100 protein-coding genes, 2 tRNA genes and 1 pseudogene (1 of these 103 running past the window's edge) are annotated in these 115,343 nt (G+C 63.2%); 49 read left to right on the top strand and 54 right to left on the bottom strand.

Features of this window, described 5'->3' with window-relative positions; genetic code table 11:
- On the bottom strand, positions 1 to 55 hold the beginning of the coding sequence (gene metK / locus F3J19_RS13835; RefSeq protein ID WP_167042178.1) for a methionine adenosyltransferase. Its footprint begins 1,136 nt before the window's first position; 55 of the gene's 1,191 nt are visible here — the first part of the coding sequence; its start codon is at positions 53 to 55; its stop codon lies off the left edge, out of view.
- Positions 56 to 352: 297 nt separating this feature from the next.
- On the opposite strand from metK, the gene F3J19_RS13830 reads away from it, so the two are divergent.
- The 11 genes from F3J19_RS13830 (at position 353) to hslU (ending at position 11,648) form a co-directional block, all read left to right on the top strand.
- Complete coding sequence (locus F3J19_RS13830) at positions 353 to 1,237, top strand: lipid A biosynthesis lauroyl acyltransferase (protein ID WP_167042176.1); 885 nt, start codon at positions 353 to 355, stop codon at positions 1,235 to 1,237.
- A gap of 443 nt (positions 1,238 to 1,680) precedes the next feature.
- A complete protein-coding gene (locus tag F3J19_RS13825; protein WP_205192848.1) occupies positions 1,681 to 2,124 on the top strand; it encodes a DUF2778 domain-containing protein in 444 nt (147 codons plus the stop codon).
- Positions 2,121 to 2,384, top strand: a complete 264-nt coding sequence (locus F3J19_RS13820; protein ID WP_240158935.1) for a non-ribosomal peptide synthetase — start codon at positions 2,121 to 2,123, stop codon at positions 2,382 to 2,384. Before F3J19_RS13825 ends, F3J19_RS13820 begins: the two co-directional genes overlap by 4 nt.
- Before the next feature lie 489 nt (positions 2,385 to 2,873).
- A complete protein-coding gene (gene dapF / locus F3J19_RS13815) occupies positions 2,874 to 3,860 on the top strand; it encodes a diaminopimelate epimerase (RefSeq protein WP_167042174.1) in 987 nt (328 codons plus the stop codon).
- 57 nt (positions 3,861 to 3,917) lie between these two features.
- Positions 3,918 to 4,664: a DUF484 family protein gene (locus F3J19_RS13810; RefSeq protein ID WP_167042172.1), complete on the top strand. Its 747-nt coding sequence runs from the start codon at positions 3,918 to 3,920 to the stop codon at positions 4,662 to 4,664.
- Between the two features lie 39 nt (positions 4,665 to 4,703).
- Positions 4,704 to 5,627: a tyrosine recombinase XerC gene (gene xerC / locus F3J19_RS13805; RefSeq protein WP_167042170.1), complete on the top strand. Its 924-nt coding sequence runs from the start codon at positions 4,704 to 4,706 to the stop codon at positions 5,625 to 5,627.
- A gap of 124 nt (positions 5,628 to 5,751) precedes the next feature.
- Positions 5,752 to 6,954 carry a class I SAM-dependent rRNA methyltransferase gene (locus tag F3J19_RS13800; protein ID WP_167042168.1) on the top strand — a complete coding sequence of 401 codons (1,203 nt, stop codon included), beginning with the start codon at positions 5,752 to 5,754 and terminating at the stop codon, positions 6,952 to 6,954.
- Between the two features lie 222 nt (positions 6,955 to 7,176).
- Positions 7,177 to 8,277 carry a GTP-binding protein gene (locus F3J19_RS13795; RefSeq protein WP_167042166.1) on the top strand — a complete coding sequence of 367 codons (1,101 nt, stop codon included), beginning with the start codon at positions 7,177 to 7,179 and terminating at the stop codon, positions 8,275 to 8,277.
- A 690-nt stretch (positions 8,278 to 8,967) separates the two neighbouring features.
- A complete protein-coding gene (gene dksA / locus F3J19_RS13790; protein WP_008923580.1) occupies positions 8,968 to 9,387 on the top strand; it encodes an RNA polymerase-binding protein DksA in 420 nt (139 codons plus the stop codon).
- A gap of 368 nt (positions 9,388 to 9,755) precedes the next feature.
- Positions 9,756 to 10,292, top strand: a complete 537-nt coding sequence (gene hslV / locus F3J19_RS13785) for an ATP-dependent protease subunit HslV (RefSeq protein WP_013088078.1) — start codon at positions 9,756 to 9,758, stop codon at positions 10,290 to 10,292.
- A 9-nt stretch (positions 10,293 to 10,301) separates the two neighbouring features.
- Positions 10,302 to 11,648: an ATP-dependent protease ATPase subunit HslU gene (gene hslU, locus F3J19_RS13780; protein ID WP_167042164.1), complete on the top strand. Its 1,347-nt coding sequence runs from the start codon at positions 10,302 to 10,304 to the stop codon at positions 11,646 to 11,648.
- A 156-nt stretch (positions 11,649 to 11,804) separates the two neighbouring features.
- On the opposite strand, the gene F3J19_RS13775 is transcribed toward hslU, so the two are convergent.
- From F3J19_RS13775 to F3J19_RS13765, 3 genes are read right to left on the bottom strand one after another with little or no spacing between them, the layout of a single operon-like run.
- Positions 11,805 to 12,347, bottom strand: coding sequence for a response regulator transcription factor (locus F3J19_RS13775; protein WP_167042162.1), 543 nt, complete (start codon positions 12,345 to 12,347; stop codon positions 11,805 to 11,807).
- Positions 12,344 to 13,654, bottom strand: a complete 1,311-nt coding sequence (locus F3J19_RS13770) for an ATP-binding protein (RefSeq protein WP_167042499.1) — start codon at positions 13,652 to 13,654, stop codon at positions 12,344 to 12,346. Before F3J19_RS13770 ends, F3J19_RS13775 begins: the two co-directional genes overlap by 4 nt.
- The gene (locus F3J19_RS13765) at positions 13,654 to 13,884 is read right to left on the bottom strand and encodes a cysteine-rich CWC family protein (RefSeq protein ID WP_167042501.1); all 231 of its coding nucleotides are present in this window, start codon (positions 13,882 to 13,884) and stop codon (positions 13,654 to 13,656) included. The genes F3J19_RS13770 and F3J19_RS13765 overlap by 1 nt, the downstream gene beginning before the upstream one ends.
- A 279-nt stretch (positions 13,885 to 14,163) precedes the next feature.
- Between F3J19_RS13765 and argB the strand changes: the two genes are divergently transcribed.
- The 7 genes from argB (at position 14,164) to F3J19_RS13730 (ending at position 21,664) form a co-directional block, all read left to right on the top strand.
- Positions 14,164 to 15,063: an acetylglutamate kinase gene (gene argB, locus F3J19_RS13760; RefSeq protein WP_167042160.1), complete on the top strand. Its 900-nt coding sequence runs from the start codon at positions 14,164 to 14,166 to the stop codon at positions 15,061 to 15,063.
- Between the two features lie 298 nt (positions 15,064 to 15,361).
- Positions 15,362 to 16,129, top strand: a complete 768-nt coding sequence (locus F3J19_RS13755) for a pyrimidine 5'-nucleotidase (RefSeq protein ID WP_167042158.1) — start codon at positions 15,362 to 15,364, stop codon at positions 16,127 to 16,129.
- Positions 16,130 to 16,165: 36 nt separating this feature from the next.
- Positions 16,166 to 16,885, top strand: a complete 720-nt coding sequence (gene slmA / locus F3J19_RS13750; protein WP_167042156.1) for a nucleoid occlusion factor SlmA — start codon at positions 16,166 to 16,168, stop codon at positions 16,883 to 16,885.
- Positions 16,886 to 17,197: 312 nt separating this feature from the next.
- Positions 17,198 to 18,343 carry a homoserine O-acetyltransferase gene (locus F3J19_RS13745; RefSeq protein WP_167042154.1) on the top strand — a complete coding sequence of 382 codons (1,146 nt, stop codon included), beginning with the start codon at positions 17,198 to 17,200 and terminating at the stop codon, positions 18,341 to 18,343.
- Positions 18,340 to 18,948 (top strand): methionine biosynthesis protein MetW, encoded by a 609-nt coding sequence (metW, locus tag F3J19_RS13740; protein WP_167042152.1) that lies wholly within the window; start codon positions 18,340 to 18,342, stop codon positions 18,946 to 18,948. The genes F3J19_RS13745 and metW overlap by 4 nt, the downstream gene beginning before the upstream one ends.
- A gap of 14 nt (positions 18,949 to 18,962) precedes the next feature.
- Positions 18,963 to 20,357 (top strand): AmpG family muropeptide MFS transporter, encoded by a 1,395-nt coding sequence (locus tag F3J19_RS13735; protein ID WP_167042150.1) that lies wholly within the window; start codon positions 18,963 to 18,965, stop codon positions 20,355 to 20,357.
- Between the two features lie 20 nt (positions 20,358 to 20,377).
- The gene (locus tag F3J19_RS13730; protein WP_167042497.1) at positions 20,378 to 21,664 is read left to right on the top strand and encodes a M48 family metallopeptidase; all 1,287 of its coding nucleotides are present in this window, start codon (positions 20,378 to 20,380) and stop codon (positions 21,662 to 21,664) included.
- Between the two features lie 99 nt (positions 21,665 to 21,763).
- Here F3J19_RS13730 and F3J19_RS13725 read toward each other — a convergent pair whose 3' ends face one another.
- The 5 genes from F3J19_RS13725 to gatC form a co-directional block, all read right to left on the bottom strand.
- Positions 21,764 to 22,543, bottom strand: coding sequence for an exodeoxyribonuclease III (locus F3J19_RS13725; RefSeq protein ID WP_167042148.1), 780 nt, complete (start codon positions 22,541 to 22,543; stop codon positions 21,764 to 21,766).
- A 52-nt stretch (positions 22,544 to 22,595) separates the two neighbouring features.
- Positions 22,596 to 23,435 carry a PPK2 family polyphosphate kinase gene (locus F3J19_RS13720; protein ID WP_167042146.1) on the bottom strand — a complete coding sequence of 280 codons (840 nt, stop codon included), beginning with the start codon at positions 23,433 to 23,435 and terminating at the stop codon, positions 22,596 to 22,598.
- A 137-nt stretch (positions 23,436 to 23,572) separates the two neighbouring features.
- Positions 23,573 to 25,048 carry an Asp-tRNA(Asn)/Glu-tRNA(Gln) amidotransferase subunit GatB gene (gatB, locus tag F3J19_RS13715; protein ID WP_167042144.1) on the bottom strand — a complete coding sequence of 492 codons (1,476 nt, stop codon included), beginning with the start codon at positions 25,046 to 25,048 and terminating at the stop codon, positions 23,573 to 23,575.
- 5 nt (positions 25,049 to 25,053) lie between these two features.
- Positions 25,054 to 26,541, bottom strand: a complete 1,488-nt coding sequence (gene gatA / locus F3J19_RS13710) for an Asp-tRNA(Asn)/Glu-tRNA(Gln) amidotransferase subunit GatA (protein ID WP_167042142.1) — start codon at positions 26,539 to 26,541, stop codon at positions 25,054 to 25,056.
- Positions 26,542 to 26,734: 193 nt separating this feature from the next.
- Entirely contained in the window at positions 26,735 to 27,034 is a 300-nt protein-coding gene (gene gatC, locus F3J19_RS13705; RefSeq protein WP_167042139.1) for an Asp-tRNA(Asn)/Glu-tRNA(Gln) amidotransferase subunit GatC, read from the bottom strand.
- A gap of 376 nt (positions 27,035 to 27,410) precedes the next feature.
- Here gatC and F3J19_RS13700 point away from each other — a divergent pair, with 376 nt between their 5' ends.
- The 5 genes from F3J19_RS13700 to rodA all read left to right on the top strand — a co-directional run bounded on the left by F3J19_RS13700 (position 27,411) and on the right by rodA (position 33,924).
- A complete protein-coding gene (locus F3J19_RS13700; RefSeq protein ID WP_004189550.1) occupies positions 27,411 to 28,454 on the top strand; it encodes a rod shape-determining protein in 1,044 nt (347 codons plus the stop codon).
- A 154-nt stretch (positions 28,455 to 28,608) separates the two neighbouring features.
- A complete protein-coding gene (gene mreC / locus F3J19_RS13695) occupies positions 28,609 to 29,730 on the top strand; it encodes a rod shape-determining protein MreC (protein ID WP_167042137.1) in 1,122 nt (373 codons plus the stop codon).
- Positions 29,727 to 30,239 carry a rod shape-determining protein MreD gene (gene mreD, locus F3J19_RS13690; RefSeq protein WP_167042135.1) on the top strand — a complete coding sequence of 171 codons (513 nt, stop codon included), beginning with the start codon at positions 29,727 to 29,729 and terminating at the stop codon, positions 30,237 to 30,239. Before mreC ends, mreD begins: the two co-directional genes overlap by 4 nt.
- Before the next feature lie 156 nt (positions 30,240 to 30,395).
- A complete protein-coding gene (gene mrdA, locus F3J19_RS13685; RefSeq protein WP_167042133.1) occupies positions 30,396 to 32,765 on the top strand; it encodes a penicillin-binding protein 2 in 2,370 nt (789 codons plus the stop codon).
- Positions 32,766 to 32,775: 10 nt separating this feature from the next.
- Positions 32,776 to 33,924: a rod shape-determining protein RodA gene (gene rodA, locus F3J19_RS13680; protein ID WP_167042132.1), complete on the top strand. Its 1,149-nt coding sequence runs from the start codon at positions 32,776 to 32,778 to the stop codon at positions 33,922 to 33,924.
- Between the two features lie 82 nt (positions 33,925 to 34,006).
- Here rodA and F3J19_RS13675 read toward each other — a convergent pair whose 3' ends face one another.
- The 14 genes from F3J19_RS13675 to def form a co-directional block, all read right to left on the bottom strand.
- Positions 34,007 to 34,696, bottom strand: coding sequence for a tetratricopeptide repeat protein (locus tag F3J19_RS13675; protein ID WP_240158947.1), 690 nt, complete (start codon positions 34,694 to 34,696; stop codon positions 34,007 to 34,009).
- A 53-nt stretch (positions 34,697 to 34,749) separates the two neighbouring features.
- Positions 34,750 to 35,532, bottom strand: a complete 783-nt coding sequence (locus F3J19_RS13670; RefSeq protein ID WP_167042127.1) for an aldolase/citrate lyase family protein — start codon at positions 35,530 to 35,532, stop codon at positions 34,750 to 34,752.
- Between the two features lie 212 nt (positions 35,533 to 35,744).
- A complete protein-coding gene (gene queD / locus F3J19_RS13665) occupies positions 35,745 to 36,203 on the bottom strand; it encodes a 6-carboxytetrahydropterin synthase QueD (protein WP_167042125.1) in 459 nt (152 codons plus the stop codon).
- 6 nt (positions 36,204 to 36,209) lie between these two features.
- Complete coding sequence (gene queE / locus F3J19_RS13660; protein ID WP_167042124.1) at positions 36,210 to 36,842, bottom strand: 7-carboxy-7-deazaguanine synthase; 633 nt, start codon at positions 36,840 to 36,842, stop codon at positions 36,210 to 36,212.
- Between the two features lie 85 nt (positions 36,843 to 36,927).
- Entirely contained in the window at positions 36,928 to 37,659 is a 732-nt protein-coding gene (gene queC / locus F3J19_RS13655) for a 7-cyano-7-deazaguanine synthase QueC (protein WP_167042122.1), read from the bottom strand.
- A 427-nt stretch (positions 37,660 to 38,086) separates the two neighbouring features.
- A tRNA-Phe gene (locus tag F3J19_RS13650) sits at positions 38,087 to 38,162 on the bottom strand.
- Positions 38,163 to 38,256: 94 nt separating this feature from the next.
- A complete protein-coding gene (gene esaR, locus F3J19_RS13645) occupies positions 38,257 to 38,943 on the bottom strand; it encodes a response regulator transcription factor EsaR (RefSeq protein ID WP_167042120.1) in 687 nt (228 codons plus the stop codon).
- The gene (locus F3J19_RS13640; RefSeq protein WP_167042118.1) at positions 38,944 to 41,370 is read right to left on the bottom strand and encodes a PAS domain-containing sensor histidine kinase; all 2,427 of its coding nucleotides are present in this window, start codon (positions 41,368 to 41,370) and stop codon (positions 38,944 to 38,946) included.
- Entirely contained in the window at positions 41,360 to 41,959 is a 600-nt protein-coding gene (locus F3J19_RS13635) for a DUF4390 domain-containing protein (protein WP_167042116.1), read from the bottom strand. The genes F3J19_RS13640 and F3J19_RS13635 overlap by 11 nt, the downstream gene beginning before the upstream one ends.
- Positions 41,956 to 43,395 carry a 16S rRNA (cytosine(967)-C(5))-methyltransferase RsmB gene (gene rsmB, locus F3J19_RS13630; RefSeq protein WP_167042114.1) on the bottom strand — a complete coding sequence of 480 codons (1,440 nt, stop codon included), beginning with the start codon at positions 43,393 to 43,395 and terminating at the stop codon, positions 41,956 to 41,958. Before rsmB ends, F3J19_RS13635 begins: the two co-directional genes overlap by 4 nt.
- Before the next feature lie 207 nt (positions 43,396 to 43,602).
- Positions 43,603 to 44,460 (bottom strand): zinc metalloprotease HtpX, encoded by an 858-nt coding sequence (gene htpX, locus F3J19_RS13625; RefSeq protein ID WP_167042112.1) that lies wholly within the window; start codon positions 44,458 to 44,460, stop codon positions 43,603 to 43,605.
- 105 nt (positions 44,461 to 44,565) lie between these two features.
- Positions 44,566 to 45,207, bottom strand: coding sequence for a LysE family translocator (locus F3J19_RS13620; RefSeq protein WP_167042110.1), 642 nt, complete (start codon positions 45,205 to 45,207; stop codon positions 44,566 to 44,568).
- A gap of 112 nt (positions 45,208 to 45,319) precedes the next feature.
- Positions 45,320 to 46,321: a methionyl-tRNA formyltransferase gene (fmt, locus tag F3J19_RS13615; protein ID WP_167042108.1), complete on the bottom strand. Its 1,002-nt coding sequence runs from the start codon at positions 46,319 to 46,321 to the stop codon at positions 45,320 to 45,322.
- A gap of 28 nt (positions 46,322 to 46,349) precedes the next feature.
- Positions 46,350 to 46,853, bottom strand: a complete 504-nt coding sequence (def, locus tag F3J19_RS13610; protein WP_167042106.1) for a peptide deformylase — start codon at positions 46,851 to 46,853, stop codon at positions 46,350 to 46,352.
- Between the two features lie 253 nt (positions 46,854 to 47,106).
- On the opposite strand from def, the gene dprA reads away from it, so the two are divergent.
- The 3 genes from dprA to F3J19_RS13595 all read left to right on the top strand — a co-directional run bounded on the left by dprA (position 47,107) and on the right by F3J19_RS13595 (position 51,913).
- Positions 47,107 to 48,468 carry a DNA-processing protein DprA gene (gene dprA / locus F3J19_RS13605; RefSeq protein WP_167042104.1) on the top strand — a complete coding sequence of 454 codons (1,362 nt, stop codon included), beginning with the start codon at positions 47,107 to 47,109 and terminating at the stop codon, positions 48,466 to 48,468.
- A 101-nt stretch (positions 48,469 to 48,569) separates the two neighbouring features.
- On the top strand, positions 48,570 to 48,947 hold the full coding sequence (locus tag F3J19_RS13600; RefSeq protein WP_167042102.1) for a thioredoxin family protein: 378 nt from the start codon (positions 48,570 to 48,572) through the stop codon (positions 48,945 to 48,947).
- A gap of 296 nt (positions 48,948 to 49,243) precedes the next feature.
- Positions 49,244 to 51,913 (top strand): DNA topoisomerase III, encoded by a 2,670-nt coding sequence (locus tag F3J19_RS13595; protein WP_167042100.1) that lies wholly within the window; start codon positions 49,244 to 49,246, stop codon positions 51,911 to 51,913.
- A 156-nt stretch (positions 51,914 to 52,069) separates the two neighbouring features.
- On the opposite strand, the gene F3J19_RS13590 is transcribed toward F3J19_RS13595, so the two are convergent.
- Together F3J19_RS13590 and F3J19_RS13585 are read right to left on the bottom strand one after the other, a co-directional pair.
- Positions 52,070 to 53,170 (bottom strand): LysR family transcriptional regulator, encoded by a 1,101-nt coding sequence (locus tag F3J19_RS13590; protein WP_167042098.1) that lies wholly within the window; start codon positions 53,168 to 53,170, stop codon positions 52,070 to 52,072.
- Positions 53,171 to 53,511: 341 nt separating this feature from the next.
- Positions 53,512 to 55,368, bottom strand: coding sequence for a phosphoenolpyruvate carboxykinase (GTP) (locus tag F3J19_RS13585; protein ID WP_167042096.1), 1,857 nt, complete (start codon positions 55,366 to 55,368; stop codon positions 53,512 to 53,514).
- 384 nt (positions 55,369 to 55,752) lie between these two features.
- Here F3J19_RS13585 and F3J19_RS13580 point away from each other — a divergent pair, with 384 nt between their 5' ends.
- Positions 55,753 to 56,766 (top strand): D-2-hydroxyacid dehydrogenase family protein, encoded by a 1,014-nt coding sequence (locus F3J19_RS13580; RefSeq protein ID WP_167042094.1) that lies wholly within the window; start codon positions 55,753 to 55,755, stop codon positions 56,764 to 56,766.
- A 110-nt stretch (positions 56,767 to 56,876) separates the two neighbouring features.
- Here the strand turns inward: F3J19_RS13580 and F3J19_RS13575 are convergent, their stop codons facing one another.
- The gene (locus tag F3J19_RS13575) at positions 56,877 to 57,755 is read right to left on the bottom strand and encodes a patatin-like phospholipase family protein (protein WP_167042092.1); all 879 of its coding nucleotides are present in this window, start codon (positions 57,753 to 57,755) and stop codon (positions 56,877 to 56,879) included.
- Positions 57,756 to 57,833: 78 nt separating this feature from the next.
- Positions 57,834 to 58,238, bottom strand: a complete 405-nt coding sequence (locus F3J19_RS13570) for a PaaI family thioesterase (RefSeq protein WP_167042090.1) — start codon at positions 58,236 to 58,238, stop codon at positions 57,834 to 57,836.
- A gap of 203 nt (positions 58,239 to 58,441) precedes the next feature.
- Between F3J19_RS13570 and F3J19_RS13565 the strand changes: the two genes are divergently transcribed.
- The 4 genes from F3J19_RS13565 (at position 58,442) to F3J19_RS13550 (ending at position 61,495) form a co-directional block, all read left to right on the top strand.
- Positions 58,442 to 58,517, top strand: a tRNA-Lys gene (locus F3J19_RS13565).
- 470 nt (positions 58,518 to 58,987) lie between these two features.
- On the top strand, positions 58,988 to 59,506 hold the full coding sequence (locus F3J19_RS13560) for a PAAR domain-containing protein (RefSeq protein ID WP_167042495.1): 519 nt from the start codon (positions 58,988 to 58,990) through the stop codon (positions 59,504 to 59,506).
- Entirely contained in the window at positions 59,503 to 60,258 is a 756-nt protein-coding gene (locus F3J19_RS13555) for a VRR-NUC domain-containing protein (RefSeq protein WP_167042088.1), read from the top strand. Before F3J19_RS13560 ends, F3J19_RS13555 begins: the two co-directional genes overlap by 4 nt.
- 22 nt (positions 60,259 to 60,280) lie before the next feature.
- Positions 60,281 to 61,495 (top strand): DUF3396 domain-containing protein, encoded by a 1,215-nt coding sequence (locus F3J19_RS13550; protein ID WP_167042086.1) that lies wholly within the window; start codon positions 60,281 to 60,283, stop codon positions 61,493 to 61,495.
- A gap of 618 nt (positions 61,496 to 62,113) precedes the next feature.
- On the opposite strand, the gene F3J19_RS13545 is transcribed toward F3J19_RS13550, so the two are convergent.
- From F3J19_RS13545 to F3J19_RS13515, 7 genes are all read right to left on the bottom strand, one after another.
- On the bottom strand, positions 62,114 to 63,532 hold the full coding sequence (locus F3J19_RS13545; protein ID WP_167042084.1) for a HAMP domain-containing sensor histidine kinase: 1,419 nt from the start codon (positions 63,530 to 63,532) through the stop codon (positions 62,114 to 62,116).
- Positions 63,525 to 64,244, bottom strand: a complete 720-nt coding sequence (locus F3J19_RS13540) for a response regulator transcription factor (protein ID WP_167042082.1) — start codon at positions 64,242 to 64,244, stop codon at positions 63,525 to 63,527. The genes F3J19_RS13545 and F3J19_RS13540 overlap by 8 nt, the downstream gene beginning before the upstream one ends.
- A gap of 84 nt (positions 64,245 to 64,328) precedes the next feature.
- Positions 64,329 to 65,048 carry a TonB family protein gene (locus F3J19_RS13535; RefSeq protein ID WP_167042080.1) on the bottom strand — a complete coding sequence of 240 codons (720 nt, stop codon included), beginning with the start codon at positions 65,046 to 65,048 and terminating at the stop codon, positions 64,329 to 64,331.
- Between the two features lies 1 nt (position 65,049).
- The gene (locus F3J19_RS13530) at positions 65,050 to 65,451 is read right to left on the bottom strand and encodes a biopolymer transporter ExbD (protein ID WP_240158933.1); all 402 of its coding nucleotides are present in this window, start codon (positions 65,449 to 65,451) and stop codon (positions 65,050 to 65,052) included.
- Positions 65,451 to 66,140: a MotA/TolQ/ExbB proton channel family protein gene (locus F3J19_RS13525; protein ID WP_167042079.1), complete on the bottom strand. Its 690-nt coding sequence runs from the start codon at positions 66,138 to 66,140 to the stop codon at positions 65,451 to 65,453. Before F3J19_RS13525 ends, F3J19_RS13530 begins: the two co-directional genes overlap by 1 nt.
- 18 nt (positions 66,141 to 66,158) lie before the next feature.
- Positions 66,159 to 68,354 carry a TonB-dependent receptor gene (locus F3J19_RS13520; protein ID WP_167042077.1) on the bottom strand — a complete coding sequence of 732 codons (2,196 nt, stop codon included), beginning with the start codon at positions 68,352 to 68,354 and terminating at the stop codon, positions 66,159 to 66,161.
- 180 nt (positions 68,355 to 68,534) lie between these two features.
- Positions 68,535 to 69,560: a hypothetical protein gene (locus F3J19_RS13515; RefSeq protein ID WP_167042075.1), complete on the bottom strand. Its 1,026-nt coding sequence runs from the start codon at positions 69,558 to 69,560 to the stop codon at positions 68,535 to 68,537.
- Between the two features lie 875 nt (positions 69,561 to 70,435).
- On the opposite strand from F3J19_RS13515, the gene F3J19_RS13510 reads away from it, so the two are divergent.
- The 3 genes from F3J19_RS13510 to F3J19_RS13500 all read left to right on the top strand — a co-directional run bounded on the left by F3J19_RS13510 (position 70,436) and on the right by F3J19_RS13500 (position 76,199).
- Positions 70,436 to 71,860: an efflux transporter outer membrane subunit gene (locus F3J19_RS13510; protein ID WP_205192846.1), complete on the top strand. Its 1,425-nt coding sequence runs from the start codon at positions 70,436 to 70,438 to the stop codon at positions 71,858 to 71,860.
- Between the two features lie 68 nt (positions 71,861 to 71,928).
- Positions 71,929 to 73,068 (top strand): efflux RND transporter periplasmic adaptor subunit, encoded by a 1,140-nt coding sequence (locus F3J19_RS13505; protein ID WP_167042071.1) that lies wholly within the window; start codon positions 71,929 to 71,931, stop codon positions 73,066 to 73,068.
- 11 nt (positions 73,069 to 73,079) lie between these two features.
- Positions 73,080 to 76,199 (top strand): efflux RND transporter permease subunit, encoded by a 3,120-nt coding sequence (locus F3J19_RS13500; protein ID WP_167042069.1) that lies wholly within the window; start codon positions 73,080 to 73,082, stop codon positions 76,197 to 76,199.
- Between the two features lie 92 nt (positions 76,200 to 76,291).
- On the opposite strand, the gene F3J19_RS13495 is transcribed toward F3J19_RS13500, so the two are convergent.
- From F3J19_RS13495 to F3J19_RS13455, 9 genes are all read right to left on the bottom strand, one after another.
- Entirely contained in the window at positions 76,292 to 77,440 is a 1,149-nt protein-coding gene (locus F3J19_RS13495) for a porin (RefSeq protein WP_167042067.1), read from the bottom strand.
- A gap of 108 nt (positions 77,441 to 77,548) precedes the next feature.
- On the bottom strand, positions 77,549 to 77,857 hold the full coding sequence (locus F3J19_RS13490) for an antibiotic biosynthesis monooxygenase (RefSeq protein ID WP_167042065.1): 309 nt from the start codon (positions 77,855 to 77,857) through the stop codon (positions 77,549 to 77,551).
- Positions 77,858 to 77,936: 79 nt separating this feature from the next.
- Positions 77,937 to 79,268 carry an ABC transporter substrate-binding protein gene (locus F3J19_RS13485; protein ID WP_275692063.1) on the bottom strand — a complete coding sequence of 444 codons (1,332 nt, stop codon included), beginning with the start codon at positions 79,266 to 79,268 and terminating at the stop codon, positions 77,937 to 77,939.
- Positions 79,269 to 79,558: 290 nt separating this feature from the next.
- Positions 79,559 to 81,178: an ABC transporter ATP-binding protein gene (locus F3J19_RS13480; protein ID WP_240158946.1), complete on the bottom strand. Its 1,620-nt coding sequence runs from the start codon at positions 81,176 to 81,178 to the stop codon at positions 79,559 to 79,561.
- 8 nt (positions 81,179 to 81,186) lie between these two features.
- Positions 81,187 to 82,032 (bottom strand): ABC transporter permease, encoded by an 846-nt coding sequence (locus F3J19_RS13475; protein ID WP_167042059.1) that lies wholly within the window; start codon positions 82,030 to 82,032, stop codon positions 81,187 to 81,189.
- Positions 82,029 to 82,973 (bottom strand): ABC transporter permease, encoded by a 945-nt coding sequence (locus F3J19_RS13470; RefSeq protein WP_167042057.1) that lies wholly within the window; start codon positions 82,971 to 82,973, stop codon positions 82,029 to 82,031. Before F3J19_RS13470 ends, F3J19_RS13475 begins: the two co-directional genes overlap by 4 nt.
- Positions 82,973 to 83,572: a thiamine pyrophosphate-dependent enzyme gene (locus tag F3J19_RS13465; RefSeq protein ID WP_167042055.1), complete on the bottom strand. Its 600-nt coding sequence runs from the start codon at positions 83,570 to 83,572 to the stop codon at positions 82,973 to 82,975. Before F3J19_RS13465 ends, F3J19_RS13470 begins: the two co-directional genes overlap by 1 nt.
- A gap of 4 nt (positions 83,573 to 83,576) precedes the next feature.
- Positions 83,577 to 84,101 (bottom strand): thiamine pyrophosphate-binding protein, encoded by a 525-nt coding sequence (locus F3J19_RS13460; RefSeq protein WP_167042054.1) that lies wholly within the window; start codon positions 84,099 to 84,101, stop codon positions 83,577 to 83,579.
- A gap of 1 nt (position 84,102) precedes the next feature.
- Positions 84,103 to 85,767 carry an NAD(P)/FAD-dependent oxidoreductase gene (locus tag F3J19_RS13455; protein WP_167042053.1) on the bottom strand — a complete coding sequence of 555 codons (1,665 nt, stop codon included), beginning with the start codon at positions 85,765 to 85,767 and terminating at the stop codon, positions 84,103 to 84,105.
- A gap of 336 nt (positions 85,768 to 86,103) precedes the next feature.
- On the opposite strand from F3J19_RS13455, the gene F3J19_RS13450 reads away from it, so the two are divergent.
- From F3J19_RS13450 to F3J19_RS13435, 4 genes are all read left to right on the top strand, one after another.
- On the top strand, positions 86,104 to 87,033 hold the full coding sequence (locus F3J19_RS13450) for a LysR substrate-binding domain-containing protein (RefSeq protein ID WP_167042052.1): 930 nt from the start codon (positions 86,104 to 86,106) through the stop codon (positions 87,031 to 87,033).
- A 230-nt stretch (positions 87,034 to 87,263) separates the two neighbouring features.
- Positions 87,264 to 87,665 carry a DoxX family protein gene (locus tag F3J19_RS13445; RefSeq protein WP_167042050.1) on the top strand — a complete coding sequence of 134 codons (402 nt, stop codon included), beginning with the start codon at positions 87,264 to 87,266 and terminating at the stop codon, positions 87,663 to 87,665.
- The gene (locus F3J19_RS13440) at positions 87,662 to 88,318 is read left to right on the top strand and encodes a TetR/AcrR family transcriptional regulator (protein WP_240158932.1); all 657 of its coding nucleotides are present in this window, start codon (positions 87,662 to 87,664) and stop codon (positions 88,316 to 88,318) included. Before F3J19_RS13445 ends, F3J19_RS13440 begins: the two co-directional genes overlap by 4 nt.
- A gap of 6 nt (positions 88,319 to 88,324) precedes the next feature.
- Complete coding sequence (locus F3J19_RS13435) at positions 88,325 to 89,257, top strand: hypothetical protein (protein ID WP_167042048.1); 933 nt, start codon at positions 88,325 to 88,327, stop codon at positions 89,255 to 89,257.
- A gap of 64 nt (positions 89,258 to 89,321) precedes the next feature.
- On the opposite strand, the gene dbpA is transcribed toward F3J19_RS13435, so the two are convergent.
- The 4 genes from dbpA to F3J19_RS32620 all read right to left on the bottom strand — a co-directional run bounded on the left by dbpA (position 89,322) and on the right by F3J19_RS32620 (position 91,963).
- Positions 89,322 to 90,725, bottom strand: coding sequence for an ATP-dependent RNA helicase DbpA (gene dbpA / locus F3J19_RS13430; RefSeq protein WP_167042046.1), 1,404 nt, complete (start codon positions 90,723 to 90,725; stop codon positions 89,322 to 89,324).
- Positions 90,726 to 90,785: 60 nt separating this feature from the next.
- Positions 90,786 to 90,986, bottom strand: coding sequence for a hypothetical protein (locus F3J19_RS13425; RefSeq protein ID WP_167042044.1), 201 nt, complete (start codon positions 90,984 to 90,986; stop codon positions 90,786 to 90,788).
- Between the two features lie 144 nt (positions 90,987 to 91,130).
- Entirely contained in the window at positions 91,131 to 91,562 is a 432-nt protein-coding gene (cadR, locus tag F3J19_RS13420) for a Cd(II)/Pb(II)-responsive transcriptional regulator (protein ID WP_167042042.1), read from the bottom strand.
- Positions 91,563 to 91,612: 50 nt separating this feature from the next.
- Entirely contained in the window at positions 91,613 to 91,963 is a 351-nt protein-coding gene (locus F3J19_RS32620) for a hypothetical protein (RefSeq protein WP_240158930.1), read from the bottom strand.
- 108 nt (positions 91,964 to 92,071) lie between these two features.
- On the opposite strand from F3J19_RS32620, the gene F3J19_RS13415 reads away from it, so the two are divergent.
- Positions 92,072 to 94,201, top strand: coding sequence for a heavy metal translocating P-type ATPase (locus F3J19_RS13415; protein ID WP_240158945.1), 2,130 nt, complete (start codon positions 92,072 to 92,074; stop codon positions 94,199 to 94,201).
- A 125-nt stretch (positions 94,202 to 94,326) separates the two neighbouring features.
- Here F3J19_RS13415 and eutC read toward each other — a convergent pair whose 3' ends face one another.
- On the bottom strand, positions 94,327 to 95,169 hold the full coding sequence (gene eutC / locus F3J19_RS13410; protein WP_167042038.1) for an ethanolamine ammonia-lyase subunit EutC: 843 nt from the start codon (positions 95,167 to 95,169) through the stop codon (positions 94,327 to 94,329).
- Complete coding sequence (locus F3J19_RS13405; RefSeq protein WP_167042036.1) at positions 95,166 to 96,560, bottom strand: ethanolamine ammonia-lyase subunit EutB; 1,395 nt, start codon at positions 96,558 to 96,560, stop codon at positions 95,166 to 95,168. Before F3J19_RS13405 ends, eutC begins: the two co-directional genes overlap by 4 nt.
- Before the next feature lie 363 nt (positions 96,561 to 96,923).
- Between F3J19_RS13405 and F3J19_RS13400 the strand changes: the two genes are divergently transcribed.
- Entirely contained in the window at positions 96,924 to 97,421 is a 498-nt protein-coding gene (locus F3J19_RS13400; protein WP_167042034.1) for a GyrI-like domain-containing protein, read from the top strand.
- A gap of 423 nt (positions 97,422 to 97,844) precedes the next feature.
- Here F3J19_RS13400 and F3J19_RS13395 read toward each other — a convergent pair.
- Both F3J19_RS13395 and F3J19_RS13385 read right to left on the bottom strand, forming a co-directional pair.
- Positions 97,845 to 98,650 (bottom strand): IS5 family transposase gene (locus tag F3J19_RS13395; RefSeq protein WP_167042489.1). Its coding sequence is split into 2 segments (ribosomal slippage): positions 97,845 to 98,320 and positions 98,320 to 98,650, totalling 807 coding nucleotides; the frame shifts between segments, so codons are not numbered across the junction.
- Positions 98,651 to 99,255: 605 nt separating this feature from the next.
- Entirely contained in the window at positions 99,256 to 99,513 is a 258-nt protein-coding gene (locus F3J19_RS13385; protein ID WP_205192842.1) for a hypothetical protein, read from the bottom strand.
- Between F3J19_RS13385 and F3J19_RS13380 the strand changes: the two genes are divergently transcribed.
- The 9 genes from F3J19_RS13380 (at position 99,503) to F3J19_RS13335 (ending at position 109,640) form a co-directional block, all read left to right on the top strand.
- A complete protein-coding gene (locus F3J19_RS13380; RefSeq protein ID WP_167042014.1) occupies positions 99,503 to 99,772 on the top strand; it encodes a hypothetical protein in 270 nt (89 codons plus the stop codon). The two genes, F3J19_RS13385 and F3J19_RS13380, sit on opposite strands and share 11 nt — an antisense overlap.
- 323 nt (positions 99,773 to 100,095) lie before the next feature.
- The gene (locus F3J19_RS13375; protein WP_167042030.1) at positions 100,096 to 102,639 is read left to right on the top strand and encodes a type VI secretion system Vgr family protein; all 2,544 of its coding nucleotides are present in this window, start codon (positions 100,096 to 100,098) and stop codon (positions 102,637 to 102,639) included.
- A gap of 17 nt (positions 102,640 to 102,656) precedes the next feature.
- Positions 102,657 to 103,475: a DUF4123 domain-containing protein gene (locus tag F3J19_RS13370; protein WP_167042028.1), complete on the top strand. Its 819-nt coding sequence runs from the start codon at positions 102,657 to 102,659 to the stop codon at positions 103,473 to 103,475.
- A gap of 33 nt (positions 103,476 to 103,508) precedes the next feature.
- Positions 103,509 to 106,076, top strand: coding sequence for a T6SS effector BTH_I2691 family protein (locus F3J19_RS13365; protein ID WP_167042026.1), 2,568 nt, complete (start codon positions 103,509 to 103,511; stop codon positions 106,074 to 106,076).
- Between the two features lie 3 nt (positions 106,077 to 106,079).
- A complete protein-coding gene (locus F3J19_RS13360) occupies positions 106,080 to 107,027 on the top strand; it encodes a DUF6708 domain-containing protein (protein ID WP_167042024.1) in 948 nt (315 codons plus the stop codon).
- Between the two features lie 443 nt (positions 107,028 to 107,470).
- Positions 107,471 to 107,974: a DUF4123 domain-containing protein gene (locus F3J19_RS13350; RefSeq protein ID WP_167042021.1), complete on the top strand. Its 504-nt coding sequence runs from the start codon at positions 107,471 to 107,473 to the stop codon at positions 107,972 to 107,974.
- Positions 107,967 to 108,317: a hypothetical protein gene (locus tag F3J19_RS13345; RefSeq protein ID WP_167042019.1), complete on the top strand. Its 351-nt coding sequence runs from the start codon at positions 107,967 to 107,969 to the stop codon at positions 108,315 to 108,317. The genes F3J19_RS13350 and F3J19_RS13345 overlap by 8 nt, the downstream gene beginning before the upstream one ends.
- Positions 108,314 to 108,922, top strand: a complete 609-nt coding sequence (locus F3J19_RS33075; protein ID WP_167042017.1) for a restriction endonuclease fold toxin 5 domain-containing protein — start codon at positions 108,314 to 108,316, stop codon at positions 108,920 to 108,922. The genes F3J19_RS13345 and F3J19_RS33075 overlap by 4 nt, the downstream gene beginning before the upstream one ends.
- Before the next feature lie 7 nt (positions 108,923 to 108,929).
- Positions 108,930 to 109,640, top strand: coding sequence for an Imm52 family immunity protein (locus F3J19_RS13335; RefSeq protein WP_167042016.1), 711 nt, complete (start codon positions 108,930 to 108,932; stop codon positions 109,638 to 109,640).
- Positions 109,641 to 110,064: 424 nt separating this feature from the next.
- Here F3J19_RS13335 and gyrB read toward each other — a convergent pair whose 3' ends face one another.
- The 3 genes and pseudogenes from gyrB to dnaA form a co-directional block, all read right to left on the bottom strand.
- On the bottom strand, positions 110,065 to 112,536 hold the full coding sequence (gyrB, locus tag F3J19_RS13330) for a DNA topoisomerase (ATP-hydrolyzing) subunit B (protein ID WP_167042015.1): 2,472 nt from the start codon (positions 112,534 to 112,536) through the stop codon (positions 110,065 to 110,067).
- 114 nt (positions 112,537 to 112,650) lie between these two features.
- Entirely contained in the window at positions 112,651 to 113,754 is a 1,104-nt protein-coding gene (dnaN, locus tag F3J19_RS13325) for a DNA polymerase III subunit beta (RefSeq protein ID WP_129956695.1), read from the bottom strand.
- 416 nt (positions 113,755 to 114,170) lie between these two features.
- Positions 114,171 to 115,343 (bottom strand): annotated as a pseudogene (gene dnaA / locus F3J19_RS13320) (chromosomal replication initiator protein DnaA); the annotation flags it as partial.

Below are 115,343 nucleotides of genomic sequence, written 5' to 3'. Positions count from 1 at the left end.
TGTCGGGATGGCCTTCGGAAACGGATTCGGAAGTGAAGAGATAGTCGTTTGCCACGTTGCGGACTCCTGTTGTGTGGTTACGGTTGAGTTTCACGTAGCCAGCTTCGGGAGCCTGAAGCGGCGACGCTTTAGCGGATTACCTGACCGTTGGGCGCGGATATCGCATGGAAACCCATGGATCGCACCTGCCGGCTTCGCCCCGCAAGTTGTCTATTAACTCGGCGAAGCCCTTATTATAGCGACTTCCCATAATTGTCACAGAGTGTCCACGAGTGCGGCATCACGTCCATTTCTCCGCTGTCCCGAATTCGTCGCCTCCGGCCACGTGCGCCGCCGCGCGCCTGGAGGCGGCATGCTGAGCCGCTACGGCGCGAAGCTCGCGATCGGGCTGCTCAAACTCTTTGCGCTGCTGCCGTATGGTTTCGTCGCCCGTCTCGGCGACGGCCTCGGCTGGCTGCTCTATCAGCTCCCGAGCCGCCGCAAGCGCATCGTCCACACTAACCTCAAGCTGTGCTTCCCCGACTGGAGCGACGAGCGCCGCGAGGATGTCGCGCAGAAGCATTTCCGTCATGCGATCCGCAGCTATCTCGAACGCAGCGTGCAGTGGTTCGGCTCGGCGAAGAAGCTCGAAAAGCTGATCCAGCTTGATAGCGCAATCGATCTGACGGACCCGGATCTGCCGCCTACGCTGTTTCTCGGCTTTCACTTCGTCGGTATCGAGGCCGGTTCGATCTTCCTGAACTATTCGCTCAGGCGCCAATGCGGCTCGCTCTATCAGCCGATGTCGAACCAGGAGCTCGAGGCAGTCGCCAAGGCGGCGCGCGCGCGTTTCGGCGCGGACATGGCGAGCCGCGCCGACAGCGCGCGCATCGTGCTGCGCTGGCTGCGCGAGCGCAAGCCGGTCATGCTCGGCGCAGACATGGACTACGGCGCGCGCAATTCGACGTTCGTGCCGTTCTTCGGCGTGCCGACCTGCACGCTGACCGCGGTCGGCCGTCTCGCGAAGGTGGGGCACGCGCAGGTCGTGCCGTTCATCGGCGAGGTGCTGCCGAACTACAAGGGTTATCGGCTCAAGGTGTTCAAGCCCTGGGAGAACTACCCGAGCGGCGACGACGACATCGACGCGCGCCGCATGAACGAATTTCTGGAAGAGCAGATTCCGCTGATCCCCGAGCAGTATTACTGGGTGCACAAGCGGTTCAAGACGCGGCCGCCGGGGGTGCCGGGGGTGTATTGAGGGGTGGGGGGCGGATGGGCGAGTGATATCGCAGATTTGCAAGCGAACCCAGATATCCAGACGAAAAGCCGGCTTGTAAAGGCCGGCTTTTCGTTTCACGGCCGGGCATTGCCTCACTCATCGCACAGGTGCCGTCCCGCCCGCTCCCGCCGCAGCCCGCCAGCCGAATCGGCTTGACGCACCAATGCAGTTCGCAACGATCCGCAACACTCCGGCAAGTTGATCCCGCCCAGCATAGTTCGCCTATCCGCAGCACGCCTGGCCTTGCCTGGAAAACCATCAGCAAATTCGACGACTCACGGTTCGGGAGGACGCGCGGACAATTTTTCGACAATAAATGGACCACTCAAGTGCTAGGGTGGTTCTCTTCATAGGCCATTTAACAACTCGCTAACCAGAAAAATATACCCATCAACTGCACGTTCCGTCTTAATGGAAAAACGATGTCGACGTTGTCTTGCGCGGGTGTAGGAAACTTCTCGGTCTTTTCGGGCGATAAGGCCGGCAAGGACAATCCCGCTTATATCGCAGTTCCCAACGTCGGGCTGCTGCCGCCCGGCCGCTATTACATAGTTGATCGCGGATCGGGCGGCATCTTCACACATCTTCGCGATTTCTTTCTGCAGCATCTATACGGAACTGACCGAAGCAAATGGTTCGGACTCTATAAAGACGATGGAGAGATCGATGACAGGACATTCGTAAACGGCATTGCAAGGGGCAACTTTCGACTGCATCCCCGAGGCCCTCAAAATTTGAGCGAAGGCTGCATTACTCTGGACGATCCAGTCGGCTTCGAGCGACTTCGCGCGCGGCTGCTGGCAACATCGCGGATCGCCGTACCCGGTGGCAAGGGCTTCGCCTATGGAACCGTTGACGTTCAATGACAACTGTCTTTAAGGTTTGTCTCTATACCGCCTTAACGCTTGCCCTCACATCAGGCTTTATGTGGTGCTTCGGGCATATCCAGTTTTCCGACTGGGCAACCGATGCGCTGGTGCAATTCGGTTCATTCTTTCGCGTCTATGGCGACGAGAATCTGGAAGACCTCTATCTTGATGTAACGTTCCTGATTTCCCTCGCATTCGCAATATCGATCGTATTGGCAGCGCATCGGCTCCGCGGCAAACATAAGCGCCGAGGGTAGCTCACAAACCCACATTCTTCCCGGACGGCGCTTCACGCGCCGTTCTGCGTTGCTCTGAACGAAGCAGCTGATGTCCCTGGCAACGCGCGCTTTCTTTCGTTTGCCAATCACGCGTCCGCGACTGCCGTGGGCGAAGCCGACTCTATTTCAAACGAGTCGAATTCAACAAGCGGCCCCGCACCTAGCGTGGCCGAAAAAACATCTATCGGCTTTGGTTGGTAGGTGTTTTTTCAAAGCAGGATCTCTCGCGTAATTCGAGCGCCCGATTGTTGCGGGGAGTACTTTCGCCACTGGCGACCTGTTCAACATCGCCGCCCGACGACGGCATCCCCGAGCGATGTCGATACCGGCGCCATGAGCACTGCGTGTATCATCCACTATTGGTCTGACACGGCTCGAACGCATCGACGGCGAGGCCGTCAGCCCGTCCCGGATTCCGGCTTCGCTCGAACCCACGAAGCCCTCTGCAGCAACGGATACACGGAAAACGTGAAGCTTAAATTCACCAAAATGCATGGCGCGGGCAACGACTTCGTCGTGCTCGACGGCTACACCCAGCCGGTCAACCTCACCACGGCGCAGGTGCGCGCGCTCGCGAACCGCCATTTCGGCGTCGGCGCCGACCAGTTGCTGCTAGTGGAAAAGCCGACCGTCGCAGGCGTCGATTTCAGATACCGCATCTTCAATTGCGACGGCGGCGAGGTCGAGCACTGCGGCAACGGCGCGCGCTGTTTCGTCAAGTTCGTGCGCGACCGCGGCCTCACCGACGAGCGCAGCGTGCGCGTGCAGGTTCAGAAAGGCACGCTCACGCTGACGATGCAGGACAACGGCGAGGTGATCGTCGACATGGGCGCGCCCGTATTCGATCCCGCGCTCGTGCCGTTCGCAACCAAGGGTCTGCAAGGCCGCCGCGAAGGCGCGGACACGCTCTGGCCGCTCGACGTGAACGGCACGACACGCTGGATTTCGGTCGTCTCGATGGGCAATCCGCATGCGGTGCAGATCGTCGACGATGCCGAAGCGTTCCCCGTGCTCGTCGAAGGTCCGGTGATCGAGCGGCACGCCCGCTTCCCGCAGCGCGTGAACGCGGGTTTCATGCAGATCGTCAGCCGCAGCGAGATCCGCCTGCGCGTCTACGAGCGCGGCGCGGGCGAAACGCTCGCGTGCGGCACGGGCGCGTGCGCGGCCGTCGCTGCCGGCATCCGGCGCGGGCTGCTCGACTCGCCGGTGCTCGTGCATACGCACGGCGGCGATCTGACGATCACCTGGGACGGCGCGCAGGAAGGCGCGCCGTTGCTGATGGCCGGCCCCGCGGCGACCGTCTTCGAAGGCGAGATCGAATTGGCCGACGAGCTGGCCGACGAATTGGCCAATACGTTCGCCGCCGACCTCGCCCACGAACCGTCCGCCACGTCGCAAAACGATTCGCAGCACGATTCATCCGGCACACGGACCACCGTTGCGCCGGCTGCCTGAACTCATTGACCGGCGCGCCGCCCACGGCGGCCGTCCCGTCGTCCTTTAGCCGAAACCATGAACGATCGCGAAGTCGCCGAATACCTGCTCGCCAACCCCGAATTCTTCGTCGAACACGCGGAAACGCTCGCGACCATCCGGCTCGCGAATCCGCATGGCAAAGCCGCGGTCTCGCTGCAGGAGCGGCAAATGGAGATGCTGCGCGACAAGAACAAGCATCTCGAACGGCGCCTCGCCGAACTGCTGCGCTACGGTCACGAAAACGACAGCATCGCGTCGAAGTTCAACCGCTGGACCATCCGCGTGATGGCGGAGCGCGATCCGTACGCACTGCCACGCACGATCGCCAACGGTCTGCGCGACATCTTCGACGTGCCGCAAGCGGCGCTGCGCGTGTGGGACATCGCCGAGCCGTACGGGCAAGCCGACTTCGCGCGCCACGTCAGCGAGGAAGTGCGCATTTTCGCGAGCAGCCTGACGACGCCGTACTGCGGCGCGAACACCGGCTTCGAGGCCGCGCAATGGCTCGTGCCGGCGGCGAACGGCGCCGCGAGTGGCGCGAACGGAGCAACCGGCGCGGCCGACGAAAACGGCGCCATACCCGATGAAGCGGCCCACGCGACCGAATCGGTCGCCCTGCTCGCGTTACGCGACCCCGAAAGCGCCGAGACTGCCCCCACGTTCGGCCTGCTCGTGATGGGTTCGGCCGACGCGCGCCGTTTCCACGACGGCATGGCGACCGATTTCCTCACGCAGATCGGCGCGCTCGCTAGCGCCGCGCTGAGCCGGCTGCTGCCGCGCTGATTCCGCGCCCCGCTCGCGCACTCGCCGCCGCAACCCACCGTGACCGCCGCCGACCCGATCGCCGCCTACCTGTCGCATCTCGAGCACGAGCGGCGGCTCTCGGCGCATACGCTGCGCGGCTACACGCACGAACTCGAGGAACTGAAGCGGCTCGCCAACGGCCGGCCGCTCGAAAGCCTCACGGCGGTCGACATTCGCGGCGCCGTCGCGCGCGCACACGCGGGCGGCCTGACGGCGCGCTCGATCGGTCACCGGCTGTCGGCATGGCGCGCGTTTTATCGCTGGCTCGCCGGCCGCGTCGATCTGCCGGCCAATCCGGTCGCGGCCGTGCGCGCGCCGAAGCAGGCCAAAACGCTACCGAAGGCGCTGTCCGTCGACGACACCGCGCGTCTGATGGACAACCCGCCGGCCGACTCGCCCGAGGGCCTGCGCGATCACGCGATACTCGAACTGTTCTACTCGTCCGGCCTGCGGCTCGCCGAACTGGTCGGCCTCGACGTCCGTTTCGCCGACACCGAAGGCTACCGCTCCGCCGGCTGGCTCAAGCTCGATTCGGCCGAAGTCGAAGTGCTCGGCAAGGGCAACCGGCGCCGCGTCGTGCCGGTCGGCGGCAAGGCGGTGGCGGCGCTGAACGCATGGCTCGCGGTGCGCGGGCAGATGGTGAAGCACGATCCGCATCCGCTCTTTCTGTCGGCACGCGGCAACCGGCTCTCGCCGAACGTCGTGCGCGAGCGCGTGAAGCGCGCGGCGCTCGCGGCCGGCATTCCCGCCAACGTGCATCCGCACGTGCTGCGGCATTCGTTCGCGACGCACGTATTGCAGTCGAGCGGCGACCTGCGCGCGGTGCAGGAACTGCTCGGCCACGCGAGCATCACCGCAACGCAGGTTTATACGGGGCTCGATTTCCAGCATCTCGCCCACGTCTACGACAGCGCGCATCCGCGCGCCAGAAAACGTAACTGATCACGCAACGGATCGCGCCACCGACAACACGACCGCCGCCGCCCGCCACGGCACGCGGCCCTCACCCCCGCTTCATGCGCCGCGCCGGGCCTGCCCCGCGGCCCCTTGTTCCCGCTGACATCCGATGAATACCGTTACGCTCAAACCGTCGAAAGAAAAATCGCTGCTGCGCCGCCACCCGTGGGTCTATGCCAACGCGATCGATCACGTCGACGGCCACCCCGAGCCGGGTGCGACCGTGCTCGTGCGTGCGCGCGACGGCCGCTTTCTCGCACGCGCCGCGTACAGCCCGCACTCGCAGATCCGCGCGCGCGTCTGGAGCTTCGACGAAGCCGAGCCGATCGATCACGCGTTCTTCAAGCGCCGCGTGCAGCGCGCGCTCGCGCATCGTCGCGCGATGGTGCGCGACACCGGCGCGGTGCGGCTGATTTTCGGCGAAGCGGACGGCCTGCCCGGTCTGATCGTCGATCACTACGTCGCCGAGGATGCGGGCCAGCGCAGCCAGCTCGTCTGCCAGTTCATGGCGGCGGGCGTCGAGGCGTGGAAAGAGGCGATCGTCGCGGCGCTGGTCGGCGCGACCGGCTGCCCGAACGTCTACGAACGCTCGGACGTCTCGATCCGCCAGAAGGAAGGGCTCGAACAGATCACCGGCGTGCTCGCGGGCGAACCGCCGTCGGACCGGCTGATCGCGAGCGAAAACGGCGTGCGCTATCACGTCGACGTGCGCAACGGCCATAAGACCGGCTTCTACGTCGATCAGCGCGACAACCGCCTGCTCGTGCAGCAGCTCGCGCAGGATCGCGACGTGCTGAACTGCTTCTGCTACACCGGCGGCTTTTCGCTCGCGGCATTGAAGGGGGGAGCGAGGCGCGTGGTGTCGGTCGATTCGTCGGGCGAGGCGCTGGCGCTCGCGCAGCAGAACGTCGCCGCCAACGGCTTCGACGCGGCACGCGCCACATGGCTCGACGCCGACGCGTTCAAGACGCTGCGTCGCCTCTACGACGAAGGCGAGCGCTTCGATCTGATCGTGCTCGATCCGCCGAAATTCGCGCCGTCGCGCGAGCACGTGGACCGCGCCTCGCGCGCCTACAAGGACATCAACCTGACCGGCCTGAAGCTGCTGCGCCCGGGCGGCCTGCTGTTCACCTACTCGTGCTCCGGCGCGATCGACCCCGAGCTGTTCCAGAAGATCGTCTCCGGCGCGGCCGCCGACGCCCGCGTCGACGCGCGCATTCTCAAGCGGCTCGGCGCGGGCGTCGACCATCCGCTGCTCACGGCTTTCCCCGAGGGTGAATACCTGAAGGGTCTGCTGTTGCAAATCACCTGATCGCCCCTATTTACGGGCGGATTGCAGGCGCCGACGGCAGCATCGGCGCGGGTTGGCCGTCGTGGGCGCAAACGGCCCCGACCTGCGCCCGCCCGGCAAATATGTTTCAATAACCGGCCAGACGGGCTGCGCGCCATGCGGCCGCCGCGCCCGGCCCACGCATCCGGCTAGCTCAGGCTAGCGTTCGAGTACGCACCGTTTTACGACTTACAGGCGACCTACATGATCCCCGTCACCATCCTGACCGGCTTTCTCGGCAGCGGCAAAACCACTCTGCTCAAGCGCATCCTGAACGAAAAGCACGGCATGAAGATCGCCGTCATCGAGAACGAGTTCGGCGAAGAGAACATCGACAACGACATCCTCGTGCAGGACAGCAACGAGCAGATCATCCAGATGAGCAACGGCTGCATCTGCTGCACGATTCGCGGCGACCTCTCGCGCGTGCTGGGCGATCTGGCCGCGAAGAAGCAGTCCGGCGAAGTGGACTTCGACCGTGTCGTGATCGAAACCACCGGCCTCGCGAATCCGGGCCCGGTCGCACAAACCTTCTTCATGGACGACCAGATCGCGGGCGAATTCCTGCTCGACGCGATCATCACGCTGGTCGACGCGAAGCACGCGAACCATCAGCTCGACGAACACGAAGTGGTGCAGCGTCAGGTCGGTTTCGCCGACCGCCTGTTCGTCACGAAGGCCGATCTCGTCGACGAACAGCACGTGGCCGATCTGCGCCACCGTCTGCTGCACATGAACCCGAAGGCGGCGATCAAGGTCGTCAATTTCGGCGAGGCGGACATCAAGGAAATCTTCGATCTGCGCGGCTTCAACCTCAATTCGAAGCTCGAAATCGATCCGGACTTCCTCACCGAAGACGAGCACGCGCACAGCCACGCGCATGCGCACGACGAGCACGGCCACACGCACGCCGACCACGCGCATGACCACGCGAACTGCGATCACGAGCACGGCCATTGCGACCACGAAGGCCACGATCACGGGCATCACCACCACGCGCACCACGACGACAAGATCAAGTCGTTCGTGTACCGCAGCGACCGCCCGTTCGATGCGAACAAGCTCGAAGACTTCCTCGGCGGCATCCTGCAGATCTACGGCGAGCATCTGCTGCGCTACAAGGGCGTGCTGTATATGAAGGGCGTCGATCGCAAGGTCGTGTTCCAGGGCGTGCACCAGATGATGGGCAGCGACCTCGCCGCGAAATGGCAGCCCGCCGAGAAGAAGACCAACAAGATGGTGTTCATCGGCATCGAACTGCCGCGCGACCTCATCACCGACGGGCTCGACGCCTGTCTCGCCTGAGCGGCCGCCCCGCTCCCTGGCGGGCCCGGGAAGGTACATGGCCTGCCGCGCGCGCCGTGCGGCAGGCAGTGCGTGTCATGGCCACGGTGTGCCGGGGCGCTCGCCGCGCATCGCAGCACCGGGCCGCAATCCTCTGCTAAAAGCGCGGCTCGGCGGTGCCCAAGCCAGTCGAAAGCCAATAGTATGAAAAGCGCGTGAAAACCCTGTTGTATCAAACAGCGCACGACCATCGCTTTTTGGCCTTGTGCGCGTTATATTTTCAGGATATCAATGCGCCGCAGACAGATTTCCGCCAGTTGCGGTGCCGTATTGTGATTCAGTTACAATACGGGCCCACTGGAGAATGACAACGAATTGCCCGGTCGCGCGTATCCCGCGGCGGGCCTGAAATGGCGCCGGAAAATCTTGTCCGGAGACACGCCGAAAACGTCGGCGAGCATGGCCCGAAAGGGCACGCGCTTGCCGGCAAGCGATGCCTCGGGAGCATGTGAGAATCGGTTTCCAGAGGAGTTCGGCCCCGCAGCGGCGTAGCTAGCAACGCCCGGCGCGTGGTCGCGAGGCGCTTCGGCGTCACGACAGCCCAACGTTCGTGGCCACCCGGCGCTGTGCGTCCGCGCAATGCCTGTGCGGGCAATACGAGAGTGCGGGCACTATGTAAGAGTTTTGCCCCACATTGAAGAAGTAAGCCAGATGACGACGAAACGACTCTTGACCGAAGCCGAAATCCTGAAGATGAGCGACAAGGATTACATGAATGAGGATCAGCTCGCCTTCTTCAAGAACAGGCTCGAACAGTTGCAGGCGGACATTCTCCGCAATGCCGGCCAGACGACCGAAAATCTGCGCGAAACGGTCATCGTGCCGGACCCGGCCGACCGCGCGACGATCGAGGAAGAGCATGCGCTCGAACTGCGCACGCGCGACCGAGAGCGCAAGCTGCTGAAGAAGGTGCAGCAATCGATCGCGCGCATCGAGGCGGGCGATTACGGCTGGTGCGAAGAAACCGGCGAGCCGATCGGCATTCCGCGTCTGCTCGCGCGGCCCACGGCCACGCTGTCGCTCGAAGCCCAGGAGCGCCGCGAACTGCGCCAGAAGCTGTTCGGCGACTGAACGCCAGTGGCGCGGGCTGCGGCCGCGCGCCCCACAACGCTGCTTCGTCGAGAGGCGCACGGTAAGCCGTGCGCCTTTTCTTTTGGTGTCGTCTTTTTTGTCGTCCATTCGGTGCGGTCCTTCCGGTGCCACCACCTTCCCGCCGCGAGCCGCCGCCGTGCCCGGCCCGCCGTTCGCGCCCCCCTCGCGCCACGCTTCCTGTTTTTCGTCCTATGCCTTTTGGCCGATCTTGATATGGGCGCGCACGCCCTAAAATAGACCGGACATGCGCTCACGAGCGCGCCGGCCGGCGCGCCGTCCGCTGACAGGATTCATGCGGTAGCGCGCCGCGCTATCGCGTCCTACCCGTTTTGCAAAGAGGAACGCATATGGAGCAATTTCACGGCACGACGATCGTTTCCGTGCGCCGCGGCAACAAGGTCGCGCTCGGCGGCGACGGCCAGGTGACCCTCGGCAACATCGTCATGAAAGGCGGCGCGAAGAAGGTCCGGCGCATCTACAACGGCAAGGTGCTGGTCGGCTTCGCCGGCGGCACGGCCGACGCCTTCTCGCTGCTCGATCGCTTCGAAGCGAAGCTGGAAAAGCATCAGGGCAATCTCACGCGCGCGGCCGTCGAGCTGGCCAAAGACTGGCGCACCGACCGCATGCTGCGCCGCCTCGAAGCCATGCTGATTACCGCGGACGCCACCACCACGCTCGTCATCACCGGCAATGGCGACGTGCTCGACCCCGAAGGCGGCATCTGCGCGATCGGCTCGGGCGGCGCGTATGCGCAGGCAGCCGCGAAGGCGCTCGCCGACAACACCGAACTCTCGCCGCGCGACATCGTGGAAAAGTCGCTCGAAATCGCCGGCGACATGTGCATCTACACGAACCACAACCGCGTCATTGAGACGATCGAGTAAGGACCCACGATGAGCACCATGACCCCTGCCGAGATCGTCTCCGAACTCGACAAACACATCATCGGCCAAGGCCGCGCGAAAAAAGCCGTGGCTGTCGCGCTGCGCAACCGCTGGCGCCGTCAGCAGGTCGAAGAGCCGCTGCGCCAGGAAATCACGCCGAAGAACATCCTGATGATCGGACCGACCGGCGTCGGCAAGACCGAAATCGCGCGGCGCCTCGCCAAGCTCGCCGACGCGCCGTTCATCAAGATCGAAGCGACCAAGTTCACCGAAGTCGGCTACGTGGGCCGCGACGTCGACAGCATCGTGCGCGACCTGATCGAAATCTCGGTCAAGCAGACCCGCGAAACCGAAATGCGCAAGGTGCGCACCAAGGCCGGCGACCTCGCCGAAGACCGCATTCTCGACATCCTGCTGCCGAGCGCGCGCGCGGTCGGCTTCGGCTCGGGTTCGGGCGCGACCGACACCGCCGACGAAGGCGGCGCCACGCGTCAGACGTTCCGCAAGCGCCTGCGCGAAGGCACGCTCGACGACAAGGAAATCGAGCTCGACGTCGAGCAGCCGCAGGTCGGCATGGACATCATGGGGCCGCCGGGCATGGAAGACATGACCGAGCAGATCCGCTCGATGTTCGCCAACATCGGCGGCGGCAAGAAGACGCGCCGCAAGATGAAGGTCAAGGAAGCGCTGAAGGTGCTCACCGACGAAGAAGCCGGCAAGATGCTGAACGACGAGGAAGTGAAGACCAAGGCGGTGCAGAACGTCGAGCAGAACGGCATCGTGTTTCTCGACGAGATCGACAAGATCGCGTCGCGCAACGAAGGCAGCGGCGGCGAGGTGTCGCGTCAGGGCGTGCAGCGCGATCTGCTGCCGCTCGTCGAAGGCACGACGATCAACACCAAGTACGGCATGGTGAAAACCGATCACATCCTGTTCATTGCGAGCGGCGCGTTCCATCTCGCCAAACCGAGCGATCTGATCCCCGAGCTGCAAGGGCGCTTCCCGATTCGCGTCGAACTCGATTCGCTGTCGGTCAACGACTTCGAGTCGATTCTCGTCTCGACGGATGCGAGCCTCGTCAAGCAATACCAGGCACTGCTCGCCACCGAAGACGTGCACCTCGAATTCGCCGACGACGGCATTCGCCGTCTCGCCGAAATCGCGTACTCGGTGAACGAAAAGACCGAGAACATCGGCGCGCGGCGTCTCTATACGGTCATCGAAAAACTGCTCGAAGAAGTGTCGTTCTCGGCCGGCAATCATTCGGGCCGCACGGTGCAGATCGACGCGGCGTATGTCGATCGCGCGCTGAACGAAGTCGCGGAAGACGAAGATCTGTCCCGCTACGTGCTGTGATCGCGTAATCGCGCTCGAAGCCGATGCATGAAAAAACGGGCGGCCTTCAACGAGGCAGCCCGTTTTGTTTTATGCCGCTCACCGTCATTACATGGCGGCAGCGCCCCGAACCGCGCCCGCCACGCCGAGCGCACGCGCCTCGCCCTACCGTACCGCCTACTGCCTGACCGGCCGCTTCGCGAGCTTGCGCTGCAAAGTCCGCCGATGCATGTTCAAAGCACGCGCCGTAGCCGAAATATTGCCGCCGTTTTCCGCGAGCACGCGCTGGATATGCTCCCATTCGAGCCGCGCAACCGACAGCGGCTGTGGATTCTCGATCGCTTCTTCGGCCTGCACCGCGCTCGCCTCGCTTTGCAGCGCCGACAGAATCGTCTCGACATTGGCGGGCTTCGCGAGGTAGTTGTCCGCGCCGTCCTTCACGGCCTGCACCGCGGTCGCGATGCTTGCATAGCCGGTCAGCACGAGCATGCGCGCATCGGGTTGCAGATCGCGCAAGGGCGCCACGAGCGTGAGACCGGAATCGTCGCCGAGATGCAGGTCGACCGTGATCTCGCTGAACTTCTGCTGATTCGCCAGCCTGATCGCTTCGTCCGCGTTGTGCGCTTCGCTCACGGTGTAGCCGCGCCGCGTCAAACCGCGCGCAAGGATGCCGGAGAACACTTCGTCGTCGTCGATCACCAGAAAATTCTTTTCGCTCATGCCTGTTTCTCCGTATTGGATGGCGCGGCGCCTCGTGGGCTCGCGCCGGAAAATTTGCGCCCGGCCAGCGGCAGCCGTAGCACCGCGCGCGTGCCGCGCGGTTTGGCCGCCTTGACGTCGGTCAGCTCGATCGAGCCCCGCAGACGCGCCGCCGCCGAGAAGGCCAGGTACAGCCCCACGCCGTGTCCGCCCTGCGTGCTCTCCACCGGCATCGCGCCGAGCGAGCCGCGCAACGCGGCCGGAATGCCCGGGCCCGCGTCGCACACGTCGAACTCGATCTGATCGCCGCGCGCCGCGAGCGCGCAGGACAGCGTGACGTGATCGCGGCTCGCACGCGCGGCGTTATCGAGCAGGATCGTCAGGATCTGGCCGACGGCGACCGTATCGTCGATGCTCGCGTCCGCGGGCGGAGCGCCGATCCGCTCGAACCTCACGTGCGGATGACGCAGGCGCCACTGCTCGGCAAACGATTCGAGCCATTCGCCGACCGGCTGGCGGTTCGTCGTGGTCGTTGCGCGGCTGCGCAGGCGCGCGAGCGCGGACGTGCAGAGCGTCATCTGCTGCTCGAGCAGTTCGAGATCGGCGCTGTAGCGCGCGAGCCCCGCGTCGGTGCGCGCCGCGTCGCGCAATTCTTCGGACAACATGGCGATTGTAGACAGAGGCGTGCCGATTTCGTGAGCCACGGTAGCCGCCTGCACGCCGAGCGCGACCGCGCGTTCGTCGTGAAGCAAGCGCTGCTGCGCTTCTCCGAGCGCTGCGTCACGTAGCCGCAGCGCGCGCGACATGCGCGCGACGAACCATGCGATCAGCCCGACGCTCACCATGAAGTTGACCCACATGCCGGCGCGGTAGTACTCGAACAGGTTCGCGGGATTGTCGAGATTGAGCGGCACGGAATCGAAACCGAGCACCGCATAGCAGGCGACCGCGAATGCCGCGAGCCAGGCCATCAGACGCCAGGGCAGCACGGCCGCGGCGATCGCGAGCGAAGGGAGATAGAGCGAAACGAACGGATTAGTCGTGCCGCCCGAGAGAAACAGCAGCGCGGACAGCGCGCCGAGATCGACCCATATTTGCCCGAACAGCTCCATGTTGGACTCGGGCCGCTGCTGCGCAACGCGCCACCACGTGAGCGCGTTGAACAGAACTTCGAGCGTGATGACGAGCAGCATCGCCGGCAACGGCAGATTCACGCCGATGAAGATCTGCACGAACGCGATAGTCACCAGCTGACCGATGATCGCGAGGCTGCGCAGCCAGAACAGATGACCGAGATTGACCCGGCCGGTGTTGGTGATTCGGTGCATCATCGGCGTTGCTCGGTCCCGGACTCTCCTTGCCTCGCGCGCGCGATCTCCGCGACCAGACATTCCGGGCACAGACAGCGGCTCGCCGGATCGAGCCGTTCGGCGGGCAGCGGTTGCAACTCGCGGCACCAGCAATCGAACGGCTGCGCATGCATGCCGCAGTCGAATGCGCTACCGCAGCGCGAACAGCGCGCGCTGTGCCCGGAAAGGACGGAAGAAGATGCGTTCATTGCAGACCGGAAGAGGATTGCGGAAGGACGCCCCCAAAGGCATCGCTCGGGAAATGATGCCACGATCGGCAGCACCGGTGCATCGGCCATCCGGCTGATTCACAGCCGTCATGCAGGCGCGTTAAGCTTGCTCCTCGCTTCGTCCGCGAGGGTGGTCCTGGTGCGGTACGCCAATCGCGCCCTGCCCGTCGCTCGCGCCGTTGCGGAAAACCCTGTTGCAGCGCGCCAGTCCTGTACAATTCGCGCTGTTTTAACTGTTTCCTGCCCGAGCCTGCCGCCATGTCCGAGCTTCCCGACCTCTCGCAGATTGCGCCCACCCTGAAGGCCGAAATTCTGGCCGAGGCGCTGCCCTACATCCGCCAGTACCACGGCAAGACCGTGGTCATCAAATACGGCGGCAACGCCATGACCGAGGAACGCCTGAAGCAGGGCTTCGCGCGCGACGTGATTCTGCTGAAGCTGGTCGGCATCAATCCGGTCATCGTGCACGGCGGCGGTCCGCAAATCGACCAGGCACTGAAGAAAATCGGCAAACAGGGCACGTTCATCCAGGGCATGCGCGTCACCGACGAAGAGACGATGGAAGTCGTCGAATGGGTGCTCGGCGGCGAGGTGCAGCAGGACATCGTGATGCTGATCAACCACTTCGGCGGCCACGCGGTCGGCCTGACCGGCAAGGACGGCGGCCTGATCCACGCGCGCAAGATGCTGATGCCGGATCGCGACAATCCGGGCCAGTACGTGGACATCGGCCAGGTGGGCGAGGTCGAGTCGATCAACCCGGCTGTGGTAAAGGCATTGCAGGACGACGCGTTCATTCCGGTCATCTCGCCGATCGGCACCGGCGAAGACGGCCTGTCGTACAACATCAACGCGGACCTCGTCGCGGGCAAGCTGGCGGTCGTGCTGAACGCCGAAAAGCTCGTGATGATGACCAACATCCCCGGCGTGATGGACAAGGAAGGCAATCTGCTGACCGATCTGTCGGCGCGCGAAATCGACGGCCTGTTCGAAGACGGTACGATCTCCGGCGGCATGCTGCCGAAAATCTCGTCCGCACTCGACGCGGCGAAGAGCGGCGTGCGCTCGGTGCACATCATCGACGGCCGCATCGAGCATTCGGTGCTGCTGGAAATCCTGACCGAACAGCCGTTCGGCACGATGATCCGCTCGCATTGATTCCGGCGCCGAGCACCGGCCACACGCGGCGCGTGTGCCGGACGGCGCGGCTGGCCGGTTGTGTGGATCGCGCCGGTCATGCCGCAACAGCGGTCGCGGTGGCCGCAACGGCGTTACAGGCGCCCGCGCAAACCATTCGGTTCGTCCCGCCGGCACGACCGGCGGACGGCAACACGAGTAACACCGCCCGCCTCGTGCCGCCACCGTGCTTGCATCCGGGCGCCCCAGCTTCCCCGCGGCAAACCGGCCGGCCGCCTTGGCGGCATGAAGCGCCCGTCAGCGCCTGAAGGTCTCCACCATGCGCACCTCCACTTCGCGACGCCGCCGTCCTGACATCGCGGGCGGCAAGCCCGTCTGGCTGTTCGACCTCGACAACACGCTGCACCGCGCATCGCACGCCATTTTCCCGGCGATCAATCACGGGATGACGCAGTACATCATCGACGCGCTGCACGTGGACATCGACGAGGCGAACCGTCTGCGCACCGGCTACACGCAGCGCTACGGCGCCGCGCTGCTCGGCCTCACGCGCCACCATCCGCTCGACGCGCACGACTTCCTGAAGGTCGTGCACACTTTCCCCGATCTCGGCTCGATGATCCGCCACGAACGCGGCGTCGCGCGCCTCGTCGCGGCGCTGCCGGGCCGCAAGATCGTGCTGACCAACGCGCCCGAAGCATACGCGCGCGCGGTGCTGGCCGAACTGCGCATCGAACGGCTGTTCGAACGCGTGATCGCGATCGAACACATGCGCGACCGCCGCCAGTGGCGCGCGAAGCCCGATCACGCGATGCTGCGCCGTGCAATGCGCGACGCGCACGTGTCGCTGAAAGACGCGATCCTCGTCGAAGACACGCGCTCGCACCTGAAGAACTACCGGCGGCTCGGCATCCGCACGGTGTGGATCACCGGCCACCTGCCGCGCCGCCCGCACGCGGACGGCGTGCCGACGCGCCTGCCGGGCACCGGCCGGCCGCATTATGTCGACCGCAGCATTCGTTCGTTAAAATCGCTACGACTGGGCACCCGCTCGGTTCGATGGAAGGGACGCAAGCCGGGACAGTAGCCACGAAGCCGCCACCACAGCAGCCGGGGGACAGCCATGCAGCCGATCGACAAGCCTCACGAAGCCTTAGCCGAACGCTCCCCCGCGGCGCCCGCGGCCGCGCCCACCGCCACACGCGCACCACGCCCGAAACCGGGCGAGCGCCGCGTGCATATCCTGCAAACGCTCGCGGGCATGCTCGAAGCGCCGAAGGGCGAGAAGATCACCACGGCGGCGCTCGCCGCCCGGATCGGCGTGTCGGAAGCGGCGCTGTACCGGCACTTCGCGAGCAAGGCGCAAATGTTCGAAGGACTGATCGAGTTCATCGAGCAGACGCTCTTCGGGCTCATCAATCAGATCACCAGCCACGAAAGCAACGGCGTGCTGCAAGCGCGTTCGATCGCGCTGATGCTGCTCAATTTCCCCGCGAAGAATCCCGGCATGACGCGCGTGCTGACCTGCGAGGCGCTGGTCGGCGAACACGAGCGGCTGACCGAGCGCGTGAACCAGATGCTCGAACGCGTCGAGGCGTCGCTGAAGCAGTGCCTGCGGCTCGCGCAAACGGAAGCGCTCGCCGGTGCGCACGCTCACGCGGATCAACCCGCCGAGCCGGACGCCACGACACACGCCACGCTGCCCGCCGGCTACGATCCCACGATCCGCGCGAGCCTGCTCCTGAGCTACGTGATCGGCCGCTGGCACCGCTATGTGCGCAGCGGTTTCGCGCGCCCGCCCGCCGAACACGCAGAGGCACAACTGTTGCTGATTCTTCAGTAGTTCTTTCAGTCGTCCGCGCGGTCTGCCCGCGCCGCTGCCGTGCGGAATTTTCCGCTATACTTTGCGCCTGATGCCGCCGCGGCCCGTCGATGCACAACGGACCGCGCCAAGGCATCCCGAACACGCTGCACCCGGCTTCACACCTTTCCACGCGCCGATTTGCTGACTCGATTGCGGGCGCGCGAACCACTGGCCAACGGCCCGCGGTTCACTATAAATGCGGCTAAAGAGGTCGTCAGCTGCGCACACAGCCTTCTCCTCCGTGCATCGCCGACGCCGTTTAGCCGCCCTGTTGACCCAATGGCGGAATGAATGGAATCCATCGGCATCGTCGCTCCCCAAAAAATGCATTTCACCGAGCCGCTGCCATTGCGCAACGGTAGCTCGCTCGCCGGCTACGACCTGATGGTCGAGACCTACGGCACGCTCAATGCCGCGCGCAGCAATGCGGTGCTCGTGTGCCATGCGCTCAACGCATCGCATCACGTGGCGGGCGTCTACGCCGACAATCCGAAAGACGTCGGCTGGTGGGACAACATGGTCGGCCCCGGCAAGCCGCTCGATACCGACAAATTCTTCGTGATCGGCGTGAACAACCTCGGCTCGTGCTTCGGTTCGACCGGGCCGATGAGCCTCGACCCCGCCACCGGCAAGCCGTATGGCGCGACGTTTCCGGTCGTCACGGTGGAAGACTGGGTCAACGCCCAGGCGCGCGTCGCCGACACGTTCGGCATCACGCGCTTTGCCGCCGTGATGGGCGGCAGCCTCGGCGGCATGCAGGCGCTCGCGTGGAGCATGATGTATCCGGAGCGCGTCGCGCATTGCATCGTGGTCGCGTCGACGCCGAAGCTCTCCGCGCAGAACATCGCGTTCAACGAGGTCGCGCGCTCGGCGATCCTGTCGGACCCCGACTTCCACGGCGGCGACTACTACGCGCACGGCGTGAAGCCGAAGCGGGGCTTACGCGTCGCGCGCATGATCGGCCACATCACGTATCTCTCGGACGACGACATGGCCGAGAAATTCGGCCGCTCGCTGCGCCGCGCGGAAGGCGCGCTCGACGACTACAACTTCAACTTCGACGTCGAATTCGAAGTGGAGTCGTATCTGCGCTACCAGGGCGACAAGTTCGCCGACTACTTCGACGCGAACACCTACCTGCTGATCACGCGCGCGCTCGACTACTTCGATCCGGCCAAGGCCTTCGCCGGCGACCTGACCGCCGCGCTCGCGCACACCACGGCCAAGTATCTGATCGCGAGCTTCTCGACCGACTGGCGTTTCGCGCCGGCGCGCTCGCGCGAACTCGTGAAGGCGCTGCTCGACCACAAGCGCACGGTCACCTACGCGGAGATCGACGCGCCGCACGGTCACGACGCCTTCCTGCTCGACGACGCGCGCTATCACAACCTGCTGCGCGCCTATTACGAACGCATTGCCAACGAGGTGAACGCATGAACCAGCGAGCCCTTGATTACCTGGCGTCGCGCCCGGACTTCCGCGCGATCGCCCGCTGGGTCGAGCCGCGCGCGAGCGTGCTCGACCTCGGCTGCGGCGACGGCTCGCTGCTGTCGCTGCTGAACGAGGAACTCGACGTGCAGGGCTACGGCATCGAGATCAACGACGCGGGCGTGCTCGCGGCGACGCAGAACGGCATCAACGTGATCCAGCAGAATCTCGAAGACGGCCTGCGCCTCTTCGAAGACGGCAGCTTCGATTTCGCGATCCTGTCGCAGACGCTGCAAACGATTCATCAGACCGCCGCGATCCTGCGCGAGACCGTGCGCGTCGGCAAGGAATGCATCGTCTCGTTTCCGAATTTCGGCTACTGGGCGCATCGGCTGTCGGTGCTGAACGGGCGCATGCCGGTGTCGAAGTCGCTGCCTTATCAATGGCACAACACGCCGAACGTGCGCGTGCTGACCATCAAGGACTTCGAAGCGCTCGCGCCCGAGGTCGGCATCGAAATTCTCGATCGCGTCGTGCTGCACGACGGGCAGGTGGTACGTTGGGGCGTGAACTGGCGTGGTAGTCTTGCGGTCTATCGCGTCACGAAAAGCTAAGCTTAGTTATCCACATGTCGAACCCGCCGCACGAGGCGCCCGCACTTACCGCTCACGAAGAACATCCCGGCTGGCGCGCGTTTTTGAATACGCGCATGCTGATCTGCGTCTTTCTCGGCTTCACGTCGGGACTGCCGCTGTTTACGCTCGTCTATCTCGTGCAGGCGTGGCTGCGCTCCGAAGGCGTCAATCTGAAGGAAATCGGCCTCTTTGCGCTGATCCAGTTTCCCTACACATGGAAGTTCGTCTGGGCGCCGCTGATGGACCGCTACGTGCCGCGTCTGCCGGGCTGGCGTCCGGGCAGGCGGCGCGGCTGGATGCTCGTCGCGCAGTTTCTCGTGGCGGGCGCCATGGCAACGCTCGGCTTCGTGTCGCCGCGCGAATCGATCTGGACCGTCGCGGCGCTGACCGCGCTGGTCGCGTTCTTCGGCGCGAGTTCCGACATCGTGATCGACGCGTACCGGCGTGAATTGCTCAGCGACACGCAGCAGGGCCTCGGCAATGCGGTGCACGTGAACGCGTACAAGATCGCGGCGCTCGTGCCCGGCTCGCTCGCGCTGATTCTGTCCGACCATTTGCCGTGGAGCACCGTGTTCATCGTGACGGCCGCGTTCATGCTGCCGGGCGTTCTGATGACGCTGCTGGTGCGCGAGCCCGAGGTGCACGGCAAGCCGCCGAAGAATCTGCGCGAGGCGATCGTCGAGCCGTTCAGGGAATTCATTCAGCGCGACGGCTGGCGCGGCGCGCTCTTCGTGCTCGGTTTCATCTTTCTGTACAAGCTCGGCGATACGATGGCGACCACGCTGTCCACGTCGTTTTTCCTCGACATCGGTTTTTCGCGCACGCAGATCGGCGTGATCGCGAAGACCACGGCATTCGGCGCGAGTCTCGCGGGCGGTATCGTCGGCGGCATCTGGCTGATGAAAATCGGCATTGGCCGCGGCTTGTGGATTTTCGGTTTGCTGCAGATCGTATCGACGCTCGGCTTCGCATGGCTCGCGCATCTCGGCCCGGCTTCGCCCGGTCTCGCCGCGATTTACGACATTGCGGTCGCAATCAGCCAGGGCACGACGAAGTTGCTCGCGTTCGTCGGCATCGACTGGTCGGTGCAGCTCGATCCGCGCTCGGTCGCGCTCGCGCTCGTCTACGGCTTCGAGACCTTCGCGACCGGCCTGACGATGGCCGCGTTCACTGCCTACATCGCGAGCACCACCGATCCGCGCTACACGGCGACGCAGTTCGCGCTGTTCACGAGCCTCGCCTCGGTGCCGCGCACGCTGGCGTCGGCGGCGAGCGGCTACGTCGTCGCGAAGATCGGCTGGTTCGACTACTTCCTCGTGTGCACCGCGCTGGCCGTGCCCGGCATGCTGCTGTTGCTGCGCATCGCGCCGTGGAGAACCCGGCCGTGACAGTCACGCTTATCACACGCATGCGGCGCTTCGCGGCGGCGCGCGCTTTCCCGGTCGAGGCAGGCCGCGCGGCGCGATGCGCGGTATGGCTGCTCGGCTGCGCGGGCATGACGCTGGCACTGCCGTCGGGCGCATGCGCCGCGGCGGCTGCCGCGCCCGGTAGCAACGCAGGCGCGACGAATACCGAAGCGCCCGCAGCGGCACCGGCCGCCAAATCCGCGGCGAGCGAAGAACGCGCGCCCGCGGCGACACCCGGCGCGAGCGGCGGCGCAGGCAACAGCGCGAGCAGCGGGACCAGCAACGCCGCCAGCAGTGGCACGAACACAAGCGCGCCCAGCACCAGCGGGAGTGCCGCGCCCGGGTCCGCGCCTCAAGCCGCCCAGGCTCAGCAGCCGTCACAACCGTCCGCCGCCGCGAAAGCACCTACCCAAGCACCCACCCAGGCACCCGCCGGCGCTTCCGCGCAGGCCGCCGCCGTTCCGCCGCCCTACTACGTCAGCCCGCAGTTGCGTTATGGCGGCTACATGGTGTTCCGCAACCTGATTCCGTCGCCGATACTCGAGGCGCAAGCCGCCGAGGAATTCGGCCAGATCGTCTACGGCGCCGAGCACGCGAACCGTCTCTATAGCGACACCGACCCGCACGTCACCCGCGTGCGCTCGATCGTCGACCGGATGATTCCGTACTCGCTGAAATGGAACGAGCGCGCGAAGGGCTGGAAGTGGGACCTGGCCGTCATCCGCTCGAACGACATCCGCATGTACTGCCTGCCGGGTGGCAAGATCGTCATTTATGGCGGACTGCTCGACCGGGTGCGCCTGAACGACAACGAACTCGGCATGCTGATCGGCCACGAGATCGCCCACGCCTTGCGCGAGCATGCGCGCATGCGGCTCGGTCAGCTTCAGGAGAGACAGCTCGATTCGTCGGGCACGATCCCGCAACTGTTCGGACTCGCCGATCTCGGCATGGCGCCGCTCGGCATCGGTTCGCGTCTGCTGGAAATGAAGTACGAAAGCACCGACGAAACCGAAGCCGACGTGATCGGCAGCGAAATCGCGTCGCGCGCGGGCTTCGATCCGCGCGCGGCGGTCACGCTCTGGGACAAGCTCGCGCTGGCCACGGGCAGCAGCCGCGAGCACGGCTTCATCTACGTGCATCCGTACACGCCGGCGCGCCGCGAGGACATCATCAAGCGGCTGCCGGACATGCTGCCGCTCTACGCGAAGGCAATCGGCAAGAGCGTCGACGCCTTGCCCGATTACGCGGGCCTCGGCCGGCCGGTCCGCAAGCAGGCGCGCAACTGACCGCTCCCTGTCCGGCCCGAAGACGCGGGCCACCCGGGCGCGCTGCGGCTTACGCCCCGGTTTAGCCGGCGCCCATGGGCCGGCACCGAGGCGCGCGCCTTACTTCTTGACCTTGTGGTCGTAATCGACGGTCAGCGGCGCATGGTCGCTGAACTTGATGTCGCGGAACACGTCGGTACGCTTCGCCTTGCCCGCGATGCCCGGCGTCGCGATCTGGTAGTCGATCCGCCACCCGACGTTCTTCGCATACGCCTGGCCGCGATTGCTCCACCACGTGTACTGTTCCGGGCGCTGGTCGAGCGTGCGGAACACGTCGACATAGCCGACCTCGTCGAACAGCTTGTCGAGCCACGCGCGCTCTTCCGGCAGGCAGCCCGAGTTCTTCTGGTTGCTCTTCCAGTTCTTGATGTCGATTTCCTTGTGGACGATATTCACGTCGCCGCACACGATCACCTCGCGCTCGCGCGAAAGCTCGGCCAGATGCGGCATGAACTCGTCCATGAAGCGGAACTTGGCCTGCTGGCGCTCCTCGCCGCTCGAACCGGACGGCACGTACACCGAAATCACCGACAGCTTGCCGAAGCGCAGTTCGACATAGCGCCCTTCGGAATCGAACTCCTCGCTGCCGAAGCCGATCACCACCTCGTCCGGTTCGTGACGCGTATAGACGCCCGCGCCGCTATAGCCCTTCTTCACCGCATGCTGGAAATAGCCGGTGAAATCGTGCGGCGCCATGAATTCCGGTGTCATGTCGTCCTGCGAGCATTTGATTTCCTGCACGCACAGCACGTCGGCTTTCTGCTCGCCGAACCAGTCGAAAAAGCCCTTCTTCGCCGCCGAGCGGATGCCGTTCAGGTTCGCGGTAATCACACGCAACATGGTGTTCCTCTTAGGTTCGATTCGTTTCCAAAGCCGGGGCGTCGAGCCGTTTTCATTCGACCTTGACGCCCTTCAGCGATTCTTTCGCAGGCGGATATTCGAGCTTCAGCGCGTCGAGCGTGCGCAGCAGCAGTTCGGCCACCATCACGTTGCGATGTGTCTTCGAGTCGGCGGGAATCACGTACCACGGCGCGTATTCCGTCGACGTCGCGGCAAGCGCGTTGTCATACGCCGACTGATACGCGTCCCACTGCTTGCGCGCTTCGAGGTCCGACACGTCGAATTTCCAGTGCTTGTTCGGATCGTCGATACGCGCCTGCAGACGCGCGCGCTGCTCGTCTTTCGAAATGTGCAGCATGCACTTGAGAAGGGTCGTGCCGCTGCAGCTCAGCATCTCCTCGAACTGGCGGATATGAGCGCAGCGCCGCTCGAACGCCTCGGCATCGAGTTCGCCGAGCACGGTCGGCACGAGCAGGTCTTCGTAGTGGCTGCGGTTGAAGATGGTCAGCTCGCCGGCCGCGGGCACCTGCGCATGCACGCGCCACAGAAAATCGTGCGCCAGTTCGACGGGCGTCGGTGCCTTGAACGGCACGACGCGCAAGCCGAGCGGATCGACTTCGTGGAACACCGCGCGAATCGTGCCGTCCTTGCCGCTCGTGTCCATGCCTTGCAGCACGAGCAGCACGCGGCGTTTCCTCTGCGCATGCAGGCGCTCCTGCAGATTGTCGAGCAGCACGCCGATCTCGGAGAGCCGCGCGCGATCCGCGTCTTTCGAGCCGCTCGAAAACGGCTTTGCCGCCGGATCGAAATCTCCCAGCGAGAAGCGGTTTTTCTTTTTGCCGTCGTCGAAACACGGCACGCGGAAATCGTCGAGTTCGGGTTGCTTCGCCATGCACACACTCCGTGATCTGCGTTCGAGGGACTCGCCCAAGCGGGACCGCCAAATGAAACGGGCCGTTGCCCTACTTTCGTTTCCGGCAACAGCCCGTCATGGCGCGAGCGTCACCGCTCGCGCCGCACTGCATCGACTCAGGACAGCTTCTTCTTCAGCAGTTCGTTCACCTGCGCCGGATTCGCCTTGCCCTTGGTCGCCTTCATCGCCTGGCCGATCAGCGCGTTGAACGCCTTCTCCTTGCCGGCGCGGAATTCGTCGACCGACTTCTGGTTCGCGGCGAGCACTTCGTCGATGATCGCTTCGAGCGCGCCGGTATCCGAAATCTGCTTCAAGCCCTTCGCCTCGATGATGCGGTCGGCGGCGGCTTCGTCGGTGGCTTTTTCTTCCCAGATCGCGAGGAAGATTTCCTTCGCGATCTTGTTCGAGATCGTGCCGTCGGCAATGCGTTGCAGCAGCAGCGCGAGTTGCGCGGCCGACACCGGGCACGCGGCAATGTCGAGCCCTTCGCGATTCAGTTGCGATGACACTTCGCCCATCAGCCAGTTCGCCGCGACCTTCGCGTTGGCCGGACCGACCTTCGCGACCACCGCCTCGTAGTACGCGGCCATCGCCTTGCCCGACGTCAGCACGTTCGCGTCGTAGGGCGTGAGGCCGTACTGCGATACGAAGCGCTGCTGGATCGCTTCGGGCAACTCCGGCATCTCGCTCTTCACGCGCTCGACCCACGCGGCGTCGATCACGAGCGGCATCAGGTCGGGGTCGGGGAAATAGCGGTAATCATGCGCGTCTTCCTTGCTGCGCATCGAGCGCGTTTCGCGCTTGTCCGGATCGTACAGACGCGTTTCCTGCACCACGGTGCCGCCGTCTTCGATCAGTTCGATCTGGCGGCGCACTTCGTACTGGATCGCTTCTTCGAGGAAGCGGAACGAGTTCAGGTTCTTGATCTCGGCGCGCGTGCCGAATTCAGCCTGACCGAGCGGGCGCACCGACACGTTCGCGTCGCAGCGGAACGAGCCTTCCTGCATGTTGCCATCGCAGATGCCGAGCCACACGACGAGCGTATGCAGCGACTTCGCGTAGGCAACCGCCTCGGCCGCGCTGCGCATTTCCGGCTCGGTGACGATTTCGAGCAGCGGCGTGCCGGCGCGATTCAGGTCGATGCCGGTCATGCCCGCGAAGTCTTCGTGCAGCGACTTGCCCGCGTCCTCTTCCAGGTGGGCGCGCGTGAGGTTGATGGTTTTCTCGTACGCTTCCTTGCCCGCCTTTTCATTGGCCGGCACCTGGATCGTCACCTGGCCGCCCTGCACGACGGGAATTTCGTACTGGCTGATCTGATAGCCCTTCGGCAGATCGGGGTAGAAATAATTCTTGCGCGCGAAGATGCTGCGCGGCGCAACCGTCGCACCGATCGCGAGGCCGAATTGAATCGCGCGCTCGACCGCGCCGCGGTTCATGACCGGCAGCGTGCCCGGCAGGGCGAGGTCGACGGGGCTGGCCTGCGTGTTCGGCGCGGCGCCGAATTGCGTCGCGGTGCCCGAGAAGATTTTCGACTGCGTCGACAACTGCGCGTGGGTCTCCAGACCGATCACGACTTCCCATTGCTTGGTCATGGTGCTCACACTCCTGCCGGTGCCTGACGATGCCAGTCGGTGGCGCGCTGGAACGCGTCGGCCACCTGCAGCATCCGGGCTTCGTTGAAATAGTTGCCGATAATCTGCAGACCGACCGGACGCTGCGCATTCGCACCCGCGCCGAAGCCGCACGGCACGCTCATGCCCGGCAGGCCGGCGAGGCTCACCGACAGCGTGTAGATGTCGGCCAGATACATCTGCACCGGATCGTCGCCCTTCGCGCCGAGGTCCCATGCAACGGAAGGCGCGACCGGCCCCATGATGACGTCGCACTGCTTGAACGCTTCCTGGAAGTCCTGCGCGATGATGCGGCGGATCTTCTGCGCCTGCAGGTAGTACGCGTCGTAATAGCCATGCGACAGCACATAGGCGCCGACCAGAATGCGGCGCTTCACTTCGGGGCCAAAGCCTTCGGCGCGCGACTTCTTGTACATGTCGAGCAGATCGCGGTACTCGGCCGCGCGATGGCCGAAGCGCACGCCGTCGAAACGCGACAGGTTCGACGAGGCTTCCGCCGGCGCGATCACGTAGTAGACCGGAATCGACAGTTCGGTTTTCGGCAGCGAGACGTCGACGAGCGTCGCGCCGAGCGCTTCGTACTGCCTGAGTGCCGCGTCGATCGACGCGCGCACGTCGTCCGCGAGACCGGCGCCGAAGTACTCCTTCGGCAGGCCGATGCGCAGACCGGCGAGCGGCTTGGCCGCGCCGCCTTCCTGCCAGGACTTGCCGAGATAGCGCGTGTAGTCTTCGTCCTCGCGCGCGAGGCTCGTCGAATCGCGCTCGTCGAAGCCGGCCATCGCGTTGAGCAGCAGCGCGCAGTCGGCGGCGCTCTGCGCCATCGGGCCGCCCTGATCGAGCGACGACGCGAACGCGATCATGCCGTAGCGCGACACGCGGCCATAGGTCGGCTTGATGCCGGTAATGCCCGAGAACGACGCCGGCTGGCGGATCGAGCCGCCCGTGTCGGTGCCGGTCGCGGCGGGCGCGAGACGCGCGGCCACGGCCGCTGCCGAGCCGCCCGACGAACCGCCCGGCACGGCCTTGCGATCCCACGGATTCTGCACCGCGCCGAAGTACGAATTCTCGTTGGACGAGCCCATCGCGAATTCGTCCATATTGGTCTTGCCCACGCACACCATGCCGGCGTTCGCGAGACGCGCGACCACGGTCGCGTCGAACGGGCTTTCGTAGTTCGCGAGCATCTTCGAGCCGGCCGTGGAGCGCCAGCCCTTCGTGACGAACACGTCCTTGTGCGCGATCGGCAGACCGGCGAGCGGGCCCGCCTCGCCGCCGTGCAGCAACGCGTCGGCGGCTTTCGCCTGCGCGAGCGTCAACTCGGGATCGACCTGGATGAACGCGTTCAGGCTATTGGCCGCGTCGATCCGCTTCAGGTACAGCTGCGCCAGTTCGACTGCGGAGCATTCCTTGGCCGTCAGTGCGGCGCGCAGTTCGGTCAGACTTTTTTCATGCATTGCGTTTTATCCTGGAAAACGCGGCAGCGTGGTCACGCTGCCGTGAAGGCGTTCGGCTGCCCGCCGGCAAGCCGGGCCGGGAAAGCTTGCGGCGCACCGTGCGCGGCGCCGGCCGGACCACCCGCGAGAGGCTGCGCCGCGCGAAGCGCAGGGCGCTTGCCCGCGAGCCGCGCGGGACATGTGCGAACGCGGCTTATTCGATCACCTTCGGCACGAGATACAGACCGTCCTGCACGGCCGGCGCCGGGCGCTGAAAAGCCTCGCGCTCGACCGTCTCGGTCACGACGTCGTTACGCAGACGCAGCGCGACGTCTTCGATCTGCTCGATCGGGTGGGCAAGCGGCGCGATGCCGGTGGTATCGACCGCTTGCATTTGCTCGACGAGGCCGAAGAAATCATTGAGCTGGGCACGGGTGTGCTCGGCGTCGGCATCAGCCAGTTCGAGCCGCGCGAGATGCGCGATGCGCTTAACATCGGTCAGGGTCAGAGCCATGCAGTCACCGGAAAGAGGTGGAGTGTCGTCACACTTGAAAAAAACCCGCTGTAACAGCGGGTTACGACACGATAGGACAATCCCGAAAAAGGAACGGCAACGGCAAAAAGTGCCCTCCGTTTCCTTCAAAACATCCAAAATTATAAGGTATCATTACGCGTTCGACCCAAACCCGGACCGACTTACCAAGGCCTTACGGACCCTTCCCCAAGAACGTCCGTTGCTTTCCGCCCTGGCTCTGCAACGGCCTCCGGTAGACTCCCTCGCAGCTTCAAGTTCCTGTGGCGCCGCTTCGCCCGGCTGGAGCTGTTATTTTTTCCGCTGCCGCCCTACGCATACGGTGCGAGGCCCGGCCCCCAGCGAGACAGGATTTTGAATGTTCGGCTTTTTGCGCAGCTACTTCTCCAACGATCTGGCGATTGACCTCGGCACCGCCAACACGCTCATCTACATGCGTGGCAAGGGCATCGTGCTCGACGAACCGTCGGTGGTCTCGATCCGCCAGGAAGGCGGTCCCAACGGCAAGAAAACCATTCAGGCAGTCGGCAAGGAAGCCAAGCAGATGCTCGGCAAGGTGCCGGGCAACATCGAGGCGATCCGCCCGATGAAAGACGGCGTGATCGCCGACTTCACCGTCACCGAGCAGATGATCAAGCAGTTCATCAAGACTGCTCACGAATCGCGCATGTTCTCGCCGTCGCCGCGCATCATCATCTGCGTGCCGTGCGGTTCGACCCAGGTCGAGCGCCGCGCGATCAAGGAAGCCGCGCACGGCGCGGGCGCCTCGCAGGTCTATCTCATCGAAGAGCCGATGGCCGCCGCGATCGGCGCGGGCCTGCCGGTGTCGGAAGCAACCGGCTCGATGGTCGTCGACATCGGCGGCGGCACGACCGAAGTCGGCGTGATCTCGCTCGGCGGCATCGTCTATAAGGGCTCGGTGCGCGTCGGCGGCGACAAGTTCGACGAAGCGATCGTCAACTACATCCGCCGCAACTACGGCATGCTGATCGGCGAACAGACCGCCGAAGCCATCAAGAAGGAAATCGGCTCCGCGTTCCCGGGCTCCGAAGTCAAGGAAATGGAAGTGAAGGGCCGCAATCTGTCGGAAGGCATTCCGCGCAGCTTCACGATCTCGAGCAACGAAATTCTCGAAGCGCTGACCGATCCGCTGAACCAGATCGTCTCGTCGGTGAAGATCGCGCTGGAGCAAACGCCGCCGGAACTCGGCGCCGACATCGCCGAGCGCGGCATGATGCTGACCGGCGGTGGCGCGTTGCTGCGCGACCTCGACCGCCTGCTCGCGGAAGAAACCGGCCTGCCGGTGCTCGTCGCCGAAGACCCGCTGACCTGCGTCGTGCGCGGCTCGGGCATGGCGCTCGAACGCATGGACAAGCTCGGCAGCATCTTCTCGTACGAGTAAGCGAGCTTTTCTCCCATGTCAGTAGCGCGGATCTGGCACACGGCCCCTTGCGGGCCGCTTTGCCGTTGGCTGGGCCGCCCAGCCGCCACGCGCTGACCGCGCGCGCCTCTCGCGCCGCCGTCTCACCCAACCGCTCACGCCCCCGGCGCCGACCATGGAATACAGTCCGCCGCCTCTGTTCAAGCAAGGCCCCTCGGCTCTCGCCCGACTGGTGTTCTTCGTCGTGCTGGCGATCGCCCTGCTGATCTCCGATGCCCGCTTCCAGACGCTCGAAATCGTCCGCGGCGTGCTCGGCGCGGGTCTTTATCCGTTGCAGCGCGCAGCGCTCGTGCCGCGCGACATCTTCATGGGCGCCGCCGATCTCGCCGTGACGAGCGCCACGCTGCGCGGCGAAAACGAAAAGCTGCGCGCGAAAGATCTGCTGCTTTCGCAGCAGGCCAACACGGCCGCGACGCTCGCTGCCGAAAACACCCATCTGCGCGCGCTGCTGCAACTATCGCAGCACCTGACCACGCAATCGCTGCCGGCCGAAATCCAGTACGACACGCGCGATCCGTTCACGCAGAAAGTCGTGATCGGACGCGGCGCGCAGCAAGGCATCCAGAACGGCTCGCCGGTCGTCGACGAAAACGGCGTGATCGGCCAGGTCACGCGCGTGTTCCCGCTGCAGGCCGAAGTCACGCTGCTGACCGACAAGGATCAGGCCGTGCCGGTGGAAATTTTGCGCACCGGCTTGCGCAGCGTGATCTACGGCACGCCGAAGGGCGACACGCTCGATCTGCGCTTCGTGCCGATCAGCGCCGACGTGCAGACCGGCGACGAGCTCGTCACGAGCGGCCTCGACGGTGTGTATCCGCCGGGCTTGCCGGTCGCGAAGGTCGTGCGCGTCGACAAGCAGGCCGACACCGCGTTTGCGCGCGTGGTCAGTCTGCCGGTCGCGGCGGTGCGCGGCGCGCGCGAGGTGCTGGTGCTGCACGTTCAGGACAACGTGCCGCCGCGCCCGGCCGACGAACCCGACGCGGCCACGGCCGCGAAGGATGCGAAAGCGAAGAAGGGCGGCAAGGCGGCAGACAGCAAGGGCACGGCGGATAAATCCGCAGCCAAGCCCGGCGACAAGGCCGCAGCCGAAAAACCCGCCGCCAAAGCCACGGAAAAGGCCCCGGCCAAAAACGCCGCTACCGAGAAGAAGTCCGAGAAATCCGCCGACAGGAAGGCCGACAAGCCGGCCGCCGCGAAGACCGCGAAGCCGCAAGCCGCGCCGGGGGCTCAGCCATGAACCGCCCGCAATACATCCTGCAGCCGGTCAATCCGTACTTCATCGCGTTCAGCCTCGCCGCGGCGTTCCTGCTGAACCTGATGCCGTGGGGACGTCTCGCCGGCGTGCCCGATTTCGTCGCGCTCGTGCTGCTGTTCTGGAACGTGCACCAGCCGCGCAAGGTCGGCATGGGCATCGCGTTCCTGCTCGGCCTGCTGATGGACGTGCACAACGCGAGCCTGCTCGGCGAGCACGCGCTCGCGTACACGCTGCTGTCGTACGGCGCGATCACGATCCATCGCCGCGTGCTGTGGATGTCGCTCGGCGTGCAAACGTTCGCGGTCATGCCGCTGCTCGTCGTCGCGCAACTGGTGCCGTTCGTGATCCGTCTGCTGACCGGCGCGGCGTTCCCGGGCTGGAGTTACCTGATCGACGGTTTTGTCGAAGCCGCACTGTGGCCGCTCGCGAGCGTGCTGCTGCTGATGCCGCAACGCCGCCCGGCCGATCCGGACGACACGCGGCCCATTTGATCCCGCTTCGGGCCCGCCGGCCGCTTTGCCGCGACACGTCGCCGTAAAGCCCGCGCCGCCAGCCCGCCCGACGCGCATTGCAGTTCCTGCCACCGGTCCCGGCCGGTTTGGGCGCACACTCTGGATGGCCGCGCGCCGGCCTTTTGCTTAAATCGCATGACCGAATTCAAGGACACTCAACAGCAGCTCACGAAATTCCGCCTGCGCGTCGCGGCGGCGGGCCTGTTCGTGTTCGTCTGCTTCGGGCTGATCGGCTTCCGCTTCCTGTTCCTGCAGGTTTGGCACTACAGCAAATACTCGCTGCAGGCCGACGAAAACCGCATTTCCGTCGCGCCGATCGTGCCGAACCGCGGCATCATCACCGACCGCAACGGTGTCGTGCTCGCGAAGAACTACTCGGCCTACACGCTCGAAATCACGCCGTCGAAGCTGAACGACTCGCTCGACAACGTGATCGACAACCTGGCCACAGTCATCTCGATCGACGCGCGCGACCGCCGCCGCTTCAGGAAGCTGCAGGAAGACTCGAAGAACTTCGAAAGCCTGCCGATCCGCACCCGCCTCACCGACGACGAAGTCGCGCGCTTCACCGCGCAGCGCTTCCGCTTCCCCGGCGTCGAAGTGCGCGCGCGGCTGTTCCGCCAGTACCCGCTCGGGCCGACCGCCGCGCACGTGATCGGCTACATCGGGCGGATTTCGCAGCGCGACCAGGACCGCATCGACGACGCGAGCGACCAGAACGACAGCGATCCCGATCACTACGATCCGCGCCTCGACGCCAACAACTACAAGGGCACCGACTACATCGGCAAGATCGGCATCGAGCAGAGCTACGAAACCGAGCTGCACGGTCAGACCGGCTTCGAGGAAGTCGAGGTGACGGCGGGCGGGCGGCCCGTGCGCACGCTGTCGCGCACCCAGGCGACGCCCGGCAACAACCTCGAGCTGTCGCTCGACATCGGTTTGCAGCAGGTGGCCGAGCAGGCCTTCGCCGGCCGCCGCGGCGCGCTCGTCGCGATCGAGCCGTCCACCGGCGACGTGCTCGCGTTCGTGTCGGCGCCGAGCTTCGATCCGAACTCGTTCGTCGACGGCATCGACCAGCAGACCTGGGACGAACTCAACAACTCGCCCGACCATCCGCTCCTGAACCGGCCGCTGCACGGCACCTATCCGCCGGGCTCGACCTACAAGCCGTTCATGGCGCTCGCCGCGCTGACGCTGCACAAGCGCACCACGGGCTGGGGCTTCCAGGACCCCGGCTACTACACGTTCGGCGGCCACACCTTCCGCAACGACGTGCGTTCGGGCCAGGGCTGGGTCGACATGAACCGCGCCATCGTCGTCTCGAACGACACGTACTTCTACATGCTCGCGCACGACCTCGGCGTCAACAACATCGCGAACTTCATGAAGCCGTGGGGCTTCGGGCAGATCACCGGCATCGACATCGCGGGCGAGGCCAAGGGCATCCTGCCGTCGACCGACTGGAAGCGCCACGCGTACCGCCGCCCCGAACAGCAGAAGTGGTACGAAGGCGAGACGATCAGCCTCGGCATCGGCCAGGGCTACAACTCGTTCACGATCCTGCAGCTCGCGCATGCGACCGCGACGCTCGCCAACAACGGCGTCGTGATGAAGCCGCACCTCGTGCGCGACATCGAGAATCCGATCACGAAGGAAACGCGCCCGGTCGTGCGCGATCCGAGCGACAAGATCGCGGTCCGCCAGCAGGACATCGACTTCATCAAACGCGCGATGGAAGGCGTGGTCACCAACGGCACGGCCGCCAAGGTGTTTGCCGGCGCGCCGTACCAGGCGGCCGGCAAAACCGGTACGGCACAGGTCTACTCGCTGCAAGGCGCGAACTACAGGGGCCACGCACTCGCCGAGCGTCTGCGCGACCACGCGCTCTTCATCGCCTTCGCGCCGGTCGAGCAGCCGAAGATCGCGGTCGCGCTGATCGTCGAAAACGGCGGCTGGGGCGCGGAAGCGGCCGGCCCGATCGCGCGCAAGGTGCTCGACTACTACCTGATCGGCAGGAACAAGCCGGGGGCCGAGGAAGCCGCCGTCGCGGCAGCGGCTTCGGCGACGCTCGACGCGTCCGCGCCGCAGGTCGGCGACGCGCCGCCTTCGAAGGACAGCACGCAGCCGATCAGGATCGCGGCGGGCTTCACGGCATTGCCGGTTCCCGGCGCCTCGGAAGCCGTGGCCGCATCGGCGGCTGTCGCGGCGTCGGCAGCATCGGCGGCTTCGGCCGCGAATGGGGCATCGGCACCAGCGGCCGCTTCTGCCGCCGCGGCATCCGCTCCGGCAGCACCGGCCGGATCCGCAGCGCAGGCAGCCTCGGCGGCCAAACCGGCTTCGGCGTCCGCCGCCGCGAAAAAATCCACGGCGCGCTCATCCGGCGCGCCACGCAAACCCCGTCCGGCGAGCGAGCCGACGCCGAACGTCGCGGCGCCGTCGCGCGAGGACGCCGCTCAGGACGCGTCGCCACGCCGGCCGGCCGCCGGCGGCATCGACGAATAAGGAGAAAGGCATGCAATTCGACAAGCGCGCCTGGCTCGACCGCATCAAACGGATGTTCGTGGGCTTCGACCGTCCGCTCGCACTGATCGTGTTTCTGCTGCTGTGCGTCGGCATCGTCACGCTGTACAGCGCGACGCTCGACATGCCCGGCCGCGTGGAAGACCAGTTGCGCAACATCCTGCTGACGTTCGTGCTGATGTGGGCGCTCGCCAATGTGCCGCCCAATACGCTGATGCGCTTCGCGGTCCCGCTCTATACGTTCGGGATCGCGCTACTGGTCGCGGTCGCGATGTTCGGCCTCACGCGCAAGGGCGCGAAGCGCTGGATCAACGTCGGCGTGGTGATCCAGCCGTCGGAAATCCTGAAGATCGCGACTCCGCTGATGCTCGCCTGGTACTACCAGCGCCGCGAAGGCGTGATGCGCTGGTACGACTACCTGGTCGGCTTCGTGATTCTCATCGTGCCGGTCGGGCTGATCGCCAAGCAACCCGACCTCGGCACGGCCGTGCTCGTATTCGCGGCCGGCTTATTCGTGATTTACTTCGCTGGCCTGAGCTTCAAGCTGATCGTGCCGGTGCTGATCGCGGGCGTGATCGCGGTCGTGTCGATCGCGGCGTTCCAGGACAAGATCTGTCAGCCCGAGGTGCAGTGGCCGCTAATGCACGACTACCAGAAGCACCGCATCTGCACGCTGCTCGATCCGACCTCGGACCCGCTCGGCAAAGGCTTCCACACGATCCAGGCGGTGATCGCGATCGGCTCGGGCGGCCCGCTCGGCAAAGGCTGGCTGAAGGGCACGCAGGCGCACCTCGAGTTCATCCCCGAGAAGCACACCGACTTTATTTTCGCGGTGTTTTCCGAAGAATTCGGCCTCGCGGGCGGGATCGTGCTGCTCACGCTATACATGCTATTGATCGCGCGCGGGCTCTATATCGCGGCCAATGGCGCGACGCTATTCGGGCGATTATTGGCCGGATCATTGACGATGGCGTTCTTCACCTACGCGTTCGTCAACATCGGCATGGTGAGCGGGATTCTGCCGGTGGTCGGCGTGCCGCTGCCGTTCATGAGCTACGGCGGCACCGCGCTGACGACGCTCGGCATCGCGGTCGGGCTCATCATGAGCGTCGCGCGCCAGAAGCGCCTGATGCAAAGCTAGCGACGCCTCACGGCACGCACGAACCGGCATGCAATGCGCAAAAGGGCGCTCCACCTGGAGCGCCCTTTTTTCATCGCCGTCATTACTGCGGCTTTACTTCCTTCTGATCGCGCAGTTGCGCGCTCAACTGCTGATACTTCAGACGCGCGGCCGGATCGCCCTGCGCCGCCGCAGCCGCGTAATACGCGCGCGCCACGTTCAGGTTCCGGTCGACGCCGTCGCCGCCGCGTTCGTAGAACGAGCCGGTCACGTATTGCGCGGTCATGTCGCCGCCCTGCGCCGCTTTCTTGTACCAGACGAAGGCCTGCCGGTTGTCGCGCTCGGTGCCGCGTCCGTCGAGGAACTGGTTGGCGAGGGCGAGCTGCGCCTGCACGTGTCCCTGCTGCGCCGCCTTCAGGAACCAGCGATGCGCCTCGGCCGGATCGCGCTCGACGAACTCGCCATCGTCGTACATCTTGCCGTACACGTACTGCGCGTGGGACATGTTCGCGTCGGCGGCCTTGCGCAGCCACTTCTTGCCTTCCTCGACGTTGGCCGGCGTGCCCTCGCCGTTGAGCAGCATCATCGCGTAGTTGAACTCGGCGAGCCGGCTGCCGCGCTCGGCGGCCTGGCGGAACTCGGTCAGCGCCGCGCCGAGATTGCCGGCGTTGTAGTCGGCCACCGCGGACTGCGTCTGCGGATCGTCCGACTTCGCGACCCGGTCCTGCGCGTGCGCGGCATCCCACGCGCCACTCGCCAGCAGCGCTGCCGCGAGCGCCGCCCGCGCGCTCATCCGGGCCGCCGCCCGCACGCCGACGCGCCACGCGACGCCTTGCACTCCGCCGTTCATGACCTCACCTCCTGCAATGCCTGACGGGTCGCGCGCAACATCCAGATGACGTCGGCGGCCAGCGCGATGAAGCGGAACCCCGCCTCGCGATACTGCCGGGCGCTCGCCACGTCCATCGCGAAAATGCCCGCGATGATGCCGGCCTTGTCCGCGGCGCTGACGATGCGCGTCATCGCCGCCAGCACGTCGGCGTGCTTCGCGTCGCCTAGATGGCCGAGGCTCGCGGCCAGATCGGCCGGCCCGACGAACACGCAGTCGACGCCCGGCGTCGCCGCGATCTTCTCGACTTCCCGCAGGCCGCGCGCCGACTCGATCTGCACGATCGTCGCGATCTGCGCGTTGGCCGTTTGCACGTAGTCGCGCCGCATGCCGTAGCCGGCTGCGCGCACGACGCCCGCGACGCCGCGCTCGCCGTCCAGCGCCCCGGCGGTCGGATATTGGGTGAGCCGCACGGCGCGTGCCGCATCGTCGGCGGATTCGATATTCGGGAACATCAGCGTGCGCGCGCCAGCGTCGAGCACGCGCTTGACGAGCCACGGCTCGCTGGCAGGCACGCGCACCACCGGCTCGCTCGGCAGGTGCGCCGCAGCGATCGCGCGCAATTGCGATTCGACGCCGCCGCTATCGTTCGGCGCATGCTCCATGTCGATCAGCAGCCAGTCGAAGCCGGCATGAGCGAGCGCCTCGGCCGCGGCATCGCTGCCAAGCGACAGCCACAGCCCGAACAGCGACGCGGGTTCCTTCAGACGTTGCTTGAGGGGATTGGTGAAGGTGCTCATCGGCTGGCCTCGCGCAGTTTCGTGACCGGAAGAGTGTCCGGAAGCGGAGTCAGATATGAGGTCAGGCAGAAACCGGGGCGCTGACGGCCCCGATGCCTGCTGCAACGCAATGCGATGACCGGCATGTCTCGCTCCGTGTGCTTGCCGGAACGATCATACCGTGACAATAACGCGAGGGTTCGCTCGCGCGGCGGGGGGAATGAGCAGCGGGGCTAGTCGCGCGCCTGGCCGCGGACCACGTCGGCCCAGCAGTTCGGCGTCTCGTACAGACGCACCTTGTGCAGACGCAGATTCACGCCGTAGTGCGCGTCATAGACGTTAGCGAGTATCTCGAATGCGATCGCGGCGAGGTTCTCGACGGTCGGAATGCGATCGAGCACGACGGTCTTGTGGCCCGCCATGGTTTCGAGAAAGCCGCGCACCTGCGTGTCGCCGGCATAGACCAGAAACGCGTGGTCCCACTTGTCGACCAGATGCTCGTTGGCGAGCGACTTCACGTCGGCGAAGTCCATCACCATGCCGCGATCGGGCGCGCCTTCGGTATCGACCAGATCGCCTTGCAGCGTGATTTCGAGCACATAGCGATGGCCGTGCAGATTACGGCACTGGCTGCGGTGATCGGGGATGCGGTGGCCCGCGTCGAATTCGAGTTTTCGGGTAATCGTCAGCACGGCAAATCAGGGAATGTTCAGATACTTGTGGGTCTGCATCGACAGGCGCCACTGCGGATGGCGCTTGCACCAGTCGATCGCGAGCTTCGTGTTGATGTCGCGCGAGGGGCCGTCCATCGGCTGGACGAGGAAATACTCGAAGTCGAGCTTCGCGTAGTCGGCAAGGCGCTGGTTGTCCTGCGGGATCACGACCTTCAGCTCGTTGCCTTTGGTCACGACGAGCGGCGCGTCGGCCTTCGGGCTCACGCAGATCCAGTCGATCGTTTCGAGCACGGGCAGCGAGCCGTTGGTCTCGATCGCGATCTCGAAGCCGGCCGCATGCAGCGCGTCGACGAGCGGCTGGTCCAGTTGCAGCATCGGCTCGCCGCCGGTGCAGACCACGAAACGCTCGCCCTCGCCTTGCGGCCATTGCGACGCGATCATCGCGACCAGTTCTTCAGGCGTGCGGTACTTGCCGCCGTTCTCGCCGTCGGTGCCGACGAAATCGGTATCGCAGAAACGGCACACGGCTTCCGCGCGATCCTCCTCGCGGCCCGACCACAGATTGCAGCCCGCGAAGCGGCAGAACACGGCCGGACGCCCGGCATTCGCGCCCTCGCCCTGCAACGTGTAGAAGATTTCCTTGACCGCGTAAGTCATACTGCTATCTGCCCTGTATTCCTGAAGATAATGGCGCGTGATTTGCGCCGCTCGCTGCCCGATGGATGTACCGCCTTGTCGGCGCTCAGACCGGCTCGGTGACTTTTTCACCCGCGAGGTAGGCCTCGTAACCGCGCTTGCGCAGGCGGCATGCCGGGCATTCGCCGCAGCCGAAGCCCCACGCATGCAATTCGGAGCGTTCGCCGACATAGCAGGTGTGCGTCTCGACGCGCACCAGTTCGACCAGTTCGTCGCCGCCGAGCTCGTGCGCCAGGCGCCACGTGTCGGCCTTGTCGAGCCACATGAGCGGCGTTTCGAGCGCAAAGCGCGTGTCCATGCCGAGATTGAGCGCGACCTGCAGCGCCTTCATCGTATCGTCGCGGCAATCGGGATAGCCCGAGAAGTCCGTTTCGCACATGCCGCCGACCAGCACCTGCAAGCCACGCCGATAAGCAATGGCCGCCGCGATCGTCATGAACATCAGATTGCGGCCCGGCACGAACGTGTTCGGCAAACCGTTGGCCGTGGCCTCGATTTCGATCTCGCGCGTCATCGCGGTGTCGCTGATCGCGCCGAGCAGCGACAGATCGATCATATGGTCGTCGCCGAGACGATCGGCCCATGCCGGAAACGCGCGCGTGACGGCCTGCCGGAACCCCTCGCGACATTCGAGTTCGACGCGATGCCGCTGACCATAATCGAAACCGAGCGTTTCCACCGTGTCGTAACGATCGAGCGCCCACGCGAGACAGGTGGCGGAATCCTGGCCGCCGGAAAACAACACGAGCGCGCTACGCTTAGCGTCTTTGCGGATCACCGTGAAACTCCGTGAATGAGAGTGCCAAGTCGCGCTGCGCGAGGTGCGTCATGCAAGCGACGCGGCGCGACATGTACCGGCACCGCTGCCGGCCAAAGCAGTATAGGTCGCGCGTTGCACGTGAACGTGACTGGGCGCTTATACCGTTGATCGCGTCGATCGTCGGGCGACGGGTTCGCCGCAGGTCGCGCCCGCGGGTCGTGCATAACGCACGGCACTCACGTGTTGCACTGATTCAGCCGCTGCACTGATGCGCGAGTGAAGCAACACGTTCGCATGCAAGTCCTTGAACTGGCGCGATTTTATCACGCGACGTTGAACGCTGCCCTCGACCTGACTCGCGAGCCAGCCGCAGAAACGCAAAGAAACGGATACCACCTGAAACGGAAAAGCCCCAGGAATCTTGCGATTTCCTGGGGCTAAATCCTGGTGGCCTGGGGCGGAATCGAACCACCGACACGCGGATTTTCAATCCGCTGCTCTACCAACTGAGCTACCGGGCCAACGAAGAACGAAACTATATCAAGCGATCCGTAGTTCAGCAAGCCCTTTCATAAAAAATTTTGTCGACCGGCCTTTGCGTGCAATACGTGGCACTCATTCGCCCTTGTTCTTGCCGAGATCGACGCCGAGTTGCTTGAGCTTGCGATAAAGATGCGTGCGTTCGAGGCCGGTCTTCTCCGCGACACGCGTCATGCTGCCGTTCTCGCGCGCGAGGTGATATTCGAAATACGCGCGCTCGAAGGCATCGCGTGCATCGCGCAGCGGAATGTCGAACGAGATCGATGCCGTTTGCGCAGTGAGCGCGCCGCCGCCGATGCCGTCGGCCGAGAGTATCGGCAAGGCGGCCGCCGATGCGACCGCCGACGCGCTCACCGGCATCGCCGGCTTCGCGGCCGCGCCTCCCTGCGCCGGCGCATTGCCGCGCGCGAGACCTTGCTCGACCGCCTTCAGCAGCTTCTGCAACGCAATCGGTTTCTCGAGAAAATTGAGCGCGCCGATCTTCGTCGCTTCGACCGCAGTATCGATAGTCGCGTGGCCGGACATCATGATGACCGGCATGGTCAACTGACCTTGCGCGGCCCATTCCTTGAGCAACGTCACGCCGTCGGTGTCGGGCATCCAGATGTCGAGCAGCACGAGGTCCGGCGCCTGACGCAAGCGGAACTCGCGCGCCTCCTGCGCATTTTCAGCGGCCTCCACGACGTGCCCCTCGTCGCTCAGGATCTCCGAGAGCAATTCCCGGATGCCCATTTCATCATCTACCACCAGGATGGTTGCCATTTACGCTGCCCTTGTCTGCACTGTTGCTTTTGTCGTTCCCTGCGACGTACCGCCATGCACCGGATGCGCGCCTGCGCCATGCGCACCGGGTGCCGCCGTGTCGTCCGCCAGTTGAAGGAAGAGGATCGAAATCTGCGCGCCTTCGATCACGTCGCCGGCCTTCATGCGATTGCGAATGTCGATGCGCGCGCCATGTTCGTCGACGATCTTCTTGACCATCGCAAGACCCAGGCCCGTGCCCTTGGCCTTGGTGGTCACGTAAGGCTCGAACGCGCGCGTGAGAATACGCGCGGGAAAGCCCGGTCCGTTATCCGACACTGTCAGACGTACCGCGACGCGTACTTTGCCTTCCGCATCGGGGTCTCCGTATTCTACTGTCCTCGTCTCGAGCAAAACACGCGGATGCTCGACCTCGGCGACCGCATCCTGCGCGTTCTGCAACAGGTTGTGAATCACCTGGCGCAACTGCGTCGCGTCGCCGCGAATCGCGGGCAACGCGGCGAGCTCGACCTGGATCGCGCCCTTGCCTTCCTCGATACCGTACAGCGTGAGCACTTCGCTGACCAGATCGTTCAGTTGCAGATGCGCGAGCACGGCCGGTGGCGTGCGCGCGTAGTCGCGGAAATTGTCGACCATCTGCTTCATCGCGGCGACCTGATTGACGATCGTGGTCGCGCCGCGCTTCAACACGTCCGCATCGGATGGCGCGAGCTTGTCGGCGAGCTTCATCTGCAAGCGCTCGGCGGAAAGCTGGATCGGCGTGAGCGGGTTCTTGATCTCGTGCGCGAGACGCCGCGCGACTTCGCCCCAGGCAATCGAACGCTGCGCGGAGATCACGTCGGAGATGTCGTCGAACACGATCACGTAGCCCGAGGTCTGCATGTCGTCTGTATCGCGCTCGGTGGCCGAGACGAGACGCGCGCCGCGCACGAGCAGCGTGAGCGGTTCGGTTTCGCCCGGCACCTGCACCGAGAACTGCTGCTGCCAGTGCCCGCCGTCGTCGCGGCCGTCGCCGCTCGCCGCTTCGCGGTCGGCAAACGCCTTGCGCACCATCGCGCCGAATTCGCTGAGCACACCGATCTGATCGAGCGACGAACCGAGCACGGTCTGGAACGGCTGACGGAAAATCCGCTCGGCACCGCGATTCGCGGTGGTGATCCTGAACTGCCGGTCGAACACGAACACGCCCGCGGTCAGATTCGCGAGAATGCTTTCGAGATACGCCTTCGAATGCTCGAGCGCGATGCGGTTGTTCTCGACCGCCGCCCGCGCTTCGGACAACTGCCGCGTCATCGCATTGAACGACTGCGTGAGGAAGCCGAGTTCGTCGCGTGACTTGATCTCGCGCTTCGGCGTGTAGTCGCCCTCGGTAATTTCCTTGGTGCCCTGCGCGAGCAGGAACAACGGCCGCGCGAGCTGATTGCCGAGCGCGAGCGCGAGCATCATCGCGATGAAGGTCGCGAGAAACAGCGACAGCGTCAGCGTGCCGATATACATCTTGCGCAGGCCAGTACGGCCGAGCGCCTTCTCCTGATACTCGCGATAGGCGCGCTGCACCGAATCGGCATTGCGCGCGAGCGTGGTCGAGACCGGCTGCGTCAGTTGCAGGAAGCGTTCGGCTGGCTGCAGGAGCGACGCGTTCGAATCGGGAATGCGCTGCACGACGCGCAAACGCAGCGCGCCCTTGCCGCCGTGCGCATGCGGATCGCCGTCCACTTCGCCTTCGATCGCCGCATAGCCGCGACCGCGCGCCTGGTCGATCATCAACGGGGTCGGCAGATCGCTCGGCAGCAGCATCGCGTAGTTGCCGGACGCCTGCGCGACCACGTGCATGTCCGGCGTCGCGCCCGACATGCTGCGGGTCGGCTCGACGATCGTCGCGTCCTGCACGCCGAACTGATCGCGCAAACGCAGCAACGTCAGCGTGGTGCCGGCGGCATCGGCGCTGGCCAGTTGCTCGGACATCAGACGCGCCTTCGTCTGCAGATCGGACAGCGACGCGTCGAGCATGCCGCGCCCGAGATTGAGGCCGGCCGAGAGCGCGGTTTCGACGTTCACGTCGAACCACGATTCGATGCTGCGCGAGACGAACTGATACGACACGATGTAGATGATGCCGCCCGGCACGACGCCGACCAGCGCCATGAAGAACGCCAGCTTCGCGAGCAGCCGCGTGCCGAATTTGCCCGTTCGCAATCGCACGATGATGATGACGACGAGCGCCGCCACCACCAGCAGAAAGATCATCGCGACCGCGACGTTGGCCGCGTAGAGCCACTGGTAGTAGCGGTCGAAGAATTCGGTATTCGCGCTCGCGGCGGCCAGCAGCACGAGCAGCAGCACGGCCGTGACCGCGACCGTCGACACCAGCACGCGCACGACGATGCTGCTGACACTGGTAGGAGATGAGCGCACTTTATTTAGCACGTTCTGTCGCCGTGAAAGTGAAACGCTTCCAGTCGGAGGCGAGGTTCCAGTCGCGGTTGTTCACCGCGTCGATCTGGAACGGCTTGGGCATCAGTGCGATGTCGAGCTGCATGCGCACCGACGCGGTATAGGTTTCGTCGGCATGCACCTGGTTGCGGTCGATCACGTGCCACGACGTGATGTGCTTGATGACCGCGAGCGCATCCTTGAGCGAGGAAAAGCCAAGCTGCAACCCGCCCGACGATACACTCGACACGCGATACTCGCGCGTGAGCGGCTGGAACGACAGGCGCAGGCTCTGCGATACGCTCACTGGCTGCTCGTCGAACCAGTACCAGCGCGGCCGGCTCAGTTCGAAATCGGTCGTGAAATAAAGCGGAATGCCCTTGTTGACCGCGTCTTCGAGATTGCTGTTCAGCTCGAAGTCGAAGTGCGCATCGAGACTCCAGCCGCCATTGTCGGCCTGCAGCGACGCCCGCTGCACCGCGATCGAATCAGCGTGCGCCGCGCCCGGCGCTGCCAGCCATACGGCCAGCGCGATCCAGAACACGGCAGCGAGCCGAAGCGGGAAGAAGCGTTTGATGGTCACCGTTTCTGAAAGCGCGCGTAGAAAAATCCGTCGTGGTCTGAGTTCGCGCCGGCGCTGTCTTCAGCAGGCTGTCCGGCATGAGAACCGGCCGATGAGTCGGCGGGCGCGCGGGCCACTGAGGGTAAAAGCTGCCCCGGCGCGTCCAATCGTACCGCATCCTGATGCTGGTTTCCAAACCACTGTGCCTGCAACTCGCCTTCTTCGGGGAAGATCGAACACGTAACGTAGAGCAACTCGCCGCCTGGTTTCACGAGCGGCCAGAGCGCGCCGAGAATGCGGCGCTGCTCGGCGGCGAGCGCGGCGATGTCGGATTCGCGACGCAGCCAGCGAATGTCCGGATGGCGCCGCACGATGCCCGAGGCCGAGCACGGCACATCGGCGAGGATGCGGTCGAACGGCTGGTCGAGGTCGTCGTGCCATTGCGCGGGGTTGCCCGCGTCGCCGATGCGCACTTCTGCTTCGAGCTTCAGCCGCCGCAGGTTTTCGCCGATGCGGCGCGCGCGCGACGCGTCGCTTTCGAGCGCAACGAGTTGCAGCCTGGCGAGTTCGAGCAGATGGCCGGTCTTGCCGCCGGGCGCCGCGCAGGCGTCGAGCACGCGCATGCCGTCGCGCGCGCCGAGCAGTTGCGCGGCGAGTTGCGCGCCGGCATCCTGCACCGACACCGCACCTTCGCCGAAGCCGGGAATGCGCTCGACGGGCATCGGCGTGTCGAGCCGAACTGCATGCTCGCCCACCTTGCGCGCGGCGATGTGATCACGCTGCAGCACTTGCAGGTACGCGTCGACGGTCGAATGGCGCGCGTTCACGCGCAACGTGAGCGGACCGTGCGTATTGCCGGCCGCCAGCACGGACTGCCATGCGCCGGGCCACGCGCGCTTCACGGCGTCGATCCACCAGGCCGGATAGTTCCAGCGCGCCACTTCGTCGGCTTGGATGGCGGCGAGAAACGTCTCGCGTTCGCGCAGGAAACTGCGCAGCACCGCGTTGACGAGCCCCTTCGCGAAGACGAATTCGCGACGCGCGCCGATCGCGCTCACCGCCTGGTCGACCACCGTGAACGGCGTGTAGGCGGCACTCGCTTCGTCGTCGACGAGCAGCGCGAAAGCGCAGGCGAGTATATGGGCGACATGCGGCGCCGGCGCTTTCTTGACGAGCCTCGCGATCAGCCACTCGGCGCTCGCGAGGCGCCGCATCGTGCGGTAGGCGATGTCCTGCACCGCGCCGCGTGCCGCCGCGGCGCTGCCTTCAGGCACGGACACGAGAACGGCTTGCAGCGCCGCGGGCAGGGCCGCGCCGAGACGCACGGCACCGACAGCCTGAGCCGCGCAGTCGAGCGCGAATCCGAGCGATTCGGGCGACAGATGCAGCGCCGACAAACGGGATTCGCGCGAACGCGCCAGCGAAGAAGCAGAACGCGAAGAAGGCTTTGATGTCATGAAGGGAGCAAAGGCGAGCCGCACGGTGCGCGCGGCGCAGTCAGCGCACATTGTAGCGTGGCGCCAGGCGGGGACCGCCGTGGGGGCGGACGATGGCGGCCGGGCAATCGCACAATGGCGGGGAAGGGCGCAAAAAAAGCGGGCCTCGCGGGCCCGCTTTGCGGTATTTCACGCTTCACGCTTACGCGCCGACCGTCCTCCTGCAACTCAGTCGAAGCGCCCCGTGCGCGCCATTTCCGTCAAACGCGCGATGCGCTCTTCGGTAGCCGGGTGCGTAGAGAACAGATTCGCGATGCCGCCGCCCGACAGCGGGTTCATGATCATCATCTGTGCCGTGGCAGGATGGGCTTCGGCAGTCGGAAACGGAATGCCGCTCGCGTAGCGGTGAATCTTGTCGAGCGCCGAGGCAAGCGCCTGCGGGTCGCCCGAAATCTGCGCGCCGCCACGGTCGGCTTCGAATTCACGGGCACGCGAAATCGCCATCTGGATCAGCGCGCCGGCAATCGGCGCAAGCAGCGCAACCGCGATGCCAGCGATCGGGTTCGCGGGACGGCCGTTTTCATCGCGACCGCCGAAGAACATCGCGAAATTCGCCAATGCGGAAATCGCACCGGCCATCGTTGCCGAGACCGTCGAGATCAGGATGTCGCGGTGCTTCACGTGCGCGAGTTCGTGCGCCATCACGCCGCGCATTTCACGCTCCGACAGCACGCGCAGAATGCCCGTGGTGGCCGCGACCGCCGCGTTCTCCGGATTGCGGCCGGTGGCAAACGCGTTCGGCGCGTCTTCGTTGATCAGATACACGCGCGGCATCGGCAGGTTCGCGCGCGTGGCAAGCTCGCGCACCATGCGATAAAACTGCGGCGCGCTGTTTTCGTCGACTTCCTGCGCGTTGTACATGCGCAGGACCATCTTGTCCGAAAACCAGTACGAGAAGAAATTCATCCCGAGGGCGATCACGAGCGCGAGCATCATGCCGCGCGAACCGCCGATCATCCCGCCGATCACGATGAAAAGGGCCGTGATGGCGGCCATCAGCATCGCGGTTTTAACCCAATTGAACATGTCTGCAACTCCTTGCCCTAAGCGTGGGCCTCGTCTCCAGGCCGCGCGATTGCGGCGCCGGATTGTAAGCTGAATGTTAGATATGGGCGGCGCAGGAAAATTCAATCATCGTGAGGTAGTCGCGAGCTTGATGCCAAGGCCGACGAACGCGCTGCCGACACCGCGATCGAGCCAGCGCTTCACGGCAGGCTTGCCGGAGAAGCGCTGCGTCACGCTGCCGGCGATCCACGCGACAAAGCTGTTCCAGATCATGCTCATGACGACGAACACCGCGCCGAGCGCGAGGAACGCGAACGTCTTGTGCTCGCTGCCCGTCGCCACGAATTGCGGGAAAAACGACACGAAGAACAGCACGACCTTCGGATTCAGCACGTTGGTCCAGAAGCCTTGCAGGAACAATTGGCGCAGCGACTTCGGCGCGGACGGCGAGCGCGTGTCGTTGGCGGGCGCATCCGGCGCCGGTTTCGCGAAAATCAGGCGCGCACCGAGATAAATCAGGTAGATGGCGCCGATGAATTTGACGACGGTGAACGCCGTGGCCGACGCGGCAAGCAACGCGGTCAAGCCAAACGCGCACGCCAGCGAATGAATGCAGCAGCCGGCCGAAATGCCGAGCGCCGACATCAGACCCGCGCCGCGGCCCTGCGCGACGCTGCGCCCGACGATATAAGCCGTATCCGGCCCCGGCGTGACATTCAGAAGAAAAACCGCGACGACGAAAAACTCGAAATGGACGATGCCGAACATAGGAAACCTCGAAATTTTGCCTGCTGCATGGAGGATTCTAACGCGCGGCAGGCTCGCGGCGGCGCCCCTGAACATCCGCCGAACGGACAATGTTCAGGTCATGCGAAGGCAGCTATTCTGCCTGTGGAAGTTGAAAGCGCTGTCCCGTAGCGAGTGCCGAACCGGCCAGGAATTCGCGCACCGGCAGGCGCTTGCCGCCGGGTTTCTGCAATTGCGTGAGACGCAGCACGCCTTCGCCGCACGCGACCACCACGCCCTCGGGCGAGACGTCGACGATAACGCCCGGCGCCTTGCCGTTTTTGCCGCCCTCGGCCTCGGCCGGCTCGGCAACCGCGGCCCAGATCTTGACGACGCTGCCGTCTTCAAGCGTACCCGCGCCGCCGGGAAAGGGATCGAACGCGCGTACCTGGCGCGCGAGCGCTTGAGCCGGGCGGCGCCAGTCGAGCGCCGCTTCATGCTTGGCGATTTTTTCGGCATAGGTTACGCCGTCCGCCGGTTGCGGCGTCGAGGCGAGCTTGCCGCCGCGCTCGAGTTCGATCAGCGCTTTGACGATCAGCTTCGCGCCATCTTCCGCGAGACGGTCGTGCAGGGTGGCCGTGGTGTCGTCGGCGGTAATGGCTGTGCGCGTTTCGGAGATCATCGCGCCGGTGTCGAGGCCGACGTCCATCTGCATCAGCGTGATGCCGGTCTGTGCGTCGCCCGCTTCGATCGCGCGGTGAATCGGCGCCGCGCCGCGCCAGCGCGGCAACAGCGACGCGTGAATGTTGATGCAGCCGAAGCGCGGAATCTCGAGCACTTCCTGCGGCAGGATCAGACCGTACGCGGCGACCACCATCACGTCGTGCGGCGTGGCGCGCAACTGGTCGATCGCGGCGGCGGCTTCCTGCGGATATTTGCCGGCGCGGCGCAGCGAGGTGGGCTGCGCCACGGCCAGCCCGTGCTCCTGCGCGTAGCGCTTGACCGGGCTCGCCTGCAATTTCATGCCGCGTCCGGCAGGCCGGTCGGGCTGCGTCAGCACGAGCGGCACCAGAAACCCGGCGCGATGGATCGCGGCCAGCGCGGCCGCGGCGAATTCCGGCGTACCGGCAAAGATGACGCGCAACGAATGGCTCATGGATGGACGTGGGCGAAGTGAACGCGCGTTACATCGCGTGGGCGAGCTTCTTCATCTTGCTCTTGATGCGCGTCTGCTTCAGCGACGACAGGTATTCGACGAACACGCGGCCCATCAGGTGATCCATTTCATGCTGGATGCAAACGGCCAGCAGCCCCTCGCAATCGAGCTCGAAGGTCTCGCCCTTCTCGTTCAGCGCGCGCACGCGCACTTTCTCGGCGCGCTCGACGTTGTCGTAAATGCCCGGCACGGACAGGCAGCCCTCTTCCGAGAGCTTCCGCTCATCGCTCGACCAGACGATTTCCGGGTTGATGAACGCGAGCAGTTCGTCGTGCGTTTCCGAGACGTCGATCACGATCACGCGTTCGTGCACGTCCACCTGGGTGGCGGCGAGCCCGACGCCGGGTGCGGCATACATGGTTTCGGCCATGTCCGCGACGAGACGGCGAATGCGCTCGTTGACTTCCGCGACCGGCTTCGCAACCTTGTGCAGCCGTTTGTCCGGGTAATTGAGGATGTTCAGTAAAGCCATGATTTCGAGTGTGATTTCAGACGCCGCCAACCATTGGGACGCCCGCATTGGCCATTCGGCCAGGTTGTGAGCCCGTCGCAATACGCAGAGGATGATGGTGTCGAACCGGCTCGATTCAACACGCCCCGTGCGCCGGACGACGAACCCGCGCGGGTGGGCGCGGCGCCGCGATTATTCGCGGTTTATTTCGGATGATGAAAATTTTAGCATGGCGCCCGCCTACCCGCAGGCCCAGCGAAAGGAACGCCCCTGCATGCACACTTTGTCCGCCAGCCGTATGGAACTTGCCGCGTGGCTGCGGCTATCGCTCGCGCCGGGGTTGAAGCCCGACGCTTTGCGCCTCATGCTGGGCGCTTTCGGGCTGCCTGAAGCGATTTTCGCCCAGTCGCCGGAAGCGCTCGCCGAAGTCGCTGGTGAAGCCGCGGCGCGTGCCGTGCTGGCGCCGCCGGCACCGGCCTTCGAGGCGCAACTCGACGCACTGCTCGCATGGCGTGAGTCGCCCGGCAATCAGATCGTGACACTCGACGACCCCGCCTATCCGCCCGCGCTGCTGACGATGCCCGATCCGCCGCCGCTGCTATATATAAAGGGCCGGCTCGATCTGCTGCATACGAGAGCGGTGGCGCTGGTGGGTAGCCGCAGCGCGACGCCGCAGGGTGTCGAGGATGCGCAGCGGTTCGCGCGCGAACTCTCGGCGGCGGGCGTAACCGTCGTGTCGGGACTCGCGCTCGGCATCGATGGCGCCGCGCATCGAGGCGGCCTCGAAGGCATCGGCGGAACGGTCGCGGTGATCGGCACCGGAGCGGACCTCGTGTATCCGGCCGCGCACCATGCGCTCGCGCGCCAGATTGCGGTGCAGGGCGCGATCGTTTCGGAATGGCCGCTCGGCACGCCGGCGCGCGCCGCTAACTTTCCGCAACGCAATCGCCTGATCGCTGGGCTCGTCAGCGGGGTCGTGATCGTCGAGGCGGCGATGCGCTCCGGTTCGTTGATCACCGCGCGGCTCGCCAATGAAATGGGACGCGACATCTTCGCGTTGCCCGGATCGATTCACGCGCCGCTGTCGCGCGGCTGTCACCGGATCATCAAGCAGGGCGCGAGGCTGGTCGAAACGCCGGACGAAGTGCTGGAGGAACTGGGGTTTGTCCGGCGCCCGGAAGTGCGGGCTGGCCGGCCAGCGAGGCAAACCGTTTCGCTCGACCGCGATGCCGGTTCGTGCGTTTCATCAGCGCCGGAGTCTGCTTACGCAGGCGAACGCGATAGTCGGCGCGCGCTCGCAACGACGCAAGGCCATGCGGCGACGATATCCGCTGAGACAGCCTCTGCCGTCAAACTCCCGCTGGAATCCGTAACGGCCAAACCGGCGGGCACGACCGCATCCGCCACGGTCGCCTTTGCGAACCCGCTTGCGCCCGCTCCCTCGCCGAAGCCGCTCGCCCCCGAAGCCCAACGCCTGCTCGCCGCGCTCGGCCATGCGCCGACCACGCTTGAAATTCTTGCCGCCCGCACCGAGATGGGGGACGCCGCCTTGCAAACCACCCTGCTGCAACTCGAACTCGCCGGCGAGGTAACGCTGCTGCCCGGCGGCCGCTTCATGCGTGCCCATCGTGGCTGACCCGCAACAGGCCTTGCGCCGAGCGGCGCGGCCCACCCTTTGGGAGCGGCCATGCTACATTCGCGCCAAAGCACCCGATCTAACGCCAAGGAAACCACCTCATGCCCGCGCTGAACCTCGACACCGACCAGGACCGGATTGCCGAGCGCGTCAACGAACCCGACACGCTGTTCGTTGCCTGCCTCTGCGCGGAGTGGTGCGGAACGTGTCGCGAGTACCGGGACGCTTTCAACCAGTTGGCCGAGCGGCACCCGGAAGTCTGTTTCGCCTGGATCGACATCGAAACCCATGCGGATCGCTTCGACGATCTGGACGTCGAAAATTTTCCGACCATTCTGATCGAAGACTCGGTTACGACGCGCTTCTTCGGTACGGTTTTGCCGCAGGTATCGATCGTCGAGCGGATGCTGTCGGACCTGACGGCGCTGCCCGGCGTGACCGGCGCCCCCAAGCTGCGGCCCGCGCTGGCAGTCGCCTGAGCAGTTTTGCGCCGCGCGACAGGGCGGCGCAAAGGCCGCCAAACCGATGGCGCGGGCGTTGCGCCGCGCCGCCGACGCGCCGCAGCCGCAGTGAACACCCGGCGTTCGCCGCGGCTTGCCCAATCGCAAGGCGCGCAATTATGATGGCGCGCTTTCATGGCACTTGACACGCCGGGTTCGCGCCTTGTGCTATAAAGCGGTCGTTAATGGGTCGCAAAAGGGCATAGACGAGCGTCGCGCGCTAATTTGGCGCGCTCAAGGCCACCAACCCGGATCTACCAACCTCACATCGAGTCATGTCCAAAGCACTGATCATCGCCGAAAAACCTTCTGTCGCGAACGACATCGCGCGCGCTTTGGGCGGCTTTACCAAGCATGACGAGTACTACGAAAGCGACGACTACGTCCTTTCCTCGGCAGTGGGCCACCTGCTGGAAATCGCCGCGCCCGACGAATACGAGGTCAAGCGCGGCAAGTGGAGTTTCGCCAATCTGCCCGTCATTCCCCCGCATTTCGATCTGAATCCGATCGCAAAAAGCGAATCGCGCCTGAAGGTGCTGACCAAGCTGATGAAGCGCAAGGACGTCGACCGTCTGATCAACGCATGCGACGCGGGGCGCGAGGGCGAGCTGATTTTCCGCCTGATCGCGCAACACGCGAAAGCCAGGCAGCCGGTGCAACGGCTGTGGCTGCAATCGATGACGGCCGGCTCGATTCGCGACGGCTTCGCGCGTCTGCGCAGCGACGAAGAGATGCAGCCGCTCGCCGACGCCGCGCGTTGCCGCTCGGAGGCGGACTGGCTCGTCGGCATCAACGGCACGCGCGCGATGACCGCGTTCAACAGCAAGGGCGGCGGCTTCTTCCTGACCACGGTCGGGCGCGTGCAGACGCCGACGCTGTCGATCGTGGTCGAGCGCGAAGAGAAGATTCGCCGCTTCGTGCCACGCGATTACTGGGAAGTGAAGGCGGAGTTCGTCTGCGCGGCCGGCTTCTACGAAGGCCGCTGGTTCGATCCGAAATTCAAGCGCGACGAATTCGACCCCGAAAAGCGCGATTCGCGCCTCTGGGCGCTACCCGCGGCCGAGACGATCGTCGCAGCCTGTCGCGGCCAGCTCGGCACGGTGACCGAGGAGTCGAAGCCGTCCACCCAGCTCTCGCCCGCCCTCTTCGACCTGACCAGCCTGCAGCGCGAAGCCAACGGCCGTTTCGGCTTTTCGGCAAAGAACACGCTGGGGCTCGCTCAGGCGCTGTACGAAAAGCACAAGGTGCTGACCTACCCGCGAACCGACGCGCGCGCGCTGCCGGAAGACTATCTGGATACGGTCAAGCAGACGCTCGGCATGCTCAAGGAGAGCAACAACTACCTGCCGTTCGCAAAACAGGTGCTCGACAAGGGCTGGGTGAAGCCGAACAAGCGCATCTTCGACAACTCGAAGATCAGCGATCACTTCGCCATCATCCCGACGCTGCAGGCACCGAAGAACCTGTCCGAACCGGAGCAGAAGCTCTACGACCTCGTCGTGAAGCGCTTCCTCTCCGTGTTCTTCCCGGCCGCCGAGTATCGGGTCACGACGCGTATCACCGAAGTGGTCGGTCATCATTTCAAGACCGAAGGCAAGGTGCTCGTCGAGCCGGGCTGGCTGCAAATCTACGGCCGTGAAACCAGCGGCGACGACGCGAACCTCGTGTCGGTGCAAAAGGACGAGAAGGTCAAGACCGACAAGATCGCCGCGCAGCAACTGGTCACGAAGCCGCCCGCGCGCTACAACGAAGCGACGCTGCTGTCTGCGATGGAAGGCGCGGGCAAGCTCGTCGAAGACGACGAACTGCGCGAAGCGATGGCGGCCAAGGGTCTCGGCACGCCGGCGACGCGCGCGGCGATCATCGAAGGTCTGCTGACCGAGAAATACCTGATCCGCGAAGGCCGCGATCTGATTCCGGCCGCCAAGGCCTTCCAGCTGATGACGCTGCTGCGTGGCCTCGGTGTGAAGGAACTGACCGCGCCGGAACTGACCGGCGAATGGGAATACAAGCTCTCGCAAATGGAGCGCGGCAACCTGCCGCGCGACGCGTTCATGCAGGAAATCGCGCGCATGACGCAAACTATCGTCAAGCGGGCGAAGGAATACGATTCCGACACGATCCCGGGTGATTACGCGACGTTGCAGACACCTTGCCCGAATTGCGGCGGCCTGGTGAAGGAAAACTACCGGCGTTTCGCGTGCTCGAAGTGCGAGTTCTCGATCTCGAAGATTCCGGGTGGGCGCCAGTTCGAAATCGCGGAAGTCGAGGAGTTGCTGCAGAACAAGACGATCGGGCCGCTGTCGGGTTTCCGCAGCAAGATGGGCCGGCCGTTCTCGGCAATCCTGAAACTGACGCTCGACGACGAGATCAAGAACTACAAGCTCGAATTCGACTTCGGCCAGGATGCGGCCGGCGAAGACGGCGAACCGCCTGACTTCTCCGATCAGCAGCCGGTGGGCGCGTGTCCGAAGTGCAGCGGGCGCGTGTTCGAACACGGTATGAGCTACGTCTGCGAGAACTCGGTCGCCAATCCGAAAACGTGCGATTTCCGCTCCGGCAAGGTCATCCTGCAACAGGAAATTGCCCGCGAGCAGATGGCCAAGCTCCTCGAAGAAGGTCGCACGGACCTGCTGACGAACTTCAAGTCGTCGCGTACGGGCCGTAACTTCAAGGCGTTCCTCGTCAAGCAGAGCGACGGCAAGATCGGCTTCGAATTCGAGAAGAAGGAACCGGCTGCAGGGAAAACCGCGGCGGCCAAGACCACGGCGGCCAGGTCGGCGGCGAAAGCGGCACCGGAAGCGGACGAAGGCGATACGGCCGTGGTCGTGAAGGCAGAGCCGGCGGCGAAGAAGGTGGCGGCCAGAAAGACTCCGGCCACCAGGACCGCGGCGGCAAAGAAAGCGCCGGCAAAGAAGGCCGCAGCGCGGAAAACCGGCTCGTAAGGCAGGCCCAGCCTGGCTGGCAGGTGTCATTCGCAGCAGGATGGCGCATCGCTTGCCAGCATCGGCTTCATCCGCCGCCGTCGATAAAAAAAGGCGCAGTCACGTAAAGTGACTGCGCCTTTTTAATGCGCGGCCCGCGTTGCCGCTAACTTCTGCTTACAGCGGCGACAATGCCGTCGGCCGGGCTCGGCTGGTCGTCTTCGTCAGCGTTTTTGCCACCGGCGACAACTCGCTATCGAGCAGCCGCGAAAGCGGCTCGGCACCATCAAATGCTTCCGGTGCGCGAGGCTCGGTGGAATCGAACATTGCCGATGTCGCAGGCTGCTCCTGGCCATCCTTGATCCACTGCTCGCCGAGCACGCTATTCGGCGTCTGGCTGAAATGCTCGACCAGATGGTCGATGAACGTACGCACCTTGGCCGGCAAATGGCGGCGGCTCGGATACGCAATGTTGATTTCGACCTGCGGCAGGCGGTAGTCTCCGAGCAGACGCACGAGCCTGCCGCGCGTCATGTCGCGGCCGATCAGATAGCTCGGCAGAATCGCGATGCCCATGCCGAGCAGCGCAAACTGCCGCAGCATTTCCGTGTTGTTCGCGACGATCACGTTGGACGGGCGCACGCGGACCTCACCGTCCGGTCCGGTAAACACGCGTTCGTCGCCCCAATATTCGGACGGCAAGCTCAGGCACGGATGCTCGAGCAGATGCTCGGGCCGCGTCGGCATGCCGTGTTTCTCCAGATAGGCCGGCGTCGCGCAGACGGTCATACAGCCCGTGGTGAGGCGCCGCGTGACGATGCTCGCGCTGCGCATCTGCCGCGCGATCACGACGCCGACGTCGAAGCCTTCTTCGACGAGATCGACCTGACGGTCGACCAGCGTGACATCGGGAATCACTTTCGGGTAGCGCTCCGCGTACGTTTGCAGCACGGGCGCGAGGTTATGCAGCCCGAACACGACCGGCGCGACGATGCGTAGCGTGCCGACGGGTTCGTGATTGCGCGCCACCACCATCTGTTCGACGTCTTCCAGTTCGTCGAGGATCTGACGGGCGCGCTCGAGATAGACCTGACCGGATTCGGTCAGCGACAAGCTGCGGGTTGTGCGATTGAGCAGCCGTGTACCGAGCCGGCCTTCGAGGTCGGCAACGTGACGGGTGGCGACCGCGTTGGAAATATCCATTGCGCTCGCAGCGCGGGCAAAACTGCCGAGATCCGCCACCTTGACGAAAACTCGCATCGACTGCAAATGGTCCATAAGACAACTCCTACCGTGTTACTGCTTCCTGACAATTAGTGAAAACCAGTGAAGCGAACTTGGAATTCTCCTACGACTCGCAAATTCGTGCAGAAGTTGCTGTCGGAACTCGAAATATTGTCAATTTTGGTACGACCATACCCTCTAAAGCAGGGCTCGGTCGCAAACTATTCTGAAAATTGAAACAATCTGCTGCGCCGCAGCTTGCACTGTCTTTTTTGTTCGAACAGACGCAAAGGTCATCCCGGCATTGCTGAATTCGAAAATATGGAGATAAGGGGGCCCCAAAAAAGAAAAGCCGCCCGAAGGCGGCCTTCCATGCGAAGTGAACACTCACATGATCAGGTGGTGAGCTTTTCTTCGAGTGCGCGCTTGGCTTCCGCCAGAGCCGGCGGCAGACCTTGCTGCAGCGTGTCAAAGAGCTCGGCGTGCAGTGCGAGTTCGTCGCGCCAGGCTGCGTCGTCGACGGAAATCACCTGTTCGAACTGTTCGCGGCTGAAGTTCAGACCGCTCCAATCGATGTCCTCGTAGTGCGGCGACACGCCGAACGCGTGCTCCTCACCCTGCGCCGTGCCTTCGATGCGGCCGACCATCCAGCTCAGCACGCGCATGTTCTCGCCGAAGCCCGGCCAGACGAACTTGCCGTCCGCACCTTTGCGGAACCAGTTCACGCAGAAGATTTTCGGCAGCTTCGCGCTCAACTGCTGCAAACGCTCGCCGGTCTTCAGCCAGTGACCGAAATAGTCGCTCATGTTGTAGCCGCAGAACGGCAGCATCGCGAACGGATCGCGCCGCACCACGCCCTGCTGGCCGGCCGCGGCGGCGGTCGTTTCGGAGCCCATCGTCGCCGCCATGTAGACGCCCTCGACCCAGCTGCGCGCTTCGGTGACGAGCGGCACGGTGGTCGAACGGCGGCCGCCGAAGATGAACGCGTCGATCGCGACGCCGGCCGGGTTTTCCCAATCGGCATCGATCGACGGACACTGCGATGCCGGCGCCGTGAAGCGCGCGTTCGGATGCGCGGCCTTGCGGCCGGTTTCCTTCGCCTCGGCCGGCGTCCAGTCCTTGCCCTGCCAGTCGATCAGATGCGCGGGAGGCTCGTCGGTCATGCCTTCCCACCAGACGTCGCCGTCGTCGGTCAGCGCGACGTTCGTGAAGATCACGTTTTCCTTCAGCGTGGCGAGCGCGTTGTAGTTGGTCTTCTCGCTCGTGCCCGGCGCCACGCCGAAGTAGCCGGCTTCCGGGTTGATCGCGTAGAGACGGCCGTCCTTACCCGGCTTGATCCAGGCAATATCGTCGCCGATCGTGGAGATTTTCCAGCCGTTCAGGCCAGCCGGCGGAATCAGCATCGCAAAGTTGGTCTTGCCGCACGCCGACGGGAACGCCGCCGCGACGTGATGCTTGCGCCCTTCCGGCGACGTCACGCCGAGAATCAGCATGTGTTCCGCGAGCCAGCCCTCGTCGCGGCCCATCGTCGACGCGATGCGCAGCGCGAAGCACTTCTTGCCGAGCAGCGCGTTGCCGCCGTAGCCCGAGCCGAAGCTCCAGATTTCGCGCGATTCGGGGAAATGCACGATGTACTTGGCCTTGTTGCACGGCCACGGCACGTCCTGCCCGCCCGTCGCGAGCGGCGCGCCGACCGAATGCACGCACGGCACGAACTCGCCGTCCTCGCCGAGCACGTCGTACACCTTGCGGCCCATGCGCGTCATGATGCGCATGTTGGTCACGACATATGGGCTGTCGCTCAGTTCGACGCCGATGTGGGCGATCGGCGAGCCGAGCGGGCCCATCGAGAACGGCACCACGTACATCGTACGGCCGCGCATCGAGCCGTCGAACAGGCCGTCGAGCGTCGAGCGCATCTCGGCCGGGGCGATCCAGTTGTTGGTGGGGCCGGCGTCTTCGGCGCGCTGCGAGCAGATGAAGGTGCGATCCTCGACGCGCGCGACGTCGGACGGATCGGAGCACGCCAGATAGGAATTGGGACGTTTGGCGGGATTGAGCTTCCTGAGGGTGCCGGCTTCGACCATCTGCGCGCACAGCCGGTCATATTCTTCCTGCGAGCCGTCGCACCAGACGATCTTCTCGGGCTTGGTCAGCGCGGCGATCCGCTGAACCCAGTCGATCAGCTTGCGGTGCTTGACCCATGTGGGTGCCTCGATAGTGGGCAGCCCTTCGAACGAGGGATGATTCATCGACCTGTCTCCGTTTTGAAAGCAATAGAAAAACGGTACAAGCCCGGCGACGCTGCATGCGAGAGGCATTTAATTCATCGTGCCGGTGTGTATCGATTGCACTCCCGGCACAAGATTGCGCAGATCGTCCTGGGCCACACAGCTTGCCAGGCGGAGACACCTTGCCGACAAGGCTTCTGCAACCTTGTGTAAAGCGGCTTGCCTCAACACGCAACAAACTGTAAAAACGTTCTCAATTCGCCTTCGCGTAGCGTAGCCGTTCTTTTCGCGGCAATTTCTACGGTAAGGCATCCAGCCAGACCGGCATGTGACCTAACTCACACGCTGGGACAGTCAGCATAACACTCCGTTCGCACCAACGAGGTGCGCAGCAAATTACATACCATGAAGATTGCCATCCTCGACGATTACCAGGACGCCGTCCGCAAGCTCGACTGCTTTCAATTGTTGGCCGATCACGAAGTCAAAGTTTTCAACAACACGGTACGCGGTCTCGGTCAGCTGGCGAGCCGGCTCACCGAAGTCGACGCGCTCGTCCTGATTCGCGAACGCACCCGCATCACCTCGCAACTGCTCGACAAATTGCCGCGTTTGCGCATGATCAGCCAAACCGGCAAGGTAGCGGGCCACATCGACCTCGCGGCCTGTACCGAGCGCGGCATCGCCGTGCTCGAGGGCAGCGGCTCGCCGTACGCGCCGGCCGAACTGACGTGGGCACTCATCATGGCCGCCCAGCGCCGTATTCCGCAATACGTAGCAAACCTTAAGCAGGGCGCCTGGCAGCAGTCGGGGCTGAAGACGTCCGCGCTGCCGCCGAACTTCGGTCTCGGCCAGGTGCTGCGCGGGCAGACACTCGGCATCTGGGGCTACGGCAAGATCGGCCGGCTGGTCGCCGGCTACGGCAAGGCATTCGGCATGAACGTGCTGGTCTGGGGCCGCGAGCACTCGCGCGAAGCCGCGCGCGCCGACGGCTATGGCGTCGCCGAAAGCCGCGAGGCGCTGTTCGAGAATAGCGACGTGCTGTCGCTGCATCTGCGCCTGCACGACGACACGCGCGGCATCGTCAAGCAGGACGACCTGATGCGCATGAAGCCGACCGCGCTGCTCGTCAACACGAGCCGGGCCGAACTGCTCGAGGAAAACGCGCTCCTGAGCGCGCTGTCGCACAACCGTCCGGGCATGGTCGCGATCGACGTGTACGAAAGCGAGCCGATCCTGCAGGGCTACAGCCTGCTGCGCATGGAAAACGTGATCTGCACGCCGCACATCGGGTATGTGGAGCGCGAGAGCTACGAGCTGTATTTCGGCGCCGCGTTCAAGAACATTCTCGCGTTCGATTCCGGCGATACCGCGAACGTGGCGAATCCTGAAGCGCTGCAGGGCGGGCGTCGACGGTAAGCGAGGCAGGTAGCCGTATAAGTGCGGATGCCGGGCCACGGCTCGGCGTCCGGCTCATGCGCCGCGCGCGGCCGGAAGCGCGCGACTTGCGGGCGCGGCGCCCGCCTCGCTCAGCGCACTTCGTGCGCCCCCGCTTCCATCAAGGCAGGCATGCGTTCGAGAAAGACCTCGCCATCGGCGCGCCCGAGGTTGTACGCGTGGACCATCTGCGAAGGACTCGTGTAATCCCAGCTCGAAATCGGCACCTTGCGCGACGGCTGCACATAGAGCCGCTGCTGCACGCCATGCGGCACGACGAACATCTGCGGCCGCGGATAAAGACGCGTGACCATCACGAGCACGTTGCCCGGCACATCGGCGTCGAGCGCGCCGACCGGCACGTTGTCGACCATGCCGCCGTCCAGCACCGGCCGGCCGTTGCGGCGCAGAACCGGCGTGAACGGCGGCGTACTCGATGATTGCAGGATCAGATCCGCGAGATCCTCGACGCTCGCGCAATCCTGCGCGCGCACGAATTCCGGATGAAAGCCGAGCGTCTGTCCCAACGTGGGATGCAAGGTCTTGCGCACGTATTTCTCGATGTTGTACGCGATCAGTCCCGCGGCGACTGCGCTCCTCGCACCGAGCCAGCGCGGCAGATGCGACACGCCGATGCGAATCTCCGGCGCATGCGCGAGCTTCGAAAATTTTTCGCCGCAGATATCGAGCAGCGCCTGGCGGTAGATGCGGTAATGCGGAAACACCGACTCGCCGCGCAGCAGATTGCCCCAGTGCGCATTGCGCGTGTTGTGGCGCAGCGCGTCTTCGTAATAGCGCATGACCCAGTCGGAGTCGTCGCGCGTGTAGAGCATGCAGGCGGTAGCGGCGCCGGCCGAAATGCCGGTGATCACGCGCGGACGAATGTCGAGCTGCGGCTGCACGACATCCCAGAAACCCGCCTGCCACCAGCAGCGGTTGCCGCCGCCGGCGAATACGACCTGATCGAACATCCTGCTTTTCCTTGCTGTTTCTGCTATTTCTGCTGCCCGTTTATGTATGGCGAGGAGTGACGCGCTTCGTCCGGGCTTTCAGTCGAGCAACGCGTAAGTCGTGGTCGCGTGGACGGCCATATTGCCGCTTTCGTCGAACAGCTCGACTTCGCCGAACACGAGATTGCGGCCCATACGAAGCACGCGCGCCTCGATCAGCACGTCGCCTTTGCGAACCGCGCGCATGAAGCTGATGTTCAGCGACACCGTGGTCATCGGCCTGAAGCCGCCGAGCGCGGCGGTAATCGCGACGATCATCGCGGTATCGGCGGCTGCCATGAACACCTGGCCGCTGATAATGCCGCCCGAGTGACGCCATTCACCGGAAAACGGCAGACGCAGCGTCGCACTTTCCTCGTCGGCCTTGACTGGCGTCAGCGTCAGCGCGCGGACCCAAGGCGCGAGGACCCGGTCGAGCAGCTCGGCAATCTCTTTCTCATTCATGGCAATCCCCGGTCGAAAGCCGCACGACGCATCGCGCGGCGAGGTGTCCGCGACATGATACCGGGACGACCCGACGCCACGATGTTTTCAAGGCAGCGGCTTTGTCGAGGGAAGACTCCAGCCCACGCGATGTGATTTCTTAATAAATTTGCGAAAAGGGCTTGGCAATCTCAAAAAGTTACTGCATAATCTCGCTTCTGTTGGGGGCGTTAGCTCAGTTGGTAGAGCAGCGGACTCTTAATCCGTAGGTCGAGTGTTCGAGTCACTCACGCCCCACCAAAGATATCAAGCACTTAGCCCAGCCTTAATCGGCTGGGCTTTTTGCTTTCTGGGTCCGTGTAGGCATTTTGGGCCCACATCAGTCATCGATCCACCTCGACGGGTCGAGGCAGTGGTCTCGTATTGACGCTGGAATCCTCCTCGCATTGCTCCGGCCTCGGCATGGTGCAGGCTGAGCAGTCCTCTACCTAGGCGCTCATGGGGCAAACGCTGCGTTCCTTCCTGTCGCGAGGTGCGCGCCGCACTCACGCAATGCGTCCCGCCACTTTGGCGGTTGCCTGGACCACCACCATCACGCTTGCATAGTGTCTCGCGCCGTTTGAGCGCCTTCGACCTGGCACCTTCCACAATTCCGTCAAGCGCAGCGCCCCCCCGGATGCGGCATGTTGAAACTGCCAACGTTGACAGGGTGGCTCCGGGAAAACCCGATGTGCTACATTCCTCCGACAAAAAGAGAGAGGGCATGCATTATGGGTTTTGCGTTCATTCGCGAGGGCGACACGACCTCGCACGGCGGTCGCGTGCTTGTGTGTTCGCCGGAGAACAAATCGGACGGCGTCGCCCTCGCGCTCTTGGGCGACAAGGTGTCGTGTCCAAAGTGTGGTGGGATCTATCCGATCGTCGGGGTCAAGAATCTCGGCGTGACGTTCGACGGTCGGCCCGTCGCCTCCGAAGGCGACACGACAGCATGTGGGGCCACGCTCATCGCCTCGCAAAACAATACAACGGCCGAACCAACTAGCGGTGGTTCGATAGGTGGCGGGAAAAGCGTCCTATCCGAGACGAACCCGCAAACGCCTTATCGCGGGCGCTTTCAGGTGCTCGATGACATCACGCGCAAGCCCGTCGCGGGACACCCGTACACGGTCAGGTCGTCGGACGGTCGCGTGATCCAAGGCAAAACGGACGGGAACGGGTTCACAGAATGGCTTGAGGGGCATGACGCTTCGTCGCTGATGTTCAGCCATCCCGGGAGCGAGGGAGCATGAGCGGCTACGGTCCGGGCTCCATGACCGGTGGGGTCTCGCCCGAAGGTCAAACGACCCCAGTAGGGGTCAGCGGTCGTCTTTCGCCGAAAGACCGCGCGGTGCTGTGTTCTGTGCTCTGCAAGTGCAAAAACATCGGCGTGGCCACCCGAAATGGTCGAATCCAGCGCCAACGATGCGTTCAGCAGCGGTTGGATTTCGCGAACGAGATGTCGCGGATTGAGACCGGTGCGCCGACGGAATACCGCCCTGAGCAGACATACAACATGAAAACGGCCCCACCGGAGCCGGTGACGGACCCGGACGATCCGTTGCGACCTCACTCGGACATTCGCCAATGGATCGAGGACTTCTGGCCGGGTGGTCGCAAGAGATACAAAGCGGGGGACGGCAACCTTCGCCGGCCTGATGTTGTGATTGTCAACGACCCCACGCAGCCGCCTGTCCAAGCCAATATTAAAATGGTGGTCGAGTATAAGTTTCCACCGGACGATTTCTCTCGCGGTCAGCGGCAAGACTACATCGACATAGCGGGTTCAGATTCGAAGTTCATGAGACTTGGTCCTGCAGAGTGCGGATGCGGTGATGACGACCAGGATGGTCAAGAATCGACCCAGCGTCGGTCAAAGTCATCGACGTCCGACCTGGACGACCTTGCCGGCCAAAGCGGCGGAAACGGCGGCAGCTCCCTCCCAAGTGGCGGCAGTCTTCCGCTACCGCCCCCGGGAAGGCTCCCTCCTAGCATGTTGCCCTGACGGCGTGATGGAACGATGAGACATGAATGAAGAGCAGATGAAAGCCTGGGTCGCCGATCCGAATCGCGCTGATACGCTGCCGTTCGGCTTTTACGAACCGGCCTATCGCAAGGGAATCACCGGCGCGGCGCTCGTGGTGCGCGGCGTCGTCTACTTTCGCGAAGGACACACGCCTGCCGTGCGTGCTGCGGTCGTGAAGTGCTTTGAGCAGTACAACGCAACAATCACCGAATACACCCAAGCGCTGGCCCGTGCTCTCCAGGAAAAGCCGCCGAATGATGGCCCGCTGCGCTGGTTCTATTCGGAAGGCGAGCAGCCGATGCCGATCGACAAGGCTCCGAGACTGGACACCCTGGCGACGACAGTGCCCGCGGACGAGGCGTTGGTCGTGCAAATGACGAGCGCCGACCACAAGCTTGCGACGGGTTTCTACGATTTCGGCGTGTTCACGGTAGCTGATTGGAAAGCCACTCTCTCCGGCAATCTGGACGTGCTTGACTTCACTTTCCCCCGGGCTTTCCTCGAGCATCGGCCGGGGGTATTCCAAGCGTTGTTTGCTGCGTTCTGTGAAGCCCTCCCGACGGTTTACGGGCATGCCGGTTTTGGGGTGAACCTGCCGCCAATGGAGCAGGAAGCAAACGAGGCGACGGAGTATTTCTTCGCTCGTCGGTACGGCCCGGGAATCGACGTCGGCGATCCCATGGGTTACAGCACGGTGAGATTGGTCAGCAAGATCAAAACCGTGGATTGGATCGTTGCCCTGAATGCGGACCTCGTGCGCGCGGCCGGCGGACCGACCTCATGGACGTTGCCTCCCGACTGGTTCGTTCGTCAACCGTTGGGCACTGATGGTTTGATCATCCAAGCAGGTGCCGCGCCCCAATCCGGCATTTCGGACGGACCTGGCAAGTCGCCGCTGCCGCCACCCGCGTACGTCCTGCTCAACGCAGCGCTGCGCCCGATCATCGCTGAGGACATGGACATTCTCCAGCGCGGAACGCTCGACAGTACCGCCCCGCTACTGAACACCACGGTGGCGACCGAAGCTTGGCTGAAGCGCTTCGACGTGCCGTCCGACCAGGTGACCGAAAAATGGCGCGAGCTGCACAAAACACCGACTGTCGGTAGCAGTAAAGCGGCGGTCGCCGCCAACCTCTTGCGGCTTCGGAAGGCCATGGGACTGCCCGAGCCCGTGCCGTCGAACAGGTTCGGATACGACGGTGGCTCGCCGGGTTAGCGAACGCTTAGAGCAACACAGAAACGGGGCCGCGAGGCCCCGTTGTCATGTGCGCGTTGGCCGCTCCGAGCCCGCCATCTTGAGCGCCGACTGGTCAGGTGGTGCGGCTCCCGCCTCGTCCTTTGCAGCGGTGGCGTGAGGGGCAATCCTCGCATGAGCACGCCGCACAATCAGTCGTTCGCCGACGGCTATCGACCCGAGCCGCAGTGAAGTTCTGTTTGCTCACTCATTCCCCGTGTAGGCACCATGTAGGCAAATACTAGGGAAATCAGTCTGCATGAGTCAACAAAAAAATCCGTAGAATATCGCCAAAACCCTTACCCACAAAGGACCCAGAGTGCCTACACGGATATCAATCCACATGAAGGAATATGATGTCGCTCGGACTCTTAATCCGTAGGTCGAGTGTTCGAGTCACTCACGCCCCACCAAGAATTACGAAGCCCGGTTAGCGAAAGCTGACCGGGCTTTTTCATTTCTTCATGGGTATTTGCCGCGAGATATTGTGGATTAGCGCAGACTGAATTTCGCCATCCGTCAGGCGTCCATCGCCCGCTCTCGCGCCACCCTCTCCTCCATCCCCCCACCAACGTCCGCGAATGAACGCGACCTGCCAGGTCACGCGAAGCGCGGCTTCACGGAATCGACCTGCTCACGCGATGCGCCCGTCGGACGAACAGGCATCTCAGACTCAAACACTATCGAGATACAACACCCAGGGCCGCCCTCGCGAACGCTGACGTGCGCGTTATGCAGCCGCGCAATCGCCGCAACGAGGCTCAGTCCGATCCCACTGCCGGCGGCTGTCGTACCGGTCTGGTGCTCAGCGCGATAGAACGGCTGGAACACCAGGTCTCGTTCGGCAACCGGAATGCCGGGGCCCGTATCCCTGACTTCGATGGTTACCTTGCCATCTCGCTGATGCAGCGCCACGGTGATAGCTCCGCCCGGCGGCGTGAATTTCAGCGCGTTCTCGACCAGGTTGCCGAATGCGCTAAACAGCAGGTCTGCCTCGCCGTTGACGATCACCGGCACGCACGGCAACAGCTCAAGCGTAATTGAAAGGTCCTCGGCGGGAGCTTCGTAGAAGTCGATGACATCATTCAGGACATCTTGCAAGTTCAGCGGGCCCTTCCTGGCAAGGCCCGCTGCTTCGCCTATCTGCGCCATTCGCAGGAGAGCGGAGAAGCGCGTCATGACAATGTCGGACTGCTGGAGTGCGGTGTCGATCACCTGCTCGTATTCGGTGACGCTCATGATGCGCCGGCGCGTGCTTTCGAGAGTGCCTCGCATGCGCGTCATCGGCGTGCGCACTTCGTGTGCGATACCGGCGCAGATGCCTTGTATGTCTCTAATCAGACGTTCGACTTCGTCGAGCATCGAATTCACCACGGCCGTAATCTTGTCGATGTCGTCCCCACTGCCCGACAACGGCAGGCGATGATCGAGCCGGCCCGACGCGATCCGCTGGGTCGCCCGGCGTACATCGCGCAAGCGGCGGGCTGCCACGGCGTTCAGAAGCGTACCGCTGACCATGCCGATGACGAGTGTAAAGACAAGACTGCCCCCCGCGATCAGCAGCAACACCTTGTCGAAGTGCCTCTCTCCATCAGTCGATCGTGCGGTGACAAAAATGCCGCCGGACGGCAAACGCACCACGACGCCGCGATAGTGGCGTTGCACCGCGCCGGCATGGTGCCCGAGGGTCGCAATGTAATCGAACGGCTTGCCGTCGACCTCGCCCGGCAACGTCTCGAAGGCGCCGACGAGATGCTCGCCGCCTGGGCCGAAATAGCCGAATGGCCGTCTGTTCTCAGGATCTTCCGACGTGTACATCGCAATACGCGCCGGGATCTCGTTCGTCGGCAAATGCTGGATTTGCTCCACTTTCAGAAAGAGATGCTCATCGATCTCCCCAATCGAATGCCGAATGGTGACCCAGCACAGGAGTGAAAAGAGGCCGATTGCAATCACGACCTGCAGGCAGAACAACAGCCAGGGCGACGGCTGGCGAAACAGCAAACGCAGCTTATACATGCAGAACCCACCCGGCGCCGTGCACGTTGTGAATCAGCTGCGGCAACTTTCCGTCGAGGCTGATCTTGCGACGCAAGCGCGTCAGATGGATGGCGATCACGTCGCTCTGTACATCCGCGTGATAATTCCAGCCCGCCTCGAACAGCATGTTGCGCGTGACGACGTTTCCTGCATTCCGGATCAGAAAGGCGAGCAGCTTGCTTTCACGCGGCTTGAGGTTGATGACGGTGCCGCGCCGCGTTGCGTGGCCCGTCAACGTGTCGAGCGTCAGGTCGCCGAACGTCAGGGTCGAGTCGTCGCGCCCGCCCGCCTGGCCGCGTAGCAGCACGTTGAGACGCGCCGTCAGTTCGTCGAAATAAAATGGCTTCACGAGATAATCGTCCGCGCCGGCATGCAGACCCTTCACGCGTGTGTCGACCGCGTCGAGTGCGCTCAACAGCAGGATCGGGACACGTTGGCCGAGGTTGCGCAAGGTCGACAACACGGAAAAACCATCGACTTCCGGCAGCATGATGTCGAGCACGATGGCATCGAAGCGCCGCGCGAGCGCCCGCGACAGACCTTGCCAGCCGGTCAGTGCCTGTTCGACCGAGAAACCGTAGTCTTCGAGCGCGCGCGTAATCTGGTCGGAAGTCGGCTTGTCGTCTTCGATAACAAGTATGTGCGACGCGTGCACATGGGGGCCGGAAAGGTTATTGGCAGCAGGATTCATGAAAGGCGTACCGTCGCGGATGCCCGCTTTCGTCACAATCGTGGGCAAATGTCCGGGTGATTCTAACGACCGAACAAGTCAATTTCACTGCGCGTCGTCCAGAGCGAACGTCACCCACAGTTGCTTCGACAGTGTCTTGCCGGCGAGCTCAGGTGCGGGTTTGGGGTACGCGGCGTCGTGTACCGCCGCGAGCGCGGCGCGGTCGAGCTGGCCGACGCCGCTCGATACGACGACCCGCACATCCGACACCGCTCCATCGCGATAGGTAAAAGCCACGCGCGTGCGGCCGCTCACGCCGGCCATGCGAGCAGACTCCGGGTAGCGCAACGCGGATTGGACCGCGGCCCGCAACGCGGCATCGAAGCTCGGATTCACCGCGCCCGCGGACGGTGCGGGCGGTGGTGGCGGCGGCGCTGGAGGTGCCGGATCGGTAGCCGGTTCGCTGGGCTGAGCAGTCGGCGGCGGGGCCGGCGGGGTAGCCGGAGTCGCCGGCTGCAACGGGGCAGCGTGATGCACGGGCACGGGCGAGTGCCGTGGAGGCGCAATCGGCTTCGCGACAGGCACGGGCTCGGGCGGCTTGGGTGCCGGCGCGGGCGGCGCCACCGGTGCCGCTACCGGCGCGAGCGCCAGCAACGTGACGGCGGGCGGCGGCGGCGGTGGTGGAGCCTTTTTCGCAAGCAGTCCGAATGCGCCTGCCAGCACTAACGCCTCGACGAGGAGCGCGAGGGGGGCAGCGCGATGGAGGTCGAGGTGCGCACGAGGCGCCTTGCTCGACGTTACGCTCAGTTCGGGTACGGTCGCCATATCACTTCGACGCGGGTTGCGTGGCCATGGAAATCTGCGAGATGCCGGCCGCGCGGCAGGCATCCATCAACGAAACGAGCTGCTGAATCCGGGCACCCTTCGCACCGACGATCGTCACGGCCGTGTGCGCTGCATCGGGGCGTGCCTGCAGCATGGCGGTCAGTTCGCCCAGCGCCATCGTGCGGCCATCGACCGATAGCGTGCCGTCTTCGGCCAACGTCACCGTCACTTTCGCCGGCGGCAGTTCCTGCGTGCTCGAACTTGCGGGTAACTGCGTGCGCAGCCCTGCGTTCGGAATCATGTGCAGCGTAATCATGATGAAGAACACCAGTAGAAAGAACATGATGTCGATCATCGGGATGATCTCGATGCGCGCCTTGCGGGCTTCGAAGTACTTCATCATCACGTCCTTTGGGGTGCGAGTTTAACGACACCGGCATCCGGCACTTCGCGCACTTCCTTCTGCACCTCGCGCGGCACGCCTGTAAGCCGGTTAACCAGCGCGGCCTTCAGCGTTTCGAGTTGATGCATCAGCGTGCGCACGCGTTTCTCCAGACCATTGAAGAACACCAGGCCGATCATCGCCACGAACAGGCCCGAAGCCGTCGCCACCAACGCCTCGGCGACGCCGCCCGTGACCTGGGTCGGCGCATTGCCCGGGTTCGACAGCACCTGGAACGCGTTGAACATGCCGACGATGGTGCCGAACAGGCCGAGCAGCGGCGCCAGCGTGACGACGGTGTCGAGCACCCACAGGAAGCGGTCGACGCGCGGTGCTTCGCGCATGATCGTCTCTTCGAGTGACGCGTCGAGGTCTTCGCGCGACGCACGGTTCGCGAGGTGGGCCGCGGTAGTCAGCACGCGTTCGACCGGCAGACCGGAGAATTGCGCCGCGCAAGTCGTGAGCTTCGACGTATCGAGCGCGCCCAGGGTGTCGATGCGCTCGAGCGCCGCCCGGGTGCTGCCCATCGCGCGGTGCAGGAACGACAGCCGCTCGATGATGACGGTCAGTGCAACGAACAACATGAAGACGATGACGTAAAGTACGCCGCCCGAATCGTTCGCGAAGTGAGTGAATTGAGTGATGTTCATGGATATGTTCGCCTGAAATTAGAAATCTACCTGAACCGTGCCGAACACCGAGCGTCCGGCCTGCGTCCAGTAGAGCGGGGTCTTGGCAGCGTCTGCGCCGAAACCGAAGAACCCGTTGATACCCGTGCGGTTAAAGAGGTTGTCGAGTTGCAGGCCCACGCGCACGTCGTGGACCATCGATGTGGCGGGCTTGAACGTGTAGCCCACGGAGAGATCGGTCTGCGCAAAGCCGCCGATCGGGATCTGGTTGCCCGTGGTGCCGTACTGCCGGCCGATGAACTTCGTGATCAACGAGCCGGTCAGCGGTCCGCGTTCATAGAGCAGGCCTGCTGCCGCTGTCTTGTTCGGCGTGAACGGCATCCAGGAGTTGTCGCTGTGCTGCTTCGCCGAGTTGAACGTCAGGTTTCCGTACAGGCTGAAGCCGAGCCCCGCGTAGTACGTCGCTTCCGTTTCGATGCCCTTGTAGGTCGCCGCGCCGGCATTCGAGTAGAACGTGTTGCCGCCGATGTTCACGCTCGTGATTTCATTGGCGAACTTGATGTAGTACAGGTCGACGGAAGCCGTCAGGCGGTCGGTCTTATAGGTGGTGCCGATCTGATAGTTGTCCGTTCGCTGGGGGTCAGGCTGGCTGTTGGCCGTCAGGTTAGGAATGTTGAACGTATTCAGATTGGGCGCGAGAAAGCCTTGTGCATACTGGGCGTAGGCGCTCCAGTTCGAATTGATCTTCTCGTGGATCTGCAGCGAGGGCAGCACCTTCGTCCAGGTCTGGCCGTAGTCGGCCGGCAGGCCCGAGCCCTGGTTCATGGCCGAATAGAGGTCGCGGCGGAACAGCGCGTATTTCACGCCGGGGGTGACCGTGAAGCCGTACGGCAGCTTCCAGGCGTACTGGATGTACGGCTGGAAAGTGGTCAGCGTGTTGGTCATCGAAAACATCGGCGCCACGAACGCGAAGTTCTGGGTGGCGTTGGCTTCGACCCGGTCGCGGAAGTTGGTCTGGTAAGCGAACCAGGCGCCGAACTCGAGCGAACCGGGGCCGATGTCTCTTTGCGCGCGCACCACGTCGCCCCAGGCCCGGTAGTCGCTTTCCTGCTCCTGGCCGGCAACGTTGCCGGCGGGGAGGTACGGGCCCTTCGTCGAAAATGCGTTGTACGGCAAGCTGCTGTTCGGCGACACACCCTGGAAGCCGGTGTGGTAGTACCCGTAGGTATAAAGCTTGTTGTCGATCGCCCACTGCGCGACCTTCGTCTGGACGCCGATGTACTCGAAGTCCGTATTGACCAGGTCGTAGTTATAGCCCGAATACGCCTGGCTCAGCGGGTTGCTGGAGAGGCCATAGTTAGGACCGAACTCCGCAATCTGGGCCGCGGAGGAGCCATACGGCGTGTTCTGATGAATCTTGTTATAGGTGCCGAACAGGGTGAGCACCGTCGAGTCGCCAAGCGGCTTCTCGAATTTGAAGTAGGCGTTCTCGCGACGCTGGGAGGCGCCGGTCAGATAACCGTCGCTGCTGCTTTGCGTGTAGCCGAACGTCGCGCGCGCGTCACCCAGCTGCTGCAGATCGCCCGTGTTGAGCTCGGCGCCGGCGAGCCAGGTGTTGTAGCTGCCATACGTGCCGAGCAGAGCGGCCGACGGGGTCATCGACGGGATCAACGACTCCATCGCGATCGTGCCGCCGAACGTGGCGAAGCCGATTTGCGAAGCGTCGCCCGGGCCACGATCGACGGTGAGGCGGTTAATCGCCTGCGACGAGAAAAACGACGTCGAGTGATGCGTGAAGTTGTTCGCATCACCAAACGGTATCCCGTCGAACGTCACGTTGTACTGCCCGTCCTGAAAACCGCGGATAGACATGGTGGGCGACTCCATCAAGCCGGGACCGTTCGGCGAGATGCTCGAGACGCTCGGCGCGATGTTCATGATGTCGCTGTAGTTCTCGGTCGGCGCGGTGCTGTTCTGGATGTAGTGATGGCTGATCGTCGACTGCGGCTCGGTGGCCGTGAGCGAGCCTTGCGTCGGCGCTTGCGCGGGCGCGGTCTGCACGTTTTTCGAGCCGGTCGGCGCATTGGCCGGCGACGACGATGTGGCGGTGCTCTGCACGGAGCCGAGATCGCCCGCCTCCTGCGCATGAGCGAACTGGATACCGGACATGCACAGTGCGGCCAGAACGCACTGCGTCAACGGTTTCATGCGGAACGGCGAAAGTAGCTGTTGCATCTTGTTATGCCCTTGCTTTCCAGTACTGAATCGGGGTCCGAAATTGATTGATGGTGCCATGTTAAAAACCACGCATTATTCGCAGGTGACAGGTATTCGTATGAATTTAGCTATCCTGATCGGCGGGAGGAACTTCCCCCCGCCTTCTGCCTCTTTGATGCACTGAGGCGTTACGGGAGATCAACCCTTGACTTTGTATATCTCGAGACCGGCCTCGGGAGCCGAGGTCCGGGTATGCGGAACATAAAGCTGATCCAGGCTCGGGACGAGAACCGAGGTCTTGCCTCCGTGCGTATCGATCCGCGCAATTTCGTGGTAGTGGTCGGCGTCGTCCTGCTGATAGGCCGTCAGGCCCTGGGCCGCGCTCACATAGATGCGCTTCGTCCGTGCGTCGTACGTCATGTCGTCGCCCCCTTCCGCGCAGCCGTAGGTCGCGATCGTCGCGCCGGTGTCGGAGTTGAGAACGAACAGCTTGCCCGGCTTCTTGTCGGCCACGAACAACCGGTGGTTTTTGGCGTCGAATGCCATCGGCGTGTTCAGCGTGAGGCCCGGTACCGACCAGGTTTGCACGAGAGCATTCCTGTTCATATCGATGATGCCGATCGTGGACTTGTCGCGGATATTCACGAACATGCGGCGGGTGGCCTGGTCGATCGTCAGCGAATGGAGACTGCCCGACTCGATGGGGATCTCACCCTTGGTCTTGAGGTCTTCGGTCGAGATAATGTGAATCGTCGAATGAGTAGGGTGCTCGCCCGGCTCGCTGGCAACGAGATAGAAATCCCGGGTCTTCGGGTCATAGCCGGCGGAATCCGGTGTGCCGTCGATATCGATCCGCTTGATCAGGTGCAGATCCGACCCGTCGAGAACCTTGACCGCCTTGTCACCGCCGTCGGCCACGAACAGCTCGTTTTTCTCGACGTTAAGGGCGAGCGAATGAGGCGTGGTGACCGGGCCGCCGCTCATCAGATGCTCACCGGTCTTGAGGTTGAACACGTCGATCGAATGGTGGTTTTCCACCGAGACGTAGAGGCGGTTGCGCTTGAGGTCGACGGCAAAATGGTCGAAATCGCCGTCGTTGATGTCGGGCAGCGGAATAGTCTTGATCAGCTTGACCGGCTCGTCGGGTGTCGCGGCATGGACTGCCGGTCCCAACAAGAAGGTAAGCGCGACTGCGGTGCCACTGAGAGCCTGATTGAGTTTCAATTTACTAATCTCGCAACGTATCTGTCTGCCGCACAACGGGCGACAGAATCGTCGACTGCCGCGGCGCAATGTTTTACGGATCCCGACGTGGCATGCCCCGTCGCGGTATCCGCATCCCGATTGAAAATGTGCCCGTCGTGAAGTGCTCTGGATCGGCTTTAAATACCGATGAGGCGTTCGGCAGCGCAACGCAATCGCCAGGAGCCGACTTCCGTCCGTTCACATAACCGTGGCAGATCATGAGCTTTGCATGTGAATCTGTCGGGACTCGAAAATTACAAGTTCGACGGAACTCTTTTGCAAAGACCGGGGCAAGGGTGCCGTGCCCCGACGCCGGATGACGGCGGCCGCCGGTCATCGCGCCACACTTCAGGCGCGGTGGCTCGCATGGGGATCCGGAACCAAAAAGAGGAAATTTCAGGCTAACTAATTAATCAGAAGCCCTATGTGGTTAAGATCAGACACATCGCTTTCTTCAGCGCTTTCTTCATACTAACCAGATCGTTCACTGCTCCCCTGTTCCAGAAGAACGGCTCTGTCAATCTTGTAATTTTCGAGTCCCGACAGATTCACATCCCAGGCTCACTATCTGTTGCCGCTCACATGAGCGAACGAAAGCTCGCCCCTGCCATTCGAGTTGAGCCTTGATCGCAGCGTAGTCAATCCACTGCGTGCTCATATTCGCCATCACATCGCTGGCGCCGCGGCTATTTTTATCATTGCGCAAAAGACCAGCCAGAACCGGCTCACTCCGCGCGCGACATTCAGTTAGCAGAAGACGCATCGATATGTCCGAGCAACACCCCGTTGTGCCCATTGGTGGTACCCATCGCCGCTCCCTTCCGGGATGGATTCGTGCGTCTTCCGCCTATGCCTTGGCGCCGCTGTTGCTGGGTTTGCTGACGGCTTGCACGCTCGTGCCGACCTATCGGCGTCCCGACACGCCGATGGCGCAAAGCTGGGACGGCGCGGCCCGGTCATCGCTTGCCGATGCGGTCACGGTCAGGAGCGCATGGTGGCGAAACTATCAGGACCCGCAACTCAACGAGTTGGTCGAACGCAGCCTGCAGAACAATTTTTCGCTCGCCTCGGCCGTGGCGAGCGTGAACCTGGCCCGCGCCAACGCCGAGAGGGCCGGTGCGCCGCTCTACCCGACCCTCTCGGCAGGCGGCACGTTCGCTCGTACTCACCAGCGCACCAACGCCTCCGGCCCCACCAGTCCGAATTCGTCGAACAATGGCCAGAGCCTGTTTGCCGAAGCCAGCTACGAGATCGACTTCTGGGGACTCAATTCGGCCAATGCCGACGCCGCACGGCTGCTCGCGCGGGCCTCCGAATTTGATCGCGACACCGTGGCATTGACGTTGACCGCGTCGGTTACCGATACCTATTTCCAGATCCAGAGCTTGCGGCAGCGGCTGAGCCTGGCGCATGCCATCGAGAGTAATGCCAGGCATATTCTCGACTTGCTGCTGGCCCAACAGCAGGCCGGCGTCGCAACGCAACTTCAGGTCGAGCAGCAGCGCAATGCGCTGGCGACGTTCCAGGCCGCGATACCCGCGCTGCTGCAGCAACTCGAGCAAAGCATGCATCTGCTTGCCACGCTGGAAGGCGTGGCACCCGAGCAGTTCATGCTCGGCGCGGCACAGATCGACGATATTCCGATTCCGCAGCCGCTCCCGAATTTGCCGGCGACCTTGCTCGAAACGCGCCCGGATATCCGCTCGAAGGAAGCCCAGTTGCAGTCGCAAAACTACAGCGTGGGCGCGGCGCGCGCGGCCTTCCTGCCGAATCTGGTGCTGACCGCGGACGGTGGCCTGAGCAGCAATACGCTCACGCGTTTTCTCTCGAGCCCGTTCAGCAGTCTCGCGGCAACGCTCGCTGCACCGCTTCTGGATGGCGGCGCATTGCGCGGGCAGTTGCACGCGAATCAGGCCGGGTTCGCGAAAGCGACCGCCGACTATCGTCAGACCGTCGTCTCCGCCTTGCAGGATGTCGAGGATTCTCTGACGGCGCAGCAGCAAGGCGCCTTGGCGGAAACGGCGGAACGCGCCGCCGCCGACGCGGCGACCCAAGCGGCGGCACTCGCCGAGGCGCAATTCCAGGGCGGCACGATCGACTTCCTGAGCGTGCTCGATGCACAACGGACCCGTTATCAAGCCCAGGACGCGCTCGCGCAGGCACGCCTGCAACGTTTGCAGGCATCGGTGAGCGTATTTCGGGCCTTCGGCGGCGGTGCCGGAATGACCACCGATACGCCCACGCCTGTGGCTGCAATTTCATCCTCCATCTCTCATTGAATTTCGAACCCCTAATGAACCTCCGGGAAGATTTCTTGGCGTCGCCGCAGCGGCGCACGCGCCGCCCTTTGTTCGCCTGGACCGGTGGCGTCGCGCTGGCGCTGGTACTGGCCTGGTGGGTGTGGCCGAAACACGCGGCCAGTGCCGCGGCTGCGGCGGTGCCCGTCGATGCCGGCCATGCGGTGCTGATGGATTTCCCGATCAGGGTCGCATCGGTCGGTACGGTCGAGGCGCTCAACACGGTCGATGTCAAGGTCCGTGTCGACGGGCAGGTGCAGCGCATTGCCTTTAACGAAGGCCAGGACGTCCGCGCCGGCCAGCTTCTCGCACAACTCGACCAGGGGCCGCTGACGGCGCAACTCCACCAGGCCGAAGCGGCGCAGCGCAAAGACCAGGCGAGCCTGAACAATGCGCGGCTCGACCTCGAACGCTACAGCAAGCTTGTCGGCATGGGTGCGGCGACCTCGCAAGGCGTCGATACCGCGCGTGCCCAGGTCGAATCGCTCGCCGCGACGGTCGCGGCCGACGCGGCGCTGGTGCAAAGCGACCAGCTGCAGCTCGGTTTCACGACGCTGCGCGCACCGTTCGCGGGGCGTGTCGGTGTGCGCGAAGCCGACATCGGCCAGGTGGTCCATCCGACCGATGCCAACGGCATTGCGACGGTCACCCAGATGGAACCGATCACGGTGGCGTTCTCGGTCCCGCAGGACGTGCTTCCCGAGCTGCTCGCGAAACAGGCCGGCAGCGCGTTGCCGGTCAACGTCACGCCGCGTACCGGCGACGCCGTTCTGGCGCAAGGCTCGCTGGTCTTCATCGACAGCCACGTCGATCCGACGACGGGCCAGATCAGGCTGAAGGCATCGTTCACCAACCAGGACCGCAAGCTGTGGCCCGGCGAACTGGTGAATGCACAGATCCTGTTGCACACCGACCGCCAGCGTGTTGCGGTACCGGACCGCGCGATCGTCAACAGTCAGTCCGGCACGCAGCTTTATGTCCTCGATAAGAACGGCCGGGCGCAACTGAGACCGGTGAAAACCGGCAACAGCGTCGACGGCATGACCGAGATCGACGCCGGTATCGACACCGCCGATCTGATCGTGTTCGACGGACAAAGCCGGCTCGATCCCGGCACGCAGGCGGCTGCCAACATCGTCGCGACGACTGCGCAGCCCGCAGCCGTCCCCTCTGTCACCTCCATTCAATAAGACAGCGCCTCATGAGCCTGCTCGAATTTTTCATCCAACGGCGCATCGCCACCGGCTTCCTGGCGCTCGGCGTGCTGCTGGCGGGCGTCGTCGCCTATTGGCTGCTGCCTGTCGCGTCACTGCCCCAGATCGATTTTCCGACGATCCAGATTTCCGCCCAACTGCCCGGCGCGAGCGCGGAGACCATGGCGAGTTCGGTCGCCTCGCCGCTCGAATGGCAATTGTCGAATATTGCGGGCATCACCGAAATGACCTCGTCCAGTTCGCTCGGGACGACGTCGATCACGGTCCAGTTCGACCTGTCACGCAATATCGACGGTGCCGCGCAGGACGTGCAAACCGCCATCAATGCAGCGGGCGGCGTACTGCCCAAGAACCTGCCCAACCCGCCGACTTACGAGAAGGTCAATCCCGCCAATTTCACGCTGCTCTCGCTGGCGGTGACCTCGCCGTCGCTCCCGCTCACCGAACTCGACCGCTACGCGGAAGACTTTCTTGCCCAGCAAATCTCGCAGATGCCGGGTGTCGGTCTCGTCGATTTCAACGGACAACAACGCCCCGCGGTGCGCATCCGTGTCGATCCCGACAAGCTCGCCGCACGCGGCCTGACGCTCGAGGACGTGCGCTCGATTGTCGGCGTGCAAACCGTCAACGCGCCCAAAGGCAGCCTGAACGGCCCGGACCGCTCGGTCGTGTTCAACGCCACCGATCAGCTCACGACGGCGGCCGAGTATCGCGGCCTCGTCGTCGCCTACAAGAACGGCGCGCCCGTGCGCCTCGAGGACCTCGGCACCGTGATCGACGCCTCCGAGGACACGCACCAGGCCGCGTGGTTGCAGCACGAGCGCGCCATCATCATCGATATCCATAAGCAGCCCGGCTACAACGTCGTCGACACCATCCGCAACATCGAGTCTCATTTGCCGGCGCTGGAAGCCTCGCTCCCCACGGCGGCCCATGTCCATGTCGTCGGGGACCGCACGCAGACGATCACGACCTCGCTGCACGACGTGCAATTCACGCTGATGTTGACGGTCGCCCTGGTCGTCATGGTGATTTTCGCGTTCGTGCGCAATCTGTGGGCGACCGTGATTCCGAGCCTGACGATTCCGCTGTCGCTGGTTGCCACCTTTGCCTTGATGTATCTGCTGGGCTTTAGCCTGAACAACCTGTCGCTGATGGGGCTCACGATTGCCGTGGGCTTTGTGGTCGACGATGCGATCGTGGTGATCGAGAACGTAATGCGGCATATCGAAGCCGGCGTGCCGCGCATGCGTGCCGCGCTGCTCGGGGTGCGCGAGGTGCGCTTTACCGTCATCTCGATGACCATTTCGCTGATTGCGGTATTCATCCCGATTCTGCTGATGGGCGGCATCGTCGGGCGTCTGTTCCGCGAATTCGCGATTACGGTCAGTGCCGCGGTCGTCATGTCGTGCTTCGTATCGCTCACCGTCACCCCCATGTTGTGCGGCTGGCTGATTCGCAAGCCCAACGGCGATCGGCTTCGCGAGAGCCGGCTCGTGCGGGGGCTGGAAATCGCCTTCGTCGCGATGGAGCGGCGCTATGAGCGCGGACTCGACTGGGTCTTGCGGCACCAGAAAACGATGCTCGGCGTGACGATTGCGACCGTGATCGCGACCGGGGCGTTGTTCGTGCTGATCCCGAAGGGGTTCTTTCCCGAGGAAGATTCGGGCCTGATCCAGGCGACACCGGAAGCCGCGACGGACATCTCGCCGCAGGCGATGGCCGTCAAGATCCAGCAACTCGGCCATATCATCGAAGCCGACCCGGCGGTCGATAACGTCTACTACTGGATCTCGGCGGATCCTACGGTGAGCGAAGGCCACATGATGATCAACCTGAAACCCGTCAATCAGCGCACGGTCACCGCCGCCCAGGTGCTGCGCCGGCTCAAGCCCAAACTCGCGACGGTGATCGGTGTTTCGGTCACGATGCGGGTTCGGCAAGACATTCAGGTTGGCGCCCGCGCAAGCGCGGCACAATATCAGTACACCTTGCAATGTCCCGACGTCAATGAATTGAACCACTGGTCGCAGGTGCTGACCCAGCGCCTCTCCACCCTGCCGGAACTGGCCGACGTCACGTCCGATCAACAGGCTTCGGCCACCAGTGCCACGCTGGTCATCGATCGTGACACGGCCTCGCGCTTCGGCATTACCGCGCAGGCCATCGACGATACGCTGTACGACGCGTTCGGCCAGCGCCAGATTGCGACGCTCTATACGCAATCGGACCAGTATCACGTCATCGAGGAAGTCGACCCGAAATTCCAGTTGACGACGGAAGCGCTGGCCCACCTTTACGTGCGCTCGCCCCTGACCAGCCAACTGGTGCCGTTGAACACACTGGTGACGCTCGCCAACGGCGTATCGCCTGTTTCCGTGAACCATCAAGGCTTGTCCCCGGCAGTGACCATTTCGTTCAATCTGGCGCCCGGGCAGGCTCTGGGTGCCGCCATCACGGCCATCCGCCGCGCCGAGGTTGCCGTGCACAAGCCCGATGCCGTTATCGGAACCTTCCAGGGGACGGCCCAGGCTTTCCAGGCATCGCTGCATAGCGAGCCGTATCTGATCCTGGGGGCGCTGGTCGTCGTCTATCTGGTGCTGGGCATACTTTACGAAAGCGCGATCCACCCCTTGACCATCATCTCGACGCTACCGTCCGCCGGCGTGGGGGCGCTGTGTACGCTGATGTTGTGCGGCCAGGATCTCTCGATCATGGCGATGGTGGGCATCGTTTTGCTGATCGGCATCGTCAAGAAGAACGCGATCATGATGATCGACTTTGCACTGGTGGCCGAGCGGGAACAAGGCCTGCCGCCCACGGCCGCGATCCGCCAGGCCTGCGTGCAGCGTTTTCGCCCCATCATGATGACGACGCTGGCGGCCCTGTTCGGCGCCTTGCCGCTGGCGCTGGGACAGGGTGCGGGTGCCGAATTGCGCGTCCCCCTGGGGATTGCGATCGTCGGCGGCCTGGTATTCTCGCAAATGCTGACGCTCTTCACCACGCCGGTCGTCCACCTCTGGTTCGACAGGCTGGCAAACTGGATCGACAGGAAACCGGGGGGCGCGAAATCAAAGGTGGTTGCGGAAAATCAGACGGTTGGGTAGGCGGATCGGTCGGGTGCGGAAAACGACGGCGGTTCGCACCCCTGACCGCCATCTCCGGCCTGCCATATCGTAGAGCCGAACGCGCCCTCCACCTAGAATCGATGAATAATCGCCACACGCGCAGCTAATTGCCGGTTCGTAGTCGACATATTGCCGACCACGCCCTGATAAAGGTCCGCGCCCTTCGCATCGCCGCTCGCCAGCTGCAATGCGACGACCCCGTACACTTCCGTGCGCTTCGACAAACTGTAGTCCGCACCGACAATGACGCGATGGTACTTCGGCACTGCGCCCGAATAATCCACGTGCCCGATCGTGTAGAGATACCCCGCGCCCAGCTTCAACGCGGGCCTGACGAAGTACGTATACGACACGTTGTAAAACTCGAAGCTCACATCGCTTTTGGTGCCGTTTGCCTGACTAAACAGGATGCGCGTATAAAGCGCCCCGATGACACCATTACCCACCTGGTAGGTCGCACCGGCCCCATACGTTTGCACGTCTTTCGGATGTCCCACGTAGCTCCATGGGCCGGTAGCACCGATGGCCGAACCCGTCGTGTTGGCAACGTAATGCCCATCGGCGAACTGGTCCGCCGGATCTTTTGCATGGAAGTAGGCCACGCCGAGTTTGAGCGGACCATAAATGTAGTTCACGCCCGCGCTCAAAACGCCTGTCGTGCCGACCTGGTCATATGCGGTGGGCGAACTGAATCCGTACACGCCGCCGAACCTGAATCCATAAACGTCACCGCTCGCGTATTTGATGCTGTTATTCGTTCGTACCGTGTTGCCGATATTGTCCATATCGCCGCTACCGTGCGTCGCCATTCCGCCCCACTGGTTTCCGTCGCCGGCGAACTGCAGGTAATCGACGATCGAATCATACTGTCGCCCGAGCGTGACGGTGCCAAAGCGATTGCTGGTGATCCCGACATAGGCGGTTCGGCCAAAAGCAAGGCCGCCCTGCCCCAAGGTTCCGTTGGTAACATTGAATCCGCTTTCCAGCTTGAAGATCGTCTTCAGGCCACCGCCCAGATCCTCGCTGCCGATGAGCCCCCACCGGCTTCCGGAAATCCCCGTCGACACGCCGTCGCGCATGGCGACGAGAGATTTGCCACCACTGTTGTTCACATAATCGATGCCGGTTTCGATAAGGCCATACAGCGTGACGGTACTTTGTGCGTAAGCATGCTGCGAGAGCAGGCATGCGAGCGCGGTTCCGAACATGATTTTCTTCATCTTCCCCTCATCGTTGTAGTTCGACCGGATTTCATCCAGACAAATCATTTAGTAATACGATTTAATGAGCGCAAATAAATAGATGCATGAATGCAATGCCGAGCCGAATCAGGTACTGCGACCGTTCCCGGCGATGCAGGCCGATTCCACGAAAAGCCCGCGGCTGACGAAGTGCCGGTAAGGCGACGGCGTGGCGGCATCGCCGGGCTTCAACTCAAGCCAGGCCCGATAGGCCGACTCCGTTTCCCAGCCCGTCACCGTCGTGATCGCCGACGCATCTTTCGGGTCCGATGTCCGGTAGCGGAACAGGAATCCATCGACCTGCGCCATCAACTTGCCGTTGCGCTCGATGCGCTCGACGGCATCGGCCTCGCGGCCCGGATGACAGAAATGATCGACAATGACAAGAAAGGCCATGCTCATCCCCAAGGTTCATGTGCGTACGGCCATCGCCCTTTACAGAGCGATGCGGAAAAGGCGGAAATCCATCGGTCTCCTAGGCAAGCCATACTTCTTCGCACAGTCGCAACCCGGCGGCTTCCGAAAAAGGATGGGGAACGACGCCTTGCACGTTCGCGGCGCGTCCGTCGAGAAAATCCACGAATACCGGAATGGTTCTGCCGTCCGCGTCCCACAGAATCTTCTGCACCTGCGCATACAGTTCGGCCCGTTTGGGTCCGTCCGGCGTGCGCCGTGCCTCCAGCGCCAGGGCATCCAGTTTCGGATTCCGGTAGCCGGTCTCCGGCTGCGGCGAATTCGACAGGCTGACACTGCGTAGTTCCAGATCCAGCGTCGCGCGCGGAAACCAGTTGGTCACGTTAAACGCCTTCTTTCCGCTGACCTGTGCGTAATAGCCTTCCGCCGGCAAGCGCGTGAGGTTGATCGGTATCCCGACCCGGCCCGCGGTTTCCTGCAGTTCCAGCGCAAAATCCGTCGCGGGCGCGCCGTAATTGACGTCCGACGTGAACAGGTTGAGCTGCCCGCTAAATCCCGACTTTTTGTAGTAGAACCGGGCCTTGTCCAGATCGAACTCGCGTTGCGGCAGATCATGGTCGTAATATCGGTCCCTGGGTCCGATCGGAAGATCATTGGCAACCTGCCCGTATCCGTTCAGTACGCGCTTGACCATCTCCGCGCGATCGACCGCATACTTGATCGCGGTGCGCAGATTGATATCGTCGAACGGCGCGCCATTGGCCATCGTGTTGATGCAGAGCTTTCGCGATGCCTTGGAATCGACCAGCTTTGCGCGAGGGTTCCGGTCGAGCAACGTGGCGGTACGTGCGTCAACCCGGTTGATGTAATGCGCGTCCCCCGAAATCAGCGCGTCCATGCGGGCGCCGGTATCCGAAATGCCGAACGTTTCGACCTCGTCCACATAAACGGTATCGGCCTTGTAGTGATTGGCAAACCGGCGCGCCACCATGCCGATACCGGGTCTGAACTCGACGAGCTCGAACGGGCCGGTGCCGACCGGACGATCCCAGTTGGCAAATCCCTCGGGAACGATGACCGTATGCGGATCACCGAGCAGCACGGGAAAGTCGGCGTTAGGCGCCTTCAGCGTCACGACGACCCGATCCACTCCGTCCTTGCGGATATCGGTGACGTCCGAGAAATACGAGCGCACCATCGACACGGAACCCGGCTGCCGATGAAGATTGAGCGAATAGACCACGTCCTCCGGAACCAGCGGCTTGCCGTTCTGGAACACCACGCCTTGTCTCAACCGGAACGACCAGACCGACATGTCGGCATTCGGGTTCCACTCGACGGCAAGATCGGGCGATGCCTGGAACTGCCTGTCCCACTTCACGAGCGGACTCATCAGCGAATAGACGCGCAGAAAGTCGAGGTTCTGGTTCATCCTCAAGGGATTGAGGGTGTCGTTGATGCTCTGCTGCGACCACGCGATGCGCAGACGGCCGCCACGCCGCGGCACGGAAGCCGCTGCCGCATCGGCATAGGTCAGCCCACCGCCGAGCGCCACGGCAACACCGGCCGCCGCCGCCCCCAGGAAACCGCGCCGCGACATTTTTCCATCGTGAGCCCATTCGCCGTTCATGCGTCTTCTGTTCTCCGTTCGAGATAGTGGCCGGGACGGCTCGCGTTCGTCCGTCATGCCGCCAGACCCGGCATGCGCTCTTTCAGCCAGTCGGTCCTGAGTTCCGGTATCGCGTTAAATAGCGCCTGCGTGTACGGGTGCTGCGGATGCGCGACCACCTCCGGCGACTGACCGGACTCCACCACCTGCCCCTGATGCATCACGTAGATCTGGTCGGCGAGTTTCGAGGCTTTCGAAACATCGTGAGTAATGAAAATGCAGGCCGTGCCGAGTTGCCTCCGCAGAGTCGACAACAACGCCAGGATGCGCGAACTGACGATCGAATCGAGCGCAGCCGTCACTTCGTCACAAACCAGCAGATCAGGCTCGGCCGCCAGCGCGCGCGCCAGGTTGGCGCGCTGTTTCTGCCCGCCGGACAATTGCGAAGGCAAGCGCTGCGCCACCTCCTCGGGCAGTTCGACGAGCCGCAGCAATTCGGCGACCCGCTTCTCGCGGGCCGCCCCCTTCAACCCGAAATACCGTTCCAGCGGCCGCCCGATTGCAGCCCCAACGGTAATGCGCGGATTCAATGCAAGGTCCGGATGTTGCAGCACCAGTTGCACGCTTCGCAGTTCCTCCATGCCGCGCCGCCGAAGCGACGGGGCAAGCGGCTTGCCATTCAGCAGCAACTCGCCGCTCGCGATAGGCAGCAACCCGGTCGCCACTCTCGCGAGCGTACTTTTGCCGGACCCCGATTCACCGACGATCGCAACGAATTCACCCCGGCGAACGGTCAGCGACACATCGTTCAGCGTCGGCTTGCCGCGGCCATACCTCGCGACCGCATGGCGGATTTCGAGTACGGGCGCGCCGGGCGCATCGGGCACATCGGGCTCACTGGAAGCCACCGGCGCCTCGGCTGTCCTGTTCGACAGCCCCGCACTCGCCGCCGCAATCAGCTCGCGCGTATAGTCGCACCGCGGTGACGTCAGCAGTTGCCGCGCCTCGCCTTCCTCGACCTTCCCGCCATGACGCAGCACGACGATCCGGTCTGCCATCTGGGCAACGACCGCCAGATCGTGGCTGATATACAGGCACGCCACCTTTTCCTGCTGGATGATGCGTTTGAGCGAAGCGAGCACCCCCAACTGCGTGGTCACGTCGATCGCCGTCGTCGGCTCGTCCAGAACCAGCAACTCCGGCCGGCACATCAGCGCCATGACGGTCATCAGGCGCTGCAACTGACCTCCGCTCAGTTCATGGGGAAACCGGCGCATCATCTCGTCCGCCGCGCCGAGCCCCATGCTTCTCGCGAGTTCCAACGCACGCCCGTATGCGACCCTGCGATTGCCCTTGCCGTGAACGGCGGTGGCCTCCATGATCTGGTCGACGATCCGGATAGCCGGATTGAAGGCGGTGGCCGCGCTCTGCGCGATATACGCCACCTTGGCGCCGCGCACGAGACGTGCCCCGCGTTGTCCTATCCGTGCAAGATCGCTGCCGCGGAACATGATCCGTCCGCTGGCAAGACGGCATCCCGCGCGGGCATAGCCTAGCGCCGCGAGCCCAATAGTCGACTTCCCGGCGCCCGATTCGCCGATCAGCGCCACCACCTCGCCCTGTTGTACCGACAGGCTGAAGTCATTCACGAGCGTACCCGACGACACCGATACGTTCAGGTTTTCGAAACGCATCAATTCGCTCATGCCAGGAACTCCGTGGAAATATCGCGCTGCGAGCGCCGCAGAAACCAGTCCACCAGTTTGTTGGCCGAAAACGTGACCGAGAAAATCGCGAGTGCGGGAAACACCGCGGCAATCGACCCCAGGCGCAATCCGGCCAGGTTCTCGCGCACCATCATTCCCCAGTCTGCGGCTGGCGGCTGTACGCCCAATCCCAGGAAGCTCACGGCACTCAGCAGCATGACCGTCGCGGCGAAGCGCACGCCGAAGTCGGTCAGCAGCGGCGGGTAGGCATTCGGGAGTGCCTCGCGAAACAGAATCCAGAAGACGCTTTCTCCGCGCAAATGCGCGAGATCGACGTAGTCGCGTGCCAGGTTGTCCAACCCCACGGCCCGGGCCACGCGATACACGCGCACGGATTCGATCAGGCCGACGGTGCAGACCAGCACCATTTCAGACGACCCGAGCGCGGAGACGCAAACCAGCGCAAACATGATCGTCGGCAGTGCCATCAGCCCGTCCATCACACGCCCGATGGCCTCGTCGATCCAGCCCTTCGCATAGGCCGAAAAAAAGCCGATCGTGATACCGACGCCGGAAGCGATCAGGTTCGCGGCAACCGCGAGCACGATGGTCGTGCGCGAACCGAAGATGATCCGCGAAAGCATGTCGCGGCCGAAATAGTCCATCCCGAGGATCGCCCCATGCTGCGGCACACCGTAAGGATCCCCGATGATCTCGCGCTGCGACCACGGTGCGATCCATGGCGCGGCGAGGGCAACCAGTATCCAGAGCACGATCACGATCAGCGGCAGTTTCGGCACGCTCCCCGTCCGTCCGCCATGGAAAATGCGCGCGATATTCATGTCCTGCTCCGCAGTCTCGGACTGCCCGCCAGTGCCAGCAGATCCGTCGCCATGTTCAGGCCGACGTAGATCGTCCCGAACACCATCGCACAGCCCTGTACCAAAGGAAGATCCCGCACCGCCACGCTGTCGATCATCAGCTTGCCCATGCCCGCATAGGAGAAGATCACCTCCACCACCACGACCCCGCTGACGAGGTAGCCGAGACTGATACCGATCACGTTGGCGATCGGCCCGATCGCGTTCGGCAACGCGTGGCGCACGAGAATCCTCGAACGGGGAACGCCCTTGAGCAACGCCATCTCCACATACGGCGAGCCGAGCACGTTGAGGATGGAGCTGCGCGTCATGCGCGTCGTCGGCGCAAAGACCGAAATGACCAGCGTCATCACCGGCAGCGCGAGGCGCCGCAGATGCGAACCGAGCGTCACCTCGCCGAACATGTAGGAGGTCGCGGGCAACCAGCCCAACTGCACCGAGAACACGAGAATCAGAAACGCGGCGAACATGAACTCCGGTCCCGACGCGGTAATCAGGCTGGTGTTCGTAATCAGCCGGTCGGGCCAGGTTCCGGCTCGCGCCGCTGCGTAAAGACCCAGCGCCACCGCCAAAGGCAGGGCCACGAGAGCCGTCAGGCCACCGAGCAGCAACGTGGCCGGCAAGCGCGACGCAATGAGCGCCGACACGCTGCGGCCGCTTGCATAGGACTTGCCGAGATTGCCGTGCAGCGCGCCCGACACCCACGTCAGATATTGCGTGTAGAGCGGCCTGTCGAGGCCCGCGTCATGGCGAAACGCCGTGAGCGTCTGCGGCGTGGCGTCCTGCCCGAGCACCACCTCCGCCACGTCTCCCGGCAACAGATGCGTACCCGCGAAGATGAGCAGCGAGACGAACACGAGCGTGCCGATCCCGAACGCGACCCGCCGCAGCAGGACACGCATTACGCGCCAGCCGACTGCTCCGAACCGCCATGAGCGCCGCCGAACGTCCGGCGCATGGCCTGGATCTGGTCTCGCATCGACAATGTCGGCCAACTTTTGCATGCGCTTGCCCTGTCTATGTTAAGTGCGATGAAATTCGGTCCTTCGGCCTCGATCAGCGTGGCGATGCGCGCGCGCAGATCGTCGACGTCGTCGATGCGCGTGCTGTTCCTGAAGCCCGAGGCCTGCGCGAGCGCAACGAAATCGGCCGTGGCGGCACCGGGAATCGGCTGGTTGCCGGACGTTTCGTAAAGGCCGTTGTTCATCACGATCAGCGTGTAATTGCGCGCACGCGCTTCGCCGATCGTCACCAGCGTGGCCAGTTGCATCGTCACGCAACCGTCGCCGTCGACGGTCACGACACGTTTGTCCGGCGCACCGAGCGCCATGCCGAGACCCAGCGACGAGGCGCTGCCCATGCAGCCGAGCATGTCGATATGCAACGGTGCCTCGGGATCGAGCGCATGCCATACAGGCGTGGCCTGCATGGTGGCAACCGACAGATACTGGTTCTTGCGGCACACGTCCGCCAGAATCCGGATGACTTCCTCTCGCAACATATGCTCAGACTCCGGTAGGAATGGGGACAACGAGTGCCCAGGGGGACTGCTGCTGCAATGCCTGCTCGTACACGTCGGGAATCTTCCCGAGATCGGCGTCATGCCACAGCCGCAGCGACGGCACGCCCCACATGTCGAGCGTCGGTTCGAGCAGCCGCACCATGCGCTGCGGGTGCTGCTCCATCGGCGTCGCCGCCTTGTTGCCGTACTGGCCGATCAGCATGACGGTCGGCACGCCGGCGTCGAGCGAGATGCCGCGAATCGTGTTGAGGCACGCATAGAAGCCGTTGTTCTGAATCGTCAGCAGCGGCCTGTGGCCCATCGCATACAGCCCGGCATTGATGCCGATCGCTTCGTCCTCGCTGCATGCATAGACGGTCTGCAGGTCGGGCGCGGCTTCGATCGCCGCGATGAAGGTTTCCTGATACGTGTCGGGTACGATGACCACGTGCGAAATACGCGCCTGTCGCAGAACCTCGACAAGCCGTGCCGCGCTCAAGGGTGTGGGAATCTCGTGTTGATCTGTCATGTCAGCCTGCCTGCCTCGATAGTTCGCTTTCGGTGGTCATCTCGCAGTCCGCGTTACGTCTCGCGGTATCGCTGAGAATCTGGTGCGCGGCGTTGTGCCCCGGAATGCCCGAGACGAATCCGGCCGGCCAGGTGCCGGTGCCGCAGAAGTAGAGTCCGTCGACCGGCGCGCGGTAATCGGACATGCCGGCCATCGGCCGCAACGAGAACATCTGCCCGGCCAGGTTGTCGCCCTGGATCACGTTGCCTTCCAGCAGCCCGTACTCGTTCTCGAGATCGAGCGGGCTCATGTAGCGGTGATCGACGATGCTGTCCTTGATGCCCGGCATGTATTCGTCGAGCACCTTGATGCACCGGTCGCCGAACGCGTCGCGAGTGGCGGCATCCCATACGCCGTCCTTCAGTGCATAGGGCGCGTGCCAAACGTTGATACTGAGCAGATGGCGCCCCGGGGGCGCGAGGTCGGGATCGATCATCGACGGACAGAGTCCCCACATGAGCGGCCGCTCGGACGGCACGCCATGCTTCGCCTGGTCGAAGGCGCGGTCCATGTATTCGACGCTGGGCGCAATCCGGAACTGGCAACTGGCGATCTGGCGGGTTTCCTCGTCCGTCGCGCCATCGGCGACATGCGGCGGTCGATCGAGCGACAGCGCGATCTTGAACGCGGACCCTTTCATCGGAATCCGGCGCACGCGCTCCAGCGTGTTGGCGCGAATCGCACCGGCGGGCAGCAGATCGAGCAGCGTGGTCTTGGGATTGGCATTCGAGACGACGACGGGAGCCCGGAAGCACTCGCCACTCGCCGTTTCCACGCCAACGGCCGCGCCGTTCTCGACGAGAATCCGCCGCACCGCGACGTCGGTCCGGATCTCCCCGCCGGCCTCGACGACCGCGCGAGCCATCGCCGCGATGATCGCGCCCATGCCGCCCTTCGGAAAACCGGTCGAACCCCGCAGCGGCATCAACCGTGGATCGTCGGGCGAGGTCGGCTTACGTGCCGCGAGCGAAAGCGGGCGGATCAGCATGGGGACCGCGGTGCCCGGCGTGCTTGGCCCCGCCTGAACGGCCACGCAGCCGCGGATCGCGATCAGTGCCCTCGCCTCTTCCGACTGCAGCCACTCTTCCGCGAGGTCCCGGATACTGCCGAAGAAAAACTTGCCGAACGCGTCCTCCAGTTCCGGCGAATCGATCTTTGCCAGCATGTCGCGCAACGAAGGCGGCGGCTCGAACGGCGAGACGCCGAGTGCCTGGGCGAACCGGTCGACGTACGCCAGCAGACCGAAGAAGCGCTCCTCGTCTCCTTTCGCAAAGCTGGCAAGCTGCTCCCGCACGCGGTTCTGATCGCGCCAGCCGACAAAGTAACGTCCCGTGTCGAACCGCGTGAACAACGTGGGGTCGGTGGAAATGAAGCGGAGCCCATGACGCTCCAGCTGCATGTCGGCGGCAATCGTCTGTTCGAGCGAGCCCGTCGAATTGGTAATCGAAGAACGATGCCCCGGAAAGTACTCGACCGTGCCGCACGGGCCGCCGAGCGCGCGACGACGCTCCAGAACCAGCACGCGCCGCCCCGCGCGCGCCAGATAGAAAGCGCTGACGAGGCCGTTATGGCCGCCGCCGATCACGATGGCGTCATACGCAGGATGTTTGGTTGATCTTGGGGACATTATCGACATGGATTGCAGGACCTGGATTGGTTGATTCCCTGTTGATTCCTACGACGAACAAAGCCCGCGCATCCGTCGGCTCGTTCCGTACACTTCCACTGCTCACTGCGAGATTGCGGGTGCCGCGACCGGACTCATCGGCTGCAGCGTGTTCTACAGGCACCGTTGCGGCACGCAATGCACCACGCTCCTGTGCGAGGGATATCCCTGGCCGGCTCCGGCCGCGCGGCCTTCTCCATCCCCAGCGTTCCCATACAGAGAAATTGGGATGATCGTAAGGTGCGGAGTAGAATAAAAAAAGTTTAATTTTTTAATCTTTCGATTTACTTTACTTATATGGCCGAGCAACTTCCCGATGTCAAGATGACGCAGATCCGGCACTTCGTCTCGGTCGTGGAGCATGGCGGATTCAAGGCCGCCGCCGCCGCGGTATTTCGCAGCCAGCCGGCGCTCTCGCTTTCGATCCGCGAGCTCGAAACCACCTTGGGCGCCCGGCTGCTCGAACGCGGCAACCGGGTGATGCTCACCGCGTTCGGCACGCTGTTCTATCGGGAAGCGAAATCGCTCGTCGAACACTACGACCGGGCCATCCAGGCGGCGATCGACGTTGCCCAGGTTCGCCTCGGGCGGGTCAAGATCGCCGCCGTGCCGTCCATTGCGCACGAAATCCTGCCCCGCGCCATCAGCCGCTTCGTACGCTCGTATCCGACCGTCAATCTGCATGTCGAAGACGGCTCGACGATCTACGTGCATGAGCGGGTGAAATCGGGAACGGTCGACTTCGGCATCGCGAGCGAACCGGACAGCAGCTCCGGCCTCAGGTTTTCGCCGCTCCTCGCGGATGCACTCTGCGCGGTCGTCCCGGCGGGTCACCCGCTGTTCAAAAGAAAAAAGCTGAAGTGGCCACAACTGGCCGCCAGCCGGATCATCGGCAACGGCATCATGCAGGCGCTGTCGCCCGATGTCCGGGCGGCGATCGGCCAGCCGGAATCGCTGTTCATCCCCAATACCACGACGCTGCTCGCCGCGGTGGAAAACGGCGTCGGCGTCACGGTCCTGCCCTTCCTCTCGAACCAGCACAACGGCGAGTCGCTCAGGTTCATCCCGCTCGAATCTCCACGCGTGGAGCGACTGGTCGGCATCGTGGAACCCGAGGACAAGTCGCCCAGCCCGGCCGCGCTCGCGCTGCGCAACGGCATTGTCGAAGAAGTACAGGCGCTCGCTCCATGCCCCGAGGTCAGGCGTCTGCGCAGCGGCTCGGCCTGAAAAGCGTGAGCCGGGGCACTGCCTCGGTCCTTCCGTCCCGGCACTGCACTGCAAACGCCCGCGAGTAGTGCACGGCCTCTCCCTGCGAGAACCCATCCGGGTTCCCGCATTCCTTCCTCTTCGCCTGATGAGCGCTGCGCCACGGCAACCGCACGAAGCGTGTGGTCATCCATTTACCAGACTGACGAGTTCAATATATACTGCGCCCAAATCAACCACCGAGGCACGGCATGCCCTCATTTATCGCTCTGGTTCTGGAAAGTCCGATTACGCTGGTGTTCGGCCGGATACTGTTGACGACGCTCTTCTGGAGCGCGGGTATCTTCGGACTGTTTAACTTTTCTGTGATCGTCTCGGAGATGAAGGCGGTCAACCTGCCGGCGCCCGTGGGCTTCGCGGTGGCGACCATCGCCATTCAGCTGATGGGCTCCGTGCTGCTGATCGGGAATTTCAACGGCCTGGGATGGTTGGGCGCGGGCGCGCTCGGCCTGTTCACGCTACTCACGATTCCCTACGGGCACGCGTTCTGGACTTTCCCCGAACCGCGTCGAACGGAAGAACTTCACATTGCGCTGGAGCATATTTCGGTCGCGGGAGGTATGCTGATGGCCGCGATTTTGACCCTGAGATGATCGTATTTCACATGACCTCACTTCCACGTGGCCGGCCCAAGGACCTGGTGAAGCAGCAAGCGCTTCTCGATGCCGCACGCGACCTGCTTCTGGAGCACGGTGCGGACGTGACGACCAGCGCCATCGCCGCACGCGCGGGCGTGGCGAAAGCGACCCTGTTTGCGCATTTCAGCGACAAGGACGAATTGATCGATGCGGTGATACGCCGCGAGTCCGACCGCACGGCGACGGACGCCGAGCTCGCCGAAGGCCTGGCGATGGATATCGTGCCGGCGCTTCGCAAGTTCGGCATTCGCTTTACACGGTTCATCAACGAGCGCGAGTTGGCCGGATGGGATCGGCTCATCGCGACAGCGGCGAAAAGAAGCCCGGAGCTTCCGAAGCGGTTTTTCTCGAGTGGCCCCGGACGCGGGCAAGCGATTCTCGCCTCGTTGATTCAGGCGGCGATAGAAAAGGGAACGTTGAGGGATTGCGACGCGACCCAGGCGGCCGATGACCTCGCCGGACTCTGGATCGGCTTCTCCAATCTTGAAGTGAAACTGGGTGCCCGCACGCCGTTCAGCGAGGCTCAACTGCGCAAAAAAGTCGATCACGGAATCGACGTCTTTATGCGGTTCTACGGGACTGAGGATAAGCGTCGGCGGCCTGAATGACGGGACATGGCTGACGCCGCTCCGGCGATAAAGCCATCCAATCCTCAAGCTTCGCGACTCCATGCCGATACAACGGATATTGCCATCCGTTACTGGAGCAGAAGCATGGATCTCTCTATCGCGCCGACAACCGCGGCGACCGTACCCGTACAAGCTTCCGATTCGAATCTCAATTCCGTGGCATTGACCCAGCGTTCCGCGACCGCGGATGCCGCGGCTTCCGCGGCTTCCGCGGTGACCTCGATAACGGCCGTCGATCCACAGGTCACCAGCGCCCGGGTCGCCAAATATCTGGACGCCATGAGCATCAATTTCAGAACGGGCAAAGATGCCGAAGGCGTAGCCAATGCCCTCGTTTCATCGATGCAGGCATTGATCCTGCAACGTCCCGATCTCGCCAACGCTCAATTCGATTTCCAGTCCGACGACGGTTCGATCAAGGTCACGTCCGACAGCCTGAGCGACAGCGACAAGAGCTGGCTCCAGAACCTGCTCAATAGCAACAGTGCGCTGGTGCAGGCCGTCAACACCTTTCACAGCGATGCGGTAGGCGGCTACGCGGCCTGGGCGGAAGCGGACGGCACGCCGCTGACCGAAGCGCAATCCCAGGCCGTCAGCAAAAAAGCGGACGGCATGGTGAGCTTCATGCAGCTATTCCATCAGCTCGGCACCGCAGGCGCGAAAGGGATGTTCAATGATGGCGCCTACTACGCCCCGAACGGCGCAAAAATCGACCTGACGCAGAACACCGGCAACGCCGTCGGCTTCCTGAGCTTCATGCAAAGCGCGCGGGCGATGTCGAACGGCACCGACGAATACGTCGGTCCGGCCGGCCACACGCTTTACGGCGCGGCAAAATTCGACGTGTTCAACGCGAGCATGATGCCGGATTTCTACCCTTCGCTCGTTACCTCGCTCGGCGTCCACGAGGTGGCGTGATTCCTGGTTCGCTAGCGGGAGCCGCAAAGGGAATCGCTCGATTGCGGCCCCGGAGCCGATACCGTCACTCGCCGTCCATCAACCGGACCCTCACCTTGCGCCCCTTCAGCTTGCCCGCGCTGAGCCGGCGCACCGCCTCGCGCGCGATGCTGCGCTCCACCGCGACATAGGTCGACATATCGGTCACGTTGATCTTGCCGATCTGCGAGCCTTCGAAACCGGCCTCGCCGGTCAGCGCGCCGAGCACGTCGCCGGGACGAATCTTTTCCTTGCGGCCGCCGAGAATCTGCAGCGTTTCCATCGGCGGCAGCAGCGGCCCGTCGCCAGCCGGCTTCAGGTCCGCCAGCTTGTGCCATTCGACGTCGCGCTTTTGCGCCTGCTCGATACCGCCGACGCGCCCCATCTCGTCCATGCTCGCGAGACTCAACGCCCAGCCGTCCTGATCGGCGCGGCCCGTGCGGCCGATGCGGTGCGTGTGCACTTCAGGGTCCGGCGTCACGTCGACGTTGATCACCGCTTCGAGCTGCGCGATGTCGAGCCCGCGCGCGGCGACGTCGGTTGCGACCAGCACCGAGCAGCTACGGTTCGCGAACTGGATCAGCACCTGATCGCGCTCGCGCTGATCGAGCTCGCCATGCAGCGCGAGCGCATGAAAGCCCTGTGCGCGCAGCACGTCGAGCAGATCGCGGCACTGCTGCTTGGTGTTGCAGAACGCGATCGTGCTGACCGGGCGATAGTGGTTCAGGAGCAGCCCGACCGAGTGCAGACGCTCGTCCTCGGTCACTTCATAGAAGCGCTGACGGATCTTGCTGTCGTCGTGCCGCTCGGCGAGCTTGACTTCCTTCGGATTGCGCAGGAATTGCTGGCTCAGCTTCGCGATGCCCTCGGGGTACGTCGCCGAAAACAGCAGCGTTTGACGCTCTTTCGGGCATTGCCTGGCGACCTTCGCGATGTCGTCGAAGAAGCCCATGTCGAGCATGCGGTCGGCCTCGTCGAGCACGAGCGTGTTGAGCGACTGCAACGCGAGGCTGCCGCGTTCGAGGTGATCCATGATGCGGCCCGGCGTGCCGACCACGATGTGCGCACCGTGTTCGAGGCTCGCCGTCTGCGGACGCATCGGCGTGCCGCCGCACAAGGTCAGCACCTTGATGTTTTCTTCCGCGCGTGCGAGGCGGCGGATTTCCTGCGTGACCTGATCGGCAAGTTCGCGGGTCGGGCAGAGCACCATCGCCTGCGTGTCGAACTGGCGCGCGTCGAGCCGCGCGAGCAGCGCGAGCGAAAACGCCGCGGTCTTGCCGCTGCCGGTTTTGGCCTGGGCGATCAGATCGTGGCCGGCGAGCGCGATCGGCAGGCTCGCGGCCTGGATCGGCGTCATCTCGACGTAGCCGAGTTGCGTGAGGTTCGCGAGCGTCGCGGACGGCAGCGGCAATTCGCTGAATGCGGCACCGGCGGGAGTGGGACGGTTCATAAGGTCCTGGATTGGGCTGAAGCTGGGGCTGACGCTAACGACAGGGCGAACGACGCGCGATTACTCGGCCATCGGCCCCGGATCGGGACGGCCCGGCAGTTGTTCATACAGCACTTTGCCGTCGTCGCCGTCGAAACGCTCGACGTAATTGCGCGCGCCGCACAGCGGGCAGCGGAACAGCAGCCCCTGCCCCTCGTTCTTGATAACGACGTCGGACTGCTCCCACTGCGCGCCGCAGGACTGGTTTCTACAGGTAAACACGTTGATTCTCCAACTGGATTCGATGTTTCGATGATCGGTCGGCCAGGCCGCGCGAACGGCCTGGCCTTGCATGGGATTGCTTGCCACGGCAATGCGCCGGCACGCGACGTGCCGGCTGGTGCACTTCAGTTCAGATTCAGCACGTCAGCCCAGATGCGTATGCCGCGTGCGCGGCACGCTCACGTCCATTTCGGTCAGGCCATGCACGATGCCGCAGTCCTCGACCGGATGCTCGCCATGGCACTGCTCGCGCAGCGTGGCCAATTGCGCCTTCAGCTGCTGGAGCTCTTCGATACGGGTGTCGACGTGCGCGACGTGCTCGTCGATCAGCGTATGCATGCTGCCGCAGCCGCCGGCCGGCGCGTCGGTCAGACGCAGCAAGGCACGGATTTCGTCATGGGTCATGTCGAGCGCGCGGCAGTTGCGGATGAAACGCAGACGCTCGACGTGCTTCGCCGTGTAACTGCGGTAATTGGCTTCGGTGCGCTCCGCCTCGGGCAGCAGGCGCTCCTTTTCGTAGAAACGGATCGTTTCCGTCGTGCAATGGGCGATTTTCGCCAGTTCGCCGATTTTCATGGGCCCTCCTGCTACGCGGCCTTGACCTTGTAGTGGCTTCAAGGTGTTTACTAGACCACAAATCGCACGAGGAAGCCACTATGCCTGAAATCAGCCGTTTTGCCGCCGATCGTCCTGAAACGGACGAGGCCTGTGCGCATGGGCGCCACGGGCAGGCGGACACGCAGCAGTACGGCCACGCTCATGGTCATGAAAGCGGTCACGAAAGCGGCGCGGGCGGCGGCTGTGGGCATGATGCTCATGGACATGGCCACGCGCATGCGCACGCCCAGCACCCGCATGGAAACCGCGCTGAACGGCATGAGGGGCACACTCACCGCGACGGCCATGAGCATGGCCACGATCACGCGGACGGGCACGACCGCAAGCGCGGCCAGGCCTCGGCTCACTCCCACGATCACGCCGACGGCGCCTGCTGCGCCCCCGCCGCGCCCGCGCCGACGCCACTGCGCCTGCCGCGTTCCGAAGCTGTCGGCGACGACCTGCGCACCGCGATCCGCATCATGCAGATGGACTGCCCGACCGAGGAAGCGCTGATCCGCAAGAAGCTCGGCCGTCTGCCGGCCGTTCGCAGCATGGACTTCAACCTGATCCAGCGCGTGCTGACGGTCGTCCACGCGCCGGATGCACTCGAACCGATCCTCGCCGCGCTGCGCTCGCTCGATTTCACCCCCGAACTCGCGGGCGACAACCCCAACGCAACCCCCACGGCCCCCGGCAGCGCTACGCCGAAGCCCTGGTGGCCGCTGGCACTCGCCGGAGTCGTCGCGGCCGGCTCAGAGGCCGCTGGCTGGCTTGGCGCGCCCGTCTGGATGGTGGCGGGCCTCGCACTCGTCGCGATCGTCTCCTGCGGGCTCACGACGTATCGCAAGGGCTGGCTCGCGCTGCGCAACGGCAATCTGAACATCAACGCGCTGATGAGCATCGCCGTGACCGGCGCGGCACTGCTCGGTCAATGGCCCGAGGCCGCGATGGTGATGGTGCTGTTCACGATCGCCGAGCTGATCGAAGCGCGCTCGCTCGACCGCGCGCGCAATGCGATCGAGGGACTCATGCGGCTCGCGCCCGAAGAAGCCAGCGTGCAGCAGCCCGACGGCGCGTGGCAGCCCATGCGCGTCGACGCGATCGCGCCCGGCGCGCTGGTGCGCGTGAAGCCGGGCGAACGGATCGCGCTCGACGGCGAGATCGTCGCGGGCCGCTCGAGCGTCGATCAGGCGCCGATCACCGGCGAGAGCCTGCCGGTCGACAAGACCACCGGCGACGCCGTATTCGCCGGCACGATCAACCAGGCGGGCTCGTTCGACTATCGCGTGACGGCGGCGGCCGGCAACACGACGCTCGCGCGCATCATCCATGCGGTCGAAGAAGCACAGGGCACGAAGGCGCCGACGCAGCGTTTCGTCGATCAATTCGCGCGCGTCTATACGCCGATCGTGTTCGCGATCGCGCTCGCCGTGGCGGTCGTGCCGCCGTTGCTGTTCGGCGGGGCCTGGCATGCGTGGACCTACAAGGCACTGGTGCTGCTCGTGATCGCGTGTCCGTGCGCGCTCGTGATCTCGACGCCGGTGACGATCGTCAGCGGGCTCGCGGCCGCGGCGCGCAAGGGGATTCTCATCAAGGGCGGGGTGTATCTCGAACAGGGGCGCAAGCTGAGCCGGCTGGCTCTGGACAAGACCGGGACGCTGACCCATGGCAAGCCGGTGTTGACCGGGTTCGAGGTGGTGGGGGATGACGTTGGTGTTGGCGCGGGTGTTGGCGATGTGGGCGCCAGTGACGCTCATGCCGATGCCCGCGCGACTCAATACCGCACGCTCGCGGCCAGCCTCGCGGGCCGCTCCGATCATCCCGTGTCGATGGCCATTGCCAGGGCCGCGCACGACGACGGCATCGCCCACCTGCCCGTCGATACCTTCGAAGCGCTCGCCGGACGCGGCGTGCGCGGCGAGATCGATGGTGCAACGTACTGGCTCGGCAATCATCGCCTGATCGAAGCGTTGGGCCGCTGCTCGCCGCCACTCGAAGCGCGCCTCGAAGCACTCGAAGCGCAAGGCCAAACCGTCGTGATGCTCGCCGACGCCCAACGCGTGCTCGCGCTGTTCGCGGTCGCCGACACGGTGAAGGACACGAGCCGCGCCGCCGTCGCCGAATTGCGGCGGCTCGGCGTCGGCACCGCGATGCTGACCGGCGACAACCGCCACACGGCCGCGGCGATCGCGCAGCAGGTCGGCGTCGACGAAGCGCGCGGCGACCAGTTGCCCGAAGACAAGCTCGACGCGGTCGCGCAATGGTCGGCCGCGGGTGCGACGGTCGGCATGGTCGGCGACGGCATCAACGATGCGCCCGCGCTCGCGCGCGCCGACATCGGCTTCGCGATGGGCGCAATGGGCACCGACACCGCGATCGAAACCGCCGACGTCGCGCTGATGGACGACGACCTGCGCAAGATTCCGGCGTTTATCCGGCTGTCGAAGGCAACGCATGCGGTGCTGGTACAGAACATCGCGCTCGCGCTGGGCATCAAGAGCGTGTTTCTCGTGCTGACGCTGATGGGCCTCGGCACGATGTGGATGGCAGTGTTCGCCGATGTCGGCGCGAGCTTGCTGGTGGTGGGGAATGGGTTGAGGTTGTTGCGGAAGTAAACGCGCTCGGCGGACTGGCTGGGAGCGGTGTATACGGCGGGTATCGGGAGCAGTGTGGTGTCCGGTCGCCTGCGCGCTGATGTTTTGCCGCGTGTCGGCTATGCGATTCGCGTTGACCACGCGGTTCAGCTTGAGATTGAGGTTGACCCCGAACCCGAACCCGAATCGCGGCTCACGGCTCCGGGCGTTGCGGGCACGCTCGCCGGCAACGCCTCGCTCTCGTCTTTCAAACCGACGCCCGTCAGCCCGAGCTTCCTCGCCTGCGTGAGCAGATAGTGCAGCTTGTGCGCCGCTTGCGGATAGTCGAGCCCTTCGGGGCGCACGTTCGAAATGCAGTTGCGTTGCGCGTCGGTGCAGCCCGTTTGCGGCGCGTACGTGATGTAGATGCCGAGACTATCCGGCGAACTCAAACCGGGCCGCTCGCCGATCAACATCACGACGATCTTCGCGCCGAGCAATGCGCCGATCTCGTCGCCAAGCGCGACGCGCGCCTGACGCGCGATCACCACAGGGCCGATGCGCCAGTCCGCGAATTTGGGGCGCACGGCTTGCAGCAGCGGCACAGCCTGCTTCGACGCGGCAAATGCCGATAGACCATCGCCGATCACGAACAGCACATCGCTCGTTTGTGCCGGTCGTTGCGCAAGCGCCGCGCGGCTCTCGTCCGACAGACGCCGCCCGAGATCGGGACGCCGCAAATAATGCTCGCGATCCGGCGCGGCGCTATGCACGTCCAGCGTGTCGAATCCTAGCGCTTGTAGTGCTTCGTGCAGCGCGTTGACGTCGAGCGGATGATGCACGGCATCGCGCGCCTGCGCATGCGCGAGATTGAACGCGAGCAGCGGCGCGGTCGGCACGCCGTTGCCCGCGCGGCCTAACGCGATGCGTGCCTGCGTAAACTGGCGCAGTACGCTCCACGGGTCCCTGTCGAGTGCGTCGCTTTCGTTCCCGCTCCCGTTCTCGCTCATGTGATCCCCATCCAGTCGCGCGCGCCTTCGAGCAGCGGCTGCCGCGCCGATGCGCCGAGCAATGCGCCGTGTGCGTCGATAATCTGCATCGACTCCAGCCATGCCTCGAATTCAGGCGCGCGCCGCAAACCGAGCACGTCGCGCACGTACAGCGCATCGTGGAAAGACGTGCTCTGATAATTGAGCATCACGTCGTCCGCGCCCGGCACGCCCATGATGAAATTGACGCCCGCAACACCGAGCAGCGTCAGCAGATTGTCCATGTCGTCCTGATCCGCTTCGGCGTGATTCGTGTAGCAGATGTCGCAACCCATCGGCACGCCGAGCAGCTTGCCGCAGAAGTGATCTTCGAGACCCGCGCGCGTGATCTGCTTGCCGTCGTACAGATACTCCGGGCCGATGAAGCCGACCACCGTGTTCACCAGAAACGGCTCGAACTTGCACGCCACCGCATACGCGCGCGCCTCGCAGGTCTGCTGATCGACGCCGAAATGCGCATCCGCCGACAACGCGCTGCCCTGCCCCGTTTCGAAGTACATCAAATTGCTACCGACCGTGCCGCGTTTGAGCGACAACCCCGCCTCGTACGCTTCCCGCAGCAGCGCAAGCGAAATGCCGAAGCTCGCGTTCGCTTTCTCGGTGCCCGCGATCGACTGGAACACGAGATCGACCGGCGCGCCTTTTTCGATCGCGGCGATCGTGCTCGTTACGTGCGTGAGCACGCACGATTGCGTCGGCACCTGATAGCGCTGGCGGAAGTCGTCGATCATCAGCAGCAGCTTCGTGATCGCCGCGAGGTTGTCGCTCGCGGGGTTGATGCCGATCAGCGCGTCGCCGCAGCCGTACATCAGGCCATCGAGCATCGAGGCGGCGATGCCTTTGACGTCGTCGGTCGGGTGGTTCGGTTGCAGGCGTACGGACAGATGGCCCGGTAAGCCGACGGTATTGCGAAAGCGCGTGACGACAGGGCGTTTACGAGCGACAGCGATGAGGTCCTGGTTGCGCATCAGCTTCGAGACTGCGGCGAGCATTTCCGGGGTGAGGCCTTCGGTGATGCGGGTCAGTGCGTCGGTGTCGGTGGTGGTGCTGAGCAGCCAGTTGCGGAAGTCGCCGACCGTCAGATGAGAGATGTCGGTGAAGGCTTGAGGCGAGTGATCGTCGACGATCAGGCGCGTGACCTCGTCGGTTTCGTAGGGGATCAGCGGTTCGTTCAGGAACGTGCGCAGCGGCACCTGGGCCAGCGCCATTTTGGCGGCGACCCGCTCTTCCTCGCTCGCGGCCGCGATACCCGCGAGCTGGTCGCCCGAGCGCTGCGGACTTGCTTTGGCGAGCAGGGTCTTCAGGTCGGCGAAACGGTACGTGCGACTGCCGATCGACTCGGTGTAGCTCATGTTTGCGGCTCCATCGCTTCGCGCGAACGCGGGCGGGAATGGGACGGCGGTGGCATGCTGCGTGCTTCTGGTGGTGCTCTCGTTACACGATAGCGCCAAATGAAGGCAGCGTCACGTTTGCAGGTTTGGGTTTGGGGCTGCTGTGCTGTTCGTCGATGCGGTTTACGGGGGTTGATTGTTGGTGCTGCTTGTTGATGTGGCTTTCCGGCTTTCGTTTACGTAGGCTGTTTGGTTGAGGCTTTGACGTTTGTTTACGGGCTACGACTACCGCTGCCACGATTCGAAAACGTGGTGCAATCAGCAAGTGCTTAATCCGCGTTCCGCTTCGCGCGGCCCGCGTGAAATTCGCAAGGAGACGATCAAATGACGATGAAGCGTGAGGTCGTAATTCGTAGTGTGGAGCCGATGGAGATTCTGTCGGTCGATCATGTCGGGCCTTATATGCAGATCGGCAAGGCTTTTGATGCTTTGTTCGGCTGGCTTGGGAAACACAATCTGCTTGCGGGAGAGATGCGGATGGTCGGGCTTTTCTTCGATGACCCGGGCGTGGTCGAGGAACAGAAGCTGCGGTCGAAGGCGGGAGTGTTGTTGCCGGGGCCGGTGATGACCGAAGTTGCCGCGTCTGTTGCTATGAGTGATGGAGTTTCGATGACGCGTATACGTGGTGGAGAGTATGCGGTGTTGCGGCATGTCGGGCCGTATAGCGATATGCGGGCGACTTATGAGTGGTTGTATGGGACGTGGCTCGTGCAATCTGGTAGGGCGGCGGCGGATGCGCCGGCGTTTGAGGAGTATTTGAATAGTCCAAAGGGGACTGCGCCCGCGGAGTTGGTGACGGAGATTTGTTTGCCGTTGGGTTAACCGGCTGCGTCGTGATTGCTTTTGAGTTCCTTCGTTGCTGCCGGTGTTGTGTGCGTATACGTTGTGCGGGTCGTTAACGCGGGTTCTGGTTTTTATATTCTTTGTATATGTATACGTAGTAATAGTTAACAAGCGGGGCTGTTCGCTGTGGATAACTTCGAAGTTCGTTTACGGATCAATGGGCTGCGGAATCGATAACCCTTGGGAGCGCAAGCGGACAGAGCAGCGGAGCCTGGGAGAATTTTTTTGCGGTCGGTTAACGTGCTGGGTTTATTAAGGTTTCGCTCACAATGTGTTGGTGGGGATTTACAGAAGTTGTCCAGAGGGGGATGTGGATAAGTTGGGGTTGGGTGAAGGGGGATTGGGGCTGCCGTTGGATGGTGGATACGGACATGATCCTTCCAATGGCAAAGCTTAGAGCGGCTAACACAAGTTATCAACGAAGCGCGAACAGATAACGGCAGCGGCCAGGGACAGCAACGCAACATGAATATCGAGACGACGCTCGAAACGCATGCCTGGTTTGCCGAAACCGGCAAACCAGGCATGCGTGCGCTCGACTACCCAGCGATGTCGGCCGAGCCGCTCCTTACTTTCCACGCCACGGCGGGCGATACGGGCCGTGATGCCGCGCTGCCTCAGGTAACGACGGCAGCGTGCAAAGTCATACCCCTTGTCCGCATGCAGCTTGCCCGGGCGTTTGCGTGGCTGTCCGTTCAGGCCTGGCACCGCAGGAATGGCATCAAGCGTGGGCTCGAATGCCATCGAATCGTGCCGGTTAGCCCCCGTGACCGTGATGGCCAATGGAATGCCGCGCGCATCTACGACGATGTGCCGTTTCGACCCGAGCTTGCCCCGGTCTGTCGGGTTAGGGCCGGTTTCCTGGCCCCCCGGGGGCTGGAAACACTGGTGGCATCAAGACTTGCCCGTTCCCAATCAATCTGGTCATGCTCACGCAATCGGCAAAGCATCGCCAGATGCAGTTTCTCCCACACGCCTACGGCTTGCCAGTCGCGTAGCCTTCGCCAGCAGGCCATCCCGCTGCCGAAGCCCAGTTCTTTCGGCAGGTATTCCCATGGAATGCCTGTTTGCAAGACATACAGGATGCCGTTCAATGCTGCGCGGTCATCCACCGTCCGGCGGCGTCCGCCTTTGGGCGACGGCGTGAACACCGGAATCAACGGCTCCAGAGCCACCCACAACTCGTTACTGATTTTTCGTCTTGCCATCTCGCCAGGATATGGCGTCCATCGCTTGATGTCCAGGTTGTGTTGGCGACTCTTAGCGAGTTGCATGCATCCGAGCATTCCTTCACTGATTGTTGATGGCAATGATCTTGATATCCGTTTTCGGAGGCGTTGACTTTTCCACGATGCCTGATACCCACACTTCACCGCTACCCAGCATTATTCCGTCGGAATCGATGAAGAGATCTTGGTACTGTTGATTCTCGATAGCATGTTTGATCTTATCTGTGAATATCACCTTATATTTCTTTTTGAACTGCACGGATTCTTTAACAGATCTTCGCTTCTTGTTCTCAAAATATCGCAAGGGATACCGGGTTACATTGCTGAGGTACGTCTCGTCGTCCGTCTCAACAGCTTTTTTAACGAGTCCAGGAATGATTTGACATCGTCGGGCTGGAGGCCGGCGACTTCCTTCACTCTGAAGTCCACATAAGCTGCTTCGTCCTGAGCTGAGACCTGGTTGCGATCACACGTTGTTGAGTTCGCCTTTAGTTGCTCGAGGCTACAGCCTGGCTCAGCCGACGCCAACCCTGAACTGATAAACAGAAAGACGGCAAGAGCTATTTTTTTCATCATCAATGAAATCAGACCAGGTTCTTCGGCGGTTGATCAAGAGCCCACTGATTCGCATTTTCGACGCCGTCCTTTATGCCAGACCAGCCCTCCGTTTTGCGCTGCGGTGCGTCGGGATATTCTTTGCGCTGTTGCGCCAGAACGGTTTCAGCCCAGCCGACCGGGGTACCCTTTCTCGGCTCAGCATATGCATCATTCGGATCAATCTGACTGATCGCCTCGATCGGTTCTGGCCAGACAGGTGCCCGGGATGTGGCAATGGCAAGCATCCGTAATGCCGTAAAGATCAGCACCTATGACGCCGCAGAAAGCTCAGAGGAACAGCGTCGGCGGGTCGCATTTCCGTGGATGCCAGTTGTCGATGCACTACTCGAACACGCGGGATTTTTGCCCGGTCAACGCGTTTTCTTGAGCGTCGATTATCGGTCCGGCCAGATCATGATTGCACCGAATAGAAACTACACCATTGCTGGCCGGCAAGCGACCGATGAGGAAATCGGAAGGCGTGCGAGCTCTGAGATCGACTGACCTGGTTCGTTTTTCGACATTCCAAGGGCCGCGTTTGCGGCCTTTTGCACGTTAGTACCGAGCATCAGCGTTCTTTATAGTGGCGAACGTCGAGGTCGTCTAATCCTGACTGCTTCAAGCCAACTGCGAAAAGCTCTTCAAACCGAAAGGTAAAATATTCATCACCGATATTTTAATCGGAAATAATTTCATGATTTATGTGAGGTGGATACGTTAATTTGCAGATAAGCGTCAAATATCGTCTGACCTCGGTGTGCATGCCATGCTTTTTTATCATATGATTTTGCTCGTTTTCAGGCATTTATAAAACGGGGCAACGGCGTATGGGTGCGCAGGACCTGATTTCAAACATGACGAGCGAAATGAGCCAGGTTGACCGCCTGCTAAAGCTCGACACGCCAGCCGGACAGGACGTGTTATTGCCCTTGCGAGTCGCGGGGAAATCACGGCTTGGACGTAATTTCGATTACACGGTGGAGATCGCGTCGCTGAACGGGGCGGTTGAGCTTAAAAGTCTCATTGCGAAACCGGTCACTCTATGGGTACAACAGGCGGACAAGTCGTACCTGCCATTCAATGGGCTTGTATATGCCGCACGAAAGCTAGGAGCGGATGGTGCGCTCACTTATTACCAGTTGAAATTCTCCTCCTGGCTCCATTTTTTGAGGTTCCGCAAGGACGCACAGATTTTTCAGGACCAGACGCCGGACGAGATTCTCACGACGGTATTCAACGCGCACCCTCAGGCCCAAGGTGCCTTTCGCTTTGTGCTTCGCAACCCGGCGCCAGCCCGCTCCTATTGTACCCAGTACGAGGACGACTGGAATTTCGTCAATCGCATCATGGAGTCGGAGGGGTGGTTCGGGTACTTCGAGCAGTCTGCCAACGGCAAGGCACATACGCTGGTTATCACTGACGACCTGTTCTCTCTGCCACCACTTAGCCCCCAATCCGTTGATTTCTCCCGAGCAAACGTGAGCGGAGAGTCCAACGCCTTCACACAATGGGCCGGCACGCGTACGCTCCAAAGCACACAGTATTCGCCGACGACCTTCGACTACAAGTCGCCAGGTGCCACCAAATCAAATTCGATTCCGACGGTAGACAACCAGGGCGACTTGCCGGAGCAAGCCGAGGTCTACGAATACACAGGCCCCTACACCTATCCGGATAGCAACCGAGGTGACCGGTTGACCAAAATCCGACTCGAGGAATGGGAGTCGAGCGCAAAACGCTTTTTCGGCTCAGGTGCTGTGCGTCAGGTCCAGGCCGGCTACTGGTTCCAGCTTGAGCAACATCCCGAACATGATCGGGACACGCCGCAAAACCGCGAATTCGCAATCCTGGAAGTCGACACGTACATTGAAAACAATGTACCCATGGGCAATACTAAACCCTTCCCCTACAGCCTGCAGACGCAGCTTGCCGAGATTCGTAAACTCAACCAGGGCGAAGCGCCAGCCTCGCTTGCCCAGGACCTGTCCTCCGGGAGCGACGGCTTCTTCCTGGTCGAGATCGAAGCCCAGCGCAGAACCGTACCGTTTCGCAGCCCGTTTGAGCACAGGAAACCGGTCATGCACACGCAGACCGCTATCGTGGTTGGCCCGAGCAACGAAGAGGTCTACACGGACAGTCTCAACCGTGTAAAGGTCAAGATGCACTGGGACCGGCTCAGTGCAGGCGACCAGCATTCGTCGTGCTGGATGCGGGTGATGTACCCCTATGCGGGCGGCGACTTCGGCGGGGTTTTTACGCCGCGCGTGGGACATGAGGTGGCCATCACCTATCTTGATGGCGATTGCGACCGCCCCGTCATCAGCGGATGCCTGTTTAATGGCAACCAGAAGCCACAGTGGCATTCCAACGGCCTGATGTCGGGATTCAAGTCCAAGGAATATAAGGGCAGCGGCGCCAACCAGCTTGTTTTCGACGATTCGACTGGGCAAAACCGTACGCAGCTCCTGAGTTCAGTGGCGAACTCATACCTGCACCTGGGATATCTCGTAGACCAGACCGGCAACGTGCGTGGAAATTATCTCGGCACCGGCTTCGACCTTAAGAGCGAGGCATTCGGCGCAGTCCGGGCGTCGCAAGGGCTCTACCTGTCCACATTTTCGCGAGAGGGCACTTCCACTGCGCCACTCGACGCGAAGGAAGCAAGCCAGCACCTGTCCGACTCGGCCGGCATCATGGAAACGCAGTCGGATGCGGCAAAGGCCGTCCAGGCTGAGCCGCTAGCGGCGGGCCACGATGAGCTGCTGACGTTCGCGAACGCAACAAACCAGACCACGTCCGGCAAGTCCGGAGGCGGCTCGACGGCGGGTGGCGGCACCGGCGAGGCGGCTTCATTCTCAGAGCCCGTGATGGTGCTTGCCAGTCCGAACGGCATCGGGCTGACCTCCATGAAGTCGACCCACATAGTGGCCACCGATCACGTCAACCTCGTGAGTGGCGGGAATACCTACGTTGCGTCGACGCAATCGTACGTCGCTAGTGTCGGCCAGAAAATGAGCCTCTTTGCCCGGGACGGCGGTATGAAGCTCTTTGCCGGCAAGGGCAAGGTCCAACTGATGGCGCTATCGGACAACCTCGAGCTGACGGCTGACAAGACGTTGAAGGTCGTGTCGACCTCGGACGCGGTTACCGTGTCGGCGCAAAAGGAAATCACTCTCTCCGCGGGTGGCGCGGTCCTGCGCATCGCCAATGGAGACGTTCAGGTACACGCTCCTGGCAAGCTCGACTTCAAGGGGGCCAGCCACGACTTTGGCGGCCCGCAGAGCCAGAATGCGTCGGCGAGCGTCCCGAACTCGGAGTCGTGTGCGTCCCAGTTCGCCTCAGCCGCGGCCAGCGGTGCCTCGCTTGTCTAAGGAGCGGGCAGGCTGCCATGACCACTGACACCTATCTCATCGTCGAGCCAAACAACGGCGAATTCGACATGGGCCCGGCACCTCGCGCGTACGAGGTCGGTGAGCTCGTACCGGACGAGCGTCCGCAGCTTGCCGGCGTGGCGCCCACTCTTTGGTTGCTCGAGCACGGCGAACGACAGATTGGGCACGTACGCGCGATAGCAGAGCACGACCAGGAGCAGCTTCGTCATCCGCGTGTATGTGCCATCCTCGAGACCGAAGCCGGAACCTACGAGTTGCGCACGCATCTCGCGCAGGCGCTGCTGCTGCGAAAACCTATCGCCGGCAAGGCCGTGTTCCGCTACTACGACCCGCGCGTCTACGCGCACCTGCGCTGGATACTCCAACCTGCGCAGCTTGCCATCCTGATGGGGCCGGTTACGCGCTGGAGCTGGCTGGATGCGTCGGGCAGGTGGTCTGAAGCACATTTCGACGGTCAGGCCGTCGGCGCGCTTACGGTGCAGCCCGAACAGTACCAGCAGATTGCCCGTCTCGCGCTGGTGCGGCGAGCGCTCGACCTCCTCAGAAATGCCGGAGCAGAAATAACCGCAGAACTGCCCCGCCAGCTCGATGCGCAGTTTCGCAAGGCCGAAGACTACAACCTGTCGGAAGACGACCAGATACCATTCGCGCTTCACGGCGTGCTGGTCGCCACAAATTTCGACCGCCATCCTCAGATTCAGGCCGTGCTGGCGGCGTCGCATTCGACACCCTATGCCGAGGCGGTGTCCACGTACACCGATGATGACTGGCAACGGCTCAGGCAGGAAAGCGCCCAGTACTTCCCCTTGCCCTGACACCAAAACGAATCGGAATTCTGGAGAATCTTTATGCCCGCAGGCTCCCCCAGCGTCTCTGCCATTACGCAATCAGCCGCCGCGGCAGGCGCGCCGCCAACGTCCTGCAACATGTGCCAGAAAAAGGGGCTGCCAGTTCTTCCGGTGCGCTATTCAGCGCTCGCAGCCACGCGCGTGCACGGCATCACTGGCGTGCCGCTCGTGAGCGGGAATTTCGGTGCGCATGTCCAGGATGTGGCCTCGGCAAAGGCGAAATACACGCTGCGCTCGCTGCGCAGCGGCTTCGTCTACGTTTTCTACCCGAAGACCTCGAAGTGGCAGTGTTTCGCCGTCACTGGTGAAAGTAACTGCTACGAGGTGCCACTCGACACGGTGGTCGACCGCTCGCTCGAGAAGCCCTTTTCCTGCAAGCAGAACGGACATCCAGAGCTCGCGCAGTGCATTACCATCGACCATGCTGACCGCGTTGGTACGGTCTATCTCGCCTTCAGTGATGTCCAGTGGACGCCAAGCGTTCGAAACGCCTACGCGGCAGACAAGGGTGGGTGCCGCACAAAGCGGATGCAGGCGTTCAACGCATCCGGCTGGTTCGCGAGCCCTGGCAGTGCCCCGCACGCGACCTCCGCGACCCAGGTCCAGAACGTGGTTTCCGAGTACAAGGGTGGAGGGGCATCGGCGTTTGTAACATCGCCTTTCAACTGGCACGACCGCAGTCAGGAGGCCGCAGCCCTGAATGCCGCCATGGACCATCTGTCACCCCACAAGGGCGTGGTCTTTGCGCTCTGGGACCCGATTGGCATTACGCAGGAACTGAACGTCGAAAGCCACTACGCCTTTGCGTACCTGAAGGCTCACTACGACTGGGGCTCCTGGTCGGCCGCAATGGTCAAGAACTGGAAGGATGCGGTAGAGAACGGCGCCGTGAAGGACGACCAGATGGCCGAGCAAATGCTCGAAGGCCAGATCATGGAAAATGACGCCCTCGTTTCGCTCTTCGATGGTGGCAAGCGGGTGAACAGTGACCTGGCCCAGATGCGCTCCAGTGACCAGGCGGGGCTTGGACATGTCAAAGAGCAGGCGTGGGAGTCTTATTCGGAGGCTGTGAGTGCCAAGGCGGCGGACCAGTACCTGACGTCCATGCAGAATGATTTCGCGAAGGAGCAGACCGCCACCTGGCTGCCGCTTTCGCAGGACCACGTAGCGTGGCTGAGCTCGCCGAATCTTGCGCATGTGTTCCAGTACGACTACGACACGCAGGATCCGCTGAATGGTCTTTTCTACGAGAGTGCGTTCACGGCCTGTATCCAGGGCTCGACGGAGCGCAAGGAGGCGTTTGACCTGCTGTCGAAATGGCTGCAGGGCAAACCAGATGACAACACGAATCTGCTATTGCGTGCGTTGTGCCTGAACCTGGACAAGAACGTTAGCGAGCTCAATTCTGCTGCAGGCTTTCCCGTCTCGGAGATGCGCGAGACCCTCGCCAAAGGCATCGATTCGTGGTTTGCCGCGGCCAAGGCCATCAACGCGAAGGCGCCGCAGTACTTCGCCAATTTCTACCTGCGTGGGGCGAAACTCGTGTACGAGGTAGGCGCGCCTATCGCGAAGGTGGTGTCAAACGGTATCGACAAGGCGGCTGCGAAGACTGCGGTCTATCTGGCAAGCGTGCGGACCGGAAACGTGGTCGTGTACCGGCCGGTCAAGGGCACGCAGTCGCAGTGGATTACCTACTTCGCGCGGCAGATGTACGAGATGATGCCGGCCGACAAGCGTCCGACCATGAAGGACCTGAAGTCCCAGATTCGAGCACAGTTCACGACCAAGGGCACGGACGGCAACGTGACCGAAGTGCCGCAGTTCATCATCGTGAACAAGGACGGGCTCTCGAACATCAACAGTTCGTCGGGCGCACGGGCGACCGGCGAACAGGTGGCGAACCCGGCCAGCAAGCTGATGCTCACGGATGCGACCATCGAAGCAGACTTCGTACCGACGTTCAAAAAGGTGACGGGAGGGGAAGTCGCGGCAGGCGCTTTCGCGGGTGTGTTCACTGTCATCAATGTCATTTATGCGGGCAAGGAGATGTGCAAGGCCACGCATTTCAACGATACGGAAACGAAAATCAAGTTCGGAACGGCGCTAACCACTGTGGCGTCGGGTGCCGCCGGCCTGTCGGGTGCGGCGCTCGAAGCCGCACATGGAGCCAAGCTCAAACTGCCGACCTTCCTGAGCGCGGACATGGCGGAAGGTCTGAGCGCGGCGGGTCGCTGGCTAGGCGCGCCAGCGGCCATCGTCGGAGTGGTCTACGACACCATGAACGGCACGGAACAGTGGAAGGCGGGGCACGTGGGACTGGCCATCGCCTACTGGTCCTCCGCTGTCGCCGGCGCCGTACTGGGAATCTGTGTGACCTGCGGCATATTGGCCTCGTGGATTCTCCCACTGACCATCCTGCTTATCGCCATCGGGCTGATCATCATGTATTTTAAGGAGCGCGAACTGAAGGAGTTTCTGGGTCGCAGCTACTTTGGCACCAACAAGAAAGACGACAAATACCGTTCGCTGGCGGAAGAGCAAAAGGCGTACGCCGGATTGGGAGCATAAGCAATGGCATGGGAAGGTAGATTGTGGCTCAAGTTGCGCCGGCCGTTGACGGACGAGGAAAAGTCCCGTCAGCTCAAGGTCGATATTCCGGCCAGTGGGAAAGCACACGATGACGACTCGATATTCGGAATGAACGACACGTGGCTTGAAACCATGAATGCGGCGTATCAACAGCGCGGCATGCTGACGTACGGTTGTATCTTCATCTTTGCAATGGGAGTGATTATCGTCGGGGTGATGATCTGGGCGTTCAGTAATCCCCCGCCCAACATCAGTGGCGCAGAACTGGTTGTAGCCATGGCCTTTGTCGCTGTCATCATGCTGGTTGGATTCGGCATCGTCCTCGTGTCGCTGTGGGGCTTTCGTCAGGAGTTGTTCACCTGGACCCGCATTCCCATCCGGTTCAATCGCCAGACGCGCATGGTGCACGCCTATCGGGGGGCGGGCGCGAAAGGTGTCATTTCAGTCCCTTGGGACAAGGCGTTCTTTTTCATCGAGCAGCGCCCGAAGGACCCGATTTCCCGGAGTACGCCGTACGGGCTGCGCTGTCATGTGCTCGATGACCAGGGGCGCGTGAGCCAATCGTTTTCGTTCGGTCGCACGGTCTACACCATCGACGACGAGACGACAGAGAACGGTCGTCAGATCGTGCATAGCCTGAACGACCAGTTCGAATATATCCGCCGATACATGGACGGCGGACCGTCCGCGGTGCCGGCACCGGAACTCGTTCCGACCGAGGTCTCATTCCGTAACAGCTACCGGTTGTGGCAACGCACGAACAGAAAACTGCTCGCGGAGGGCAATGTGGCGGCGACCGCGCTCGCCCGGGGACTGTCGCCGTTCGCTACGCTGACCGCCGTCCTGCATTACATCGGTATGCGAACCAGTCGTGAGCCCGCCTGGCCGGCCGACCTGGATACAGGTCATGCCTCCCTCGCTGGCGCGTGAGCCCGGCATTTTCTCCAGACGCAGACGGGGTAATGATGGGTAGCAACGTGGCATGCGTTGGTGATAAAACCACGCACGGCGGGACGATTGTGACTGGCAACCAATCCTACAAGGTGCAGGGGAAGGCGGCCGCGCAGTTGGGCGACCTGGTACCCTGCCCGAAGTGCGGCGGGTCATTTCCCATCGTTACGAGTCAGGCGCCACAGACGGTCGTCTATGGCCGACCACTCGCATATCACGGTGACAAGCTCTCGTGCGGCGCGGTCATTGAGGCAAGTACCCAACTGTTCTCCAGCAGTCCGACCACACAGTCGACCGGTGGTGGTTCCGGCTCCGCAGGTGTGGCCGTGGCGGATACACCGGCGCCCTCGTCCACACTTTGTCTCGAATGTCTGCAGGCGGCCGCCGCGAATGGCGCAAGCACCGTGTCACGTGGATAGACCATGTCCGCAGCGCTCGACGAAATTCTTGACCGTGCCATCTATCGCTTTGGTCCGCTGGCACGGCTTTATGCGCTCGTGGACGGAATGCTCGCCCAGATGCATGGCTTCGGCTATCCCGAACCCGGCGCCGGCTCCTGGGGCCTGTTCTCGATGACGGCTGATGCGCCGCTGGTACAGGCGGGACCGTGGTTGATGGATACGGCGAAAGCGACGGCGTCGAACCTCGCCGTCGCGACCGGGCTTGCCGCCGGTGCCGGCGGTACGAGCTGGCTCATCAGCCAACAGGACCTGCGCCCGCTCGCTGATGCCCTGACGCAGCGGCTGAATGCCCGTATGCCAGATGGAACCGTGTCGCTTGTCCGCTGGTATGACGCCCGGCTTCTTCCTGAAATTGCTGGCGGCGTCATGACGCAGGAGCAGCGGGAGATGTTCTTCATGCCCGTAGTCGACTGGATGGTTGAAGTCGGTGGTCAACTTACCCGGGTCTGGACCAGCTATGCTTGAATTCACGACCGAGCAGGCCGCCGCGCTGCAGCGGCTCGATGAGCAGGGATACCTGCACGCGCTTTGCGCCGACCTGGTGCGGCGATGGCCCGCGCTTGCTGCCGACCGTACGCTGCCTGAACGTCTTGCGTATGCGTTTCAGGCGGCCCGCAAGCTCGGGATTCACTCCGACGAAGCGATGTTCGAGTTTCTCGACACCGAGGCCATTACGCCGGGATTTTATGAACGGCCAGGTGTTGCATACTGGCTGAAAAAGCCGGGAGCAGACGTGGAGCGGCGTTTGCGCGACCTGATGGCAGTCGCCCGCTGGCGTTACCGCGAACAACAGGGAGAAAAGGCGTGATAGCGCTCGCTATACCCGCCGTCGAGGCGGCCGGGGAAGGTATCGCCGCATGGTGGGTGGGATCAACCGGTGCCGCAGCCGTGGCCGGAGGTGCCGTGCTGGGCGCGACTGCGTCGCTGTCTGGCGATTCGCACAATTCCCAGTCGCGGAGCGCACCAATTGTGCGCGCTGTACCGAAGACGAACGAAAAGTGCAAGCAATGCCCGCCGGAGAGCGGGCAAATGCTCGCGGCAAACCACAGCATGAACCGGGCGCCGCGCGAGTATCAGGCGCGCATCACAGGCTTTCCATACGATGTGGTGGACAACGTGTGGAGCATGGAGTGGTGGTGGGAGAACATTTGGTTCGACGGGTTTAAGGCTGGGCAGTGCATGCTGCAGGAGGCGAAGGGGAATTTCACTCGCATGTTTGACGAGGACGAAAATCCGGAACCATGGTTCGCTCCCAGGCTGAGAAAATTCAGGGACGACATTGCCCGGCAGGCTGCCGTAGTCAATCCCAATCCTCCGGCAACTCTCACTTGGTATTTCCAGACCCCCGCGATGTGTACCGCGCTCGCCGATACGCTGGAGCAGTACTCTGTTGCATTTGTCGTTGAACCCTGAGAACCGAATGAAGATTCGAGCCCTATTCCGTGACGACTCACTTGAGCCGACCGATTTCGCCACCGTTCTTGAGCGCATCCGACCTATTGCCGACGTGCTGGCAATGTGCAATCCGATGCTCGCCAGATGGTTCATGGCCACAGAGAGCGAGAGCACTTCTTTGCTTTACCCGGCCTACGAAGATGGCGTGCCGGGACAGGCCCTACTGGCCGTACTCAGGGAGGAGTTTCGTCAAACACCGGGAGAACCGGCAAGCGTTGGCCTGTGGAACGGTAACAAAGACAAGAAAGGCATGGCGCTCCTCGATGTCAATCTCGGGTTCAAGGGCAGCCCGCATGCACTGGAAATCCTGTTGTACCGAGCGGACCTTCTGGGCGACGCGCAGGCTGTCGCCAGTGTGGTTGCGGTCATTGCCAGGACGTTGCAGGCGGAGTATGTAACCGTGGCCCCGACCCGGTATCACCACAAGCGGGTCTTTCGGGACCGGCTAGGTGTGGGCTGGATGCTCTATCTGCCTCGGAAGCTCACGACATCCCAGGTGCCGGATGCGCAGTTGCTCATTCCTGTTCCACTAGACCGGGAGGAATCGGGAACGATAATCGTAACGTTGAAGGATGAGATTTTTAGTCTCGAGACCCCTGAACACGTGTCGGCAGCAAACCGAATTGAGGTACGCCTGGTCGACCAGGACTTGCTGCCGCTGAGCCGAGCGTCCTAGTGCGAAGGGTCTTGCGAAGTGCTGATGATTACGACCGCCTCCTTTCGCGACGACGCCCTGGAGCCGACCGATTTTCGCGCTATCCTCGCGCGTATTGAGCCAATCGTGGGAAGTGCTTCGTAAAAAAAATGCGGAGCTTAAATGGTATATGTTGACGGAGAAACAGGCACTTCTCTTCTCTACAAGGCCTATGAAGACGGCCAGCCCAAGCGCGCAATACTCGCGGTTTTAGGAGAAAAGTACATGATCCATCATAGGCCCTCCCGGCGAGGGCCTATGATGGATCATGTACAGCCCGAAGTAACTCCAGCGCAAATGCACTGCAGTGGATTTGACCACTGAGGTGCATCTGCTGCGGTCCGCACCATCGATGTCTCAGTGGATGCTTCCCGAAATCTCGCTTTATCGTTCGCGCTGCACAAAGTTAGACATCAATATTCCCCGCCCTCAACGCATTCGACTCAATAAACGCCCTTCTCGGCTCGACATCATCCCCCATCAGCGTGGTAAAGATGCCGTCGGCCGCAATAGCATCCTCAATCTGCACTCGCAGCAAACGCCGCACTTCAGGGTCCATCGTCGTTTCCCAAAGCTGCTCGGGATTCATTTCGCCCAAGCCCTTATACCGCTGCTTGGACATATTCCGCTCAGCATCCGCGAGCAGCCACTTCATCGCACTCTTGAAGTCGGTGACAGCCATACTCCGCTCACCACGCTTGATCACAGCACCCGCCCCGATCAAGCCCTTGAACGTATTAGCCGTATTCACGAGTTGCTGATAATCCGCGGTCAACTGGAAATCTTCATCGAACACGGAGACCTTCTGATTCCCGTGATGCGTCCGCGCGATGCGCAGCGAGCGCAGTTCCCGCACCGGGTCATACATCGTGGTCACGGTCACTTCAGGCTTTAGCGCATCGTCCCGCAGCTTCGCTTCGAGCGCGCGAGCCGAAGCCTCGGCCGCCTGCTCATTGGAGAGATCGATCGCGACGCCATCCATCACGGCTTCGAGCGCACCGGCGTCATACAGGCGGCTCAACCGATCGACCACCGCTTGCGCCAACAGATAAGCCCGCGCTAACTCGCCCAGCGCATCGCCAGTAATCGGCGTCGCGCCTTCGGAAGCCAGCAGCTCCGACCCCTGCAACGCGAGCCGAAGAATATGAGCATTCACTTCCGACTCATCCTTCAGATACCGCTCGTCCTTCCCCGCCTTGATCTTGTAGAGCGGCGGCTGCGCAATGTAGATATACCCGCGCTCGATCATCTCCGGCATCTGTCGATAGAAGAACGTCAACAACAGCGTTCGGATGTGCGCACCGTCGACGTCAGCATCGGTCATGATGATGATGCGGTGATAACGCAGCTTTTCGAGGTTGTAGTCTTCCTTGCCGATCCCGCAGCCGAGCGCGGTAATCAGCGTGACGATCTGCTCCGAAGAAAGCAGCTTGTCGTAGCGCGCCTTCTCGACGTTGAGCACCTTGCCGCGCAGCGGCAAAATCGCCTGGAACTTGCGGTCACGCCCCTGCTTCGCCGACCCGCCCGCCGAGTCACCCTCGACGATATAAATCTCCGACTTCGCCGGGTCTTTCTCCTGGCAATCCGCGAGCTTGCCGGGCAAGCCCACGCCATCGAGCACGCCCTTGCGGCGCGTCATCTCGCGCGCCTTGCGCGCCGCATCGCGCGCACGCGCCGCGTCGACGATCTTGCCGCAGATAATTTTCGCGTCGCCCGGCGTTTCGAGCAGGAACTCCTCGAGCGCCTTCGCAACCACTTCTTCCACCGGCGCGCGCACTTCCGACGACACCAGCTTGTCCTTCGTCTGCGAGCTGAACTTCGGCTCCGGCACCTTCACCGACAGCACGCACGACAGCCCTTCACGCATGTCGTCGCCCGACGTTTCGACCTTCGCCTTCTTCGCGACTTCGTGATCGGCGATGTACTTGTTCAGCACGCGCGTCATCGCCGCGCGCAAACCGGTAAGGTGCGTGCCGCCGTCGCGCTGCGGAATATTGTTCGTGAAGCACAGCACGTTTTCGTTGTAGCTGTCGTTCCACTGCATCGCCACTTCGACGCCCACCCCATCCTTCTCGCCGAAGATGTGGAAAATATTCGGGTGCAGCACGGACTTGTTCTTGTTGATGTACTCGACAAAGCCCTTCACGCCGCCGACGAACGCGAAATCCTCTTCCTTGCCCGAACGCTGGTCGAGCAAACGAATCCGCACGCCGTTATTGAGGAACGACAGTTCGCGAATGCGCTTCGCGAGAATGTCGTAGTGATATTCGACGTTGCCGAAAATCGTCTCATCGGCCATGAAATGCACTTCGGTGCCGCGGTTTTCGGTGTCGCCGATCACCTGCATCGGCGACGTGGTCACGCCGTCGATTTCTTCGAGCACGCGGTTCTGCGGCACGCCACGGTGGAATTCCATGAAGTGCTTCTTGCCGTCGCGGCGCACGGTGAGGCGCAGCCACGCGGAAAGCGCGTTCACGCACGACACGCCCACGCCGTGCAGGCCGCCCGACACCTTGTAGCTGTTCTGGTCGAACTTGCCGCCGGCGTGCAGTTCGGTCATCACGATTTCGGCGGCGCTGCGCTTCGGATCGTGCTTGTCGTCCATCTTCAGGCCGGTCGGCACGCCGCGGCCGTTGTCGGTGATCGAGATCGAGTTGTCCGCGTGGATGATCACCTGAATGTCGTTGCAATGCCCGGCGAGCGCTTCGTCGATCGAGTTGTCGAGCACTTCGAACACGAGGTGGTGCAAACCGGTGCCATCCGATGTATCCCCGATGTACATCCCAGGCCGCTTGCGCACGGCTTCCAGACCTTCGAGGATCTGGATGGACGAGGCGCCGTAGCTGTTATCGGGCTGCGTATTGTTCGTTTCAGTCATGGATTTTTTCCGGTTCTGCGTTGCTGCTTGGTTGCTGCTCTGGACTTTTCAAAACGCCATAAAAACGCCAAAGGGGCGCTGCGCCCCTTGGTGTTCTTCTTGATGTTGGCCGCGTCAGATGCGCATCGGCATCACCACGTACTTGAATTCGTCGTTCTCGGGAATCGTGATCAACGCGCTGGAGCTGGCATCGCCCAGGCTCACCTGCAGCATGTCGACCTTCAGGTTCGCGAGCACGTCGAGCAGATACGTGACGTTGAAGCCGATGTCGACGCTGTCGCCGTCGTAGGCGATTTCCAGTTCTTCCTGCGCCTCTTCCTGATCGGCGTTGGTCGACATGATCTTCAACTGGCCCGGCTCGACGATGCAGCGCACGCCCTTGAATTTGTCCGAGGTCAGAATCGCCGCACGTTGCAGCGAGCGCTGCAGTTCTTCGCGGCCGATCTGGAATTTGTTCTTGTGCGACTTCGGAATCACGCGCTGGAAGTCGGGGAACTTGCCTTCCACGAGCTTCGACACGAGCTCGACCTGACCGAACGTGAACTTGACCTGCGTCTGCGCGATGTCGATCTTCAGCGTGTCGTCGATGTCTTCGAGCAGGCGTTGCAGTTCGAGAATCGTCTTGCGCGGAATGATGACTTCCTGGCGCGCGAACGAGCCTTCGATCTTCATCGACGAGAACGCGAGGCGGTGGCCGTCGGTCGCGACCGCCATCAGCTGGTCGCCGTCCACCACCAGCAGCATGCCGTTCAGGTAGTAGCGGATGTCCTGCTGGGCCATCGAGAAATGGACCATGCCGAGCAACTGGCGGAACGTCTTTTGCGGAACCACGAGGCTCGCGCCGTAGTCTTTAGCCTGAGCGACGGTCGGGAACTCGTCCGCGGCGAGCGTTTGCAACGCAAAGCGGCTCTTGCCGGATTGCACGGTCAGGCGCTTGTCGTTCAATGTGAGCGTGACCTGGCCGTCGGGCATCGCACGCAGAATGTCGAGGAGCTTGCGCGCCGCCACCGTGGTCGCGACCGAATCGCCGCCCACGCCGAAATCGGCGCGCGTGGTGATCTGCAACTCGAGGTCGGTCGACAGGAACGACACGTCCGGACCGTTCTTGGTGATCAGCAAATTGGCGAGGATCGGCAACGTATGGCGGCGTTCGACGATGCCGCTCACGGTTTGCAGCGGCCTGAGGAGGTTATCGCGTTCGGTCTTGACCAGTTGCATAGGGTTCCTTCGTTGATAAACGGCCTGCACGCCTTGCGGGACAAGCTTCTCCAGCGTGCAGCCGAGGCTCCCCGCCGGCGCCACGAAAAGCGCCCGACACGGCGTGAAATCCGCCCGCGGCCGCCGGGCGGTTAAACCTGTATTGTGCCTGAAAACGGGACCGCCTCACTAAATTGGGGGCGAGTTGGGGAATAAACAGGTCGATTTCACGGCGCGGTTTCCGGATTGCTCACTGGCAGGCTAGTTCACCTGTGCTTGGCGCCCTGCTCCGCCCGCAATCCGCTGTCCGTCCCTACTCGGCTCCTACTCCGCGCCACGATTTCCGGCGCTTACGCCGACCCAACCCAACCATTTCCAGCACTCCCCGCCAATTCAGGCCGCGCGCGGTTGAGCGCGGCGGGTTCCCGCCAGCGCGCCTAGCCCTTCAGCGTCTGTTCCAGCACGTGCAACTCGTGGTTCAACTGCGCGTCCTTGCTGCGCTCATCGGCGATCTTGCGCACCGCGTGCAGCACTGTCGTGTGGTCGCGACCGCCGAACAGTTCGCCGATTTCCGGCAGGCTCTTCTGCGTCAGTTCCTTGGCCAGATACATCGCGATCTGCCGCGGCCGCGCGATATTCGCCGGACGCTTCTTCGAATACATGTCCGCCACCTTGATGCTGTAGAAGTCGGCGACCGTTTTCTGGATGTTTTCCACCGAAATCTGCCGGTTTTGCACCGTCAGCAGGTCTTTCAGCGCTTCTTTCGTCAGCTCGATCGTGATTTCGCGGCCGTGGAACTTCGAATACGCGAGGATCTTGCGCAGCGCGCCTTCCAGTTCGCGCACGTTCGAGCGCAGGTGCTTGGCAACGAAGAACGCGACGTCTTCGTTCAGGCTCACGAATTCCGATTGCGCCTTGCGCATCAGAATCGCGACGCGCATTTCGAGTTCGGGCGGCTCGATCGCGACCGTCAGGCCCGAGTCGAAGCGCGAGATCAGACGGTCGTCGATACCCGAAATCTCCTTCGGGTACGTATCGCTCGTGATAATGACCTGCGCCTTGTTCGCGACCAGCGCCTCGAACGCGTAGAAGAATTCTTCCTGCGTGCGCGACTTGCCCGAAAAGAACTGAATATCGTCGATCAGCAGCAGATCGAGCGAATGGTAGTAGCGCTTGAAGTCGTCGAATGCCTTGCGCTGGTAGGCCTTCACCACATCGGACACGTACTGTTCCGCATGGATGTAGCGAATCCGCGCGCCGGGCTTGTCCATCAGCAGCTGATTGCCGATCGCATGAATCAGGTGGGTCTTGCCGAGGCCCACGCCGCCGTACAGGAACAGCGGGTTATACGAGACGCCGGGGTTGTCGGCGACCTGGATCGCCGCCGCGCGCGCGAGCTGGTTGGCCTTACCGGTCACGAAGTTGTCGAAGGTCAGAACCGGGTTCAGCTTCGAGCGCTCGTACATCGAGTCGTTGTCGCCGCCGGCACCCGCGCCCGCGCCCTGCCCGGGGCGCCACGTACGGCGCGCGGCAGCGGCTTCGTTCGCGTCGAGGCTCGGCAGATCGAGGTCGGCGGCGTCTTCGGCCACGGCGCGCGCGTTCGCGTTTTA

Origin of the sequence: Burkholderia sp. Ax-1724, assembly GCF_011752995.1 — a bacterium.
Taxonomy (GTDB): Bacteria; Pseudomonadota; Gammaproteobacteria; order Burkholderiales; family Burkholderiaceae; genus Paraburkholderia.
The sequence above is the reverse complement of the archived record's forward strand: the minus strand, read 5'-3'. Positions and strand labels throughout refer to the sequence as shown.

Bases quoted from the DNA above. Each gene is read 5' to 3' on its own strand.
- F3J19_RS13400 (WP_167042034.1), top strand. From the start codon at position 96,924: ATGACGATGAAGCGTGAGGTCGTAATTCGTAGTGTGGAGCCGATGGAG.
- F3J19_RS13335 (WP_167042016.1), top strand. From the start codon at position 108,930: ATGAAGATTCGAGCCCTATTCCGTGACGACTCACTTGAGCCGACCGAT.
- F3J19_RS13475 (WP_167042059.1), bottom strand. From the start codon at position 82,032: ATGAATATCGCGCGCATTTTCCATGGCGGACGGACGGGGAGCGTGCCG.
- mreC (WP_167042137.1), top strand. From the start codon at position 28,609: ATGGAATACAGTCCGCCGCCTCTGTTCAAGCAAGGCCCCTCGGCTCTC.
- F3J19_RS13825 (WP_205192848.1), top strand. From the start codon at position 1,681: ATGTCGACGTTGTCTTGCGCGGGTGTAGGAAACTTCTCGGTCTTTTCG.
- eutC (WP_167042038.1), bottom strand. From the start codon at position 95,169: ATGAGCGAGAACGGGAGCGGGAACGAAAGCGACGCACTCGACAGGGAC.
- F3J19_RS13820 (WP_240158935.1), top strand. From the start codon at position 2,121: ATGACAACTGTCTTTAAGGTTTGTCTCTATACCGCCTTAACGCTTGCC.
- queE (WP_167042124.1), bottom strand. From the start codon at position 36,842: ATGACTTACGCGGTCAAGGAAATCTTCTACACGTTGCAGGGCGAGGGC.
- F3J19_RS13440 (WP_240158932.1), top strand. From the start codon at position 87,662: ATGATCGTATTTCACATGACCTCACTTCCACGTGGCCGGCCCAAGGAC.
- F3J19_RS13590 (WP_167042098.1), bottom strand. From the start codon at position 53,170: ATGGACCATTTGCAGTCGATGCGAGTTTTCGTCAAGGTGGCGGATCTC.
- F3J19_RS13575 (WP_167042092.1), bottom strand. From the start codon at position 57,755: ATGTTCGATCAGGTCGTATTCGCCGGCGGCGGCAACCGCTGCTGGTGG.
- F3J19_RS13535 (WP_167042080.1), bottom strand. From the start codon at position 65,048: ATGGCGACCGTACCCGAACTGAGCGTAACGTCGAGCAAGGCGCCTCGT.
- F3J19_RS13810 (WP_167042172.1), top strand. From the start codon at position 3,918: ATGAACGATCGCGAAGTCGCCGAATACCTGCTCGCCAACCCCGAATTC.
- slmA (WP_167042156.1), top strand. From the start codon at position 16,166: ATGCAGCCGATCGACAAGCCTCACGAAGCCTTAGCCGAACGCTCCCCC.
- F3J19_RS13700 (WP_004189550.1), top strand. From the start codon at position 27,411: ATGTTCGGCTTTTTGCGCAGCTACTTCTCCAACGATCTGGCGATTGAC.
- F3J19_RS13435 (WP_167042048.1), top strand. From the start codon at position 88,325: ATGGCTGACGCCGCTCCGGCGATAAAGCCATCCAATCCTCAAGCTTCG.
- F3J19_RS13570 (WP_167042090.1), bottom strand. From the start codon at position 58,238: ATGAATGAGAAAGAGATTGCCGAGCTGCTCGACCGGGTCCTCGCGCCT.
- F3J19_RS13530 (WP_240158933.1), bottom strand. From the start codon at position 65,451: ATGATGAAGTACTTCGAAGCCCGCAAGGCGCGCATCGAGATCATCCCG.
- esaR (WP_167042120.1), bottom strand. From the start codon at position 38,943: ATGGCAACCATCCTGGTGGTAGATGATGAAATGGGCATCCGGGAATTG.
- mreD (WP_167042135.1), top strand. From the start codon at position 29,727: ATGAACCGCCCGCAATACATCCTGCAGCCGGTCAATCCGTACTTCATC.
- F3J19_RS13730 (WP_167042497.1), top strand. From the start codon at position 20,378: ATGCGGCGCTTCGCGGCGGCGCGCGCTTTCCCGGTCGAGGCAGGCCGC.
- F3J19_RS13545 (WP_167042084.1), bottom strand. From the start codon at position 63,532: ATGTATAAGCTGCGTTTGCTGTTTCGCCAGCCGTCGCCCTGGCTGTTG.
- def (WP_167042106.1), bottom strand. From the start codon at position 46,853: ATGGCTTTACTGAACATCCTCAATTACCCGGACAAACGGCTGCACAAG.
- F3J19_RS13770 (WP_167042499.1), bottom strand. From the start codon at position 13,654: ATGCACCGAATCACCAACACCGGCCGGGTCAATCTCGGTCATCTGTTC.
- gatA (WP_167042142.1), bottom strand. From the start codon at position 26,541: ATGCATGAAAAAAGTCTGACCGAACTGCGCGCCGCACTGACGGCCAAG.
- F3J19_RS13365 (WP_167042026.1), top strand. From the start codon at position 103,509: ATGCCCGCAGGCTCCCCCAGCGTCTCTGCCATTACGCAATCAGCCGCC.
- F3J19_RS13560 (WP_167042495.1), top strand. From the start codon at position 58,988: ATGGGTTTTGCGTTCATTCGCGAGGGCGACACGACCTCGCACGGCGGT.
- F3J19_RS13415 (WP_240158945.1), top strand. From the start codon at position 92,072: ATGGACTGCCCGACCGAGGAAGCGCTGATCCGCAAGAAGCTCGGCCGT.
- F3J19_RS13675 (WP_240158947.1), bottom strand. From the start codon at position 34,696: ATGAGCGCGCGGGCGGCGCTCGCGGCAGCGCTGCTGGCGAGTGGCGCG.
- F3J19_RS13580 (WP_167042094.1), top strand. From the start codon at position 55,753: ATGAAGATTGCCATCCTCGACGATTACCAGGACGCCGTCCGCAAGCTC.
- F3J19_RS13765 (WP_167042501.1), bottom strand. From the start codon at position 13,884: ATGAACGCATCTTCTTCCGTCCTTTCCGGGCACAGCGCGCGCTGTTCG.
- F3J19_RS13735 (WP_167042150.1), top strand. From the start codon at position 18,963: ATGTCGAACCCGCCGCACGAGGCGCCCGCACTTACCGCTCACGAAGAA.
- F3J19_RS13525 (WP_167042079.1), bottom strand. From the start codon at position 66,140: ATGAACATCACTCAATTCACTCACTTCGCGAACGATTCGGGCGGCGTA.
- F3J19_RS13480 (WP_240158946.1), bottom strand. From the start codon at position 81,178: ATGCGTTTCGAAAACCTGAACGTATCGGTGTCGTCGGGTACGCTCGTG.
- rodA (WP_167042132.1), top strand. From the start codon at position 32,776: ATGCAATTCGACAAGCGCGCCTGGCTCGACCGCATCAAACGGATGTTC.
- cadR (WP_167042042.1), bottom strand. From the start codon at position 91,562: ATGAAAATCGGCGAACTGGCGAAAATCGCCCATTGCACGACGGAAACG.
- argB (WP_167042160.1), top strand. From the start codon at position 14,164: ATGTCCGAGCTTCCCGACCTCTCGCAGATTGCGCCCACCCTGAAGGCC.
- F3J19_RS13465 (WP_167042055.1), bottom strand. From the start codon at position 83,572: ATGTTGCGAGAGGAAGTCATCCGGATTCTGGCGGACGTGTGCCGCAAG.
- F3J19_RS13540 (WP_167042082.1), bottom strand. From the start codon at position 64,244: ATGAATCCTGCTGCCAATAACCTTTCCGGCCCCCATGTGCACGCGTCG.
- metW (WP_167042152.1), top strand. From the start codon at position 18,340: ATGAACCAGCGAGCCCTTGATTACCTGGCGTCGCGCCCGGACTTCCGC.
- F3J19_RS13555 (WP_167042088.1), top strand. From the start codon at position 59,503: ATGAGCGGCTACGGTCCGGGCTCCATGACCGGTGGGGTCTCGCCCGAA.
- F3J19_RS13470 (WP_167042057.1), bottom strand. From the start codon at position 82,973: ATGCGTGTCCTGCTGCGGCGGGTCGCGTTCGGGATCGGCACGCTCGTG.
- gyrB (WP_167042015.1), bottom strand. From the start codon at position 112,536: ATGACTGAAACGAACAATACGCAGCCCGATAACAGCTACGGCGCCTCG.
- F3J19_RS13550 (WP_167042086.1), top strand. From the start codon at position 60,281: ATGAATGAAGAGCAGATGAAAGCCTGGGTCGCCGATCCGAATCGCGCT.
- F3J19_RS13830 (WP_167042176.1), top strand. From the start codon at position 353: ATGCTGAGCCGCTACGGCGCGAAGCTCGCGATCGGGCTGCTCAAACTC.
- dnaN (WP_129956695.1), bottom strand. From the start codon at position 113,754: ATGCAACTGGTCAAGACCGAACGCGATAACCTCCTCAGGCCGCTGCAA.
- F3J19_RS13500 (WP_167042069.1), top strand. From the start codon at position 73,080: ATGAGCCTGCTCGAATTTTTCATCCAACGGCGCATCGCCACCGGCTTC.
- rsmB (WP_167042114.1), bottom strand. From the start codon at position 43,395: ATGACATCAAAGCCTTCTTCGCGTTCTGCTTCTTCGCTGGCGCGTTCG.
- F3J19_RS13490 (WP_167042065.1), bottom strand. From the start codon at position 77,857: ATGGCCTTTCTTGTCATTGTCGATCATTTCTGTCATCCGGGCCGCGAG.
- F3J19_RS13520 (WP_167042077.1), bottom strand. From the start codon at position 68,354: ATGCAACAGCTACTTTCGCCGTTCCGCATGAAACCGTTGACGCAGTGC.
- F3J19_RS13725 (WP_167042148.1), bottom strand. From the start codon at position 22,543: ATGTTGCGTGTGATTACCGCGAACCTGAACGGCATCCGCTCGGCGGCG.
- F3J19_RS13345 (WP_167042019.1), top strand. From the start codon at position 107,967: ATGCTTGAATTCACGACCGAGCAGGCCGCCGCGCTGCAGCGGCTCGAT.
- F3J19_RS13720 (WP_167042146.1), bottom strand. From the start codon at position 23,435: ATGGCGAAGCAACCCGAACTCGACGATTTCCGCGTGCCGTGTTTCGAC.
- dprA (WP_167042104.1), top strand. From the start codon at position 47,107: ATGCACACTTTGTCCGCCAGCCGTATGGAACTTGCCGCGTGGCTGCGG.
- F3J19_RS13495 (WP_167042067.1), bottom strand. From the start codon at position 77,440: ATGAAGAAAATCATGTTCGGAACCGCGCTCGCATGCCTGCTCTCGCAG.
- F3J19_RS13800 (WP_167042168.1), top strand. From the start codon at position 5,752: ATGAATACCGTTACGCTCAAACCGTCGAAAGAAAAATCGCTGCTGCGC.
- F3J19_RS13755 (WP_167042158.1), top strand. From the start codon at position 15,362: ATGCGCACCTCCACTTCGCGACGCCGCCGTCCTGACATCGCGGGCGGC.
- htpX (WP_167042112.1), bottom strand. From the start codon at position 44,460: ATGTTCAATTGGGTTAAAACCGCGATGCTGATGGCCGCCATCACGGCC.
- F3J19_RS13450 (WP_167042052.1), top strand. From the start codon at position 86,104: ATGGCCGAGCAACTTCCCGATGTCAAGATGACGCAGATCCGGCACTTC.
- F3J19_RS13380 (WP_167042014.1), top strand. From the start codon at position 99,503: ATGGCAAGCATCCGTAATGCCGTAAAGATCAGCACCTATGACGCCGCA.
- F3J19_RS13745 (WP_167042154.1), top strand. From the start codon at position 17,198: ATGGAATCCATCGGCATCGTCGCTCCCCAAAAAATGCATTTCACCGAG.
- F3J19_RS13375 (WP_167042030.1), top strand. From the start codon at position 100,096: ATGGGTGCGCAGGACCTGATTTCAAACATGACGAGCGAAATGAGCCAG.
- F3J19_RS13385 (WP_205192842.1), bottom strand. From the start codon at position 99,513: ATGCTTGCCATTGCCACATCCCGGGCACCTGTCTGGCCAGAACCGATC.
- F3J19_RS13455 (WP_167042053.1), bottom strand. From the start codon at position 85,767: ATGTCCCCAAGATCAACCAAACATCCTGCGTATGACGCCATCGTGATC.
- hslU (WP_167042164.1), top strand. From the start codon at position 10,302: ATGAGCACCATGACCCCTGCCGAGATCGTCTCCGAACTCGACAAACAC.
- F3J19_RS13485 (WP_275692063.1), bottom strand. From the start codon at position 79,268: ATGAGTCCGCTCGTGAAGTGGGACAGGCAGTTCCAGGCATCGCCCGAT.
- F3J19_RS13370 (WP_167042028.1), top strand. From the start codon at position 102,657: ATGACCACTGACACCTATCTCATCGTCGAGCCAAACAACGGCGAATTC.
- fmt (WP_167042108.1), bottom strand. From the start codon at position 46,321: ATGAGCCATTCGTTGCGCGTCATCTTTGCCGGTACGCCGGAATTCGCC.
- hslV (WP_013088078.1), top strand. From the start codon at position 9,756: ATGGAGCAATTTCACGGCACGACGATCGTTTCCGTGCGCCGCGGCAAC.
- F3J19_RS13670 (WP_167042127.1), bottom strand. From the start codon at position 35,532: ATGAGCACCTTCACCAATCCCCTCAAGCAACGTCTGAAGGAACCCGCG.
- gatB (WP_167042144.1), bottom strand. From the start codon at position 25,048: ATGACCAAGCAATGGGAAGTCGTGATCGGTCTGGAGACCCACGCGCAG.
- F3J19_RS13775 (WP_167042162.1), bottom strand. From the start codon at position 12,347: ATGAGCGAAAAGAATTTTCTGGTGATCGACGACGACGAAGTGTTCTCC.
- F3J19_RS13795 (WP_167042166.1), top strand. From the start codon at position 7,177: ATGATCCCCGTCACCATCCTGACCGGCTTTCTCGGCAGCGGCAAAACC.
- F3J19_RS13350 (WP_167042021.1), top strand. From the start codon at position 107,471: ATGTCCGCAGCGCTCGACGAAATTCTTGACCGTGCCATCTATCGCTTT.
- F3J19_RS13620 (WP_167042110.1), bottom strand. From the start codon at position 45,207: ATGTTCGGCATCGTCCATTTCGAGTTTTTCGTCGTCGCGGTTTTTCTT.
- F3J19_RS13595 (WP_167042100.1), top strand. From the start codon at position 49,244: ATGTCCAAAGCACTGATCATCGCCGAAAAACCTTCTGTCGCGAACGAC.
- F3J19_RS13360 (WP_167042024.1), top strand. From the start codon at position 106,080: ATGGCATGGGAAGGTAGATTGTGGCTCAAGTTGCGCCGGCCGTTGACG.
- gatC (WP_167042139.1), bottom strand. From the start codon at position 27,034: ATGGCTCTGACCCTGACCGATGTTAAGCGCATCGCGCATCTCGCGCGG.
- dbpA (WP_167042046.1), bottom strand. From the start codon at position 90,725: ATGAACCGTCCCACTCCCGCCGGTGCCGCATTCAGCGAATTGCCGCTG.
- F3J19_RS13600 (WP_167042102.1), top strand. From the start codon at position 48,570: ATGCCCGCGCTGAACCTCGACACCGACCAGGACCGGATTGCCGAGCGC.
- F3J19_RS13460 (WP_167042054.1), bottom strand. From the start codon at position 84,101: ATGACAGATCAACACGAGATTCCCACACCCTTGAGCGCGGCACGGCTT.
- F3J19_RS13585 (WP_167042096.1), bottom strand. From the start codon at position 55,368: ATGAATCATCCCTCGTTCGAAGGGCTGCCCACTATCGAGGCACCCACA.
- F3J19_RS13445 (WP_167042050.1), top strand. From the start codon at position 87,264: ATGCCCTCATTTATCGCTCTGGTTCTGGAAAGTCCGATTACGCTGGTG.
- F3J19_RS13405 (WP_167042036.1), bottom strand. From the start codon at position 96,560: ATGAGCTACACCGAGTCGATCGGCAGTCGCACGTACCGTTTCGCCGAC.
- mrdA (WP_167042133.1), top strand. From the start codon at position 30,396: ATGACCGAATTCAAGGACACTCAACAGCAGCTCACGAAATTCCGCCTG.
- dksA (WP_008923580.1), top strand. From the start codon at position 8,968: ATGACGACGAAACGACTCTTGACCGAAGCCGAAATCCTGAAGATGAGC.